Annotated in this window: 111 protein-coding genes and 2 pseudogenes (2 of these 113 only partly in view); 60 read left to right on the forward strand and 53 right to left on the reverse strand. The window is 67.6% G+C overall.

Annotation, left to right across the window (positions count from 1 at the left end; translation table 11 throughout):
* A protein-coding gene (locus F1D05_RS25075) for a choice-of-anchor P family protein (RefSeq protein WP_185442927.1) crosses the window boundary here: on the forward strand, window positions 1–630 show its 3' portion. It extends 597 nt beyond the left edge of the window; 630 of the gene's 1227 nt are visible here — the last part of the coding sequence; its start codon lies off the left edge, out of view; it ends in the stop codon at window positions 628–630.
* 109 nt (window positions 631–739) lie between these two features.
* On the opposite strand, the gene dtd is transcribed toward F1D05_RS25075, so the two are convergent.
* Complete coding sequence (gene dtd, locus F1D05_RS25080) at window positions 740–1165, reverse strand: D-aminoacyl-tRNA deacylase (RefSeq protein ID WP_185442929.1); 426 nt, start codon at window positions 1163–1165, stop codon at window positions 740–742.
* A 95-nt stretch (window positions 1166–1260) separates the two neighbouring features.
* Between dtd and F1D05_RS25085 the strand changes: the two genes are divergently transcribed.
* Window positions 1261–2091 (forward strand): 3-keto-5-aminohexanoate cleavage protein, encoded by an 831-nt coding sequence (locus F1D05_RS25085; protein ID WP_185442931.1) that lies wholly within the window; start codon window positions 1261–1263, stop codon window positions 2089–2091.
* Here the strand turns inward: F1D05_RS25085 and F1D05_RS25090 are convergent.
* Together F1D05_RS25090 and F1D05_RS25095 are read right to left on the reverse strand one after the other, a co-directional pair.
* Window positions 2028–2510 (reverse strand): hypothetical protein, encoded by a 483-nt coding sequence (locus F1D05_RS25090; protein ID WP_185442933.1) that lies wholly within the window; start codon window positions 2508–2510, stop codon window positions 2028–2030. The two genes, F1D05_RS25085 and F1D05_RS25090, sit on opposite strands and share 64 nt — an antisense overlap.
* Entirely contained in the window at window positions 2507–3679 is a 1173-nt protein-coding gene (locus tag F1D05_RS25095; RefSeq protein ID WP_185442935.1) for a molybdopterin-dependent oxidoreductase, read from the reverse strand. The genes F1D05_RS25090 and F1D05_RS25095 overlap by 4 nt, the downstream gene beginning before the upstream one ends.
* A 270-nt stretch (window positions 3680–3949) precedes the next feature.
* On the opposite strand from F1D05_RS25095, the gene F1D05_RS25100 reads away from it, so the two are divergent.
* Window positions 3950–4513 (forward strand): hypothetical protein, encoded by a 564-nt coding sequence (locus F1D05_RS25100; protein ID WP_246485951.1) that lies wholly within the window; start codon window positions 3950–3952, stop codon window positions 4511–4513.
* Entirely contained in the window at window positions 4513–6423 is a 1911-nt protein-coding gene (locus F1D05_RS25105) for a hypothetical protein (RefSeq protein WP_185442937.1), read from the forward strand. The genes F1D05_RS25100 and F1D05_RS25105 overlap by 1 nt, the downstream gene beginning before the upstream one ends.
* A gap of 50 nt (window positions 6424–6473) precedes the next feature.
* Here F1D05_RS25105 and F1D05_RS25110 read toward each other — a convergent pair whose 3' ends face one another.
* Window positions 6474–6836: a DsrE family protein gene (locus tag F1D05_RS25110; protein ID WP_185442939.1), complete on the reverse strand. Its 363-nt coding sequence runs from the start codon at window positions 6834–6836 to the stop codon at window positions 6474–6476.
* 162 nt (window positions 6837–6998) lie between these two features.
* On the opposite strand from F1D05_RS25110, the gene F1D05_RS25115 reads away from it, so the two are divergent.
* Window positions 6999–7493, forward strand: a complete 495-nt coding sequence (locus F1D05_RS25115; RefSeq protein ID WP_185442941.1) for an FABP family protein — start codon at window positions 6999–7001, stop codon at window positions 7491–7493.
* 41 nt (window positions 7494–7534) lie between these two features.
* Here F1D05_RS25115 and F1D05_RS25120 read toward each other — a convergent pair whose 3' ends face one another.
* The 3 genes from F1D05_RS25120 to F1D05_RS40800 are packed head-to-tail and all read right to left on the reverse strand — an operon-like array spanning window position 7535 to window position 9465.
* Window positions 7535–8215: a response regulator gene (locus tag F1D05_RS25120; protein WP_185442943.1), complete on the reverse strand. Its 681-nt coding sequence runs from the start codon at window positions 8213–8215 to the stop codon at window positions 7535–7537.
* Window positions 8208–8888 carry a sensor histidine kinase gene (locus tag F1D05_RS40795; RefSeq protein WP_246485952.1) on the reverse strand — a complete coding sequence of 227 codons (681 nt, stop codon included), beginning with the start codon at window positions 8886–8888 and terminating at the stop codon, window positions 8208–8210. The genes F1D05_RS25120 and F1D05_RS40795 overlap by 8 nt, the downstream gene beginning before the upstream one ends.
* A complete protein-coding gene (locus F1D05_RS40800; RefSeq protein WP_246485953.1) occupies window positions 8824–9465 on the reverse strand; it encodes a hypothetical protein in 642 nt (213 codons plus the stop codon). Before F1D05_RS40800 ends, F1D05_RS40795 begins: the two co-directional genes overlap by 65 nt.
* 342 nt (window positions 9466–9807) lie before the next feature.
* On the opposite strand from F1D05_RS40800, the gene F1D05_RS25130 reads away from it, so the two are divergent.
* The gene (locus F1D05_RS25130) at window positions 9808–11187 is read left to right on the forward strand and encodes a cation:dicarboxylate symporter family transporter (RefSeq protein WP_185442945.1); all 1380 of its coding nucleotides are present in this window, start codon (window positions 9808–9810) and stop codon (window positions 11185–11187) included.
* A gap of 118 nt (window positions 11188–11305) precedes the next feature.
* Here the strand turns inward: F1D05_RS25130 and F1D05_RS25135 are convergent, their stop codons facing one another.
* Window positions 11306–12130, reverse strand: coding sequence for an LLM class flavin-dependent oxidoreductase (locus F1D05_RS25135; RefSeq protein ID WP_185442947.1), 825 nt, complete (start codon window positions 12128–12130; stop codon window positions 11306–11308).
* A gap of 108 nt (window positions 12131–12238) precedes the next feature.
* Here F1D05_RS25135 and F1D05_RS25140 point away from each other — a divergent pair, with 108 nt between their 5' ends.
* The 7 genes from F1D05_RS25140 (at window position 12239) to F1D05_RS25160 (ending at window position 16282) form a co-directional block, all read left to right on the forward strand.
* The gene (locus F1D05_RS25140; RefSeq protein ID WP_185442948.1) at window positions 12239–13243 is read left to right on the forward strand and encodes a YgfZ/GcvT domain-containing protein; all 1005 of its coding nucleotides are present in this window, start codon (window positions 12239–12241) and stop codon (window positions 13241–13243) included.
* A gap of 206 nt (window positions 13244–13449) precedes the next feature.
* Window positions 13450–14181: an asparaginase gene (locus tag F1D05_RS42155; protein WP_281388749.1), complete on the forward strand. Its 732-nt coding sequence runs from the start codon at window positions 13450–13452 to the stop codon at window positions 14179–14181.
* Window positions 14135–14452, forward strand: coding sequence for an asparaginase (locus F1D05_RS42160; protein WP_281388989.1), 318 nt, complete (start codon window positions 14135–14137; stop codon window positions 14450–14452). The genes F1D05_RS42155 and F1D05_RS42160 overlap by 47 nt, the downstream gene beginning before the upstream one ends.
* A 213-nt stretch (window positions 14453–14665) precedes the next feature.
* Window positions 14666–15181, forward strand: a complete 516-nt coding sequence (locus F1D05_RS25150) for a helix-turn-helix domain-containing protein (RefSeq protein WP_185442951.1) — start codon at window positions 14666–14668, stop codon at window positions 15179–15181.
* Window positions 15182–15261: 80 nt separating this feature from the next.
* Entirely contained in the window at window positions 15262–15579 is a 318-nt protein-coding gene (locus tag F1D05_RS40805; protein WP_246485954.1) for a hypothetical protein, read from the forward strand.
* On the forward strand, window positions 15512–15817 hold the full coding sequence (locus F1D05_RS40810) for a hypothetical protein (RefSeq protein ID WP_246485955.1): 306 nt from the start codon (window positions 15512–15514) through the stop codon (window positions 15815–15817). Before F1D05_RS40805 ends, F1D05_RS40810 begins: the two co-directional genes overlap by 68 nt.
* 114 nt (window positions 15818–15931) lie before the next feature.
* Window positions 15932–16282: a DUF2516 family protein gene (locus F1D05_RS25160; RefSeq protein ID WP_185442953.1), complete on the forward strand. Its 351-nt coding sequence runs from the start codon at window positions 15932–15934 to the stop codon at window positions 16280–16282.
* A gap of 83 nt (window positions 16283–16365) precedes the next feature.
* Here F1D05_RS25160 and F1D05_RS25165 read toward each other — a convergent pair whose 3' ends face one another.
* Complete coding sequence (locus tag F1D05_RS25165; protein ID WP_185442955.1) at window positions 16366–16953, reverse strand: helix-turn-helix domain-containing protein; 588 nt, start codon at window positions 16951–16953, stop codon at window positions 16366–16368.
* A gap of 94 nt (window positions 16954–17047) precedes the next feature.
* Here F1D05_RS25165 and F1D05_RS25170 point away from each other — a divergent pair, with 94 nt between their 5' ends.
* The 3 genes and pseudogenes from F1D05_RS25170 (at window position 17048) to F1D05_RS42170 (ending at window position 19076) form a co-directional block, all read left to right on the forward strand.
* Window positions 17048–17848, forward strand: coding sequence for a methyltransferase domain-containing protein (locus tag F1D05_RS25170; RefSeq protein ID WP_185442957.1), 801 nt, complete (start codon window positions 17048–17050; stop codon window positions 17846–17848).
* Window positions 17849–18117: 269 nt separating this feature from the next.
* Window positions 18118–18381 (forward strand): annotated as a pseudogene (locus F1D05_RS42165) (MFS transporter); the annotation flags it as partial.
* Between the two features lie 119 nt (window positions 18382–18500).
* On the forward strand, window positions 18501–19076 hold the full coding sequence (locus F1D05_RS42170; protein WP_281388990.1) for a hypothetical protein: 576 nt from the start codon (window positions 18501–18503) through the stop codon (window positions 19074–19076).
* A 298-nt stretch (window positions 19077–19374) separates the two neighbouring features.
* On the opposite strand, the gene F1D05_RS25180 is transcribed toward F1D05_RS42170, so the two are convergent.
* Complete coding sequence (locus F1D05_RS25180; RefSeq protein ID WP_185442959.1) at window positions 19375–20187, reverse strand: L,D-transpeptidase family protein; 813 nt, start codon at window positions 20185–20187, stop codon at window positions 19375–19377.
* 186 nt (window positions 20188–20373) lie between these two features.
* Between F1D05_RS25180 and F1D05_RS25185 the strand changes: the two genes are divergently transcribed.
* Window positions 20374–20889 carry an O-acetyl-ADP-ribose deacetylase gene (locus F1D05_RS25185; protein ID WP_185442961.1) on the forward strand — a complete coding sequence of 172 codons (516 nt, stop codon included), beginning with the start codon at window positions 20374–20376 and terminating at the stop codon, window positions 20887–20889.
* Window positions 20890–20926: 37 nt separating this feature from the next.
* On the opposite strand, the gene F1D05_RS25190 is transcribed toward F1D05_RS25185, so the two are convergent.
* Together F1D05_RS25190 and typA are read right to left on the reverse strand one after the other, a co-directional pair.
* Complete coding sequence (locus tag F1D05_RS25190; RefSeq protein WP_185442963.1) at window positions 20927–21511, reverse strand: L,D-transpeptidase; 585 nt, start codon at window positions 21509–21511, stop codon at window positions 20927–20929.
* A gap of 165 nt (window positions 21512–21676) precedes the next feature.
* Window positions 21677–23539 carry a translational GTPase TypA gene (gene typA / locus F1D05_RS25195; RefSeq protein WP_185442965.1) on the reverse strand — a complete coding sequence of 621 codons (1863 nt, stop codon included), beginning with the start codon at window positions 23537–23539 and terminating at the stop codon, window positions 21677–21679.
* Between the two features lie 299 nt (window positions 23540–23838).
* Between typA and F1D05_RS25200 the strand changes: the two genes are divergently transcribed.
* On the forward strand, window positions 23839–24492 hold the full coding sequence (locus F1D05_RS25200; RefSeq protein ID WP_246485956.1) for a TetR/AcrR family transcriptional regulator: 654 nt from the start codon (window positions 23839–23841) through the stop codon (window positions 24490–24492).
* Here F1D05_RS25200 and F1D05_RS25205 read toward each other — a convergent pair whose 3' ends face one another.
* Both F1D05_RS25205 and F1D05_RS25210 read right to left on the reverse strand, forming a co-directional pair.
* Entirely contained in the window at window positions 24493–25242 is a 750-nt protein-coding gene (locus F1D05_RS25205; RefSeq protein ID WP_185442967.1) for an SDR family NAD(P)-dependent oxidoreductase, read from the reverse strand.
* 161 nt (window positions 25243–25403) lie between these two features.
* Window positions 25404–26189: an SDR family oxidoreductase gene (locus tag F1D05_RS25210; RefSeq protein ID WP_206685823.1), complete on the reverse strand. Its 786-nt coding sequence runs from the start codon at window positions 26187–26189 to the stop codon at window positions 25404–25406.
* 145 nt (window positions 26190–26334) lie between these two features.
* On the opposite strand from F1D05_RS25210, the gene F1D05_RS25215 reads away from it, so the two are divergent.
* From F1D05_RS25215 to F1D05_RS25230, 4 genes are read left to right on the forward strand one after another with little or no spacing between them, the layout of a single operon-like run.
* On the forward strand, window positions 26335–27225 hold the full coding sequence (locus tag F1D05_RS25215; RefSeq protein ID WP_185442968.1) for a helix-turn-helix domain-containing protein: 891 nt from the start codon (window positions 26335–26337) through the stop codon (window positions 27223–27225).
* A gap of 19 nt (window positions 27226–27244) precedes the next feature.
* Window positions 27245–28537 (forward strand): D-inositol-3-phosphate glycosyltransferase, encoded by a 1293-nt coding sequence (gene mshA, locus F1D05_RS25220; protein ID WP_246485957.1) that lies wholly within the window; start codon window positions 27245–27247, stop codon window positions 28535–28537.
* A complete protein-coding gene (locus F1D05_RS25225) occupies window positions 28534–29022 on the forward strand; it encodes a YbjN domain-containing protein (protein WP_185442970.1) in 489 nt (162 codons plus the stop codon). Before mshA ends, F1D05_RS25225 begins: the two co-directional genes overlap by 4 nt.
* 9 nt (window positions 29023–29031) lie before the next feature.
* Entirely contained in the window at window positions 29032–29778 is a 747-nt protein-coding gene (locus tag F1D05_RS25230) for a phosphoglyceromutase (protein WP_185442972.1), read from the forward strand.
* A gap of 193 nt (window positions 29779–29971) precedes the next feature.
* On the opposite strand, the gene F1D05_RS25235 is transcribed toward F1D05_RS25230, so the two are convergent.
* The gene (locus F1D05_RS25235) at window positions 29972–30685 is read right to left on the reverse strand and encodes a TetR/AcrR family transcriptional regulator (RefSeq protein ID WP_185442974.1); all 714 of its coding nucleotides are present in this window, start codon (window positions 30683–30685) and stop codon (window positions 29972–29974) included.
* 196 nt (window positions 30686–30881) lie between these two features.
* Between F1D05_RS25235 and F1D05_RS25240 the strand changes: the two genes are divergently transcribed.
* The gene (locus F1D05_RS25240) at window positions 30882–32069 is read left to right on the forward strand and encodes an FAD-dependent monooxygenase (RefSeq protein WP_185442976.1); all 1188 of its coding nucleotides are present in this window, start codon (window positions 30882–30884) and stop codon (window positions 32067–32069) included.
* 92 nt (window positions 32070–32161) lie between these two features.
* Here the strand turns inward: F1D05_RS25240 and phoU are convergent, their stop codons facing one another.
* Entirely contained in the window at window positions 32162–32875 is a 714-nt protein-coding gene (gene phoU, locus F1D05_RS25245) for a phosphate signaling complex protein PhoU (RefSeq protein ID WP_185442978.1), read from the reverse strand.
* Window positions 32876–33085: 210 nt separating this feature from the next.
* Between phoU and F1D05_RS25250 the strand changes: the two genes are divergently transcribed.
* Genes F1D05_RS25250 through F1D05_RS25265 form a run of 4 tightly spaced genes read left to right on the forward strand, consistent with a single transcriptional unit; the run spans window position 33086 to window position 37297 of the window.
* Window positions 33086–34306, forward strand: a complete 1221-nt coding sequence (locus tag F1D05_RS25250; RefSeq protein ID WP_185442980.1) for a sensor histidine kinase — start codon at window positions 33086–33088, stop codon at window positions 34304–34306.
* Window positions 34303–34980, forward strand: coding sequence for a response regulator transcription factor (locus F1D05_RS25255; RefSeq protein WP_185442982.1), 678 nt, complete (start codon window positions 34303–34305; stop codon window positions 34978–34980). The genes F1D05_RS25250 and F1D05_RS25255 overlap by 4 nt, the downstream gene beginning before the upstream one ends.
* Window positions 34981–35028: 48 nt before the next feature.
* Window positions 35029–36222, forward strand: a complete 1194-nt coding sequence (locus F1D05_RS25260) for a lanthionine synthetase LanC family protein (protein ID WP_185442984.1) — start codon at window positions 35029–35031, stop codon at window positions 36220–36222.
* 46 nt (window positions 36223–36268) lie between these two features.
* The gene (locus tag F1D05_RS25265) at window positions 36269–37297 is read left to right on the forward strand and encodes an iron-siderophore ABC transporter substrate-binding protein (protein ID WP_185442986.1); all 1029 of its coding nucleotides are present in this window, start codon (window positions 36269–36271) and stop codon (window positions 37295–37297) included.
* 52 nt (window positions 37298–37349) lie between these two features.
* On the opposite strand, the gene F1D05_RS25270 is transcribed toward F1D05_RS25265, so the two are convergent.
* Window positions 37350–37727, reverse strand: a complete 378-nt coding sequence (locus F1D05_RS25270; RefSeq protein ID WP_246485958.1) for a copper chaperone PCu(A)C — start codon at window positions 37725–37727, stop codon at window positions 37350–37352.
* Window positions 37728–38155: 428 nt separating this feature from the next.
* Between F1D05_RS25270 and F1D05_RS25275 the strand changes: the two genes are divergently transcribed.
* From F1D05_RS25275 to ispF, 3 genes and pseudogenes are all read left to right on the forward strand, one after another.
* Window positions 38156–38641, forward strand: a complete 486-nt coding sequence (locus F1D05_RS25275; RefSeq protein ID WP_185442988.1) for a CarD family transcriptional regulator — start codon at window positions 38156–38158, stop codon at window positions 38639–38641.
* A gap of 45 nt (window positions 38642–38686) precedes the next feature.
* Complete coding sequence (gene ispD, locus F1D05_RS25280) at window positions 38687–39382, forward strand: 2-C-methyl-D-erythritol 4-phosphate cytidylyltransferase (RefSeq protein WP_185442990.1); 696 nt, start codon at window positions 38687–38689, stop codon at window positions 39380–39382.
* Window positions 39383–39438: 56 nt separating this feature from the next.
* A pseudogene (gene ispF, locus F1D05_RS25285) lies at window positions 39439–39850 on the forward strand (2-C-methyl-D-erythritol 2,4-cyclodiphosphate synthase).
* Window positions 39851–39870: 20 nt separating this feature from the next.
* Here the strand turns inward: ispF and F1D05_RS25290 are convergent.
* Window positions 39871–40755 carry an ankyrin repeat domain-containing protein gene (locus F1D05_RS25290; RefSeq protein WP_185442992.1) on the reverse strand — a complete coding sequence of 295 codons (885 nt, stop codon included), beginning with the start codon at window positions 40753–40755 and terminating at the stop codon, window positions 39871–39873.
* Window positions 40756–40835: 80 nt separating this feature from the next.
* Window positions 40836–41825, reverse strand: coding sequence for a nitrilase family protein (locus F1D05_RS25295; RefSeq protein WP_185442994.1), 990 nt, complete (start codon window positions 41823–41825; stop codon window positions 40836–40838).
* Window positions 41826–41886: 61 nt separating this feature from the next.
* On the opposite strand from F1D05_RS25295, the gene F1D05_RS25300 reads away from it, so the two are divergent.
* A complete protein-coding gene (locus F1D05_RS25300) occupies window positions 41887–42771 on the forward strand; it encodes a LysR family transcriptional regulator (protein ID WP_185442995.1) in 885 nt (294 codons plus the stop codon).
* 18 nt (window positions 42772–42789) lie between these two features.
* Here F1D05_RS25300 and F1D05_RS25305 read toward each other — a convergent pair whose 3' ends face one another.
* The 3 genes from F1D05_RS25305 to F1D05_RS25315 form a co-directional block, all read right to left on the reverse strand.
* A complete protein-coding gene (locus F1D05_RS25305; protein ID WP_185442997.1) occupies window positions 42790–44160 on the reverse strand; it encodes a M1 family metallopeptidase in 1371 nt (456 codons plus the stop codon).
* Window positions 44160–48077, reverse strand: a complete 3918-nt coding sequence (locus F1D05_RS25310; protein ID WP_185442999.1) for a Pls/PosA family non-ribosomal peptide synthetase — start codon at window positions 48075–48077, stop codon at window positions 44160–44162. Before F1D05_RS25310 ends, F1D05_RS25305 begins: the two co-directional genes overlap by 1 nt.
* A gap of 116 nt (window positions 48078–48193) precedes the next feature.
* Window positions 48194–49393: a neutral zinc metallopeptidase gene (locus tag F1D05_RS25315; protein WP_246485959.1), complete on the reverse strand. Its 1200-nt coding sequence runs from the start codon at window positions 49391–49393 to the stop codon at window positions 48194–48196.
* A 58-nt stretch (window positions 49394–49451) separates the two neighbouring features.
* Here F1D05_RS25315 and F1D05_RS42605 point away from each other — a divergent pair, with 58 nt between their 5' ends.
* Both F1D05_RS42605 and F1D05_RS25320 read left to right on the forward strand, forming a co-directional pair.
* Entirely contained in the window at window positions 49452–50240 is a 789-nt protein-coding gene (locus tag F1D05_RS42605) for a DUF2207 domain-containing protein (RefSeq protein WP_343066518.1), read from the forward strand.
* A gap of 109 nt (window positions 50241–50349) precedes the next feature.
* The gene (locus F1D05_RS25320; protein ID WP_343066645.1) at window positions 50350–51138 is read left to right on the forward strand and encodes a DUF2207 domain-containing protein; all 789 of its coding nucleotides are present in this window, start codon (window positions 50350–50352) and stop codon (window positions 51136–51138) included.
* A gap of 54 nt (window positions 51139–51192) precedes the next feature.
* Here F1D05_RS25320 and F1D05_RS25325 read toward each other — a convergent pair whose 3' ends face one another.
* From F1D05_RS25325 to F1D05_RS25335, 3 genes are all read right to left on the reverse strand, one after another.
* Window positions 51193–53190, reverse strand: a complete 1998-nt coding sequence (locus F1D05_RS25325; RefSeq protein ID WP_185443001.1) for a neutral zinc metallopeptidase — start codon at window positions 53188–53190, stop codon at window positions 51193–51195.
* A 9-nt stretch (window positions 53191–53199) separates the two neighbouring features.
* Window positions 53200–54348 (reverse strand): neutral zinc metallopeptidase, encoded by a 1149-nt coding sequence (locus F1D05_RS25330; protein ID WP_185443002.1) that lies wholly within the window; start codon window positions 54346–54348, stop codon window positions 53200–53202.
* A gap of 110 nt (window positions 54349–54458) precedes the next feature.
* The gene (locus F1D05_RS25335; RefSeq protein WP_246485960.1) at window positions 54459–55196 is read right to left on the reverse strand and encodes a neutral zinc metallopeptidase; all 738 of its coding nucleotides are present in this window, start codon (window positions 55194–55196) and stop codon (window positions 54459–54461) included.
* Window positions 55197–55203: 7 nt separating this feature from the next.
* Here F1D05_RS25335 and F1D05_RS40815 point away from each other — a divergent pair, with 7 nt between their 5' ends.
* Window positions 55204–55344, forward strand: a complete 141-nt coding sequence (locus F1D05_RS40815; RefSeq protein ID WP_246485961.1) for a hypothetical protein — start codon at window positions 55204–55206, stop codon at window positions 55342–55344.
* Between the two features lie 33 nt (window positions 55345–55377).
* On the opposite strand, the gene F1D05_RS25340 is transcribed toward F1D05_RS40815, so the two are convergent.
* The gene (locus F1D05_RS25340) at window positions 55378–55704 is read right to left on the reverse strand and encodes a hypothetical protein (protein WP_185443003.1); all 327 of its coding nucleotides are present in this window, start codon (window positions 55702–55704) and stop codon (window positions 55378–55380) included.
* Between the two features lie 349 nt (window positions 55705–56053).
* On the opposite strand from F1D05_RS25340, the gene F1D05_RS25345 reads away from it, so the two are divergent.
* Window positions 56054–57733, forward strand: a complete 1680-nt coding sequence (locus F1D05_RS25345) for a DUF2207 family protein (RefSeq protein ID WP_185443004.1) — start codon at window positions 56054–56056, stop codon at window positions 57731–57733.
* A 124-nt stretch (window positions 57734–57857) separates the two neighbouring features.
* On the opposite strand, the gene F1D05_RS25350 is transcribed toward F1D05_RS25345, so the two are convergent.
* From F1D05_RS25350 to F1D05_RS25370, 5 genes are all read right to left on the reverse strand, one after another.
* A complete protein-coding gene (locus tag F1D05_RS25350) occupies window positions 57858–59153 on the reverse strand; it encodes a C39 family peptidase (RefSeq protein WP_185443005.1) in 1296 nt (431 codons plus the stop codon).
* Between the two features lie 68 nt (window positions 59154–59221).
* Complete coding sequence (locus F1D05_RS25355; RefSeq protein ID WP_185443006.1) at window positions 59222–59818, reverse strand: GNAT family N-acetyltransferase; 597 nt, start codon at window positions 59816–59818, stop codon at window positions 59222–59224.
* A 118-nt stretch (window positions 59819–59936) separates the two neighbouring features.
* Complete coding sequence (locus F1D05_RS25360; protein ID WP_185449448.1) at window positions 59937–60566, reverse strand: lysozyme; 630 nt, start codon at window positions 60564–60566, stop codon at window positions 59937–59939.
* A gap of 323 nt (window positions 60567–60889) precedes the next feature.
* A complete protein-coding gene (locus F1D05_RS42180) occupies window positions 60890–62107 on the reverse strand; it encodes a neutral zinc metallopeptidase (protein WP_185443007.1) in 1218 nt (405 codons plus the stop codon).
* Between the two features lie 51 nt (window positions 62108–62158).
* A complete protein-coding gene (locus F1D05_RS25370) occupies window positions 62159–63493 on the reverse strand; it encodes a neutral zinc metallopeptidase (RefSeq protein WP_185443008.1) in 1335 nt (444 codons plus the stop codon).
* Between the two features lie 26 nt (window positions 63494–63519).
* On the opposite strand from F1D05_RS25370, the gene cysS reads away from it, so the two are divergent.
* Genes cysS through F1D05_RS25385 form a run of 3 tightly spaced genes read left to right on the forward strand, consistent with a single transcriptional unit; the run spans window position 63520 to window position 66161 of the window.
* Entirely contained in the window at window positions 63520–64953 is a 1434-nt protein-coding gene (gene cysS / locus F1D05_RS25375; protein WP_185443009.1) for a cysteine--tRNA ligase, read from the forward strand.
* Between the two features lies 1 nt (window position 64954).
* Complete coding sequence (gene rlmB, locus F1D05_RS25380) at window positions 64955–65914, forward strand: 23S rRNA (guanosine(2251)-2'-O)-methyltransferase RlmB (protein WP_185443010.1); 960 nt, start codon at window positions 64955–64957, stop codon at window positions 65912–65914.
* Between the two features lie 43 nt (window positions 65915–65957).
* A complete protein-coding gene (locus tag F1D05_RS25385; protein ID WP_185443011.1) occupies window positions 65958–66161 on the forward strand; it encodes a hypothetical protein in 204 nt (67 codons plus the stop codon).
* 36 nt (window positions 66162–66197) lie between these two features.
* On the opposite strand, the gene F1D05_RS25390 is transcribed toward F1D05_RS25385, so the two are convergent.
* The 4 genes from F1D05_RS25390 to F1D05_RS25405 form a co-directional block, all read right to left on the reverse strand.
* Entirely contained in the window at window positions 66198–67130 is a 933-nt protein-coding gene (locus F1D05_RS25390) for a hypothetical protein (RefSeq protein WP_185443012.1), read from the reverse strand.
* 243 nt (window positions 67131–67373) lie between these two features.
* Window positions 67374–68261: a S1 family peptidase gene (locus F1D05_RS25395; protein WP_185443013.1), complete on the reverse strand. Its 888-nt coding sequence runs from the start codon at window positions 68259–68261 to the stop codon at window positions 67374–67376.
* A 115-nt stretch (window positions 68262–68376) separates the two neighbouring features.
* Window positions 68377–70017 carry an alkaline phosphatase D family protein gene (locus tag F1D05_RS25400; RefSeq protein ID WP_185443014.1) on the reverse strand — a complete coding sequence of 547 codons (1641 nt, stop codon included), beginning with the start codon at window positions 70015–70017 and terminating at the stop codon, window positions 68377–68379.
* Window positions 70018–70106: 89 nt separating this feature from the next.
* On the reverse strand, window positions 70107–70691 hold the full coding sequence (locus F1D05_RS25405; RefSeq protein ID WP_185443015.1) for a TetR/AcrR family transcriptional regulator: 585 nt from the start codon (window positions 70689–70691) through the stop codon (window positions 70107–70109).
* 86 nt (window positions 70692–70777) lie between these two features.
* On the opposite strand from F1D05_RS25405, the gene F1D05_RS25410 reads away from it, so the two are divergent.
* The 4 genes from F1D05_RS25410 (at window position 70778) to F1D05_RS25425 (ending at window position 73480) form a co-directional block, all read left to right on the forward strand.
* Entirely contained in the window at window positions 70778–71929 is a 1152-nt protein-coding gene (locus F1D05_RS25410) for an acyl-CoA dehydrogenase family protein (protein ID WP_185443016.1), read from the forward strand.
* Window positions 71926–72693, forward strand: coding sequence for an SDR family NAD(P)-dependent oxidoreductase (locus F1D05_RS25415; protein ID WP_185443017.1), 768 nt, complete (start codon window positions 71926–71928; stop codon window positions 72691–72693). Before F1D05_RS25410 ends, F1D05_RS25415 begins: the two co-directional genes overlap by 4 nt.
* A gap of 116 nt (window positions 72694–72809) precedes the next feature.
* Window positions 72810–73082, forward strand: a complete 273-nt coding sequence (locus F1D05_RS25420; protein WP_185443018.1) for a type II toxin-antitoxin system Phd/YefM family antitoxin — start codon at window positions 72810–72812, stop codon at window positions 73080–73082.
* A complete protein-coding gene (locus F1D05_RS25425; RefSeq protein WP_185443019.1) occupies window positions 73082–73480 on the forward strand; it encodes a type II toxin-antitoxin system VapC family toxin in 399 nt (132 codons plus the stop codon). The genes F1D05_RS25420 and F1D05_RS25425 overlap by 1 nt, the downstream gene beginning before the upstream one ends.
* Before the next feature lie 37 nt (window positions 73481–73517).
* Here the strand turns inward: F1D05_RS25425 and F1D05_RS25430 are convergent, their stop codons facing one another.
* Entirely contained in the window at window positions 73518–74762 is a 1245-nt protein-coding gene (locus F1D05_RS25430) for a DUF4032 domain-containing protein (protein ID WP_185443020.1), read from the reverse strand.
* 216 nt (window positions 74763–74978) lie between these two features.
* Here F1D05_RS25430 and F1D05_RS25435 point away from each other — a divergent pair, with 216 nt between their 5' ends.
* Window positions 74979–75986, forward strand: a complete 1008-nt coding sequence (locus F1D05_RS25435) for a LacI family DNA-binding transcriptional regulator (RefSeq protein WP_185443021.1) — start codon at window positions 74979–74981, stop codon at window positions 75984–75986.
* 186 nt (window positions 75987–76172) lie between these two features.
* Here the strand turns inward: F1D05_RS25435 and F1D05_RS40830 are convergent, their stop codons facing one another.
* On the reverse strand, window positions 76173–76496 hold the full coding sequence (locus tag F1D05_RS40830; RefSeq protein WP_246485962.1) for a hypothetical protein: 324 nt from the start codon (window positions 76494–76496) through the stop codon (window positions 76173–76175).
* 131 nt (window positions 76497–76627) lie between these two features.
* On the opposite strand from F1D05_RS40830, the gene F1D05_RS25440 reads away from it, so the two are divergent.
* The 4 genes from F1D05_RS25440 to F1D05_RS25455 are packed head-to-tail and all read left to right on the forward strand — an operon-like array spanning window position 76628 to window position 81088.
* Window positions 76628–77614 carry an extracellular solute-binding protein gene (locus F1D05_RS25440; RefSeq protein ID WP_246485963.1) on the forward strand — a complete coding sequence of 329 codons (987 nt, stop codon included), beginning with the start codon at window positions 76628–76630 and terminating at the stop codon, window positions 77612–77614.
* Window positions 77614–78537, forward strand: a complete 924-nt coding sequence (locus F1D05_RS25445) for a carbohydrate ABC transporter permease (RefSeq protein ID WP_185443022.1) — start codon at window positions 77614–77616, stop codon at window positions 78535–78537. The genes F1D05_RS25440 and F1D05_RS25445 overlap by 1 nt, the downstream gene beginning before the upstream one ends.
* Before the next feature lie 7 nt (window positions 78538–78544).
* Window positions 78545–79516 (forward strand): carbohydrate ABC transporter permease, encoded by a 972-nt coding sequence (locus tag F1D05_RS25450; protein ID WP_185443023.1) that lies wholly within the window; start codon window positions 78545–78547, stop codon window positions 79514–79516.
* Window positions 79517–79540: 24 nt separating this feature from the next.
* Window positions 79541–81088, forward strand: a complete 1548-nt coding sequence (locus F1D05_RS25455; RefSeq protein WP_185443024.1) for a glycoside hydrolase family 13 protein — start codon at window positions 79541–79543, stop codon at window positions 81086–81088.
* A gap of 61 nt (window positions 81089–81149) precedes the next feature.
* On the opposite strand, the gene F1D05_RS25460 is transcribed toward F1D05_RS25455, so the two are convergent.
* From F1D05_RS25460 to F1D05_RS25485, 6 genes are all read right to left on the reverse strand, one after another.
* Window positions 81150–82445: a type II toxin-antitoxin system HipA family toxin gene (locus F1D05_RS25460; protein WP_185443025.1), complete on the reverse strand. Its 1296-nt coding sequence runs from the start codon at window positions 82443–82445 to the stop codon at window positions 81150–81152.
* Window positions 82435–82791, reverse strand: coding sequence for a helix-turn-helix domain-containing protein (locus F1D05_RS25465; protein WP_185443026.1), 357 nt, complete (start codon window positions 82789–82791; stop codon window positions 82435–82437). Before F1D05_RS25465 ends, F1D05_RS25460 begins: the two co-directional genes overlap by 11 nt.
* A gap of 120 nt (window positions 82792–82911) precedes the next feature.
* On the reverse strand, window positions 82912–85146 hold the full coding sequence (locus tag F1D05_RS25470) for a heavy metal translocating P-type ATPase (RefSeq protein WP_185443027.1): 2235 nt from the start codon (window positions 85144–85146) through the stop codon (window positions 82912–82914).
* 21 nt (window positions 85147–85167) lie between these two features.
* Window positions 85168–86154, reverse strand: a complete 987-nt coding sequence (locus F1D05_RS25475) for a hypothetical protein (protein ID WP_185443028.1) — start codon at window positions 86152–86154, stop codon at window positions 85168–85170.
* Window positions 86151–86369 (reverse strand): heavy-metal-associated domain-containing protein, encoded by a 219-nt coding sequence (locus F1D05_RS25480; RefSeq protein WP_185443029.1) that lies wholly within the window; start codon window positions 86367–86369, stop codon window positions 86151–86153. Before F1D05_RS25480 ends, F1D05_RS25475 begins: the two co-directional genes overlap by 4 nt.
* Before the next feature lie 30 nt (window positions 86370–86399).
* On the reverse strand, window positions 86400–86711 hold the full coding sequence (locus F1D05_RS25485; RefSeq protein ID WP_185443030.1) for a metal-sensitive transcriptional regulator: 312 nt from the start codon (window positions 86709–86711) through the stop codon (window positions 86400–86402).
* A 216-nt stretch (window positions 86712–86927) separates the two neighbouring features.
* On the opposite strand from F1D05_RS25485, the gene F1D05_RS25490 reads away from it, so the two are divergent.
* The 3 genes from F1D05_RS25490 (at window position 86928) to F1D05_RS25500 (ending at window position 89055) form a co-directional block, all read left to right on the forward strand.
* Window positions 86928–87860 carry an ATP-binding cassette domain-containing protein gene (locus F1D05_RS25490; RefSeq protein WP_185443031.1) on the forward strand — a complete coding sequence of 311 codons (933 nt, stop codon included), beginning with the start codon at window positions 86928–86930 and terminating at the stop codon, window positions 87858–87860.
* Complete coding sequence (locus tag F1D05_RS25495; protein ID WP_185443032.1) at window positions 87857–88846, forward strand: ABC transporter permease subunit; 990 nt, start codon at window positions 87857–87859, stop codon at window positions 88844–88846. The genes F1D05_RS25490 and F1D05_RS25495 overlap by 4 nt, the downstream gene beginning before the upstream one ends.
* Window positions 88847–88908: 62 nt before the next feature.
* A complete protein-coding gene (locus F1D05_RS25500; protein WP_206685824.1) occupies window positions 88909–89055 on the forward strand; it encodes a hypothetical protein in 147 nt (48 codons plus the stop codon).
* 85 nt (window positions 89056–89140) lie between these two features.
* Here F1D05_RS25500 and F1D05_RS25505 read toward each other — a convergent pair whose 3' ends face one another.
* A complete protein-coding gene (locus F1D05_RS25505; protein ID WP_185443033.1) occupies window positions 89141–90220 on the reverse strand; it encodes an ABC transporter ATP-binding protein in 1080 nt (359 codons plus the stop codon).
* Between the two features lie 232 nt (window positions 90221–90452).
* On the opposite strand from F1D05_RS25505, the gene F1D05_RS25510 reads away from it, so the two are divergent.
* On the forward strand, window positions 90453–91475 hold the full coding sequence (locus F1D05_RS25510) for a LacI family DNA-binding transcriptional regulator (RefSeq protein ID WP_185443034.1): 1023 nt from the start codon (window positions 90453–90455) through the stop codon (window positions 91473–91475).
* Window positions 91476–91579: 104 nt separating this feature from the next.
* Window positions 91580–92176, forward strand: coding sequence for a hypothetical protein (locus F1D05_RS25515; protein ID WP_185443035.1), 597 nt, complete (start codon window positions 91580–91582; stop codon window positions 92174–92176).
* A gap of 33 nt (window positions 92177–92209) precedes the next feature.
* Here F1D05_RS25515 and snpA read toward each other — a convergent pair whose 3' ends face one another.
* Together snpA and soxR are read right to left on the reverse strand one after the other, a co-directional pair.
* Window positions 92210–92881 carry a snapalysin gene (gene snpA, locus F1D05_RS25520; protein WP_185443036.1) on the reverse strand — a complete coding sequence of 224 codons (672 nt, stop codon included), beginning with the start codon at window positions 92879–92881 and terminating at the stop codon, window positions 92210–92212.
* Between the two features lie 153 nt (window positions 92882–93034).
* Window positions 93035–93511 (reverse strand): redox-sensitive transcriptional activator SoxR, encoded by a 477-nt coding sequence (soxR, locus tag F1D05_RS25525; protein WP_185443037.1) that lies wholly within the window; start codon window positions 93509–93511, stop codon window positions 93035–93037.
* Between the two features lie 578 nt (window positions 93512–94089).
* Here soxR and F1D05_RS25530 point away from each other — a divergent pair.
* Window positions 94090–96318: a DEAD/DEAH box helicase gene (locus F1D05_RS25530; RefSeq protein ID WP_185443038.1), complete on the forward strand. Its 2229-nt coding sequence runs from the start codon at window positions 94090–94092 to the stop codon at window positions 96316–96318.
* Between the two features lie 61 nt (window positions 96319–96379).
* Here F1D05_RS25530 and F1D05_RS25535 read toward each other — a convergent pair whose 3' ends face one another.
* Together F1D05_RS25535 and F1D05_RS25540 are read right to left on the reverse strand one after the other, a co-directional pair.
* Window positions 96380–97483, reverse strand: a complete 1104-nt coding sequence (locus F1D05_RS25535; RefSeq protein ID WP_185443039.1) for an aminotransferase class V-fold PLP-dependent enzyme — start codon at window positions 97481–97483, stop codon at window positions 96380–96382.
* A 94-nt stretch (window positions 97484–97577) separates the two neighbouring features.
* Window positions 97578–98168 carry a TetR/AcrR family transcriptional regulator gene (locus F1D05_RS25540; protein ID WP_185443040.1) on the reverse strand — a complete coding sequence of 197 codons (591 nt, stop codon included), beginning with the start codon at window positions 98166–98168 and terminating at the stop codon, window positions 97578–97580.
* Between the two features lie 139 nt (window positions 98169–98307).
* Here F1D05_RS25540 and F1D05_RS25545 point away from each other — a divergent pair, with 139 nt between their 5' ends.
* The 6 genes from F1D05_RS25545 to F1D05_RS25570 all read left to right on the forward strand — a co-directional run bounded on the left by F1D05_RS25545 (window position 98308) and on the right by F1D05_RS25570 (window position 106813).
* Window positions 98308–101520 (forward strand): penicillin acylase family protein, encoded by a 3213-nt coding sequence (locus F1D05_RS25545; protein ID WP_246485964.1) that lies wholly within the window; start codon window positions 98308–98310, stop codon window positions 101518–101520.
* Window positions 101521–101547: 27 nt separating this feature from the next.
* A complete protein-coding gene (locus F1D05_RS25550) occupies window positions 101548–102168 on the forward strand; it encodes a YbjQ family protein (RefSeq protein WP_185443042.1) in 621 nt (206 codons plus the stop codon).
* Window positions 102158–103525 carry a GH1 family beta-glucosidase gene (locus F1D05_RS25555; RefSeq protein ID WP_185443043.1) on the forward strand — a complete coding sequence of 456 codons (1368 nt, stop codon included), beginning with the start codon at window positions 102158–102160 and terminating at the stop codon, window positions 103523–103525. Before F1D05_RS25550 ends, F1D05_RS25555 begins: the two co-directional genes overlap by 11 nt.
* Window positions 103522–104790: an MFS transporter gene (locus tag F1D05_RS25560; RefSeq protein WP_185443044.1), complete on the forward strand. Its 1269-nt coding sequence runs from the start codon at window positions 103522–103524 to the stop codon at window positions 104788–104790. The genes F1D05_RS25555 and F1D05_RS25560 overlap by 4 nt, the downstream gene beginning before the upstream one ends.
* Before the next feature lie 65 nt (window positions 104791–104855).
* On the forward strand, window positions 104856–105380 hold the full coding sequence (locus F1D05_RS25565) for a gamma carbonic anhydrase family protein (protein WP_185443045.1): 525 nt from the start codon (window positions 104856–104858) through the stop codon (window positions 105378–105380).
* Between the two features lie 74 nt (window positions 105381–105454).
* Window positions 105455–106813 carry a TCP-1/cpn60 chaperonin family protein gene (locus F1D05_RS25570; RefSeq protein WP_185443046.1) on the forward strand — a complete coding sequence of 453 codons (1359 nt, stop codon included), beginning with the start codon at window positions 105455–105457 and terminating at the stop codon, window positions 106811–106813.
* On the opposite strand, the gene F1D05_RS25575 is transcribed toward F1D05_RS25570, so the two are convergent.
* The 3 genes from F1D05_RS25575 to F1D05_RS25585 are packed head-to-tail and all read right to left on the reverse strand — an operon-like array spanning window position 106803 to window position 109689.
* Window positions 106803–107396 carry a DUF3105 domain-containing protein gene (locus F1D05_RS25575; protein WP_185443047.1) on the reverse strand — a complete coding sequence of 198 codons (594 nt, stop codon included), beginning with the start codon at window positions 107394–107396 and terminating at the stop codon, window positions 106803–106805. The two genes, F1D05_RS25570 and F1D05_RS25575, sit on opposite strands and share 11 nt — an antisense overlap.
* The gene (locus F1D05_RS25580) at window positions 107393–108598 is read right to left on the reverse strand and encodes a hypothetical protein (protein WP_185443048.1); all 1206 of its coding nucleotides are present in this window, start codon (window positions 108596–108598) and stop codon (window positions 107393–107395) included. Before F1D05_RS25580 ends, F1D05_RS25575 begins: the two co-directional genes overlap by 4 nt.
* Window positions 108595–109689, reverse strand: coding sequence for a HesA/MoeB/ThiF family protein (locus F1D05_RS25585; protein ID WP_185443049.1), 1095 nt, complete (start codon window positions 109687–109689; stop codon window positions 108595–108597). Before F1D05_RS25585 ends, F1D05_RS25580 begins: the two co-directional genes overlap by 4 nt.
* A 595-nt stretch (window positions 109690–110284) precedes the next feature.
* On the opposite strand from F1D05_RS25585, the gene F1D05_RS25590 reads away from it, so the two are divergent.
* A complete protein-coding gene (locus F1D05_RS25590) occupies window positions 110285–110512 on the forward strand; it encodes a hypothetical protein (protein ID WP_185443050.1) in 228 nt (75 codons plus the stop codon).
* Here F1D05_RS25590 and F1D05_RS25595 read toward each other — a convergent pair.
* Entirely contained in the window at window positions 110509–110685 is a 177-nt protein-coding gene (locus F1D05_RS25595; protein ID WP_185443051.1) for a hypothetical protein, read from the reverse strand. The two genes, F1D05_RS25590 and F1D05_RS25595, sit on opposite strands and share 4 nt — an antisense overlap.
* A 30-nt stretch (window positions 110686–110715) precedes the next feature.
* A protein-coding gene (locus F1D05_RS25600; protein WP_206685825.1) for a cellulase family glycosylhydrolase crosses the window boundary here: on the reverse strand, window positions 110716–111706 show its 3' portion. Its footprint extends 1004 nt past the window's final position; the window shows 991 of its 1995 coding nt (coding positions 1005–1995); its start codon lies off the right edge, out of view; the stop codon is at window positions 110716–110718.

A 111706-nucleotide genomic window follows, 5' to 3' on the forward strand; every position in this document is an offset into this window, starting at 1 on the left:
GTCGTCCACGCGAACGTGCGGAACCAGTTCACCCCCGAGGGCGTTGACGTCGCGGTCCTGAAGACGCGCGCCGAGATCACCACCCCGACCATCGCGATGGTCACGGGTGAGGCTTACGGCACGCAGGCCAACGTCGACAAGCTGGTCACCTCCGGCCCGACGTCGTACCAGGCCGCTTGCCAGGGCACCGAGGGCAAGACCGTCCGGGTCTCCGTCGGAGAGCTGAACATCCCGCGGGTCGCCTTCATCGGTGCTGTCACCACCACCAAGAACGGCTACACCGGCAAGGACAAGGCCGCCATCACCTTCACCTCGAAGACGGCCAGCGTCAAGGTCGCCAACATGGAGATCGGTGCGATCGAGTCCTCCGCGTCCGCGTGGAAGACCAAGGACGGCAAGATCGGCCTGAACTACAGCTCGGACGTGGTCTCCGTCCGCGTCGGCGACAAGGTCTACGCCGTTCCGAACAAGCCGAACGCCACGCTGAACATCCCTGGTATCGCCAAGCTGACCTTCAACCAGGTCGTGCGCAAGGATCGGTTCATCTCTGTCAACGCCCTGGTGATCGACGTCTACAGCCTGAACACCAAGGTGATCGTGGGCCACTCGGCCGCCGGTGTGATCGGCTGATCAAGCCGGCCACCTTCCCCAACTGAGTCGAACCTCACCGATTCAGACGGGCACCACCGGACCCCCCGGTCCCGGATCCCAGTGATCCGGGGCCGGGGGTCCGGTCTTTTCAGGCGTCGAGGATGAGCGTGACCGGGCCGTCGTTGATGAGGGAGACGTCCATCTGGGCGCCGAACCTGCCTCGTTCGACCTTGGCGCCGAGGTTCTCCAGGGCGGCGCAGAACGCGTCGTACAAGGGCTCCGAGACCGGTCCGGGAGCGGCCGCGCTCCACGAGGGGCGCCGGCCTTTGCGCGTATCGGCGTACAGGGTGAATTGGCTGATCGCCAGGATCGGCGCGTTCTCGTCGGAGCAGGACCGCTCGTCGCGGAGGATCCGCAAGGTCCAGATCTTCGCCGCCAATGCTGCCGCCTTCTCGGCGGTGTCGTCGTGCGTGACGCCGAGCAGGACCATCAGCCCGGGCCCGTCGATCGCCCCGACCACTTCGCCCTCGACGAGCACCGACGCTTCCGTCACCCGCTGCACCACAGCTCTCATGCGCTGAAGTGTGCCAGTCGGGAGAATGTCCGGTATTTATGGCTCCCGACCGCTGAATATCTCGTTTCCGGGCTGGATCTGGCACGATTCGCCTCATGACGTCGACATTGCTGACTGTTGCCCCCACCGGCGCCGAGACCGCGAAGGCCGACTGCCCGGAGCTGCCGACCACGCTCGAGGAGCTGGTCGAGACGGCGAAGCGGTGCGAGGCTGCCGGGGCCGCGATGATCCACATCCACATCCGCGACGGTGAGCACAGGCCGACTCTTGATCTCGGCCGGCTGCGCGAGACCGTGACCGCGGTCCGCGAGAACACCGCGCTGATCGTGCAACTGTCGACCGGTGGCGCTGTCACCGACCCGTTCGAGCACCGGCTGCGGGTACTCGACGCGGCACCGGATTCCTGCTCGCTGACGATGGGTACGGTCAACTTCGGCGACGACGTGTTCATGAACCCATGGCCGTTCGTCACGGAGCTCTACCGGCTCACCCAGCAACGCGAGATCGTGCCTGAGTTCGAGCTGTTCGACCTCGGTCACGTCGCCGCGCTGCACCGTCTGCTGGACAAGTTCGGCCTGCCGTACGGCGGCAAGGTGCATTGCGACCTGGTGATGGGTGTTCCCGGTGGCATGCCCGGTACGACGGACGCGTTGGTTGCCGCTGTCAACGGTCTTCCCGCGGCGGTGACGTCTTGGTCGGCCACCGGCGTCGGCCGTACGACGCTGCCGATCGCGCTGGCGGCGCTCTCCAAGGGCGGCCACCTCCGGATCGGCATGGAGGACACCCTGACGATGGCGAAGGGTCAGCCTGTCACCCACAACGCGGATCTCGTCGAACGAGCCGCGACGCTGGCGACTCTTGCTCAGCGACCGCCGATGAGCCCGGACGAGGCCCGCGACCTCCTGAACGTGAAACGCCTGCGCTGAACGATCGCGACCAGTACGCCGACGACCACGATGGTGGCCTCGAGCAACAACCAGTCGAGCAGGTAGTTCCGCGACAGGACGGTCGGGTTGACGCCCTTGCCCTGGCGGATCAGGAGCGGGATCGCTATCAGGGTGGTGATCCCGACGTACAGGATGGTCGTCCGGACCGTGGTCACCAGGCGGTGCCGGTCCGGGCCGATCGACCAGCGCGTGAGCAGGAACCCCGCAATGATGGCGAACGGCATCAGCAAGAAGTCGTCCACCACCACCGCGCCGCCCAGCCAGAGGGGCAATCGCAGCAGCGCGCCTCCGGTCACCGCTTGCAACAGCAACCGCAATCCCCAGAGTCCGACTCCAATGCCCAACGCGCCCATCGCCGTACGAACCATGGTTGATCCGCTAGGGAACTTGGCTGTCATGTGAGTACCTCCAGGCGGTGGACCCACTTCGTCTGCAGGACTCCGGGGCGGTTGGGGGCGATGATGCGGGCCGGGAAGCCGTGATCGAGGTCCAGGTCCCCGCCGTTGAGCTTGAGGGCGAGCAGGGTGAGTGGATCGGCCGCGAACTGGGGCGGCAGTTCGCTCGTCGCGTAGAAGCCGCCCTTCTCCATCGAGACGACCCGCAGGCTCGACCCCTCGGGGGCGCCGCAGAGTTCGAGCAGATCCTTGATCCGGATCCCCTCCCAGCGGGCGCCCTGGCTCCAGCCTTCGACGCAGGCGATCGGCAGGCTAGATCGGCTCTGCGGTAGCGCTCGCAGCTCGTCGAGGGAGTACGACAGTGGCTGCGGCCCGTTCACCGCGAATCGCCAGTCCGCCTCGACCGTGGTCACTCCGGCAGCCTCGGCGGTCCGGTTGACCGGTAGGCCTTGCGGGCCGACGTTGGGTTTGCGCGGCGCCAGCACGGCGATCGGCCCGAACGCCGGCACCGATTGCCCGACCGAGGCGATCCCCACCAAGGTCCCCGCCCCGATGACCGTTCGGAACAGGCCCCGTCGACTCAACCCGGTGATTGCTGGCGGCAACGACTTCGGTTCCGACGGCGCGAGCGGCGTACGGTCTGCTGGGGTGGCTCGCCAGTTTGCCGTGATGAGGGGGAGTTTGATGGCGAGGTGGACCAGTAGCGCGCCGATGATGATCCAGGCGAGCGCGTAGTGCGTTTCCTTGAAGGGGAACGGCCACGGGTACCACTGCAGGGTGTTCAGGTAGCCGATGAAGAGCTCGAGCGCCGTCGCGGCCACCAGTACTGCGATGGACAGGCGTTCGAACACGGCGCTGAGAGCTTTCCGGCTCGGCGGCCAGGGGAGCTTCTCGAACAGCTTGGGATAGACCGTCCACAACTTTGCCAACAGCAACGGAACCGAGACGGTGCCGGTCAGGACGTGCAGACCCTGCGTCACCCGGTAGAGCGAGGCAGGTCGGGTCGGGATGTCCAGCCAGCTGGGGGTCTGCTGCAGGAAATGGCTGAAGAGCCCGGTGAGGAAGCAGATCGTCACGGCGATCCCCAGCCAACGGCCGATCACGGTGGCCACGCGGGGATGATGGAGCGGCGACGGGAACGACTTCTCCGTCGGGGGCTCGGGCAGCTTCATACTCTCCATCACAACGCAGGAAGACGCGCGCCGGAGACCGTTGCCGATTACTGATCGCGAACGCCCGCCGCCCCCGCGCAAACGCTGCTCAGCGGCAACCCCGAATGCCTTACTTTTCGAGAACAGGTCGCCGGCGATCGCGGTAGCGTCGCGAAACCGGTAGCTTCCGGGCGGGACGCGCGGATCCGGGCGGGTGGGCTGGTGCGTCTGAGCCGGGGTGGCACCGGGTGGCTCTAGGCTGGGACGGTTCGATCGAGAGGAGCGGGACAGGTGAGGACACAGCAGCGGTCGTCGGACGACGACGAGCGCGCTATGGCCGACCTCGCGGAGGTGTACGACTGGAACCGGGTCTGGGGGCCGCCCGAGACCGGTCTGGACGCCATCCGCGCCCTGGTGTCGCGGGTGAGCGACGCCACCGGCTGGCGTCCCTGGGCTCCCGGCAACATCGACCCCGATCGGTACACCTGGGGACTCGTCACCCGGCGCGAGACCGTGATGCTGGTGCTGCCCGACGCGGTGCTGCCCGAAAGCCCGCGCAGCGGCTGGTCGGCGTACGACATCGAGGCGGGCGAGGTCGAGCTGGCCGAGGAGGGCCTGGACGATCACTGGCCCGGGCAGCTGGCGCTGGCACGCAAGCACTGGGGCGACCCGATTTTCGTCGGTCCCGGCAATGATCCGCGGATCCCTGATGAGTGGCGTGACCGCCGCCGTCACCTGGCGGTCTGGCTGCGGCCGGGCGCCGAGTTGCATCTGTACGCGACCCAGCCCGAGGCCGGCAAGGCGAACGTTTCGGTCGGCTTCGGGTATTCCGTTTATGCGAGCGAGGTGGCCTGATGGCGTCGATCGAAGAGGACCTGCTGAGGGACCTTTACAAGATCTTCCGGCGGTTGACGGCCAGGCTGCTCCGCAACCGCACGAACCAGCCGAACTCGAACCGTGAGCGCGAACTGCGGGTCATGATCGAGGAGTTCCGCAACGTCCTGCGTGAGCACGAGGAGGCCAACCGCATCTACCAGGCGTTGTCGCCCGAGGAGCGACAGCAGGTCCGGGAGCGGCTGGCGCGGCAGATGCAGGAGGACCTCGACCGGGGTCGTACGGACGACCTCGATCCCGACGTACGGCGTGAGGTCGACGAGCTGAATGCTGATCTCGACGAGGATCGGGGCGATCCCGATGACCCGGCACGGCGCGATGCCGAGGCGGAAGCGGAGCTGAACCGTACGGACCTGAACCGCGACGGTGTCGACGACGCGGAGAACCAGCGCGACGACACCGAGGATCGTGAGGACGAGCTTGATGATCAGGCCGCTGACCTGCAGCGGGAAGAGGCCGACGAGCAGCAGCGTGACGAGAACGAGGACCGCTCGGAGCAGGAGCGCGAGAGCGATCGCGAAGAGGAAGAGCGCGCCCAGCAGGATCCGGAGCGCGACGGGCCGGACGTAGTACCGGCGGCTGCTGCGGGGGCGGCCGCAGGGGTGGCGGCCGAGGAGTTGGCCGAAGAGATTCGTGAGGCCGACGAGAACCAGCCGGACGGGAACGAGCCGGACGGGAACCGGCCGGACGGGAACCGGCCGGACGGGAACGAGCTGGACGGGCCGGACGGGAGCGAACAGACCGGGGCGGACGCGGAGCCCGGGCTCGACGCCGATGGGCAGGATGGGGTGGATGCGCCGGCGGCGGAAGCGGACGGCGTCGACGCCGAGAATCCGGCTGTGACCACGGAGAACACCCAGCCTGGAGTCACCCAGACGGTGCCGGCGGGGATGGAAGCCATCCCGGCCGCCGAGCGGCAGGGTGCTGAGGCCGAGCAGGGCGAGAACAACCCGGCCGTCACCGAGGTGACCGACGACGGGCAGACCACTACCCAACCGGCCATCGACGGCACCCAGGTCGACGAACTCGAAGACAACCAACCCCAGACCGACCTGGACCAGACCGGCCAGGAGCAGGCGGACCCGGAGCAGGACCAGACCGGCCAGGAGCAAGATCCGGCTGGCCAGGAGCAGGACCAGCGCGACCCAGAGCAAGCTCAGCCAGTTCAGGAGCTGGACGAGGCTGGGCAGGAGCAAGACGGGGCTGTGCCGGACGAGCCGGGGCAAGACGGGTCTGGACCGGGCCCGGAGCAGGACGGGGCCGGGCAGGACGGGGCTGGCCAGGAGCTGGACGGGGCTGGGCAGGAGCTGGACGGGGCTGGGCAGGAGCGCGACAGGGCTGAGCAGGATGGGGCTGGGCAGGATGGGGCTGGGCAGGAGCAGGGGGAGGCTGGGCCGCAGCCGGGGTTGCCGACTGCTGGTGATCAGCGGGCTGCTGCTGAGGCTGAGCAGCAGAGCGGCCAGGACAACCGGACGCAGAACGGCGCCCAGCAGAACGGTGCCCAGCAGAACGGGCAGGAGAGCGACGGGCAGCGGCCGCCGGACCCGGTAGAGGCGCGGCTGGCAGCGGACCGGCAGGCGCACCAGAACGGCCAGAGTCAGAACGGCCAAGATCAGAATGGCCAGGGCCAGAACGGCCAAGATCAGAACGGTCAGGGCCAGCGCGGCGGCCAGATGTCGCAGCAGGAGCAGGCCGACGTCGACATGTTGTACCGCGGCGGTCAGGTCTCACCCACGCGGGCGACGGGGCAGCAACGCGAGCCCGCTACCGCCGGCCGCGGGGGCCAGACGGCCGGCCAACAGCACCAGAAGTCGATGGACCGCGGCGGTCACAGCAACGGCACCGCCGGCCAAGCCCCCGGCGGTGACTAACCCGGCAACCGGTCCGCTGGCGGCTGATCCCCGGGCACACGGGCGAGCGGCTAGTAGACGATCGCCTGGGCGTTGTCGGTGAGGATTTCTTCGGTGAAGGCGGGGGCTCCGGCGATCCGGGCACCCGGTACCAGGTCGTCCAGCGTCAGGTCGCGGCGCTTGGCGCACTGGGTGCAGACCGTCAGTTGACCTCCGGCCAGTACGCCGGCCAGCAGTTCGGCCAACGGCGCCGCGTGCGGTAGCTCGAAGGCTTCGGCCCGCCCCGGTACCGCGAACCACACCGCCTCCCCGGTCAGCCACAGTGACACCGTGGCTCCGGCTGCCACCGCCGTCGCGGCGACCGTGAAGGCCTGGTTCGCGCGTTCGGGTTCTTCGGCACCTGCGGTCAGTTTGATCACCAGCGTGCGGGACATCACGCCACCGTAGCCGAGGACACCTCAGCCATCCCCTAGACTGTGGAACGTGCTGCATGTCGTCTTCACCAGCCTCTTGGTGCTGGTCACCCTCTTCATGGGTTGGTTCTCCGTGTTCGTCGTCTACCGGCTGCTCCGCGGCCGCAGCGCGAGCTGACGGCAATGGCTTTCGAGATCCCGCAGGACCTGCACCCTGATCTGATGCCGCTGGCCTGGTTGCTCGGCCGGTGGGAGGGTCGCGGACACGGCGACTACCCGACCATCGAGAAGTTCGAGTTCGGCCAGCAGATCGACTTCAGCCACAACGGCAAGCCGTACCTGCATTACGTCAGCCAGACCTACGTGGTCGGCGAGGACGGCACCAAGGAGCGTCCGCTCGCGGTCGAGACCGGCTTCTGGCGGCCGAAGCCCGACAACAAGCTCGAGGTCGTGCTCGCGCACCCGACCGGCTTCGCCGAGGTCTGGTACGGCGAGATCGACGGCGCCAAGGTCGAGATGCGTACCGATGTCGTCGCCCGCACCGCCACCGCCAAGGAGGTCGCCGCCGGCCACCGCCTGTACGGCCTGGTCAAGGGCGAACTGATGTGGGCCTACGACATGGCCGCCGAGGGTCAGCCCCTCCAACCCCACCTCTGGGCCACCCTCATTCGCGCCTGACCGGCGAGCGCACCACTCGACCGCCGAGCCCTTAGGTTGAGTCAGCTTTCGGAGACCCAGGAGTATTCGACCTTGGGGCGGCCGCTGCGGCCGTCGTAGCGCTGGGTGCGTAAGGCTTGGCCTTGGTCGGCCAGGTGTTCGAGGTAGCGGCGGGCTGTGATCCGGGAGGTCCCGAGCGAGGTGGCGATCTCCTCGGCGGTCCAGCCTTCCCGGTTGCCGAGCAGCGTCACCACGCGATCCAGCACTGATCCCGCGAGCCCTTTCGGAACAGACGAAACGGTTGCTGGGTGCAACAATCGGTCGACCTCGTCCTGGTCGGCCACTACTTGGCCAGCCTCTGCTGCGCGGCGTTGGCGAGCATAGGCACTGAGTCGATCTCTCAAGGTTTCAAAGGCAAACGGCTTCAGTACGTACTGAACAACGCCGATCCGGGCAGCCGCCTGAACAGCTGCCACCTCTCGGGCCGCCGTGACCATCACCACGTCTGTTTGGTTGCCTACGGCACGCATTCGCCGTACTACGTCCAGCCCGTGCCCGTCCGGCAGATTCATGTCCAGCAGCACGAGATCGACCGGTTGCTGGCTGAGCACTTGGAGCGCACGTGCCGCAGTACCGGCTATTCCAAGGCAAGCGAAGCCGGGGAGGCGGTCCACGTAGGTGCGGTGGGCCTCGGCCGCGACCGGATCGTCCTCGACCACCAGCACGCGCAGTACGTCAGGCACTGGCGCTCACCGCTCGCGGCAGCCGCACCCGGACGGTCAGTGCGGGTACTTCGTCGAGCTCGGAATCCGGGTCGACCATCAACGTCCCCTGCCAGCGTTCGACCGTACTGCGAACCAGTACCAGCCCGAGTCCGTGTCCCGGCTCGGCCTTCGTGGTCCAGCCGCGATCGAACATCCGGGCCAGCTCGGTGGCACCCAACTCGGCACCCGTGTTCGTCACGGCCAGGTCGATCGCGTCAGGCGTAGTACCGGCTTTCAGCTCGACGCGACGCGGGGCCTGTCCGCCGCGAGCGGCCTCGATCGCGTTGTCGAGGAGATTGCCGACCACGGTGACCACGTCCTGGGCGGGGAGCCGGGTGTTGAGCGCTTCCGAGCCGAGCTCGAGGGTGAGGAGTACGCCGCGTTCCTGAGCCTGGGCGAGTTTGGCGAGCAGCAGCGACGCGAGTACGGGATCCCCGACGGTACCGACGACGCGATCGGTCATCGCCTGGGCGAGCTGCAGCTCCGACACGGCGAACTCGCGGGCCCGTTCGGGCCGGCCGATCTCGATCAGGCTGACCACGGTGTGCAGGCGGTTCGAGGCTTCATGGTTCTGCGCCTGCAGCGATTCAGCGAGACTCCGTACCGCGTCCAGCTCGCCCAGCAGCGCTTGCAACTGGGTGTGGTCTCGCAATGTGACGATCCTGCCGGAGCGAGCGGGCTGCTGGTTCACCACGAGGACTCCATGAGCGCCGAGGTGCAGTTCGTCGTACGCCGTTCTGCCTGCGGTCAGCAGCTCCGCCAACGTGGCGGGTAGGTGCAGCTCGTCGACCGTACTGTCGGGCCGGACCTCGCGCAGCCCGAGGAGGCGGCGGGCTTCGTCGTTGACCAGCTGGACCCGGTGCTCCGAGTCGACCAGTACCAGGCCTTCGCGGGCCCGCGCGGAGTACGCCTTCGTAGAAGTCGAGCATCCAGGCGAGCGACTGGGTACCCATCCCGCGGGTGGCGTGCCGGACCCGCCAGGTGACGAGCGCGTTGCCGGCGATCGCGACGCCGAGCATCAGGCAGCCGATGCCGAGCATGGAGCGCAGTTCGAGCTGGAGCAGGTCCCACCAGCTGGGCGGGACCGCTCCGGTCGCGGCCGCATCCCGGTCGGCCTGGGAGCGCGCGCGGCTGAGCAGGGTGATCCAGACCATCGCGATCAGGACCGCGACCGTGACGGACTGCAGCCAGAGCACCTGGCGACGCAGCTCGGACGGACGGCGGTTCACCCCGACATTGTGCATTCCAGTGCACCCACTGGTCGCATCACAGTTCGGCCTCGGCCTGGTGGGGAAGGGAAGGAAGGCGAGGGATGGGCGTGACCCACTGGTCGCATCACAGCTCGGCGTCGGCCTGGTGGGGAAGGGAAGGAAGGCGAGGGATGGCGTGACCCACTGGTGGCATCGCAGTTCGGCGACAGGTCGCCGTCAGGCGGAGGAGGCGAACCGCGCGGCGGGGATGCGGGACGGCTGCGAACGATATGAACGAAATGCGCAGTTCCTCTGTGCGTCACGTCACAGTTACTCACAACCCAGCCGCCCGCTGTGTTCCAAGCAAGCTCAGGAGTCGCCATGTCGAGCCCGACCCCAACCCGACCGACACCGGTCCGTAACGACCGGACCCACTTCCTCTACATCGCTGTCATCGTCGCCGTCGCCCTGGGGATCGGTGTCGGCCTGTTGTTCCCCGACTTCGCGGTCGAGCTGAAACCGCTCGGCACCGGATTCGTGAACCTGATCAAGATGATGATCAGCCCGATCATCTTCTGCACGCTGGTGCTCGGCATCGGCTCCGTCCGCAAGGCCGCCAGCGTCGGCAAGGTCGGGGGGCTCGCGCTCGGCTACTTCCTGGTGATGTCGACGGTCGCGCTCGCCATCGGCCTGGTGGTCGGCAACCTGGTCAAGCCCGGTTCCGGCCTGAACCTCACCGACGCCCTGCGCAAGACCGGCCAGCAGCAGGCGCCGAAGGCGCATGAGGGCACCACCGATTTCCTGCTCGGCATCATCCCGAAGACCGTGCTGTCCTCGCTGACCGAGGGCGAGGTGCTGCAGGCCGTGTTCGTCGCCCTGCTGATCGGCTTCGCGCTGCAGGCGATGGGCGACAAGGGGACGCCGATCCTCAATGGCATCGGCCACCTGCAGCGGCTGCTGTTCAAGGTGCTGTCGATGATCATGTGGGCCGCGCCGGTCGGCGCCTTCGGTGCCATCGCGACCGTCGTCGGCGCCGCCGGCGGCCAGGCCCTGCGCAGCCTCGCGATGATCATGATCGCCTTCTACATCACCTGTCTGCTCTTCGTGGTCGTTGTCCTCGGCACCATTCTTCGGGTCTTCACCGGGGTCTCGATCTTCCAGTTGCTGAAGTACCTCGGCCGCGAGTTCCTGCTGATCGTGTCGACCTCCTCGTCGGAGACGGCGTTGCCCCGCCTGATCGGGAAGATGGAGCATGTCGGCGTCAGCAAGGAGGTCGTCGGCATCACCGTTCCGACCGGCTACTCCTTCAACCTGGACGGCACCGCGATCTACCTCACGATGGCGTCGCTGTTCATCGCCGAGGCGCTGGACCAGCCGTTCTCCATCGGGCAGCAGATCTCTTTGCTGGTGTTCATGATCGTCGCCTCGAAGGGCGCGGCCGGTGTCACCGGTGCGGGCCTGGCAACCCTGGCCGGCGGTCTGCAGTCGCACCGGCCGGAACTGCTCGACGGCGTCGGCCTGATCGTCGGCATCGACCGGTTCATGTCCGAGGCCCGGGCACTGACGAACTTCGCCGGCAACGCGGTCGCGACGATCCTGGTCGGCAACTGGGTCGGCGCGTTCGACAAGGAGCAGGCCAGGCAGGTCTTCGCCGGTGAGGACCCGTTCGACGAAGAGGCCTTCGCCGCCGGTGACACGCACGCGGGCGACGTACCGGAAGGCACTCCCGTGGCGGTCGGAGGACGGCCCGAGGACCACTAGTCCAACTGTCCCACCCCTCAGCGCTGCCCGTTGGCTCTCCTCCGCCGAGAGCCAACGGGCAGCGCGCTGTCCGCTTGTACTACGTGCGGCCGGGCGCCCGCAGTACGGACAACGCGTTCTACTTCCCTGCCAGGAGTTCGACGACTGGGGCCAGTTCGTCGAGGTAGGGGGCATTGACGCTGATGTCGGAGGCACCGAACTCGTCGCGGCGGCGCTGCAACTCGTCGGCCATCTCCTGCGGCGTTCCGGGCAGCAGCATCAGCGAATCGCTCGCGGCCAGCGCCGCCGCGTCCACTCCGGCGGCCTGCTTCGTCCAGGGAGGCAGTTCACCGGTCCCGGCTGCGAACAGGTTCATCGCCAGCTCGATGTCGTCGGCTCGCGACCCCGCCAACTCCCGGAGCTCGCGCGCCAGGGTGGCGACCTCTTCGCGTGGTGTCATCGCCGGCTTCGCGAGCGAGACGATGTCGGCACGCTCGGCAGCCATCGCCAGCGACTTCGGTCCGCCCGCGGCCATCATGATCGGGGTACGCCGGTCGCCGTCCAGCTTGATCAGCTGGTCCAGCGTCTCGAGCACCTGCTCGCGACGCTCCTGCGCGGTCCCGAACGGCAATCCGAGCTCGGCCGCGAACTGCGCCGCCGCCGGCCGCCCGGTACCGATGCCGAAGTCGAAGCGGCCGTCGGTCAGTACCGTCAGCGTGTGCGCGTCCCAGGCGGCGGCTCGCGGCGGACGCAGCGGGGCCGCGGCGACGAAGGTGCCGACGCGGATGTCGGCGGTTGCCGCTGCGATGGCCAGCGATGGGAACGGCGACAGCAGCTGCAGCCCGTCGGGCATCAGAATCGTGCTGTACCCGAGCTCGGCGGCCCGGCGTACGGTCGACTGCCAGGCCTGGGCGCCTCGGTCCGGACTCGCCACCACACCGAACCGGAATCGCTTGTCGGTCATCGTTCTCTCCTCTCGCGAGTTTGTGGTTCCAGCCTGGCGTCGGGCGGAGTTGTCCACATCCCACAGCGGGAGGCATTCGGCGTACGCCGGGGGACGTACTCTGGTGATATGTCAACGAAGCGCAGCCCTTTGCTGGATCTGCCCGGAGCGGTCGAGGCCGGCGGGCTCGATGCCGGAGTGGCGGCCCACTACGGGTCGGATCTCCGCGAGCAGCGGGCGCTGGTGAACGGTCAGGGGTATGTCGACCTGTCGCATCGCGACGTGGTCACCATCGCTGGGCCGGACCGGCTGACCTGGTTGCACGCGTTGACGAGCCAGTACTTCGAAGGGCTGCGGCCGGGGAGCTCGACGACTGCGTTGCTGCTGTCGCCAACTGGGCATATCGAGCACGTGATGTATGGGTTCGACGATGGTGAGACATTCTGGCTGCACACCGAGCCGGGTGCCGCGGCGTCGCTGGTCGAGTGGCTGCAGAAGATGGTCTTCATGTCCCGGGTCGAGATCAAGGACGTGACCGAGGAGTACGCCATCGTCTGGCGTCCGGGGGCGCCGGTCGAGTCGGCGCTGATCACCCGGTCGGGCGCGGATTCGCTCGGCGGTTATGAGGTTTTCGTGCCGCGTGGCGAGTTGGCGGCGTATGTCGCGTCGGCCGGGCAGCCTGCGGGGGTCTGGGCGTACGAGGCACTTCGGATCGAGGCCGGCGCTCCCCGGCTCGGGCTGGACACGGACGAGCGGGCGATCCCGAACGAGGTCGGCTGGCTCGGTGTCGGCGTGCACCTCGAGAAGGGGTGCTATCGCGGCCAGGAGACGGTCGCGCGGGTGCACAACCTGGGTCGTCCGCCGCGTCGGCTGGTCCGGTTGCACCTGGACGGGTCGGTTGATCATCTGCCGGGCCACGGGAACGCAGTACGGGCCGGGGAGAAGCAGATCGGGTTCGTCGGGTCTGCTGCCCGGCACCATGAGTACGGGCCGATCGCGCTCGCGCTGGTGAAGCGCTCGGTGGACCCGGAGGCGGTCCTGGAGGTCGTCGCCGAGGACCAGCCGACCGTCACCGCCACCCAGGAGCTGCTGGTCGACCCCGAGGTCGGCCTGCACGTTCGCGCCCGCCTCTAACGCCCGCCTCCTTGCCTCCCCACCCGCTAACGTCCGAAAGCACGTGGGGCAGGACCCTCGGCCTTTCGGACGTTAGCGCGAGACTCGCTAACGTCCGAAAGCACGTGGGGCAGGACCCTCGACCTTTCGGACGTTAGTGGTGTTGTGAGGGGGATCATGGTCAACCTGGGTTTTTGCACCTGACGTCTGAGCCGTACAGTGCAGCCGTGACCGAACCTGTGATCCTCGCCGACGTCGTCCGCAGCGGATTCGTGGAGGGCCATCACCGTGGCTCCGTCGTGGTGACCGCCGCGGACGGCTCCGTGGAGTGGTCCGTCGGCGTGGTGGACCGGCCGATGTTCCCGCGCTCGTCGAACAAGCCGATGCAGGCGCTCGGCATGCTCCGCAGCGGACTCGACCTCGACGGCGAACTCCTCGCGCTCGCCGGTGCGTCCCACTCGGGCGAGGAGATCCACCGCGACGGCGTACGGCGGATCCTGGCGGGCGTCGGCCTGGACGAGACCGCGCTGCGTACTCCGCCGGCGTACCCGATCGACGAGCAGGCGCGCGACGAGTGGGTGCGTGCCGGCCGCGCCGTCGACCCGATCACGATGAACTGCTCCGGCAAGCACGCCGCGATGATCGCCACCTGCGTGACGAACGGCTGGCCGATCCACGACGACGCCCGGGCCAAGAGTCCCGACGGTGTCTGGGGTCGCGACGATTACCGTTCACCGGAACACCCTGTCCAGAAGGCGATCCGGACGGCGATCGAGGATTCGGCCGGCGAGAAGGTCTCGTACGTCGCGGTCGACGGCTGCGGTGCCCCCTTGCTGGCCATCAGCCTGGCCGGGCCTGGCCCGCTCCTTCGGCCTCTTCGCCGCTGCCGCACCAGACACCCACGAAGGCCGCATCGCCAACGCCTTCCGCGAGTACCCGGAGTACGCCAGCGGGAGTAGGCGCGACGAGGCCAGGTTGATGAGGACGGTCGACGGCCTGCTCTGCAAGGCGGGCGCCGAGAGCGTGTACGCCGTCGGCCTCGCGGACGGCCGGGGCATCGCCGTCAAGGTCGAAGACGGCAACCCCCGCGCCCGCGCCGTGGTCATGGCCGCCGTCCTCCAGCACCTCGGCATCGACAACGAAGAGATCCAGTCCCAAACCCACCTTCCCCTCCTGGGCGGCGGCGTAGAGGTGGGTTCGGTCCACCCGTCGCCGAACCTCTTCAGCTAACCCCGCCCGCCCATCGCCCGCACCCGCCCCGCAGCCCGCCCTCGGCACGCGTGCGGCGCGCCTCGTACCCTCCGCCTTCCCTGACCTCGACCCTTGCGGGATGTGCCGCGGGGCCGGCGGTCGGGGCGCCTGGCTTGCGTTCGTAGTACGGGGTGACTGGGCTCACGGCAGGTCTGCTTGCAATTGCAAGCACCCTGCTAGCACAATGGGGGCATGGTCGGATTGGGTGATCGTGTTGCCGACGGGATGGGTTCGGTGGGGGAGTACCTCGCCGAGCAGCGCCGGCACGCGCAGCTTTCGCTGCGGCAGCTCTCCGATCTGGCCGGTGTGTCGAACCCGTATCTCAGCCAGATCGAGCGTGGCCTGCGGAAACCGTCGGCCGATGTGCTGCAGCAACTCGCGAAGGCGTTGCGGATCTCCGCGGAGACCCTCTACGTACGGGCCGGCATCCTCGATCCAAACGACAGCTCCGACGGCGCCCGCCGGGCATCCGGGGTGGTCGACGCGGTACTGCTCGACCCCGCGCTGAACGAGCGGCAGAAACGCGTCCTGCTGGACGTGTACGGCTCCTTCGTCCGTGAGAACACGCCCGATACCGCGGTCGCGACCCCGGCCCAGGCAGCGGCGACCGATGCCGCCGCCGAGCAGGTCGCCGCGCCCAAGAAGGCGACGCCGGCAAAGAAGCCGGCCGCCCAAAAGACCCCTGCAAGAAAACGCACCACCAACTAGCCGGTCCCCTCACGGAACCGGCTGCCCGCAGTACCGCAGTACAGACCCCGCTGAAAATCAATGCTCCGAGGAGATGCCTGATGGCAACCCGTACCTCCGTCAAGCCCCTGTACGTCATCGCCGGCGCCGGCGACCTGGCCGTCGAGAAGTTCCGCGCGGTCAGCGGCGACGTGTCCAGCCGCTTCGCCAAGCTGGATCAGAAGACCGTACAGACCACCCTGCAGACCGAGCTGACCAAGCGTCAGACGGAGCTCGCCAAGGGTCAGGCCGAGCTGGCCAAGCGCTTCGAGGCGCTCGCCGCCGACGCCAAGACCGTGCCGGCCAAGCTTCGTGAGCTGCCCGCCGTCGCGCAGGGCCGGCTTCACCACCGTCCTCGGCCAGGCCGAGGAGGCCTATGACGACCTTGCCGCCCGCGGCCAGGAGATCGTCGGCCGGATCCGTAACCAGAAGGCCTCCGAGGACCTGGTCGCCCAGGCCAAGACCACGGTGAGCAAGGCCAAGGCCACCCGCACCACCGCGCGCAAGACCGCCGAGAGCGCCGAGCGCAACGTGAAGGCGACCGCCACCAGCGCCCGCAAGACCGCGAAGACCGCCACCAAGGCCGCCTCGGCCGCGGCCTCCAAGGTCGGCGACTGAGAGTAGTTCCGCGGCCCTGAGTTGTGACACGGGCTGTGACACCACCTGCGTGGGTGGTCCAGTTCTGCCGCTGAGCAGAGCTGGGCCACCCACGCCTACGTTAGGCTCGTACGCATGCTCGCACTCGCCACGTTCCCTACCCTGTTTCCGGGGTTCGCGAATCCGATCGACGTCATCTGGTGGGTGCTGCTCGGCCTCAAGCTGGTCGCGTTGCTCGATGCCGCCTTCCGGCCGCGCGCGGTGTTCGTCGCGGCGGACAAGCTGACCAAGCCCGGCTGGGTGCTGATCCTGGTGACGTTCACGCTGAGCCAGCTGTTCCAGAGCTGGCTGAGCTTCTTCGGCCTGATCGGGATCGTCGCGGCCGGGGTCTACCTGGTCGACGCCCGCCCCGCCCTCCGGGCCGCTTCCGGCCGAGGCCGAGGCGGCTGGGGCATCCGCCGCCGCCGCGGCCCCCGCCCCCTGTAGCCCAACCACCCCGCGTACGCCGGGCGCCGCGTACGCCGGGCGCTCGGCCCCGATGCGGCGCCAGCGCCCACCGATCGGGTTGGTCAGTCCGCCTTCGAGGTGGCTCGGATGTGGGCGCGTTCGCCCTGTTTGCCGACCAGGCTGAGGTACTCGACCGGACCAGCGCCGGTGGCGCCGAACCAGTGTGGTGTGCGGGTATCGAATTCCACGGCTTCACCGGGCTTGAGCATCATGTCGTGTTCGCCCAGTACGACGCGCAGTGTGCCGTTGAGGACGTAGGCCCAGTCGAAGCCCTCGTGTGTGCGTAGCTCGGGTTCCTGGCTGTCGTCCCCGGCCGGAAGGATGAACTTGTAGGCCTGGATGCCGCCGGCCCGACGAGTCAGCTGGATGACGGTCGCCCCGTCACCGCAGGCGATCGGGCGAAGGTTGATGCGCGGGTCACCGGTCGGTGGCGCATCGACGAGTTCATCCAGGGTCGCTCCGTACGCGCTCGCGAGCGGTAGCAGCTGTTCGAGCGTGGGACGGCGCAGGCCGGCTTCGAGCCTGGACAGGGTGCTGACCGAGATACCGGTCACCTCCGCAAGGTCCGCGAGCGTGATGTCACGCCGCAGCCGGAGCTGCTTCAACCTCGGTCCTACCGCGTTCAGGGTCCGGTCGATTGCTTCGCTCATACTCCGCAGTTTGCCATTCGGCAACAAGGTTTGCCATCACGGTCGGCGGTCGGCACTCTCGGTGAGGTAGGCGAAAACGCGGAGGAGAGTCGCAATGACGCACGATTTCACCAAGAACTACTGGGAAGAGCACTGGCGGCATGGCGAGCCGGTAGCCATGGAGGGTATCCCGCCCAATCCGTATCTGGTCAACGGGACCAGCAGCCTGACGCCGGGAACGGCGCTTGATGCGGGGTGCGGAGCCGGAGCGGAAGCAATCTGGCTCGCAACGCAGGGATGGCAGGTGACCGCAGCCGACATCTCGTCCGACGCGCTTGCTCGTGCAAGCAGGCGCGCGATCGCCGGCGGCCTGTCGCAGCAGGTGGAGTGGGTCGAGGCTGACCTGACAGTTTGGAGCCCAGCCGCGAAGTTCGACCTGGTGACAACGCACTACGCGCACCCTTCGATCCCACAACTGGACTTCTACAAACGCATCTCCAACTGGGTAGCCCCCGGCGGCACGCTCCTGACCGTCGGCCACCTACACCCCGACGGCTCCACACACACCCACGAGTCCGTACACACCCACGAGTCCATACACACCCACGAGTCCATACACACCCACGAGTCCCCACACACCCATAAATCCCAGCACACTCACCGCTCCCCGAACGCCCAAGACTCCACGCTAGCCCAGGGCTCGGCGCATGGTCACGAGCCCTCCGCGGAGCATTCGCGACACGAGCACCAGCCGCCTGCCGAGGCGTCGGCGACAGTAGCGGGCATCTCCGCCGTACTGGACGAAACCCGGTGGGACATCGTCACCACCGACGAACTGCTCCGTACTCTCACCGGCCCAGGAGGCAAAGCCCTCGAGCTGCGCGACGTCGTAGTACAGGCCACCCGGCGCCCGTAGTACAGGCCACCCGGCGCCTCGTAGTACAGGTACCCGCCCGTAGTACAGGCGGCTCCGGGCTCTCAGCAGAGGCGGCTCGACGCGCGTCGTACGGGCCGTTGCGTTTACCCCACCCACCAACCAGCGCCAGAGCAGGTCGGCTTCGGCGCTGCTGCCTCCTGCGCTCTTTAAGGGATCTCATGAACACGAACCAGGCGCTTGCCGCCGACTCGACGATCCAGGATCCGCGGCGGCGTCGCGCGATCTTGCTCGGCGTGTGCATCGCGCTGATGGCCGTTATCGCCTCTGTATCCGGGCTGAACGTCGCCCAGCCACAGCTCTCGCTGGCGTTCGACGCCTCGCAAGCCACCGTGCTGTGGATCATCAACATCTACACCATTACCCTGGCTGCCCTCCTCCTGCCGCTAGGCGCGCTCGGCGACCGCTGGGGCCGCAAACCGATGCTGCTCACGGGCCTCGTCGTCTTCGGCGTCGCGAATATCGCAGCCGGCCTCGCCCCGTCGATCGAGGTCATGATGACGGCCCGATTCCTCGGCGGAGTCGGCGCGGCGATGATCTTGCCCGTCACTCTCGCGGTCATCACGTCGACCTTCCCGAAAGCCGAAAGCCGAAAGCCGAAAGCCGAAAGCCGAAAGCCGAACGCTCCAAGGCGATCGGCGTCTGGACCGGTGTCGCCGGTGGCGGAGGACTCCTGGGCATGTACCTATCGGCCGTCCTGGTCGACGTCGCGACCTGGCGGTGGCTGTTCGTACTACCGGTCGTGCTCGTCGTCGCGGCCCTCGTCATGGCGCTGCGCTCGATCCCCAACTCGATCGAGAAGGCAACGCATCGTTTCGACACCGTCGGCTCGCTGACTTCCGTCGTCGCTGTGGTCGGCCTCATCTTCTTCCTGCACGAGGGACCTTCGCGAGGCTGGACCGAACCCCTCACCCTGCTCAGCCTCGCGGTCGGCATCACCGCCGGATTCGCCTTCGTAGCTTGGGAATTGCGCCAGGTCGCCCCGCTGCTCGACCTCCGCCTGTTCCGCGAGCGTGGCCTGGCCAGCGGTTCCGTCTCGCTGCTGATCGTCTTCGGCGTACAGGCTGGGATCTTCGTAGTCCTCTTCCCGTACTTCCAGGCGGTACTCGGCTGGTCAGGCCTCCGATCCACCTTGGCGCTCATGCCGATGGCGGTCCTGATGAGGCACAAGGGCCTCCGGTTTCGCGGTGTGTCAGGTGCTACTGGTTGAACGCTGCTTAGCCTGCTCGGCGAGGGCGGGTTCGGGAAGTCGAGCTGCCGGGTTTTTCGTCCGCTGCCGGACTTATGGCGCGCTATCGGCCGAACATCGCGTCAGCGGACCCGATCCCGGGCCACCCGGACCCCAGGAACCAGGTGGCGGCGAACCAGGGGGCAGCACCAACCAGCGCCTGACGTTGGAGCCGCGTGGGTGGCCGTTACCAGCCGGCGACGGAGGAGCCCGCGACCAGGGCAGGTGGGAGCCAACGCCAAGTGAGCGACGTAGGAGGGGCGAGGCGGGCGCCTTTTACCTACGAGCGGTAGACGATGACCTTGTCGCCTACGTGGACCTGGGCGAAGAGGGACTTGATCTTGGCCAGGTCTCGGACGTTGACGCAGCCGTGGGAGGCGCCCGCGTAGCCTCGGGCGGCGAAGTCGCTGGAGTAGTGGACGGCCTGGCCGCCGCTGAAGAACATCGCGTACGGCATCTTCGAGTCGTACAGCTTGGAGACGTGGTCGATGCTCTTCCAGCCGACCGAGAAGGCGCCTTCGCGGGTCGCCGTGGCCTTGGCGCCGAAGCGGACGTCCATCGTCATCTTGACGACGCCGTCGACGACGTAGCGCAGTTTGCGGCTGGACTTGTCGATGCAGAGGGCGACGCCGGTCGCGCAACGCTGGTCGAGCTTCTTGCCGTCGACCACGGGAGCCGGCGGGAAGAGTTCCTTCTGGGTGGGCTCGTGGGTCGCCGCGGTCAGCTTGGTCCAGGTGTTCTGGTCGACGTAGCCGATCGGCGGTATTCCGTTCGCGGTCTGGAACTTCTTCACCGCGGAGCGGGTCATCGTCCCGAACGAGTCATCCTGGTACTGCTTGCCCAGCAGCTTCAGCTGGACCAGGCGCGCTTCCACCTTGCGTACGTCGGCTCCGCTGGAACCGTTGCGCCACAGGGCTTTCGGGTAGATCGGCAGCTCGCCGGACACCTCGAACGGCACCGTCTTGAGTTCTGTCGTCGAGGTGGGGGCCGCGGACGCGATCGTTCCGGAACCGGCCAGGCCCGCAATCGCGGCCGTGACGACGGCTGCGGCGAGTACGTGGCGGACGGCCAAGGCCTTACGGAACAAGCGCATCGGAACCCCTCATGGTCGATCTGTCCCTACAAAGACTGGGACGCACTCGGAGCCCGCTTGGTTGGCGCCGGGCGGACGCCAGCAACCGGACTGTGACCCGGTCGCGGAGCCAGCGTAAGTTGCAAAACACGACCTGGTCACCTCTCGTGAGCAGTTCGTGACCTGTCACACAAACTGGAGGAGCCGATGGATATCGTGCTCAGCACCGCGGACATCACCACCGTCGCGACGGACGCGATCGTGAACGCGGCTCACCACGCCCTGCGCGGCGGAGGTGGAGTGGACGGCGCGATCCATCGTGCGGGCGGACCGGCGATCCTGGCCGAGTGCATCGAGCGGTATCCGCACGGGGTCCGTACCGGCGAGGCCGGCTGGACGACGGCGGGCAACCTCCCCGCGCAGTACGTGATTCATGTGGTCGGGCCGAACTACACCGCGGGCCAGCAGGATCCGGCCCTGCTGGAGTCGGGCTACCGCAACGCGCTGCGGATCGCGGACGAGCTCGGCGTACGGCGCATCACGCTGCCGGCGGTATCGGCTGGGATCTACGGCTGGCCGAAGCAGTCGGCGGCCGACATCGCGGTACGGACCTTGCTCGGTACTGCGACAGGCGTAGCGGAGGCGACCTTCTGCCTGGTGGAACCCAGGCTGTACAAGGCGTTCACCGAGGCGCTGGACAACGAAAAACGCGACGACCGGTAGGACCGGCCGCCGCGTTCGACGGAGTGCAGATCGAGGATCAGGCGCTGTAGACCAGAACCTTGTCGCCGACCTTCACGTGGTTGAAGATGTAGTCGATGACCGTCCTGTTGCGCATGTTCACGCAACCGTGCGAGGCGCCGTTGTAACCGCGGGCCTTGAAGTCGCTCGAGTAGTGGATCGCCTGGCCGCCGCTGAAGAACATCGCGTCGGGCATGGGCGACTTGTACAGCGAGGAGACGTGGTTCTTCGACTTGCGGTTGATCTTGAACATGCCGTTACGGGTCGGCGTCCGCGCTGCGCCGAAGCGGGCGTCGCCGCTGGCCTGCAGCTTGCCGTTCAGCATGAACACGACCTTGCGGGTCTTCTTGTTGACGCAGATGATGCGGCCGGTCATGCAGCGCTTGTCCAGCCGCAGCTTGCCCGGTACGAGCACGTTCGTTGCCGCAGACTTCGTCGCGGTGGTGGCGACGACAGCCTTGGGCGCAATCTTCGGCGCTACCGCCTGAACCGATGCGGTCCGAGCGGCGGGTGCGGCGGCGTCCGCCGAGGTGGCCGTGAAGACCCCCACACCCAACATCGCGACTGCCGTCGTGGTGGCGCCGAGCTTACGCAGAATACTCATGTCCCTTTTCCTTCCCCCAACTGAGTTACTTCCAACTGAACAGACGTCGTGGCGGTCCGCTTGGTTGGTAACGATCCGAAACTTTCTCCCCGCCGGATCCGCAACCACGTCAGCAACCACCACGTGGGGCTCAGACTACTGAGCCCCACCGACAACCAGACCGACTCAGATCTTGCTCTTGCGGCCCAGCTTCGCGCGCTCGACCTGAGTCAGCGCGAGCTTACGGATCCGGACGGCGTCCGGGGTGACCTCGACACACTCGTCCTCGCGGCAGAATTCCAGCGACTGCTCGAGCGACAGCTTGCGGGCCGGCACCAGCTTCTCGAACTCGTCCGCGTTCGACCGGACGTTGGTCATCTTCTTCTCACGGGTGATGTTCACGTCCATGTCGTCGGCGCGCGAGTTCTCGCCGATGACCATGCCCTCGTAGACATCGGTGCCCGGCTCGCAGAACATCGTGCCGCGCTCCTGCAGGTTCACCATCGCGTACGTCGTGGTGACACCGGTCCGGTCCGAGACCAGCGAACCCGACGGGCGGGTGCGTAGCTCGCCGAACCAGGGCTCGTAACCCTCGAACACGTGGTGGGCGATACCCGTACCGCGGGTGTCGGTGAGGAACTCGGTGCGGAAGCCGATCAGGCCACGCGCCGGCACCAGGAACTCCATCCGGACCCAGCCGGTGCCGTGGTTGGTCATCTGCTCCATCCGGCCCTTGCGGACCGCGAGCAGCTGGGTGACGGTCCCGAGGTACTCCTCCGGGCAGTCGATCGTCAGCCGCTCGACCGGCTCGTGCCGCTTGCCGTTGATCTCCCGGGCGACCACCTGCGGCTTGCCGACGGTCAGCTCGTAGCCCTCGCGGCGCATCTGCTCGACCAGGATGGCCAGCGCCAGCTCACCACGGCCCTGCACCTCCCAGGTGTCCGGACGCTCGGTCGGCAGCACCTTCAGCGACACGTTGCCGACGAGCTCGCGGTCGAGCCGGTCCTTCACCAGACGCGCGGTGACCTTGGTGCCCTTGACCCGGCCGGCCAGCGGCGAGCTGTTCGTACCGATCGTCATCGAGATGGCCGGCTCGTCCACGGTGATGAACGGCAGCGCCTTCGGGTTGTCCGGGTCGGCCAGGGTGTCGCCGATCATGATCTCCGGGATACCGGCGATCGCGACGATGTCACCCGGTCCGGCCGATTCGCCGGACACTCGCTCAAGCGCCTCGGTGACCAGCAGTTCGGTGATCTTGACCTTCTGGATCGAGCCGTCGTGCTTGCACCACGCGACCTGGGAGCCCTTCTTCAGGGTGCCTTCGTGTACCCGGACCAGCGCGAGCCGGCCGAGGAACGGCGAGGCGTCCAGGTTGGTGACGTGCGCCTGCAGCGGCGCGCCTTCCGTGTACGACGGGGCCGGCACGTTCGCGAGGATGGTCTCGAACAGCGGCTCGAGGTCGTCGGAATCCGGCATCCCGCCGTCGGCCGGCTGGTTCAGCGAGGCGCGACCGGCCCGGGCCGAGGCGTAGACGACCGGGAAGTCGAGGGCGCTCTGGTCGGCGTCGTGGTCCAGCAGGTCAAGGAACAGCTCGTAGGTCTCGTCCACGACCTCGGCGATCCGGGCGTCCGGACGGTCCACCTTGTTCACGACCAGGATGACGGGCATGTTGCGCGCGAGCGCCTTGCGCAGTACGAAGCGCGTCTGCGGCAGCGGGCCCTCGGAAGCGTCCACCAGCAGCACGATCGCGTCGACCATCGACAGGCCGCGCTCGACCTCACCACCGAAGTCGGCGTGGCCGGGGGTGTCGATGATGTTCAGCGTCATCTGCTCGCCGTTGGCCATCTTGTGCCGGACGGCGGTGTTCTTGGCGAGGATCGTGATGCCCTTCTCACGTTCCAGGTCGCCGGAGTCCATCGCTCGCTCGTCGACGTGCTGGTGGGCTCCGAACGCGCCGGACTGCCACAGCATCGCGTCGACGAGGGTGGTCTTCCCGTGGTCGACGTGGGCCACGATGGCCACGTTGCGCAGATCATTACGGAGGGGCATGCGGAAGCGCTCCAAGCATTTTTCGACGGCGTCTGCCAGCGGGGCGTCGGCCAGATGGATTCAGGCGGTGGCTACGAGGGATCTACGTGCCACTCGACAGGCAGGGCGCAGCCGGTCCATGGTACCGGTGACACAGGGTGTCCACGAAACCGGTTGAGCCTTTGACATTCGTTCGCTGTCCGTACAGTCTATAAGTGCGGTCGCGGTGGGCGGCCACATCGGGGACGTCAGGAGCCTGCCCCGGAGTGCCGAGTGTCCGTGGGGGGTTGCTCGGCCCTCCCGGGTTCCTCCTGGCAGAGATGGAAGGCACGATCGCTTTGCCGCGCTCGGCGAACACCAATCTGGAGTTGCGGGAGAAGTCCCGCGAACGCATCCTCGCGGCCGCGCTGGAGGTCTTCGCTACGAAGGGTTACGAGGCCGCTTCCATCTCCGATGTCACGGAGCGAGCAGGCGTGTCTCGCGGGCTGGTCACCTATTACTTCCCCGGCAAGACCAAGCTCGCGGCGGAACTGCTCGACCGCTGGCTGGACGGGATCGCGGGCCTGCTCGAACTCACCGGTACGGCGGACGAACGGCTCGCCGGCATCATCGACGGAAGCCTGCTGGCGGCCGCGTCCACGCTGCCGATCCAGCGGCTGGCGATCTCACTGATGATGCAGCCCGGCACCCACCCGGTCTTCGCCGAGGTCGAGGCTGCGAAGTCCGCCCGTTTGTCCCAGGTCGAAGACGTCATCCGCGCCATCTTCACGGCCCGCGGCGCCCCCGACCCGGCCGTCGAGGAAATGTTGCTCAGAGCAACATTGGAGGGCGTGACGGTGAAGATGGCGATCTACCCGGAGACCTTCCCGGTGGAGTCCGTACGCCGGCGGTTGTACGCGGGCTACGACCTTCCAGAACCCCTCGCATCACTGCCGATCACCTCACCACCGGTAACCCGGCTGCGAGCCAAGTAACTACTGGACGCGGTGGACCTTGTGCTGGGCGGCCTGTGCCCGGGGGCGGACCGTCAGCCGGTCGATGTTGACGTGGGCGGGGCGAGTGGCGACCCAGGCGACGATGTCGGCGATGTCGTCAGCGGTGAGGGGTTCGGCGACCCCGGCGTACACGGCGTCGGCCTTGGTCTGGTCGCCTTCGAAGCGGGTCAGGGCGAAGCCTTCGCTCTTCACCATCCCGGGGGCGATCTCGCAGACGCGGACCGGCTGGTCGTACAGCTCCAGCCGGAGGGTGTCGACGACGGCCTTGGCGGCGTGCTTGGCCGCGGCGTACCCACCGCCGCCTTCGTAGGCGACCTGGCCGGCCGTCGATCCCATCACCATGATCTGGCCCTCGGCCGCGATCAGGGCCGGGAGCAACGACTTGGTGACGGCGGCGACGCCGATCACGTTCACCTCGAACATCCGGCGCCAAGCGTCCAGGTCGGCCTCGGAGACCGGCTCGAAGCCGAAGGCGCCGCCCGCGTTGTTCAGCAGCAGGTCGACCCGGTCGCCGACGGCTGCGGCCAGGGCGGCGACGTCCTCGGCGGAGGTGACGTCGCACTGGACCGCGCGACCGTTGATCTCCTTGGCCAGTGCCTCGATCCGGTCCAGCCGGCGGGCCGCGCACACCACCTCGAACCCTTCCCGGGCGAGCCGGCGGGCCGAAGCGGCGCCGATCCCGCTACTGGCTCCGGTGACAACGGCGACTGGACGTGCAGAGGAGGTCATGTCCTGAGTCTTACAAATCCCCGCGCGACCCCGAGCACCCGTCTCACGCCCGTACTACGGAACGCGGGCTGAGGTGGGTGCGCGGGCTGAGGTTCAGGCGTGGTGGCGGGGGAGCTTCCGTCTCACGCCCGTACTGCGGGACGGGGGCTGAGGTGGGTGCCTCAGGCCTGGCGGGTGGGGAGGGTGATGATGTTGCGGAGGTTGAGTTCGCGGCGGCGGGAGACGGCGAAGGCGAGCACGTCGGCGATGTCGGCGGACGTCAGCGGGCTGATCGTTTCGAACATGCCGGCCAGCAGCTCCTGCTGCTCCGGCAGCAGGTGCGAGCCGAGTTCGGACTCGGTCAGGCCGGGCTCGATGTTGGTGACCCGGACGTCCAGCGGGGAGAGGTCCGCGCGGAGAGCGTTCGAGAGTTGCGTCAGCGCGGCCTTCGTCGCGCCGTACACGGCGTAGCCGGGGAAGACCAGGTGTGAGCCGATCGACGAGATGTTCACCAGGTCCGCCGTACGGCCCTCGGCCGCCGCCGCGATCAGATCCGGGGTGAAGGCGCCGATCAACCGCAGTGCGCCGGTCAGGTTGGTGTCGATCATCCGGGACCAGTCGTTGGCGCGGATCTCCTGGATCGGAGCAGCGAGCATCACCCCGGCCGCGTTCACGACCAGGTCGACCCGACCGAGCCGCTCGGCGATCATCTCGACGCCGCGATCCACGGAATCCTGCGAAGTGACGTCCACACCGACACCAAACGCAGTACCGCCGGCCGCGGTGATCCGGGTGGCGAGATCGTCGAGCCGGTCGGTCCGGCGGGACAGCAGGGCGACCGAGGCGCCATCGGCCGCGAGGCGCTCGGCGATGGCCTCGCCGATGCCGCTGGCGGCGCCGGTGACGACCGCGTTCCGGCCGGTCAGGGGAAGGGTGCGGTTCTGCTGCTGAAGCATCGTGCTGGTCATCGTTTGCTCCTGGTGGATTCGGTTGATGACCTCAGCCTGGTTCAGCCGCGACGGGTTACCCAGACGTCTCTCCACCCTGGGGTCTGCGGAGCCTGGTTCTGACAGAACCACCCTTGGTAACCCTGCCGCTGGGATACTGGGGGACATGGATCGCCGTGCGGAGCTGACCGAATTCCTGAAGTCCAGAAGGGCCCGGATCCGTCCGGAGGACCTCGGGCTGAAGGTGTTCGGCAACGGCCGGCGGCGAGTCCCCGGTCTGCGCCGCGAGGAGCTCGCCCAAGCGGCAGGCGTCAGCGCGGACTACTACGTGCGCCTGGAACAAGGCCGTACGGACAATGTCTCGCAGGAGATCCTCGACGCGGTCGCCGGAGTGCTCAGCCTGACCGAGGATGAACAGGACCACCTACGAAGGCTGGCGAAACCGGTACGCCGGCCGAAGCAACGCCGTACGGTGCAGCGGGTCCGTCCCGCCATGCAGCAGTTGCTGAAGGCACTCGACGGCGTACCGGCCTTCATCCTCGGCCGCCGGATGGACGTGCTGGCCTGGAACCCGTTGGCGGCGGCGCTGATCGTCGACTTCGGGGCGTTGTCCGCCAAGGAGCGGAACATGCCGAGACTGGTCTTCCTCGACGAGTCCTGCCGCGATTTCTACCCGCAGTGGGAGGCGATCGCGGCCGAGACGGTCGACTACCTGCGGTTGTACGCCGGCCGCAATCCCGATGATCCCGAGCTGGCCGAGCTGATCGGGGAGCTGTCGATCCGCAGCGAGGAGTTCCGCACGCAGTGGGCCCGGCACGACGTACGGGACAAGAGCTTCGGGGTGAAGCGGATGGTCCATCCGATGGTCGGCGAGCTGACGTTGCAGTACGAGTCGCTGGTGATGCCCGGCGATCTCGACCAGACGCTCATCACCTACTCGGCCGAAGCCGGAACCCAGTCCGAGTCCGCGCTCCGGCTGCTCGCCAGCTGGACCGCTCCGACCGTCGAGCCGCAGCTGTCTGCCGACCGCGTCGGCGGCCAGCGGGTCGAGGAGTGAGCGGAGTTACCCTGACCAGGTGACTTACCCCTCCGCCGACCGCCCGCTGAGGCGGGTCGCGATGATCAGCCTGCACACCTCCCCGTTGGATCAGCCCGGGATCGGCGATGCCGGCGGGATGAACGTCTACGTGGTGGAGTTGTCGAAACGGCTGGCGGGGCTGGGGATCGAGATAGACGTGTTCACCCGGGCGACCGCGTCGGCGCTGCCTGCCAAAGTCGAGCTGATGCCTGGTGTGACAGTCCGCAACGTGGCTGCCGGTCCGTACGAAGGCCTGTCCAAGAACGAACTCCCGGCCCAGTTGTGCACTTTCGCCCGCGCCGTACTGCGTGCCGAAGCGATCCGCGAGCCCGGGTACTACGACGTGATCCACTCGCACTACTGGTTGTCCGGCCAGGTCGGCCTGCTCGCCCGCGACCGCTGGGCCGTGCCGCTCGTGCACACCATGCACACGATGGCGAAGGTGAAGAACGCGAGTCTCGCCGAGGACGACGTACCGGAGCCGCCCGCGCGGTTGATCGGTGAGGAGCAGGTGGTCGAGGCGGCGGACCGGCTGCTCGCGAACACCGAGGACGAGGCGCGCGAACTGATCAGCCTGTACGCCGCGCAGCCGGCCAAGGTCGGAGTGGTCAACCCTGGCGTCGATCTGGAGGTCTTCAAGCCAGGCGACCAGGCCGCGGCGCGCCGGGCGGTGGGCGTACCGGAGGACGCGATCGTGCTCGCCTTCGTCGGCCGGATCCAACCACTCAAGGCGCCGGACATCCTGATCAAGGCGGCGGCCCGGATGCTCGAGCAGGACCCGTCGCTGCGGGACCGGCTGGTGGTGGCGATCATCGGCGGCCCGTCCGGCAACGGGATGGAGCATCCCGAGTCGCACGCGGAGCTGGCTCGCGCACTGAAGGTCGACGACGTCACCCGGTTCGTGAAGCCGATCGCGGGCGCCGGGCTCGCTGAGTGGTACCGGGCGGCCTCGGTCGTCTGCGTCCCGTCGTACTCCGAATCCTTCGGGCTGGTCGCCCTGGAGGCCCAGGCGTGTGGGACTCCGGTCGTCGCGGCGGCCGTCGGTGGGTTGACGACGGCGGTCAGTGACGGGGTGACCGGCCTGCTGGTGCCTGGGCACGACATCACCGACTTCGCCGACGCGCTGCGGCGGATCGCGACGGATCCGGTCACCCGCGAGAACATGAGCCAGGCGGCGGTCAAGCATGCCCGCGGCTTCGGCTGGGAACTGACCGCGGAGAAGACCCTGGCGGCGTACCGGACGGCCCAGGAGACGATGGCGGCGGAACTGGCCGCGGAGGTGACTGGATGAGGGTGTCGGCCGCGGACGTGATCCGGCAGGTGCTGACCGAGAACGACCTGGAGTTCACCGAGGCGACGCCGGGGGCGTTCGTCGCGGAGCTGCCGGGTGAGCGGAAGCTGAAGACCACCACGATGCTCACCGTGGGTAATCAGGCGGTGCAGGTGCACGCTTTCGTGGCCCGGCGGCCCGATGAGAACCACGAGGCCGTCTACCGCTGGCTGCTGGAGCGGAACCTGAAGATGTACGGCGTCGCGTTCGCGGTGGACCACCTCGGCGACATCCACCTGGACGGCCGGGTGCCGCTGCACGCGATCACTCCGGTCGAGGTGGACCGGCTGCTCGGTGCCGTGCTCGAGTACGCCGACTCGTCGTTCAACACGATCCTCGAGCTGGGCTTCGCGTCCTCGATCCGCAAGGAGTACGACTGGCGGATCTCCCGCGGCGAATCGACCCGGAATCTGGACGCGTTCAAGGGCTGGCTGGAGCCTCGGTAGGCTGCGGCTATGACCTATCGCCTGATCCTGCTCCGCCACGGCCACAGCGACTGGAACGCCAAGAACCTGTTCACCGGCTGGGTGGATGTCGACCTGAACGCCCAGGGTGTCGAGGAAGCGCACCGCGGCGGCCAGTTGCTGCTGGAGCGCGACCTGCTCCCGGACGTCCTGCACACCTCGGTACTGCGCCGCGCCATCCGCACCGCGAACATCGCCCTCGAAGAGGCCGGCCGGCAGTGGATCGACGTACGCCGGTCCTGGCGGCTGAACGAGCGCCACTACGGCGGTCTGCAGGGCAAGGACAAGAAGCAGACCCTGGACGAGCTCGGCGAGGAGCGGTTCATGCTGTTCCGCCGCTCCTACGACACGCCGCCGCCGGCGATCGAGCGCGGCTCGGAGTTCGACCAGGCCGGCGACCCCCGGTACGCCGGGCTGCCGCCCGAGTTGCTGCCGGCAACGGAATGCCTCGCCGACGTCGTCGAGCGGATGCTCCCGTACTGGTACGACGCGATCGTCCCGGACCTGCGCGCGAACAAGACCGTCCTCGTCACCGCCCACGGCAACTCCCTGCGCGCCTTGGTCAAGCACCTCGACGACCTCGACGAGCAGACCGTCGTCGGCCTCAACATCCCGACGGGCGTCCCCTTGTACTACGAGCTCGACGACAACTTCAAGCCCGTGACCAAGGGCGGCGAATACCTCGACCCAGCTGCAGCCGCAGCCGCCATCGAAGCAGTGAAGAACCAGGGCCGCTAACACCCCCCGCACCCCCCCGCACCCCTCCGCTTCCGCGGCGACTTCTGGGACCTAGGACAAGTAGTGGGGACCTGGGACAAGATATTTCCTGTCCGAGGTCCCAGCGGGGTGTCCGAGGTCCCGACTTCTGGTCGCGAAAAAGGCGCCCTCGGCAACCAAGTGGTTGCCGAGGGCTTCGTTCGTTCCTGATCGGTCAATCTGCGGGGATGCCGGCTTCGGCGCGGTCTGCGGCGATCAGGTCGGTGAGTAGCTCGGTGAGCCCGGCCGCGAGCTCCTCGCGCTTGATCACGCCGAGCTTCCGATCGGACTCGAAGGCGCGTCGTACTGTCTGGGCGAGCAGCTCGGCATGGTCTGCCGCACCGCCTTCGGGCGTCGAGGTCTCCGCCCGCAGGAACCCTTCGAACGTTGCCTGGTAGGCGTAGCCGAGCTGCTCGAGGTTTAGGTCGTCGCGGAGCAACTCGTGGTGGCCGAGCAGCTCGAAGTACTCGCGCGACATCTTGCTGTGCCGGTCGTCGTGACCGCTGTCGCGGGTCGCGGCCAGCTTGCCGAGCAGCTCGGGGTCGGTGAGCAGGAACCCGCGCAAGAGTGGCCGGCGCGTGATCGCCAGGAAATAGATCTGAGCGAACCGGTGCAGCAGCGCCGCGTCCGGATCCTTCTCCAGCGCCTGCCGTAGCTCGTCCAGCGCGGTCAGGACCTCGCGGTCGAAGACGGCGCCGAAGAGTTGCTCGCGGGTCTTCCAGTGCAGGTAGACGGTGCCTTTGCCGATGCCCGCCCCGGCGGCCACATCGTCGATGGTCACGCGCCGGTACCCGTGCCGCAGCAGCAGGTCCGCAGCCGTGTCGAGGATCCGGGTGGCCCGCTCGGCCCGCTGGTTCGGATCCCGGAGTCGTTCGGCGTTCGCGCTCATGTGATCACCGTATGACCGGCCGTGAGTTCTGGTCAATGGCTAATTAACAGTTGACTAGATTTCAAATCTGGTCATAAACTGTGAATCAATCTCAATCTCAAGCAGTCTCAATCTCAAGCAATCTCAATCCCAGGCAGTCCCAATCTCAAGCAATCCCAATCTCAGCAATCTCGAACCGCGATGCAAGGAGTCCCCGATGACGACCAAGACTGTTCTGATCTCCGGTGCCGGGGTCGGCGGACCCACGCTGGCGTACTGGCTGGCCCGGCACGGATTCCGCCCGACCGTCGTCGAGCGCTCGGCCGGACTGCGCTCCAGTGGCAACCCGGTGGACGTCCGCGGGCCGGCGGTGCGAGTGGTCCAGCAGATGGGCGTGATGGAGCAGCTCCGGCAGGCCGCCACCTCGGTGACCGCGTTGAGCTTCGTCAACGACGGGGGTCGCGAAGTGGGCCGGGTCAATCTGCGGGCCATGCAACGAGCCGGCCGTAGCCAGGAGGTGGAGGTGACGCGCACCGACCTGGCCCGCGTCCTGTACGACGCGAGCCGGGACTCCGCGGAGTACCTGTTCGACGACACCATCACCGCGCTCAGCCAGGACGCCGAGGGGGTCGACGTGACCTTCGAGAACGCAGCCCCGCGCCGGTTCGATCTGGTGATCGGCGCCGACGGACTGCACTCGATGGTTCGCCGGCTGGCGTTCGGTGCGGAGCGGGACTTCGTGCGGCACATGGGTCTGTACGTCGCGACGATGCAGCTCGGCGGCCCTGCGGAGAGTGAGCGGGACGTTCTCCTGTTCAACACGCCTGGCCGGATGGTCTCCGTCCACCCGGTCCGGGGCCAGGCGCTGGCGGCATTCATCTTCCGTAGTCCGGCGGTGAAGGGTTTCGATCACCGCGACCTCGCGCAGCACCGCCAGATCCTGACCGACGCCTACGAGGGCGATGGCTGGCGTGTGCCCGAGTTGCTGGAGCGGGCTCAGGTTGCCGAAGACATCTGGCTCGACGCTGTCAGCCAAGTGCGGCTGGACAGCTGGGCGAACGCCCGGATCGCACTCCTGGGCGATGCCGCTTCGTCCGTCTCCCTGTTCGGCGACGGCTCTACGCTGGCGCTAGCGGGCGCCCACACGCTCGCGGAGGAGTTGGCGGCGACGCCTGGCGATCCCGCGTCGGCGTTCGCCCGCTACGAGACCAGGCACCGCAAGCTGGTCGATCCCAGGCAGGGCAATGTCGCCGTGGCTGCCGGTTTGATGGTTCCGGCCAGTCGGACGGGAATCGTGGCCCGCAATCTGGCCACCCGCCTCTGGCCGGCCGCAGCCGGTGTCAGCTGGCTTCGCAACCGTCTCGTGCCCGCGCGCCCCAACGACGCGGTTCCAGCCGCGGTCTGAGGAGTCGGCGCCATCGCTCGTACACAAGGGCCCTCAGCAACCTGGTGGTTGCCGAGGGCCCCTGCTCCAACTGCAAAGTTTCTGTTCTGTAGTTAGTTGTTGTTGCCGTTCGGGGAAGGGGTGGAGGCGCCTGCACCGGAGCCGGCTGCTGTGCCGCCGACGGCTACGGGGAGTTCGCCGGTGACCAGGTAGACGACTCGGCGGGCCATCGAGACGGCGTGGTCGGCGATGCGCTCGTAGTACCGGCCGAGGAGGGCGATGTCTACGGCTACCTCGACGCCGTGCGGCCAACTGGAGTCCATCATCAGGCGGAACTGGTTGCTGCGCAGCTTGTCCATCTCGTCGTCGACGGCCTCCAGCGCGTTGGCCGCCTTGACGTCGCGCGACTTGATCACGTCACCGGCGGAGTCGACCATCTGGCCCGCGACGCCGCCCATCTCCTCGATCACCGCGTGCAGCTCGGCCGGGATGGCCGAGGCCGGGTAGCGCAGCCGGGCGATCTTCGACACGTGCGCGGCCAGGTCGCCCATCCGCTCGAGGTCGGCGACCATCCGGAGCGCGGCGACCAGCATCCGCAGCTCGTTGGCGACCGGCGCCTGCCGGGCCATCAGTTCGAAGACCTTCTCCTCGACACCTTCGCCGGCCGCGTCCAGTTGGATGTCGGCGGCAATGACCTCTTCGGCCTGCCGGATGTCGGCCGCCAGCAGGGCGGTGGTGGAGCGGCGTACGGCGGTCGACACCGTCCGGGTCATCCGTTCGAGCTCGGCGAGGATGTCGTCGAGCTGCTCGTGATAGGTGTCGCGCATCGTTGTCTGCTTCCGATCTGTGGTGTCCGGTCTCGCCGAGGGCGGGACCGGCCGGGGCACCAGTCAGTACCCACCCACCGTGGACCGTATGCCGTCGAGGTTGCCGGTCGGCGACGAGTGGTGAACGGCCGATGAACAGTTAGGACGCGTTCCGGTCATCCGGTGCTCATTCGGTCTTTCCCTCCTGGTTGCCCGCGTAGCATCGCAGCTGTGGACCCCACGCTGGCTGCGGTGCTGGGCGGCGTCATCGGCGCGGCCCTGGCTCTGCTTTCATTCGGTGCTTTGATGCTCAGTGAGCGTTCTCAGCACAAGATCCCCGTCTCGCCGGAGCCGATCGTGCCGACCGGAGTCGCCACCGTTCTGTCCGTACTGCGCTCGTCGGCGGTCGTGATGGGCCCGGAGGACCAGGTGCTCCAGGCCAGCGCCCCGGCGCACGTGCTCGGCATCGTCCGGGGCGAGCGGCTGGTCGCCGACGAGTTGCTGGAGATGGTCCGCGCGGTCCGCCGGGACGGCGAGATCCGTCAGCGGGACCTGGAAATCGTCCGCGGCCGGCTCGGCGCCACGCAGTACGTGAGTGCCCGGGTCGCCCCGCTCGGCAGCCAGCTGGTGCTGGTGCTGGTGGAGGACCGGACCAGGGAACGCCGGATCGACGCCATCCGGCGCGACTTCACCGTGAACGTGAGCCACGAGCTGAAGACCCCGATCGGCGCGCTGATCCTGCTCGCCGAGGCGGTCTCCGAGGCCTCCGACGATCCCGTCGCGGTGCAGCGGTTCTCCGGCCGGATGCGGATCGAGGCGTCGAGGCTGTCCCGGCTGGTCAAGGAGATCATCGAGCTGTCCCGGCTGCAGGGCGACGACCCGCTGGAGAATCCCGGCCCGGTCGACATCAGCGCCGTGGTCGAGCAGGCCGTCGACCGCTGCCGGGTGGACGCCGAGGACCGCGAGATCAACCTGGTGGTGAAGACCGATCCCGCCCTCGAGGTGATGGGCAGTGAGGACCAGCTCGCGATCGCGATCGGCAACCTGGTCGAGAACGCGGTCAACTACAGCCCGGACGGCACCCGCGTCGCGGTCGCCGCCCACCCGATCGGGGACCTGGTCGAGATCACCGTCAGCGACCAGGGCGTGGGCATCCCGAGCAGCGACCTGGAACGCATCTTCGAACGCTTCTACCGGGTTGACCGGGCCCGCAGCCGGGAGACCGGCGGGACCGGGCTCGGCCTCTCGATCGTCAAGCACATCGCCTCGATCCACGGCGGCGACGTGCGGGTCTGGAGCGTCCAGGGCCAGGGCTCGACCTTCACCGTGAGACTCCCGCTGCGGCTCGATCCCGCGACCGGGCAACCGACCGACTCCACCATCCAGGAGGAGCCGGCCCTCGATCTGACGCCTACCCCGTCAGAGCACACCGCAAAGGAGGCAGCTTCGTGACCCGAGTGCTGGTCGTCGAAGACGAAGAGAGCTACAGCGACGCCTTGTCGTACGTGCTGCGCAAGGAAGGGTTCGAGGTCGCCGTCGCGGAGACCGGACCGGACGCGCTGGACGAGTACGACCGGGCCGGCGCGGACATCGTCCTGCTGGACCTGATGTTGCCGGGCCTGTCCGGGACCGAGGTGTGCCGGGCGCTGCGCAGCCGGGGCAACGTCCCGGTCATCATCGTCAGCGCCAAGGACACCGAGGTCGACAAGGTGGTCGGACTCGAACTGGGCGCCGACGACTACGTCACCAAGCCGTACAGCCCGCGCGAGCTGCTGGCCCGGATCCGTGCCGTCCTGCGCCGCGGCCAGGACGTCGAGCTGCTGCCGGACACGCTGGAAGCCGGCCCGGTCCGGATGGACGTCGAACGCCATGTGGTGACGGTCGGCGGGACCGAGATCCGGCTGCCGCTGAAGGAGTTCGAGCTGCTCGAGATGCTGCTCCGCAACACCGGCCGGGTGCTCACCCGGGGTCAGCTGATCGACCGCATCTGGGGCGCCGACTACGTGGGCGACACCAAGACGCTCGACGTCCACGTCAAGCGGCTCCGCTCCAAACTGGAGAAGGATCCGTCGAACCCGTCCCACCTGGTCACGGTGCGCGGGCTGGGCTACAAATTCGAGTCGTGACCGGTACTACGTACGCCTCCTCCGTCGTACGGTAACTAGCCTGGCGCCATGGAGACGCCAGACGGCTCGGCACCAACACAGAAGGCGGCGGAACTCGCACGGGGCGCGGCTGATTGGCTCCTTGACAGCATTGAGGGCTGCGAGGACCTGTCGCTGTACCACGGGCTGCCCGGCATCGTGCTCGCGCTGCAGGAATGCGCGGAGCACTTCGGCGATGCTCGCTATCAACGAGCTGTCGAAGCCGGCGCGGACGCACTGACCGCGGGCATCGACAGTCTCGAGGACTCGTCGCTGTACTTCGGCTTGGCCGGCGTCGCTGTTGGGCTGCGGGCCGTCGGCAGGGACGATCCGGCACAGCGGGCGCTGGGCCGGATTCGGGATCGTTTCGACGGTCAGCGGTGGAGCCCGATGTTCGAGCTCCTCGTCGGCAACGCCGGCATCGGGCTCGGGGCGCTGGGTGCAGGCGATCTGGAGCTGGCTGTTGCCGCGGTGACGCCCTACCTCACGACCGCGGACCGGACTGCGGGTGGTGTGAATTGGCCGGTCCGGCCGTCGCCGCCACGCTCCCATCACATCGCACACGGCACGCTGGGCATCGTCTACGCGCTGGCCGCTGTCGGCCGGGCTGCTGACCGGCAGGACTTGATCGACCTTGCTCTCGCCGGAGCGGCAGACGTCGTGGACCGTAATGAGGCTGGTCCCGACGGCTTTCTCGTAGCGCACTCCGATCCGCCGCACCGGCCTGAACTGATCGAGCGGTACAGCCTCGGCTGGTGCAACGGTCCGGCCGGCGATGCGCAGGTCTTTCGCCTGCTTGCGCAGATCACCGGAGACCCTTCCTGGATCGACCTCGGTGACCAGTGCTGGCACACAGTCACCCAGTCCGGGTTGCCGCGCCGGATCCGTCCGGGCTTCTGGGACAACCACGGGCGGTGCTGCGGTACTGCGGGTGTGCTTGCCCTGGCCTGCGACCGAATCGTGGAACGAGGTGACGACTTCGCCTTCGCCGACCTACTCGTCGACGACCTCGCGACTCACGCGGTCATCAACGAAGCGGGTGTGCGCTGGTCGAACCATGAGCACCGGGCGGTCCCGCCAGACCTCGAACCACACCCTGGATGGGCGATGGGTAACGCAGGCATCGTTCGCGAGTTGCTGCGCTATACCCGCCTGAAGGAGGGCAGATCGAGTGGCTACGCGATCCCTTGGCCGGACCATCCCGTCACTTCAGTAATGAGTTAGCTTAGGCTGTCCTTAGTTGAGCTAACGATAACTGAGGAGAGCAATCATGGTCTGGACCCGGCGAACCTGTCGGCCTGCTCGTTTCGCGGCGATCGCGATGGGCGCCGTACTGATGGCGAGCTCGTTGGCTGCCTGTGGGAATGAGGCGGACCAGCAGGCGGTGCCGGCGCCGGATGCGGTGGCGGGGTTCCCGGTCACGTTGAAGAACACCTTCGGCGAGACCACGATCCCGAAGAAGCCGGCGCGGATCGTCACGCTCGGGTGGAATGCGCAGGACGTGGTGTACGCGCTCGGTGAGACGCCGGTCGGGATGCCGCGCGTGACCTACGGCCCGACGGTGGCTGGCGTGAGTGCGTGGGATGCGGACCGGTTCGATGGCGCGAAGACGACGCTGCTGGACACGGCCGACGGGTACCCCTTCGAGAAGATCGCGGCCCTGAAGCCCGACGTGATCCTGGCGCCGTACGAGGGCTTCGACGCGACCGTCTACGAGACTCTCTCGGCGATCGCGCCGACCGTGGCGTACCCGGGTGCGCCGTGGCAGACCAGCTGGCAGGAGCAGACCACGCTGGTCGGCAAGGCGCTGGGTAAGTCGCCCGAAGCAACGAAACTGATTGCCGGCATCAACGACCTGACGAAGAAGGTCGCCGCGGAACACCCCGAATTCAAGGGCAAAACGCTGACCATCGGCTCGTTCGGGCAGACCAACTACGCCTATATGCCAACCGATCCACGGGTCCAGATCCTCACCGAGATGGGTTTCGTGAACTCACCCGGCGTCGAGGCGCTGCAGGCGGCGAACACCAAGAAAGAGTTCGCCGTCTCCATCAGCAAGGAAAAGGTCGCCGACATCGACGCCGACGTGGTCGTCGGCTTCATCGACGGACTGACCACGAAGAAGTTCGAGGCCGACCCGGTCTACGCGTCCCTGAGCTCAGTCAGACGCGGCAGCGCCTACCTACTGGAAAACCAGCAGATCATCTCCGCCATGAGCTCAGTCAGCGTCCTCAGCGTCCCGTGGGTCCTGGAAAAGATCCTCCCAGGCCTCTCGAAGGCAGCTCATGTCGCGAGCTAGGAGCCACGGAGGAGCCTGCTCTGGGGGCTTTCCCTCGTAGTACGGGAAGAGGTCAGCCCTCTTGTTCGGTGTCTGGGTGGGGGGTGGGGCTGTAGTGGTCGAGGGTGAGGACCGGGATCGAGGTGGTGATGGGGGCTGCCTTGCCGAAGGTGATGGTCACCTTGATCATGCCGCCGGGCTTGCCGCCCGTGACGGTGACGGGGGCGCCGCCTGCGGGGGGCAGGGTGAGCGAGGAGCCGACCTTCAGGGTCATCGTGCGGACGTTGCCGAAGGTCACCTTGTCGGCGGCGTCCTGCGGTACGGCGCCGTCCTGGACCGGGGCGTCGGCGGGGGCGCTCTCGATCGAGACCAGGGTGTCGTCGCTGTCGCCGTTGTTGATGATCGCGGAGTGCAGTTCGCCCTTGCCGTCCTCGGACGCCAGAACCAGCATGTTCCGGACGCCGATCCCGCCCGAGGTCGCGTTGCTGCCCTCGGCCCGGCTGGTAGGGCTGGTACGTCTGAGCGGAGAAGCCCGCGCTACAGGCCGTCACCGTGAAGCTCAGCGTGACGGCGGCCGCTGTCAGAGCGGTACGCCGGAAGGCCTGCGAGGACAACGTGATGGGCACTGGTGTTCCCTCTCCTACAACCCGGTCGATGCCGTCAGGCTTTGGCCTCCGGCGGAGCAAAGCGTAGCGAGCGCGCTGCCCGGACCTGACAGCGACTCCACCTTTTGGTGATGTCCCGGGCAACCTTCTCGCGCGTAGGAGGCATGCGGGAGAACGTTTGTCAAGGCGGGATGTGGCCTCTGACCAGCGCAAACGCCCGGACCGGACCAGCGTGCGCGTGGTAGGATAGGACTCGGAAAGGGGCACGTGACATATGACTTTTTCAGTCGGCGAGACGGTTGTCTACCCGAATCATGGGGCAGCTGTTATCGAGGACATCGAGACCCGTCAGATCAAAGGTGAGGACAAGACCTATCTGGTCTTGAGGATCGTCGCTCAGAACGACCTGGTCGTCCGGATCCCCGCGTGCAACCTTGATCTTGTCGGCGTGCGTGACGTCGTGGATCAGGCCGGTCTGGAGCGCGTCTTCGACGTGCTGCGGGCTCCGCACACGGAGGAGCCGACCAACTGGTCGCGACGGTACAAGGCGAACCTGGAGAAGCTGCACTCCGGTGACGTGATGAAGGTGGCAGAGGTCGTCCGCGACCTGTGGCGCCGTGAGCGTGACCGCGGTCTCTCCGCCGGTGAGAAGCGGATGCTGGCGAAGGCTCGCCAGATTCTGGTCTCCGAGCTGGCCCTGGCCGAACACACCAACGAGGACAAGGCGGAAGCCATCCTCGACGAGGTCCTCGCTTCATAATCCAATCGGGCTGATCGGGATCGATCCGTCCGGCATGATGGCGTCGTGAGTACTGCGGCGATCATTCCGGCGGCCGGTCTCGGGCTGCGGCTCGGTGGCGAGGCACCAAAAGCATTTCGGGAGGTCGGTGGCGAATCGCTGCTGGTCCACGCTGTTCGTGGACTGAAGGCAGCGACCGCCGCCGACCTCGCCTGTTTTGTGATCGCGGTACCGGCGGGCTCCGAGGACATCGTCCTCAAACTACTCGAGCCGTACTGCGAGGGCGCGAGTCTGCAGATCGTTGCCGGCGGCTCCGAGCGAACCGACTCCGTCCGCGCGGCCCTGGACCTGGTCCCGGTCGACGGGATCGACTGCGTTCTCGTGCATGACGCCGCGAGGTCGTTCGTGCCCCCCGAGGTGATCGACCGGGTCGTCGCTGCCGTGCGTTCCGGCGCGCCTGCGGTAGTGCCGGTCATTCCGGTCACCGACACGATCAAGCGGGTGGACCAGGACGGCCGGGTCGTTGACACGCCGGATCGCCGAGCGCTGGTCGCGGTACAGACTCCGCAGGGGTTCGAGCCGTCGCTGCTGCGCCGGGCACATGCCGGGGACGTGGCCGGAGCGACCGATGACGCGATGCTGTGTGAGCGGCTCGGCGTGACCGTGCAGACGGTCGAGGGATCCGAGGACGCCTTCAAGGTGACCCGGCCGAGAGATCTGTTGCTGGCCGAGTGGTTGCTGGCGGAAAGGCATAGAGCGTGAAGATTCCGCGAGTAGGCACGGGCATCGACGTACACCCGGTCGAGGAAGGCCGTCCGATGTGGCTGGCCGGGCTGCTGTGGCCTGAGGAGACCGCTGGGCCCTCCGGGCACTCTGATGGTGATGTGGCGGCCCACGCTGCCTGTGACGCCCTGCTGAGCGCGGCCCGGCTCGGCGACCTCGGATCGAACTTCGGTACTTCGGAACCCGAGTGGGCTGGTGCGGCAGGTGCGACCTTGCTGGCCGAAGCGGCCCGTCGGGTCCGGGCAGCCGGCTTCGAGATCGGCAACGTCTCCGTTCAGGTGATCTGCAACCGGCCCCGCTTCGCCGCTCGCCGGGAAGAGGCCGAGAAAGCACTCAGCGCGGCCTGCGACGCCGAGGTCTCGGTCTCCGCCACCACCACGGACGGCCTAGGTCTCACCGGCCCGCGGCGAAGGCATCGCCGCAGTGGCAACCGCTCTCGTCTACTGAGGTTGCCGACGGCCCCTGATTTACCGGGCGGCGAGGAAGTCTGCTGTTTCGGGCTGTTTGAACCATTGGGCCCAGCCCAGCGGGGTGGCTTGGAATTGTGGGTCTGTTGCGGACAGGTCTGCGCCGTGCTCGGCCAGCAGGCGAAGTACGGACAGGTGGCCGGCGCCGGCGGCGATGTGGGCTGGGGATGCGCCGGAAGTGGTTCGGGCATTGACGTCGAAGCCCAGCTCGATGAGCAGCGGCACGGCAGCCCATCGTTGCGCGCCCACAGCCTCCGCGATCAACGCCGGCCGCTGCTGGCGAACACGGTCGAGCACGTCCGCCGAAACCGATTCGGCGCGATCGCCCTGGAGTAGAGCCGCGACGACGGGATCGGCCTCGGTCTGCTCGCCGGCGTAGACGTCGCGGACCACTCCGACTTCGGCACCATGATGGATGAGCTCGTCGAGGATGTGCAGGGCGAACGAGGTGCCGTCATCGGCTGCGTACGGGCCTGCGACGGTGCCCATCGGGCGGTCGAGGTCTTCCTGGCTGAGCGAGTCGAGCCGGTCGTGCCAGACGGCGTACGCGTGCTCCATCGCCTTGATCGCCTCAGCACTGCTGCCGGGCACCGGCGGGATGCCGTCCGTCGGAGCAGGCTCGTGGCCGAACCAGGTCGCGGTTCGCTCGGCCTGGAGGATGTCGATGATGTGCGTCATCCGCCAGGCGATGGTCGTGAACGGAGGCGGATCGGGCGGGAGCGGGCTGAAGTCGGCCTTGAACCCGTCCGCTGTCTCGCGGACCGACCAGCTACCGGCGAAAGGCTCCCAGAAGTACTCGTCGTCGGTCAGCCCCTCGACGCGCGCCCGCAGCCGCTGCCAGGCGAAGTGGGAGAGGGCCAGGAGGTTCTGCTTCAGCGTCGTCATGACCTCCACGCTAGGTGCTCGTGCGGACAGGTTCGGTCCGCAGGAGTTCCGGCGGCGAGAGGTTTGCCCGGTGCGACAAGTCACCGAAGTTCGGGCGGCGTGGTAGGTGCGGTTGAGAAGCGGGCGGCCCGGGGATCGAGTTCGTCGCCGGTGCGTCGGGTCAGGATGCCGTAGAGCTCCGGGCGCCGACCGCGAATCCAGGGGCGGCCCGTTGCCAGCGGCACCAGTTCCAGGTCGAGATCGGCCAGTACTACGGCCTCCGCGGGAACCGGTGTCTCGGCGATGATCCCGCCGTACGGGTCGATCACCATCGCGTTGCCGGTACGGAGCTCGTCGTCGTCTCGGCCGACCCCGTTGCTGAACAGCACGAACAAACCGTTGTCGTGGGCGCGGGCCGGTAGCCAGCGGAGCAGCCACTCGCGGCCGTTCGGGCCGTTGAACGCGGCCTCCACCGCGGCCGGATCCTGCTCCCGGTTCGCCCAGATCTCCATCGGGATGGGCTTCATGCCGTGCGGGCTGCGCGAATTCGTCCCGCCGGTCTGATGCGGGGCCAGCAGAACCGTGGCGCCGAGCAACGCGGTCGCGCGGACATTCTCGACCAGGTTGTTGTCCCAGCAGATCAGGATCCCCAGCCGCACCTGCCAGGGCGTGTCGAACACCGTGTACGACGAACCGCTGGCGATCGCCTCGTGCTCGAACGCGTGCAGCTTGCGATGGACGTGGACCGCGCCGTCTGGCAGGCAGACGCCATACGAGTTGAACAGCTCGCCGTCATCGGCCTGCTCGAGGAAGCCGACACCGAGCCCGGCGTCGAGTTCGCGGGCCAGGCTGCTGATCCTGGTGAGGCTCGGGCCGTCGGTGGACTCAGCGAGTTCGCGCAGGCGGTCGGCCGGGTGGTTGCGGAGATGCCAATAGCCGAGCAGGCACATCTCGGGGAACACGACCAGCTGGGCTCCGTCGGTAACCGCCTGGCGGGCCAGCCTCTCGACGGTGGCGAGGTTGGTGGCGGGCTGGTCGGGGACGGCCTCGAACTGGACGACGGCACTGCGCAAGTTGGTCACAGCTTCCATCGAAGCGGAGAGGATCAATGCCGTCCAATAGCATGTTAGGCCCGTTCAATACCCTGTGATTATGGAACTGCGATTGCTTCGGGCGTTCGTGACGGTGGCGCGGTGTGGGAACTTCGGGGTCGCCGCGGTCGAGCTGGGGATGAGTCAGCCGGCGTTGACGAAGCAGGTCCAGCAACTCGAGCGGCAGGTTCGCTCCACGCTGTTCAGCCGGGGACGGCAGGGCGCGCAGCTGACCACGGTCGGCGAATTGCTGCTGTCCGACGCGGTGGAAATCCTTGGTCGCACAGAGGCCTTCGAGCGCCGCGCCGCGCGGGTGGCGCTGGGGGTCGAGGGGGCGCTGGCGATCGGGTTCGGCTTGTCGGGGATCGAACTGGCGCCGCGCGCGGTCGCGTTGTTCAGGAGCCGTTATCCGGAGGTCGAGGTCTCGCTGGAGGACATGTCGTCCGCCGTCCAGTACGACCGGCTGCTGACCGGAGCCCTGCAGCTGGGCTTCGTCCGGTTGCCTGTGCCGCCCGGCCTTGACCAGCTCCGCCTGAGGAAAGACCGCCTTGCCCTTGCGGTCCCAGCCGGCCGGGCGATTGGCGAGCGGTTGCCCCGGGAGCTGGGCGGGTGGCTGGACGGGCGGCCGATGGTGCGGTTGATTCCAGGGCGGGGACCTGGGCTGACCGCGCAGATCGCCAGCCTGTACGACGAGCTCGGGTGCCGGCCGGCGGTTCTGCAAGAGGCCGGCGACCTCCAGACCGTGCTGGCCTTGGTGGCTGCTGGGGTCGGGCCGGCCGTCGTACCGGCCAGTGCTGTGGCGATCGCTCCCGCTGCCGTTCGGCTGTTACCGCTACGAGGGGAGACTTCCGTCTGGTGGGTAGGCGCCGCGTGGAATCCGGCGAATCCGTCGCCACTGATCCCTCATTTCCTCACGGCTGCGGGCCAGGCTGCCGAAGCCACCTGACGACCTGCTCCGGCGGGCTCAGCGTCGCCGGCGGGTGGTTCTCGGCAAGTCCGGCAGCTCAGCGGCGTCCAGCCAGACGGCGAACAAGGCCAGGGTGGCGTCGGGGTCGGGCGAGAACATCTGGGCCAAGGCGATGAAGTCTTCTGTCGTCACCGAGCCGTGCCGGTTGCTCTTCGTCCAGGTGCGGAGGAGGTCGAAGAACGCGTCGTCGCCGAACTGCTGGCGTAGTACGTGCAGGGTGATCGCGCCGCGCTTGTAGAGCCGGTCGTCGAACATCAGTTCCGGCCCGGGATCCGAGAGCACCAGATCCTGGTCCAGACCGCGCAGCCGGCTGTAGGCCTTCGAGACCTGCTGGGATGCCGTGAGGCCACCCGAGTCCTCCGACCACAACCACTCGGCGTAGCAGGCGAATCCCTCGTTCAGCCAGATGTCCTGCCAGGTCGCCGGCGTCAGGCTGTTGCCGAACCATTGGTGAGCCAGCTCGTGCGCGACCAGCCGCTCGGCGCCACGCTTGCCGTCCACGTGGTTGCTGCCGAACACGGAGATCCCCTGTGCCTCAAGGGGAATCTCCAGTGGGTCGTCCGTCACGACGACCGTGTAACCGCCGAAGGGATACGGCCCGAACAGTCGGCTGAACAGCTTCATCATGTCCTGCTGGCGCCCGAAATCGGACCGGAAGTCCCGTACTTGCGAGGCAGGCAGCACGGCGCGGGTCGTCACTGGCGACGAGGCCAGCTCGAGTACGTCGTACCGGCCGATCTGCACGGTCGCCAAGTACGTCGCCATCGGAGCGGCCTGGTCGAACACCCAACTGGTCCGGCTGGCCTTCGTCCGGCGGGAGACGAGTCGTCCGTTGGCGACCACGTGGTACGGCGAATCGGTGGTGATCGTGATCCTGTAGTGCGCCTTGTCGCCCGGATGGTCGTTGCAGGGGAACCAGGTCGCGGCGCCACAAGGCTGGCTCGCGACGATCACGCCTTCGGTGAGTTCCTCCCAGCCGAGTTCGCCCCATCGGGTGTCGATCGGCGCGGGGTTGCCTGCGTACTGGACGTCGACGACGAATTCGGCGCCGTCGGCGATACCGGTGGCGGGCCAGATGTGCAGCTTGCCGGCGCGATGCGCGTACCGGCCCGGGCGGCGGCCGTTGACGGCGACCTTCGAGACGCGCAGGCCGGTCAGGTCGAGGCTGATTCGCGACAGCGCGTGCGTGGCGACGGCCGTGATGGTCGCCTTGCCGGTCAGGCGGTTGCTGTTGACCCGGTAGTCGAGGTCCAACTCGTACGACTCGACCTTGTAGCCGCCGTTGCCGTGATCGGGGACATACGGATCACCGGCGTCGTCAGCACCTGGCTGGGCTTTGACCTGCGCTTTGGGGTCACGGGAAACCATCAACCCTGCCAGGGCGCGATCGGGTTGCCGGCCCATCGGGATCCGGCCGGCACGGTCTCGCCGCGCATCACCAAGGACACCGGGCCGACGGTCGCGCCGGCTCCGATCGAGGCCGCCGGCAAGATGATGCCGTGCGGCCCGAGAGTGGATCCGGGGCCGAAGGTGACGGTGCTCATGGACATCACCCTGTCATGGAACAGGTGCGTCTGGAGAACGCAGCCGCGATTCACCGCGACACCGTCGCCAAGGGTGATCAGATCGGCCTCGGGGAACCAATAGGTCTCGCACCAGACACCCTTGCCGATCTTCGCACCGAGGGTGCGGAGCCAGAGCGTCAGCACCGGCGTACCGGCGGCCGCGTTGGCGAACCAAGGTGCGGCGACCATCTCGACGAAGGTGTCGACGACCTCGTTCCGCCAGACGAAAGAACTCCACAGCGGGTACTCGATCGCCTTGGTCCGGCCGACGATGACCCACTTCGAGATCGTCGCCATCGCACCCGCGACCGCTCCGGCGGCGAGTAGCACGGCACCGGACAGCAGGAAGGTCCACCAGGGGCCGAGCCAGAGGTCGAGGCCCTGCAGGGCGAACAGCACGCCCAGTGCGATCAACACCGTGCACATCATCGGCACGAACCGGCACAGCTCTACCGCGGCCCGGGCGAACTTCAGCCGGAGCGGCGGGTTGAAGGTGCGGCTCTGATCGCCGTCGACGGCCTGGCGGCGCAGTTTCACCGGCGGACTACCGAGCCAGGACGTGCCCGCCTTCGACTTCTTCGGCGCGGCCGACAGCACGGCGACCAGGCCGTTCTTCGGCACCGAGCGGCCCGGCGCGGTCATCCCCGAGTTGCCGAGGAACGCCCGCTTGCCGACCTTGGCGCCGGCCACGTGCAGCCAGCCACCGCCCAGCTCGTACGACGCGATCATCGTGTCGTCGGCCAGGAACGCGCCATCACCGACGGTGGTCATCTTCGGCAGCAACAGCACGGTCGATGCCTCGACATCGCGGCCGATCTTCGCCCCGAGCGCGCGCAGCCACCACGGCGTCAGCAGGCTCGCGTACAACGGGAACAGCAGTGTCCGGGCCGAGTCCAGCAGTCGCTCGGTAGCCCAGACCTGCCAGCCGATCCGGCTTCGCACCGGGTAGTGGCCGGCCTTGATTCCGATGCCGAGCAGCCGTACGCCGATCAGCGTCAGCAGGGCCAATGTCGCGAAGCCGACCAAGGTCATCAGCGGGATCGCCCACAAGGCTTGTACTGCGGCGTCGCCGAGCGAGGTCGTTCCGCGGACCGCGTGGCCGAGGATCACGACAGCAAGACAGGCGGCCGCCAATGGCAGCAGAGACATCAGGGCCGAAGCAGCGCCGTACGCGAGGACCCACCAAGGTGCCCTGGCCGGGCGTTCCTCGGGCCACGGGTGGCGAGCCCGGCCGAGCCGGCTGGCAGGTGATCCGGACCAGCGCTCGGCCGGAGGGACCTTGCCGGAAACAGCCGAGCCTGCAGCGATCTCTGCGTTGCGGCCGATCTCGGCGCCCGGCAGGAGGGTGCTGCGTGACCCGACAACGGCCTCGGCGCCGACGGTCACGCTTCCTACGTGCAGGCGGTCGCCGTCGATCCAGTAGCCGGACAGATCGACCTCTGGCTCGATCGAAGCGCCGCGGCCCATCGTGAAGAACCCTGTCACCGGCGGCAGTGTGTGCAGGTCGACCCCGCGGCCGACCTTCGCGCCCAGAGCCCTTGCGTAGTAGGTGATCCAGGGTGCCCCGGCGAGGTTGGCGGCACCCGCGGCGTCAGCGAGGTTCTCTGCTGCCCACAGTCGCACGTGGACGTTACCGCCGCGCGGATAGACGCCAGGGCGCAAGCCACGCAGCAGGAGCCTGGCACCGACTACTGCGATCCCCATCCGGCCCGCTGGAGTGATCAGGATCAGCCAGCCGGCCAGGATCCACCACCAGGACACAGTGCGCATCCACGGGTGCGGACCGTCCGACCAGGCGAGCAGGTTGTTCAGCGTGAACAGCCAGACGAGCCAGCGAACACCGACAACGGTCTGTAGCAGCAGGGTCAGCGCCGTCTGCAGCAACTGGGTCCCGGGTGGCGTCGGGCGGACCTCACGGATCTCGACCGGCTCCAGGGACGTGACGAACGAGTCGAGCCGGTCCGCGAGCGCTCCGAGCCGTGGGTACTCGTAGATGTCACCAACGGTCGCCTCGGGGTATCGCTCCCGCAGTACGGACACCAACTGGGCAGCGGCCAGGCTGCCACCGCCGTGCAGGAAGAAGTCGTTGTCCGCACCGGTGACATTGGCGCCGAGCACCTTCGTCCAGCGCTCGGCCAACCACCCTGCCGTGCCGTCCAGCTCGGCGGGCGGGCCGTCCGTGTCCATCCCGGGCAGTGGCCAGGGGAGCGCGTTGCGATCGACCTTGCCCGACGTCCTGGTCGGCAAGGTGTCGGTGATGGCCAGCAGCGGAACCAGTGCGGCCGGCAATGCCTCTCGGAGCCGCTCGGTCGCAGCCTTCTGGTCGAACGCTTCCGGATCCTCCGGTACTACGTAGCCGACAAGCAGCTGATTCCCCGCGGCACTCGCCCGTACTGCGGCGGCCGCTCCGGTCACGCCGGGCAATCCTTGCAGCGCGGCGTCAACCTCACCGAGCTCGATCCGGCGACCGCCGAGCTTGATCTGTTCGTCGGCGCGGCCCATGAAGACCAGGCCTTCGGACTCGTTGCGGACCAGATCACCGCTGCGGTAGGCGCGGTCCCAGCCCAGCGTCGGCATCGGCGCGAACTTCTCCGCGTCCTTGGCCGGATCGAGATAGCGGGCCAGGCCGACGCCACCGATGATCAGCTCACCGGTCCCACCCTCCGGCACTTCGTTGCCTTCGGCATCCACAACGGCCAGGTCCCAGCCGTCCAAGGGTAAACCGATCCGGACCTGTCCCTCGCCGGTCAGCTGCGCGCCGCAGGCGACGACAGTCGCCTCGGTCGGGCCGTAGGTGTTCCAGACCTCGCGTCCGTCCACCGCGAGCCGCTCGGCCAGTTCGGGCGGGCAGGCCTCGCCGCCGAAGATCAGCAGCCGGACCTGGTCGAGTGCGTCCGCCGGCCACAACGCGGCCAGGGTCGGCACGGTCGACACGATGGTGATGCCCTGCGCGACCAGCCACGGCCCGAGGTCCATCCCGCTGCGGACCAGCGATCGCGGCGCCGGGACCAGACAGGCGCCGTACCGCCAGGCGAGCCACATCTCTTCGCAGGAGGCGTCGAACGCGACCGACAGTCCGGCCAGTACCCGGTCCTCGGGGCCGATCGGCTCGGCCTGGAGAAACATCCGGGCCTCCGCGTCCACGAACGCGGCGGCCGAACGATGCGTGACGGCGACACCCTTGGGGAGACCGGTCGAGCCCGAGGTGAAGATGATCCAGGAGTCGTCGTCCGGCGTCGGCCCGTCGGTGCCAGGACGGTCGGGGGCATCGGGGCCGTCCATCCGGGCGGAGTACGGGAAGTCGTAGTACCCGTCGTCGTCCGGCTCCGGCACCGGTACCGCGCGGGTGCTGGTGAGCTCCAGGTCGTCGGTCACGATCGCGGCGACACCGGCTTCGCCGAAGACCAGTTCGGCGCGCTCTTCGGGGTCGTCGGCGTCGACCGGGACGTACGCCGCGCCGGCTTGCAGAGTGCCGAGGATCGCGACGTACAGGTCGTTGTGACCGGACGAGATCCGGACGCCGATCCGGTCGCCGGGGCCGACGCCGAGATCGGTCAGCCGGCGGGCGAACTTCGCTGTCCGGGCGAGTAGTTCGCTGTAGCTGAGGCTGACGCCGCCGTCGTCGAGGGCCGGCTCATCCGGGAAGCTCACCGCGGTCGCCTGCAGGATCTCCACCAAGGTCCGCTCGGGCGGAGCGCTGTCCCCCCGTCGCAACGTCACGGCCGGATGATACGCCGCTCAGCTGTCTTCCTCTGAAACTCTGAGCAGCGTGGACACCAACCATTTACGTCCGAACAACCGAGGGTCGTACCCCACGGCTGTTCGGACGCAAGCAATCAGTTCACCAGGTTGCCGGGGGCCGCGAAGGTGTTGCAGGCCTTGGTCTCGCCGACGTTGAAGCCGTTCTCGATCCAGAAGCCCTGGCTGGTGGCCAGGCCGTGCGTGCGCTCGTCCTCCGGAGTGTCCGAGGTTTCGCCGAAGCTGTTGCTGGCCTGGTACTCGAATTCCTTCAGCCGGTTCGTCAGCGGATACGACCTCGCCACTGCCTTGCTGAAGACACCGCCCAGACAGGAGGCCTGAAGTTCGTTGCGGCGAGAGCTCTCCAGCTTCTGGTCCGGGTGGTCCTGCAGATAGACGGCCCGCGCATAGAACAGCCCACTGACGCCCTGGACGTGGTGGCCGTACTCGTGCGCGATCGTCATCAGGTACGCCAGGTCCTCCTTGGCGCCGAACGCCTTGTTCATCTGCAGCACGTCCGTGTACATCACGTGGTTGCCGTAGCAGTAGAACGCCAGCACCCGGCCGGACAGCGGCTTGAAGCTTCCGCACGGAGTGGTGACGGGCTTGTCGAACACGACGAGGCCCGGGTCCGGCTGCTTCTCGCCGATCTTGGCGAAGACCGGTCGCCAGGCGTCGTTGAGGCAGCTGAACAGCTTGGTGTAGTAGCGCTTCTGCGCGGCCAGGCTGCCGTCACCGAGCTTCTCGGCCGGACAGTTCATCTGCTCCAGCGCGCCGGCCTGGTAGAGCGAGCTGTTCAGCAGGTAGTCCTCGGCCGAACCCTCCTGCGGCTTCGTGGTGGCCGTCGGCACGATGGACGGACCGCTCACGCTCGGATCCGCGGTGGTGGCGGTGCCACCGCCCAGCATCACGCCGAGCACGGCCAGCGTGATGCCGAGGAACGCGACGACGACGAAGCCGATCAGGACGAACTTGCCCGCGCCCGACTTGCGGCGCTGGGGCTGGAAGCCGTTGAAGTTGCCGGGACCGCCGTAGTACGGCTGGGCCCACTGGCCCGGGTACTGCTGACCCTGCTGCGGGTACTGACCGCCCGGCTGCTGGTACTGCGGGTACTGGCCGCCCTGCTGAGGACCGCCTTGCTGCTGGTACGGCGCTGGTTGCTGGTACTGCTGCGGTGGGCCCTGCTGCCACGGGACAGCCTGCGGTGGGGGCAGTACGCCGGGCGGGGGAGCCGGCCGGTCCTGGGGACGGCCGTCGTACCCGTACGGGTTGCTCACGTCTCGTTGGCCCTTCTTCACGCGCGGTACTGGTCAGCAGGGTTCGCAGGTCGAACCGGCACGAGACTACTCTCGTGCCATGTCACTGAAGCGCCGCCTCTTGCCGGCAGCCCTGTTCGTGTCGTTCGCGACCGCTTTCGTTGCCCTCGGCACGGTCCCCGCCCAGGCGGCGGACGACCAGATCACCGGGTATGCCGCCGAGGCCACCCTGACGAAAGACGGGGTCCTGCAGGTCAAGGAGACCGTCGACCTGACCGCGGGAAGCGACACGTTCCGCCGGACCCTGACCAACCGGGTCCGCTCGGACGCCGAGCGGGACCGCAGCTACGACATCAGCGATGTGTCGGCCACGGTGAACGGCAAACCCGCCGACGGCCTGGAGAACTCCGAGGTCGACAACGGCCGGCAAATCAGCGTCAAGGTGTCCGGCCAGTCCAAGGTCGTCTACAGCTACACGGTGCACAACGTGGTCGCCGACTCGACCGAGGGCCGCGAGGTGAGCTGGCCGATCGTGCAGGGCTTCGGTACGCCGATCCCGAAGGCGACCGTGGTGGTCAACGTCCCCTTCGCCACCTGGGTGACCTGCTTCGCAGGCCCGCGCCGGCTCGAGCATGCCGTGTACGTCGTCGCAGCTTGCCGAGAACGCGGCTCTGCAGATCGAGCAGGACGGCGTACCGGCTGGTGGCCGGCTGACCTTCCTGACCGGGTTGAGCGACCAGGCGACGGTCAAGCCCAATGCGCAGTTCAAGACCCGCTGGACCCTCGGCCACGCCTTCACTGTCGACTCCTCGACGCTTGGACTGAGCGCCTTGCTGGTGGGCCTCGGACTGCTGGGTGCTGCCGCGCTGTGGTTCTTCCGCGGTCGTGACGCAGGCAAGAGCGTCGCCGGTCCGCCGGAGCGCCCGGTTCTGGACGGTGCCGACGGGCCGCAGTTCGCGGCACCCGACGGCATCCGGCCGGGCCAGGTCGGCACTGTCGTGGACGAGACCGCCGACGTCGTGGACATCACCGCCACGCTGCTGGACCTCGCGGTCCGCAAATACCTGACGATCGAAGAGCTGGCGCGCGAGACCCACTTCGGCAAGCTGGACTGGCGGCTCCGGCGGCTGAACGCCGGTGGCGCGGAGCTGCTGCCGTACGAGAAGGCCTTGCTGGACGCGGTTTTCGCCGACGGGGAGACGGTCGTGGTGTCCACGCTCGGCCAGTCACTGCGGCCGCGACTCGGTCTGGTCCGCGAGCAGTTGTACGCCGACGTCGTCACGCAAGGCTGGTTCGCGAGCCGCCCGGACGCAGTACGGAACCGCTGGTCGACAGCGGGCCTGGTCCTGCTCGGTACGGGCGTGGTGCTGACGATCGTGCTGGCCATCGTCACCAAGTTCGGCTTGGTCGGGTTCGCGGTGATGCTTGCCGGGGCGGCGTTGACGCTGGCCGGGCAGGTTGCACCTGCGCGGACGGCTCGCGGCGCCGCAGTACTGGGTCGTGTGGGCGGGCTGCAGGCGTACCTGAGCAACGAGACGTCGGCGGACCTGCCGCAGAGTCACCGGCTGGAGTTCGCGTCCCGCTGCCTGCCGTACGCCGCAGTACTGGGTCTGACGGAGAAGTGGGCGCAGGAGATCGCAGCGACCGACGAAGACGATGACCCGGATGCGGGGATCGGCTGGTACTCCGGCCCGGAGAACTGGCACCTGTCCGACATCGGTGAGTCGCTGTCGAACTTCGTCACCGCTTTCGGCGGCACCTTGTCACACGCGCGCCGACTGTTCTGATTCCCCTTGTAGAGAAGGCCCCCTGGGATATCCCAGGGGGCCTTCTCTGTTCGCTCAGTAGGTGAACTGCGGTGGCGACAGGAAGGTGTTGCAGAAGCGCGGGTCGCGGTAGGTGATACCGCGGGTGGACCAGAAGTTGTGGTTCACCTTCGCGCCGTGATCGCGCACCTTCGGGTTGGAGAACTCGTCACCCGCGTTGGCGACGGCGAACTTCCAGCTGGTCAGCAACTCGCCCTTGAGTGGGACGAACTGCGCATCCGCGCCGAGGTAGGCCGAGCCCAGGCAGGACGCCTGCAGTTCGCGCTTACGGCTCTCCAGCAGTCGCAGGTTCGGGTCGGCCATCGTCGCCTGGCGGGCGAAGGAGGCGCCGAAGATCCCGGTCAGCTGCTGCACGTGGTGCCCGTACTCGTGCGCGAACGTGTTGAGCATCCACGCGCGGGTGTAGATCGGGTTGACCTTGTAGTTGTTGAAGTCGACGTTGAACGGCATGTAGATCGCTTCGTTGGCGCCGCAGTAGAAACCGCGGGTGCCCCGCTCGGTGCCGCACGGCGTCTTGACCGTGTTGGCGTACACGATCACATGCGGCGCGCGGAACGGCATCCCGGCCTTCTGCATCGCCAGCCACCAGGTCCTGTTCAGACAGGGCAGCATCCGGTTGTAGTACGCCTTTACTGCCGCGAAGGTGGTCGGCCGGTACGGCGGCTCGGTGCACTTGGAGGCCTGCAGGGCGCCGACGGTGTAGATCTTGTTCTTCGCGACCAGTTCGTACGGCGTGGGCTGGCGGGGCTTCGGCTTGGGAGTCGGTGTCGGCGTCGGCGTCGGCGTCGGAGTAGGCGTCGGGCTCTCCGACGGCGTCTGCGAGGGGGTCTCGGACGGCGTGGCCGACGGCGTCTCCGTGGTGGTCGTCTTGGTGTCGTCGCCGTTGTTGCGCAGTGCGTAAGTGACGCCGGAGCCGACGACCAGGACGGCGAGGACCAGGCCGATCAGCAGGCCCTTGGGACTACGGCGCGGCTTCCGCCGGCGGCCGGCGCCGGGGGGCTTCGGGATCGGGATCGGCGGGTACGGCCAGCTCGGCTGGCCACCCTGGGGAGGGTTGTTGGGCGGGAAGCCCTGGAAGCCTGCCTGACCACCCTGCGGCGGGTACGACGAATTGGCGGCGGCCGACCATGGGTTGGGCTGCCCGCTGCCTCCTTGCGGAGTCGTCGACCAGGGACTCTGCGACGTCGGACCGCCCTGCGCCCCGGAGTTGCCAGGTGTAGGGCCAGGCCAGGTGGAGCTACTGGGCGCTGGAGATCCGGCATTAGCCGGCCCAGGCCAGGTTGAGCCAGTGCCAGGGGTGCCGGAGCCGGTGCCAGCCGGGCGGGTGCCCGTCGAGCCGGTGCCGGTGGAGCCGGCTGCGCCCGGGTTGGGGCTGGCAGGGTTGGCGCCGGTCGGAGCCTGGTGCCGGGGAGTTGCCGGCCGGCCTGTGCTTCCAGGTCCACCGCCTGCCTGTCCACCGCCTGCCTGTCCACCACCGGCTTGTCCGCCAGTGGCTTGTCCACGACCGGGCTCGCCACCGCCGGCTTGTCCGCCGCTGGTGGTGCCGCCCGTGGCGGGGCCGTCGGCTCCGGGGCGAGCGGTGGGTCCGTCGACCGCCGGGTTGGGCGGGCCGGCGTGCTGTCCCCGAGGCGCCTGCTGGCCGCCGTACGGGGGCTGGTTCGGTGTGTTCCAGCCGCCCTGTGAGCTCGGGCGATTCGGAGCACCCGGAGCGGGCCGGTCAGGCGCGCTGGGGCCGCCCTGCGGTGTGGAGCGGTCCGGCTTACCCGGGCCACCTTGCGGGGTGGATCGGTTGGGCGGGCCGGTTTGGGGGGTGGTCGGAGAGGCCGGGGGCTGCGGGGCGCTCGCAGGGGGGCCGGGTTGTAGATACTCCGTTGGTTTCTCGGCGGACTCGGTCCACCACAGGGGCGACTGGCCATCCCGGCGGGACGGTGGTTGGGCCGGCGGCTCGGTGGGCTGTTCGCCCTCCTGCTCCGGCTCGTCCCGCCCCGGGGGTGGATTCCAGTTGTCCGACATCGATACTCCTCACGAGACCTTGCTGGCCGAAGCCGTGAACGTGTTGCAATAGGCGCTGTTGAACCTGGTGAAGCCGCGCGCGGCCCAGTACTGGTGACTGGCTCGCGCGCCGTGGTCCCGCGGTCCGCCGCGGTTGTTCTCGTCGCCGGTCTGCGCCTCGACATACTTGCGATAGATCGTCAGGTCGAGACCGTTGATGCCGTACGAGGTCTTGTTGGCACCCATGAAGGCGGTGCCGAGGCAGGACGCCTGCAGCTCGACCCGGCGGCTCAGCTCGAGCTGCGTGTCGTGGTCAGGCGCGTCGTACTTCAGTTGTTGGGCGGCAGGCAGGATGCCGGTGAGCTGCTGCACGTGGTGGGCGAACTCACGGCCTGCCGTGTACGTCACCCACATCCGCGCGAACGCCCGGTTGCCGGGGTCGGAGGCGCGGGTCCACAGCTTGACGTCGTCCTCGAACTTCAGGTAGATCGTCTGGCTCGCGGCACAGTAGAACGAGACCGACGAGCCACCCGTGCAAGGCGACTGGACCTGGCCGGACCAGAACAGCACCCGGGGTGCAGTGTAGGTGTGAGAGGCGGACCCGACCTTGCTGGACCAGACTCGGTTCAGGCAGCCGATCAGGTTCGCGTAGTACGCCTTGACCGCCCCCGCGGTGCTCAGGGCGATCTGCGGTTCACGACAGCCGACCGAACCCTGGGCTCCGGTGCTGTAGATCGCATCAGCGGTGACGACTTTCATACTGGCCTCGGACGCCCCGTCGTCGCCCGGGGTTCCGGGAGAGTCGTCCGGGTTGTCCGGCGTGGTCTGGGACGCCGTCGGAGTAGCCGCCGGGCCAATCAGCCCAGCGCCTGGCACCGGTGCCACAGCCGTGAACCCGTCGTTACGCAGAGCGAAGGCGGCGATCACGACAGCCACCGCGACGCCGCCGAGCAGCAGCAGACTGATCCCGAGGCCGGTCTTGCGGCGCCTGGTCCGCGGTCCGCCGTGCTTGATCCTGCCGCCGCCGAACTCGGGACCCCAGCCCACCTCCGGCAATGCGGGATCGCCGCCCGGCATCCCCGGCAGCGGGTAGCTGCCGTAAAGCGGAATCGAGCCGTCGGGCAGCGGCCCCGGCGGCGGGTGCGGCCCTGGCGGCTCGCTCCAGTCATGGTTGGACACGGTTGTTCCTCATCCCCCCGAGACACACAAGGCGTGATCCGGGGGACCAGGCTAACCACCAGGACCACTATTCGTCTGCACCCGCGGTGCAGCGCACCCCCGCCGCAGGGCTACTTCACCTTGCCTGAGGTGGCGGTGAACGTGTTGCACGCCGCCGGGTTGCGGGTCTGGTAGCCCCGCAGTGCCCAGTACTTGTGGTTGCCGGCGTCACCGTGGTCGTCGCCGTAATCGGTGGTGTTGCCGATCAGGAATGCCCACTGGGTGTAGGACTGCCCGGTGATCGGGTAGGTGCGCCTGTTCGCGCCGATGAAGACGTCGCTGAAGCAGGACGCCTGGAGCTCCAGCCGCCTGGTCATCTCCAGCTCGGCGGCCCGGCTGGGAGCGTCGTACCGCATGTCGTGGTTGGCCTTGAGGATGCCGGTCAGGTTCTGCACGTGGTGACCGAACTCGTGGGCGAACTGGTGCAGCATCCACATCCGGGCCCAGACCTTGTTGTAGCTCTCGGGGAACTTGTTGTAGTAGCCCACGTCCTGGCTGAGGTTCATGTAGATGGTGTCGTTGTCGCCACAGTAGAACGGTGGGCCGGTGTCGCTCATGGAGCCGCACGGCGACTGAACAGTGCCGCTGAAGGGCTGCAGGTTCGGCACCCTGAAGGTGCCGCCCGCCCGCTCGACGTACGGCGCCCAGGCGCGGCTGAGGCAGGCGCGGAGCTGGACGTAGTTGGCCGTGGCGCCCGCGGCGGTCGACTGACGAGCGCGGGACTCCTTGCAACCGACCGAGGCCATCGCTCCGCTGGAGTAGAGCTTGTTCCGGCTGACGACCTCGTAGTCGGTCGGCCCACGCTTCACCGGTGGTGTGGTCGACGTCCGTGGCGCGGTCGGCCTGGTCACGGTGGGCTCGGTGGTGGTCGGCTCAGTCGTCGTCGGTGCCGTGGTCGGCTGCGACGGTCCGTCCGTGGGCGACTCGTACGACGTCGGGTCGTACGTCGGGGTGTAGCTCGGGTCGGAGGTGGGCGTGTAGGCCGGGATGTCACCGGCCCGAGCTGCTGTTGTGCTTCAGGAAGCCGGAGACGACCGACAGCAGGATCACCGCTCCGACCAGGCCGCCGACCACGAACAGGATCGCCTTGGCAGGGCTCTTCTTCGGGGGCCGCGGGCCTCCGGGCTGTGCACCCCAGCCGAGTCCGTGCGGCAGGTTCTGGCCCGGGCCGGGCGGCACGCTCCCGCCGTACTGCGGTTGCCAGGGCTGCGGCGCGAACGGTCCGGGCGGTGGCACCTGACCGGGCGGCGGTGGGTAGCCGCCCTGAGGTGGCTGCTGCGGGTACTGCCCGGGTGGGCCCCACTGGTTGTCGGACACTCGCGCTCCACTGCCCCGCGAATGGACGCCAGGCACGGCCCGGGGCGCGGCCGCACGGAGGCCGACGCTATCTGAGTCCCGGCTCAGCTCCGCCCCTCACCCCGTCAGGGCCGCCGGCTCAACTCCGCCTGTCACCTTCCCCCGGTCTCATCGCTCACCCCGTCCGGGCTGCCGGGGCGGAGACCGTTGCGTTGGGCATGAGTCGCGGTATGGTGCCCCGTGTCGAAGCGCCACGGTCAGCCGCGGCGCGACGCAGTACGACCTGCCGCGGCCACCCGGTCGCCGGGCAGGGGCCCGGTGGCAACGGGCCGATTTCACCCTGACCCTCTCGATACGGTGTGATTGGGCGATGCGTCTACGTCTGCTCGGGGTATCCCTGTGTGCCCTCGGTTTCCTGGCCATGACCGGTGTCCAGGCCGGTGCGACCGGTGCTGGCAGCTCCGCCGACCCGGTGGTGACCAACTTCGACAGTGAGATCCGGGTCGAACGCGACGGCCTGCTCAAGGTCTCCGAGTCGTGGAAGCTGAGCAACGTGACCGGGACCTTCACCCGGTTCGTCGTCACCCGCGATCACCTCGCCGACGCCGTCGACCACGTGCAGAAGGTCGAGGACCTCGAGGTCAAGTCCGGCGGCCAGGTGCGCAAGAGCGAGCTGTCCGTCAAGGGCGACGTCACCTCCATCGCGGTGGCCGACGTCTCCGGGGACACCCAGCTGGACTTCACCTACACCGTCCGCGGCGCGGTCGCGAAGGTGCTGAACGGCACCGAGGTGCGGTTCGCCCCGCTCACCGGCGTGAACCTGACGATCCAGGACGCGAACATTGTCTTCAGCACGCCCGAGGTCTCGCACGTCTCGTGCACCGCCGGCGCGCTGGACAGCAACACCCCGTGCACGCTCGCCCAGATCGGCGAGACGGCTGGTCCTACCTTCCGCCAGCAGGGCCTGCCGCCCGGCAACGTGGTCCGGATGACGGTCGGCTTCCCCGACGGCGAGATCGCTTCGAACACGATCGTGGAGTACCGCAAGACGTTCAAGCGGGCGTTCTCCACCGACACCGCGCAGCTGATCACCGCGCTGCTGGTGCTGCTCCTCGGCGCGGGTGCGCTGCTCGCGCTCTACCGCCTGCGCGGTCGCGACCAGGTCGACCCGCGCCGCGTAGTACCGGCATCGTTGTTCAGCCTCGGCCAGGACACCAGGATCGACTTCACCCCGCCCGCCAACCTGCGGCCGGGTGAGGTGGGCACCCTGATCGACGAGCGGATCGACCCGGTCGACGTGACCGCGACGATCATCGACTTGGCCGTCCGCGGCCACCTCACGATCACCGAGCTGGAGCACGAGTCGGAGTACTCGCGCCCCGACTGGGAGCTCAAGCGCGTCGCCGGAGCGCCGTCGGAGGAACTCCAGCGTTACGAGAACGTCCTGATCCGCGCCATCTTCGGCGACTCCGATTCGGTGCTGGTCTCCGAGCTCGGCAAGCAGGTCCGGGCCGGTCTCAGCCAGGTGCAGGACGCCCTGTACGACGGCGTCGTCAAGCGCGGCTGGTTCACCGAGCGTCCCGACCGCACCCGGTCGCTGTGGGCCACGATCGGGATCGCGGTCACTGTTGTCGGTGTCGTCGCCACGTTCGTGCTGGCGCTCTTCAGCAGCTGGGGTCTGCTCGGCCTCGCCATCACCGCGGTCGGCGTCGGCCTGCTGGTCATTGGCCGCCACATGCCGGCCAAGGCGCCTGCCGCCGGTCGGGTTCTCGGTCAGGTCGCCGCGATCCGCGGTGAGCTGCTTGAGATGGACGTCAGTGAACTCCCCACCGACCAGCACGCCGAACTCTGCTCCAGGGCACTCCCGTACGCCGTCGTACTCGGTGGCTCGGAGCGCTGGATCGACGCCCTGGTCGCCACGGACGTGGACGACGACGAGGACGAGGGCTTCCACTGGTACCGCGGGCCGCGGGGCTGGCACCTCCAGTACCTTCCCGACTCCCTCCGCAACCTCACCACGAACCTCACGGGCGCGCTCTTCACGCGCTGAGCCGGTCTGTACGGCCGACAACCACCTCGCTGGGCGCCGCCCAAGCAGAATCTGGTTTCTGGGCTTGAGAGGGGGAACCGCCCGTACGCCGCCCCCGGCATGCGGGCGGTTCCCGTTTGGGGGGCTACCAGTTCGCCTGGGCGGGGTGCGGGGGCAGTGGCTTGGTGGTGGGGTGGATGACGTACACGATGCCGCCCGAGTGAGGGATCCAGGCGTTCTCGAAGGCTTGGCGGTTGTAGACCGTGCGGACCTCGTCGTTGCTCTTGATCAGGTGTGAGGCCGGGTCGTTGACGATGACGTCGCCGTCGATGGTGAAGCCGACGATGACCATCAGGTGGCCGTTCGTGCCGTAGCCGGCGCCGGGGAGCTCGTCCTTCTCGAACGACAGGGACGCCACCAACGGGATGCCGGCCTTGATGAACTGCTCCGCCTCGGTGAGGGAGCGCAGCCGGGTGACGAAGGCGTCCAGGCCGCGCGTACCGGCGTACGCGGCGTTGAACGGCCAGTTGCCGGCGCCGTCGTAGTCGTAGTCGAAGACCGAGCGGGCGGAGTGGTCGACCTGTGGATCCGCGTACGCCGGGTCCACCCAGGCTGTCTCCGCCGGAGTCGGCCCAGCGCCGTAGTAGTCCAGCACCATCGCCGTGGACGTCGCGGAGCACCAGGCCTCGCCACCGCCGTCCCACTGCGGGTACTGCCCGATGTGTGTCTCCTGCGAGTACGTCGGTACTGCGAGCACGCGTCCCCAGGCGCCTCCGCGAGGACTGACCGGCACCGTCGCGTCCGACGGCAGACGGGACGCCATAGCGCCGACGGATCGCAGTACAGGGGCGCTTGTCGTGCCTGCGAGGCGGTAGAGGGTCACCTTGAGGCGCCAGCGGTCCAGTGAGCGGCCGGGGCGGGCTACGAAGGTGTCGACGGACACGTCGCCAGTGGTGTCGCGCTGGCCGCCTAGTGACGTGCGGTGGATGTCACCGGCGGCTGTGTCGTCGCCGTTGTTCCAGCGGCCGAGCACGTACCACTTGGTGGTGGCGCCCTGGTCGGAGTGACCCGACACGGCGACTTCGATCCAGGTCCCGGCCGGCGTGGTGGCGTTCCAGGAGGCGACCAGTTCGGTGAGGCCGAAACCGGGGCGCACTTCGGGCGAGACCCAACTGGCCTGCTCGTAGGTCTTGGCCGTGCCGTCGCCGAACGGGTCGACGTACGCCGTACTGCCGGTGGCGGATCCGAAGGTCAGGGCGCCGTCGGCGACGGTGGTGCCGGTCCGGGTGCCGGCCAGGAAGTCGGCGGACGACGTCCAGGCGCGGTAGCCGATCTCGCGTTCCGGCGACTTGGCGGCGGTGCTCGTGCCTGTCGTGAGAGCGCTGAGAGCCAGGACGACGAGACCGGTGATCAGGGTGGTGATTGGGCGGGCGGCGATCATCTTTCGACGGTAGACCCGCCGCCGCACCCTGTCGCGGTGAACGCGTGCCGCGATGAAGAAATTCTTCGTCAATTACTTTCGAGAGGCGTCGGATCAAGCCCGCCTCCGGAAGAGCGGTGCTGCCATTCCTCCGCGAGCATGGCAAAGATCTGCCCGTCGGCCCATTCGCCCTGGAAGAGCTCGGCCTTGACGAAACGCCCTTCCTCGCGGAGACCGAGGCGCTTCAGCAGGTTCGCCGAGCCGGTGTTGTGGGCCCACAGCCGGCCGATGATCCGGTGCATCCCGAGCTCGTCGAAGCCGAGCCGGAGCAGTTCGACGGATGCCTCGGCCGCGTATCCCTTGCCGTGGGAGTCCGGGTGGAACACGAACCCGATCTCGCCGGTGTTGTTCTCGATGCTGTGGACGAACAGGGTCACCTCGCCGAGGTGCTGGCCGGTCTCCCGCAGGATCACGGCAAGCGTCAGCGCCTGGCCGTCGGTATCCATCGGTACGTCGATCAGCCGGGTAGCCAGGGATTCGCGGACCTGCTCGGGCGTCTTCGGGTCGTACAACAGGAACCTGGTGACGTCCTCGTTCGACTGCAACTTCAGCAGGTCGTCGTAGTCGGATCCAAGGTAGCGGCGAAGGGTCAGACGGTCAGTCTCGATCGGCAGCTGGTAGGTCACCCTTCCGAGCCTATGGGACGCCAGCAACCCAATAAAACAAGCGAGGCGCCACCCTCTTCGCTGCTTACGTCCGAAGAACCGGAGGTACGTGTGCTCCAGTTCTTCGGACGTAACGGTGTTATCCGTTGGCGAGGGCAACCAAGCGGGTCTGGTCGCCGTTGAAGCGGTCCTGGTCGATCGGGGTGGAGCTGTACTGCCAGATGGTGTTGTAGCCCCAGCCGCCGGGCAGCGTGCCCGGTGCCGACGCGTACCGCGCCACCCAGAGCGGGTTGGTGCTGCTGAACGCGCTGCTGTTGCCGGTGCAGCGGGTCCACCAGTCCAGGTTCGTGTAGATCGGGGCATCGCGGCCGGTACGGGACTTGTAGGTGTTGAGCCAATCCCGGATCCAGTTGACCATCGATGCCTGGCCCAGCCCGTAACACGTTGCGCCGTAAGGGTTGTACTCGATGTCGAGGGCTCCGGGCAGTGTCCGGCCGTCCCGGGACCAGGCGCCGCCACGGTCGACGAAGTAGTTCGCCTGGTTGGCGCCGCTGGAGTCGTTGGGGGTGGCGAAGTGGTAGGCGCCGCGGATCATCCCGACGTTGTAGGACCCGTTGTACTGCTGGGCGAAGTACGGGTTGGAGTAGTAGTTGCCTTCGGTTGCCTTCGAGTAGGCGAACCGCTTGCCGGCGTTCCACTGCGCTGCCCAGTCGACGTTGCCCTGGTGGCTGGAGACGTCGATGCCTTCGACCGAGGCGGCGGGAGCCATCACGGCCCGGGCCGGCGGCGGTGGTGGGCTGGCGCCAGCCCATGAAGGCTTCGCCTGCCTTGGTGATGCCGTGCTGCCGGGCCTCAGCTGTCGGCTGGTGCTGGGCAGGGCTGGCGGTTGGATCCTGCGGGACGGGTGAGGCGCTGGCGAGGGTGGTGCCGGCAAGCGGGGCCAGGAGCAGGCCGAGCGTGACGGCAGCACCCGTGACGAGGGATTTCACGAGGAACCTCCACAGAGCGATGAGGGGCGGACAGAGCGCTCAGCGGAGGTTTTACCCGGGTTCAGTAAGAAATAACCATCAATCCAAAAAAGATTGTGAGTATCTACCGGACCTTGTCGGAGGTCGCGATGAAGGTGTTGCACTGGGCGACGTTGCGGCTGTTGAAGCCCCGGTTCATCCAGTAGGGCTGAACCACCTTGCTGCCGTGCGTCCGCTGGGTGTCCCACTCGTCGCCGGAGTTGTGCGAGATGAAGTTGTACTCGTTCTTGTAGGCCCTCGAGACGGGCAGCGTCGCCTTGTTCGCGCCCTGGAAGACCGAGGACAGACAGGTCGCCTGGATCTCCATCCGGCGATTGATCTCGAGTTGCGCGGCCTTGGTCGGCGCGGCGTACCAGAGCTCGGCGAACGCGTCGCTGATACCGGTCAGGTTCTGCAGGTGATGGCCGTACTCGTGCGCCATGGTGTCGGCCATGTGCACCCGCACCCACATCTTCGAGACTCTGCTGTTGTTGTAGTTCTGCACGTCGGAGCGACCGTCGATGTAGATGGTCCCGTTGGAGTCGCAGTAGTGCGAGCGGCCCGAGCTTCCCCCGCAGGGCGTCTGGCCGCCGCCGTTCATGGTGATCACGTTCGCCGGCCGGAAGACGTCCCGGCCGAGCCGGACCTGCCGGGCCCAGGCGCGATCCAGGCAGGCCTTCATGGCACGGTTGAAGGCGGTCTCGCCGGCGATACTCGAGGCGTTGGCGGCGGGCAGCCGGCAACCGGTCCCCGGCTGGGTGCCGGTCCGGTAGAACAGGTCCCGGGAGACGACCTCGTAGCTCGTGGGCTGCCGCGGCGGTGGTGGGGTCGTCTTGGTCGGCTGGGGAGCGGTGGTCGTCGGCTGGGCCTCGGTGGGCTCGGTCGTGGTCGGAGCCTCGGTGGGCTCGTCCGACGGGTCAGTGCTGGGGCTGTACGAGTACGTCGGCTCCGGTGAGGTGTGGTCGTGGTCGTTCAGCCGGTTGTGCTTGTTGACGACACCGAAGATCCACAGGCCGACCACTGCCACCAGCATGAGGGGGATGAGGACGAGCCAGCCCTTGCTCTTCTTCTTGGGCTGCTGCGGCCCACCCGGTCCCCAGCCGAACCCGGGTCCACCGGGTCCGCCGTACTGCGGGCCTGGGTACTGCTGTGGCCCGGCGTACGGCGTACCGGCGTACTGCGGTCCGCCAGGTCCGCCTTGTGCACCGAACTGCTGCTGCGGGCCCTGGTACTGCGGCGCGCCCCACTGCTGGGGCGGCCCCTGGTACGGCGGCTGGCCGCCGTACGGGTGCTGGTTCGACAAGGTTCCTCCTCGGGTCAGCACCCTAGCTTTCGGGGGGTTCCCTGGCCGGGATCAGGACACTTGCGAGCTGGGGGCGAGGAAGGTGTTGCAGGCGGCGATGTTGCGGCTGTTGTAGCCGCGGTGGAACCAGTAACCGTGGTTCTTCATCGTGCCGTGGATCCGCTCGCCGTTCGGGTCGGCCTCGTCACCGGAGTTGTTGGTCCAGTAGTCCAGCCCCGACTTCATCAGGCCGGTGAACGGATAGCTGGCCTTGTTCGCGGCCAGGAACACCCCGCCCAGGCAGCTCGCCTGCAGTTCCAGTCGCCGGCTCGCCTCCCATCTCCCGGCGGTCGTCCCGGTCGCGTAGCCCAGGGTGTCGGACGCGTCGAGGATCCCGGTCAGCTCCTGGATGTGGTGCGCGTACTCGTGCGCGACGGTGAACGACATCCCGGCCCGGAGCAAGGCCTGGTTCTGAGCGCCGCGGTACTGCTTGTTCCGCTGCACGTCCAGCGCGCCGGCCATGTAGATCGTCTGGTTCGCACCGCAGTAGTAGGAGCTGGGTGCGTTACCGCCGCACGGCGACTGCACCTGACCGGAGATCACGATCGTCTTCGGCGGCGTGAACGTCGAGCCGCCGGAGCGGACCTGCCGCGGCCAGCCCTTGTCGGCGCAGGCCTTCACCACCGCGTAGTACTTGATCGCGTTGGCGAAGGTGGTCGCCCGGGCGCCGGACTCCCGGCAGCCGATCCCCGGCTGCACGCCAGTCCGGTAGAACTTGCTCCTGCTGACGACCTCGTACGGCGTGGGCTTGCGCGGCGGAGGCGGCGAGGTCTTGGTCGGCACGGGCTCCGTGGACCCGGTGCCTGTCGGCTGCACGGTCGGCTCGTCGGTCGGGCCGTTGGTGGGGCCGTTGGTGGGGTCGGTGGTGCTGGTGTACGTCGGCTGCGGGTCGGCGTAGTTGTCGGCCTGGTGGTTCTTGCTGATCACCCCGGCCACCCAGAGGCCGACGACTCCGATCACCAGCACCACGGGGATCACGAGCCAGCCCTTGCTCTTCTTCTTGGGCTGCTGCGGACCGCCAGGCCCCCAGCCGAACCCAGGCCCGCCAGGAGGCGGCCCGGCGAATTGCTGACCGCCGTACTGGGGCTGACCGCCGTACTGCTGTCCGCCGTATTGCGGACTGCCGTACTGCGGAGCGGGTGGCGGGTACTGCGGGCCACCACCGCCGTACTGCGGGGGTGTGGGCGGGTACTGCGGTGCGCCCCATTGCTGGGGTGGCCCCTGGTAAGGCGGCTGCTGGCCGCCGTACGGCTGCTCGTTCGACAAGGCGTCCTCCTGGGGCAGCACCGTACCGGCAGCCGGGCAGCCCGGCCCAGTGACCGACCTGGGGATAATTGTCAAGAGCACTCTCTGATCACCGTTACCCTTGATCGGTGACACTTCGCTTGTACGACACCGCGACAGCAGCAGTGAGGGATTTCGAACCGGTCCAGCCGGGCAAGGTCGGGATCTACCACTGTGGGCTGACGGTGCAGGGTGCCCCGCACGTGGGACACATCTACAAGGAGATCGTGTTCGACGTGCTCCGGCGCTGGTTCGAGCGCTCCGGGTACGAGGTCACCGTGATCGCGAACGTCACCGACATCGACGACAAGATCCTCGCCAAGTCCGCCGAGCGGGACGTCCCGTGGTGGGCCCACGCCTACGAGTTCGAGCGCGAACTGCACTGGGCGTACGACGTGCTGGGCTGCCGCCCGCCGACGTACGAGCCGCGCGCCACCGGTCACATCCCCGAGATGGTGGAGATGATCGGCGACCTGATCGAGAAGGGGCACGCCTACGCGGCTCCGGACGGTTCGGGCGACGTGTACTTCGACGTGAAGTCGTGGCCGGCGTACGGCGAGCTCTCGCACCAGCGGATCGCGGACATGGAAGCGGCCGAGGACGCGGACCCGCGCGGCAAGCGCGACCCGCGCGACTTCGCGCTGTGGAAGGGCTACACCGAGGGCACCCCGCGGACGGCCTCCTGGCCGACGCCGTGGGGCCGCGGCCGGCCCGGCTGGCACCTGGAGTGCTCCGCGATGGCCGGCAAGTACCTGGGTGACGAGTTCGACATCCACGGCGGCGGCCTCGACCTGCGCTTCCCGCACCACGAGAACGAACTGGCCCAGTCGACGGCGGTCGGACAGAAGTTCGCCCGGTTCTGGATGCACAGCGCGCTCGTCACCGCGGCCGGCGAGAAGATGTCGAAGTCGCTCGGCAACGGCGCCGTCGTGCGGAACGTGGTCGAGCAGGTCCGGCCGATCGAGCTGCGCTACTACCTGGTCAGCTCGCACTACCGCTCGGTGGTCGAGTTCTCGATGGGCGCACTCGAGGAAGCCGCGACCGGCTTCCAGCGGATCGAGGGGTACCTCGGACGCGCGACCGAGGTGACCGGCGGTGTGCAGCCGGCCGCTGACGTGCCGCAGGCGTTCGCCGCCGCGATGGACGACGACCTCGGGACACCGGCCGCGGTCGCCGTGCTGCACAACACTGTGCGGGACGGCAACAAGCTGGTCGCCGATGGCGATTCTCCTGCCCTGCAAGAGAATCTGGCCGCCGTGCGGGCCATGCTCGGCGTGCTGGGTCTCGACCCGCTGGCCGAGCCGTGGGCCTCCCGCGCCGGTGGCAGCGAGGAGCTCACCGAGGTGGTCGACGGCTTGGTGAAGGCGCTGCTGGACCAGCGGCAGGCAGCCCGCGAACGCAAGGACTATGCCGCGTCGGATGACATCCGCGACCGGCTCAAGGCGCTCGGCGTCGTGATCGAGGACACCCCACAGGGCGCTCGCTGGACGATCGCCAAGCCCGAATCAACCGAAGGAAACTGAAGTGCCAGGCAGTAGTCAACGCAAGGGCGCGATCCGCAAGAAGCGCGGCAACCCGACCGCCGGGTCCGGTGGCCGGGTCCGGCAGGGGCTCGAAGGCAGAGGCCCGACGCCGAAGGCGGTCGACCGCACCAAGCACCCAGCGCACAAGCGGGCGAAGGCCAAGGAGCGCGCCGAGAAGCGCACCACCGGCCGTCGCCCCGACCGCAAGGACACCGACGCCACGGTCGAGTGGGTGTACGGCCGCAACCCGGTCGTCGAGGCGCTCCGCGCCGGCGTGCCGGTCAGCGCGCTCTATGTAGCCGAGGGCACCGAGCGGGACGCCCGGCTGCGAGAGGCGCTGCTGATCGCCGTCGAGCACGGCATCTCGCTGCTGGAGGTGCCGCGGATCGAGCTGGACCGGCTCACCAGCCACGGCGCCCACCAGGGCCTCGCCGTCCAGATCCCGCCGTACGAGTACGCGCACCCGGACGATCTGCTCCGGATCGCGTACGACGCGAACCAGGTGCCGCTCATCGTGGCGCTCGACGGTGTGACGGACCCGCGCAACCTGGGTGCGATCACCCGGTCCGCGGCAGCGTTCGGGGCCCAAGGCGTGGTGGTGCCGGAGCGGCGTACGGCGTCGATGACGGCGTCGGCCTGGAAGACCTCCGCGGGTGCCGCGGCCCGGATCCCGGTCGCCCGCTGCACGAACCTGAACCGCGCGCTGAAGTCCTACAAGGACGCCGGCCTGCTGATCGTCGGCCTCGACATGGGCGGCGAGATCGAACTCCCCGACCTGCAGGCAGCCACCGACCCGATCGTCCTGGTCGTCGGCAGCGAAGGCAAAGGCCTGGCCCGCCTGGTCCGGGAGAACTGCGACATCATCGTCTCCATCCCGATGACCAGCAGCACCGAGTCCCTCAACGCCGGCATCGCCACCGGCGTAGCCCTCTACGAAATCTCCCGCCGCCGCGGCCAGTGATTTGCTGACCGCGCACATCCGGCAGGTCGCGGAAGAGGAACTGGTGTTCGACCCGGCCGACCCGATCATCGAGGCTCGGACGAACACTTGGAGTCTCGCAACCGACGACGGGGAGCGCACCGCGCTCTCCGTCGCCGAGGTTATCGGTGCCTTCGAGGACTGCGCGTCGGCACTTCGCAGTCGATGGAGAATGAAGGCCGCCGAGATCAGGCTTGAACACCGAACCGGGACCTCGGACAGGAAATAACGTGTTCTAGGTGCCGGTCTGTTGTTCAAGGCTGGGTCAGGCAGCGGATCTCGCTAGCGCCTGGTGAAGTCTTCGGCCGGTGATGTCGGGCAGGTCCAGGTCCGGCCAGCCGACTCTGATGACGCCGTACCCTCTCTCTCGTAGGCGATCCTCACGCCACTTTTCGGCGACCAGATCCTTCGCAGACCCGTACTTGCGGGCTCCGTCGAACTCGACGATCAGAGATTTTTGCACCAGAAAGTCGACCCGTCCGAGAAGGCGTCCGCCGATGTCGCGGATCTCCACCTGGAGCTCCGGCTCGGGTAATCCGCGATTGGCCATCAGCACTCGAAGGCGGGACTCACCGACGGATTCGCTCTTGCCATCGGCGAACTCGGCCGCGGCTCGCGCTGCCGGTGCTCCTGGCCAGTGCTGGATTCGCTTTGCCATCTCGATCAGCTGGTCCTTCGTCACCAGCCCTTTTTGCAGAGCGGCATCGGCCAGCGCGACTCCGACCTCGTAGGAGGTCGTACACGTGGTCTCGGCCACCGCCCGAGCGGCGGTGGTCCGGCGGAGGCCCGACAGCTCGCAGATGTCGTCCGGCCCGAGTGCCGATCGGTGGACCTGCACGGATCGATCGGATCGGGCCCGGCCGGTTGCTCGAGTCACCTGCACCCGTCCGAAGCCCATGCCCCAGGTCGGCAGGCCGTGCACGAGCGTCGCCGACTGGTGACTGAGCAGAACGTCACCAGTCATTCGCTGCATCACCGCGTGGGCCATCAGGAGATGGAATCGGCTGGTGCGCTCCCATGGGAGTTCGCCGTCCGGGGGTGCCTTGGTCTCGACGTACACATCTCTGCAGAGCCGCCTCCACTGTTTCGTCCTCGGCCGGAGCCGGATCTGGCTGTCGCTGTAATTCGCCGCCAGCGCGTCGGCCCGGCTGAACCACCCGCCTCGCTCGGCGGCGATCGTCGTCAATCTCTTGTTCACACCAGAGAAGATGCAGCCGGACCCGTCTCGCCGGCCGCCTGATCTGCCCGGGGTGGATAACCACATCGCGGGGGTCAGCACAACTAGGCGGGACCTCGGACATGTTATTTCCTGTCCGAGGTCCCGGCGTACTGTCCTAACCCCCTAGATGCGGGCGGGGACGACAGAGGGGTTGGTGCTCAGTAGACCTTGACGTTGTAGGTGCAGAAACCCCCTGCCAGAGCAGGGGGTTCCGACGATCGATCAGTAGACGCTGACGCCGTAGACCGAGAGGGCCTCGGTGACCGGCTGGAAGAACGTGGTGCCACCGGACGAGCAGTTGCCGCTGCCGCCGGAGGTCAGGCCAAGTGCCTTCGTCCCGTCGAACAGCGAGCCGCCGGAGTCGCCGCCTTCGGCGCAGACGTTTGTCTTGATCAGACCGGAGACCGAGCCCTCGGCGTAGTTCACCGTGGCGTTGGTGCCGGTGACCGAGCCGCTGTGTACGCCGGTCGTGCTGCCGCTGCGCTTGACGGCTTCACCGACGAAGGCGTTCGCGGCCGAGGTGATGTCCTGGGACGACCCGTTGTAGAGGTCGACCGTGCCGGGGTGGTTGGTGAACGAGCTCGCGTACTTCACGATCGCGTAGTCGTTCCCGGGGAAGCTGGAACCGGAGGTGGTGCCCAGCGTCGTGGTGTGGCCGGAGTTCGAGTACCAGGTGGAGGCGATGTTGCCGCAGTGGCCGGCGGTCAGGAAGTAGTACGTGCTGCCGCTGCGGACGTTGAAGCCGAGCGAGCAGCGGTACTGGCCGCCGTAGATGGCGTCGCCACCGGCGATCCGCTTGCTCAGCTTGCCGGAGATCTTCTCCAGCGTGATCCGGCTGCCGAACTGCTTGGTGACGCCGGTCAGCGAGTTCAGCTTCGAACCCGTCACGGTGTCGTCGTACGACACGATGATGCGGCCGTCGGGGAGCGTCACCCAGGCGGTACCCGGGATCGACGCGTCCTTGCTCAGGGTGGAGGTGATGCTGCCCGCCGATACCTTGGACAGGTCGACGGGGGCGGCCGTCGCCTGAGTGGCCATCAGGGCGGTGGTTGCTGCCAGGCCTGCTGCGGCCAGCACTGCTGCGGTACGTCGGATCTGGATGAACTTCACGGTTCAGCCTCCTCACGATGAGGACGCGCTCGGGGCGGGTGCGTCCTTGACTTAACCGTGATGAAACCTACCGGAAGTTGTCACAAAGTAAACGTCTCAATCCAGAGCGTAAGGGTTATCCTCCGTGCTCCACGGTCCGCCGCAGGATCTGCCGATCCCCGGAGAGTGCGGCATGGTCGACTTCGATCAGCCATCGGTCGTCGGCGGCTGTGACCGTCATCACACCGTTCCCGAACCACGGCCCGTACGCCGTCCGCCAGCGGGCCGCGACGTCACGCACCCCCGCCGACCGGGCCAGCTTGTGCAGCAACGCGGTCATCCACCAGGTGTCGAGCAGCTTGTTCGCCAACTGGATATGCCGGCCGATCGGGTTCCGGAACGGCGACATCGTCAGCTGGCGAATCGCAGTACCGGGGTGATCGACCGCGGCGAGCTCGGCCTCGGCCAGGTAGCTGCAGTGCACGTCGCCCGACAGCATCAGGATCGACGCCGGCGGATTCTCGCCGCGGACCAGGTCGGTGAGCAGGTCGGTCACGTCGTCGAACGAGTTCCGGAACGACGCCCAGTGCTCCAGATCCATCTCCTGCCGGATCTTCTCGCCGACGTCGGCGGCCCGATGTCCCCAGGCGCCGGAGGCGACCGCCTCGTTCCAGCCCTCCAGGTGATGCAGACCGGGCGCGAGCAGGAACGGCAGCGTCGAGGCGAGCAGCAGGTGGTTGATCGGCTGGGTGGCGCCGACCGTGTGCCGGCGGACCCACTCCCACTCGTGCTGGTCGACCATCGCCCGCTTCTCCGGCTGGAGCTCCCGGGAGCAGCGCGAGTCGATCGCGACCAGCCGGACGCCCTTCGAGCGGGCGCCGAAGTCGCGGTAGAAGCTCCAGCGGGTCGAAGCCGGGTCGTCGTCGGCCTCCCACGCGAACGCGTCCAGGTAGGAACTGCGTTCGTCCTCGTCGTCGAGCGCCCGCATCGCGGCGTACGTGGGGTCCTTCTCGAGTTGCTCCGGTGAGAGGTTGCCGAGGTGCTGATAGACCCAGTACGACGCGTAGGCGCCGACGACGCGGTCGTGCCACCACGGTTGCGCGGTGACCCAGCGGCGCCAGCTCAGTGAGGTGTTCCAGTCGTCCCGCAGGTCGTGGTCGTCGAGCAGCATGCACAACGGCACCGTCGAGAAGAGCCAGCGGACCGCAGGGGTCAGCCACGCATCGTCGTACAGCCAGGTGTACTCCTCGAAGTTGCCGATCTCGTCGGCCACCTCGGATCCCTGCCGCCCACCGTGTGCCGCCCTGAGCTTGGCCAGTACTGCGTCCGACGGGTCGTCGGCGTACACCTGATCGCCCAGCAGCAGGACCGCGTCAGGGCGCTCCGCCTCGCCGCCGGCCATCCGCTCGGCCAGTGCGACGAGTGCATCCGGGCCGAAATCCTTGAAGCCCTGCTCGTCGAACGGCGCCGATCTGCGGCAGGATCCGAAGGTCAGCCGGAAGCTCCCGTCGGCCCGCGGCGTCCGGATCACGCTCGGTCCGTACGGGCTGTCCGCGAGCGGCCAGACCTGCGAGTCGTCCAGCCGCACCTCGTACGGCGTCTCGCTCGCCGGCGTCAATCCTTCGATCAGCACCAGGGCGTAGTGATGCCCGTGCACCGTCCAGGTCGGCGCCCGGTGCCCGAGGATTTCCACCGTGCACGGTTCGTCGGTCTCGACCCACACGGTCGCCCGCGTCTCGTCGACGTACCGGAGCAACGGCCCCAACTTCAGCTGCATCCGCCCCACGCTATCGACTACAGCAAGTTCTGGGTGTCAGGGGAAGGCGTAGTGAGTGGAGGCTGCATCCGTCCACGCGATCGACTGGGTCAGTCGTGGCGGAGGGAGTGGAGCACGAAGGACGCCAGTTCGCGGTAGGCCTCGGCGTCGGACAGGCCGGTCCGGCGGGCGATGTCGCCGCGCTGGATCGCCTGCATGGTGTGCGCGACCATCTCCGCCGCGAAGCCGATGTCGACCTGCCGGAACGCCTTGTCGGCGATCCCGTCCTCGATCAGCGTCCGGACCCGGTCGGCCGCGATCCGGGTGTTCCGCTCGTACACGGACCTGGCCGGCGCGAAGGTCGCCACGTCGTCCAGGAAGGTCCGGCTGGCCGGCCGGAGCGCGTCCGCGACAGCGTTCAGGTACGCCGCGATCCGGCGGTCGGGCCGGGTCTGCTTGGCGACCGCGGATTCGACTTCGGCGGTGGCGTTCTTGAAGTAGTGCTTCACCACCTCGACGGCGAGCTGTTCCTTGCTCGGCGCCAGCGCGTACAGGGTTGTCTTGCTGCACCGCAGCTCGGCCGCCAGGTCATCCAGGGTGAACCGGCTGAAGCCCTGGGTGAGGAACAGGGACAGGAGCCGGTCGAGCAGCTCGGACTGCCTGCGCGTGCGGCGCCCGGGGACGACTGTTGTCATATCGAGACAGCATAGAACGATACGGAACTTTGGTCTTCAGTATCAAGCGGAGTATCATTTCGGCAAGCCACTGAGAGGGGTGCGTGATGGCTGTCGATCGCTTGTTGCCGACCGAGGAATCCACCGATCTGCTGGCTCTCGTGCGGGACCTGTGCGAGCACGAGCTCGCGCCGTACGCCGCCAAGGCCGAGGAGACCGAGTCGTTCCCTCGGGAAGCGTTCCGGACCATCGGCAAGGCCGGCCTGCTCGGCCTGCCCTATCCCGAGCAGTACGGCGGCGCCGAGCAGCCGTACGAGGTCTACCTGCAAATGCTCGAGGAGATCGCCTCGGCCTGGATGTCGGTCGGTGTCGGCCTGTCGGTCCACACCATGACGAGCTACGCCGTCGCGACCTTCGGTACGCCGCAGCAGCGCGAACTGCTGCTGCCCGACATGGTCGGTGGCGAGCTGCTCGGCGCCTACGCGCTGTCGGAGCCGCAGGCCGGTTCGGACATCAGCGGGATGACAACGAAGGCCGTCCGGGACGGCAACGACTACGTGCTGAACGGCACCAAGTCCTGGATCACCCATGGCTCGTACGCCGACTTCTACACGACCTTCGCCCGTACGTCGGCCGACCCGAAGCACGGCATCTCCGCGTTCCACGTGCCGGCCTCGAGTGCGGGGCTCAGCTTCGGCGCCCCGGAGCGCAAGATGGGCCTGACCGGATCCACCACGACGCTGGTCAACTTCGACAACGTCCGGGTGCCGGTGGCGAACCTGATCGGCGAAGAAGGCGCGGGGATGCGGATCGCCTTGTCCGCGCTCGACTCGGGCCGGCTGGGGATCGCGGCCTGTGCGGTCGGCCTTGCCCAGGCAGCGCTCGACCTCGCCGCGTCGTACGCGCAGGAGCGCAAGCAGTTCGGCCAGGCGATCTCGGACTTCCAGGGCATCCAGTTCCTGCTCGCGGACATGGCCGCGGCGACCGAATCGGCCCGCTGCACCTATCTGAACGCGGCCCGGCGGCGTGACCTCGGCCGGCCGTTCACCCAGCAGGCGGCGATCGCGAAGCTGGTCTGCACGGACAACGCGATGAAGGTGACCACGGACGCCGTCCAGGTGCTCGGTGGCTACGGTTACACCCGGGAGTTCCCGGCCGAGCGCTACATGCGCGAGGCCAAGGTGACCCAGATCTTCGAAGGAACCAACCAGATCCAGCGCCTCGTCATCAGCCGCGACCTGCTCAGGAGTGTTCGATGAAACTTGCCTCTACCGATGTCGCTCTCGTCACCGGTGGCGGTTCGGGCCTGGGGGAGGCGACCGTACGCCGGATCGCCGCGTCCGGGACCGGCGTGGTGATCTGCGACCTGCCGTCGTCGGCGGGCAAGGCGATCGCCGACGAGCTCGGTGACCGGGTCCTCTTCGTCCCGACCGATGTCACCGACGAGGCCGCGGTGACGGCCGCCCTCGATGCGGCTGCCGAGCTCGGTTCGCTCCGGCTGGTCGTCACCTGCGCAGGAATCGCGACTCCGGGCCGGGTCGTCGGCCGCAAGGGCCCGTTGCCGTTAGCAACCTTCCGTCAGGTGATCGAGGTCAACCTGATCGGCACCTTCAACGTGCTCCGCCTCGCCGCCGAGCGGATGATCGACCTACCGGCCGGCGAAGACGGCGACCGCGGCCTCGTCGTGATGACCGCCTCCATCGCGGCGTACGACGGGCAGATCGGCCAAGCGGCGTACGCGTCGAGCAAGGGCGGCATCGTCGCCCTCACCCTGACGGCCGCCCGCGACCTGGCCGACAAGGGCATCCGGGTAGTCACGATCGCCCCCGGCACCATGGAAACCCCCATGCTTGCCGGCCTCCCCGAAGACGCCCGCAAGGTCCTCGAACAGCAGGTCCCTCACCCCGCCCGCCTCGGCCGCCCCTCGGAGTACGCCGCCCTGGTCGACCACATCGTCTCCAACCAACTCCTCAACGGCGAAGTAATCCGCCTGGACGGCGCCCTCCGCATGCCCCCCCGCTGAAAACTGCCCTGTGGACAGCCACTGACCCGGCTCGCATCGCGGATAACTTCTCTGTCGAATCGAAGAGACGATTCACCACAGAGAGGTATCTGACAAATATGTACTACGATGGTGCCATGGCTGAGGTCCCGGTACGGATGCTGAACCAGGAGACCGCGAAGGTGTTGTCGCGGGTGAAGCAGGGCGAGGAGATCGAGATCACCGAGCGAGGCGCGGTGATCGCACGACTTGTGCCCGCCAAGCCGTCTCCGGTCACGCGCTTGCTGGAGACCGGCAAACTGCGCCTACCGCGAACGTCCGGCCCGATGCCACACCCTCGGGGCGAAGTGCGGACAGGCCGGCAATCTGATGAGGTGCTGGCAGAGATGCGCGCCGACGAGCGGTACTGATGATCTACCTCGACACGGCGGCCCTGGTGAAACTGGTCTGCCACGAGGCGGAGTCGGATGCCCTCGTCGACTGGATCGCGGATCACACGGACGAGCTCTTGGTCTCCTCGGCGATCGCGGAGGTCGAGGTTCCACGCGCCGTACGACGAATTGAACCGGCGCTGCTCGCCAATGTGCCGGGAATGCTCGGCCGGATCGCCATCTATGAGATCGATGAGGTGGTGAGAGCCACTGCGGCGGCCTACGAGGAACCCCTCCTCCGTTCACTCGACGCAATCCACCTAGCCACGGCGGACGCTGTGCTAGGTGAGGACCTGACGGCATTGGTCAGCTACGACCGACGGCTGCTTGCCGTCGCGGAGAAGCTGGGACTACCGACCGCCGCGCCTGGCGTCTGATGGCGCGGCCGGGGCTCTCAACCCTCGACTGAACTGATCAGTCGAGGTCGGGGTCGAGGGTGGTGCCGGGGGGTGGTGGGGGTGGGAGGGTGAGCTTCTCGTCGGGTTTGGCGGCCAGGACGTCGTCGACGTAGGAGCGGGCGGCTTCCATTGTGTCGATCTCGTGGCCGGCCTGTTCCGAGAGGAACCAGCGGTGTTCGAGGACCTCGTGGAAGACCTCGGCAGGCTCCAGTTTGCGGTTCAGGTTGCGCGGGACCGAGCGGACCACCGGCTCGAAGACCTCGGTCAGCCACTGGTGCGCGACGATCTCCTCGTCCTCGTTCTGCTGGTCGGTGGACGCGGCGTACGAGTCCAGGTCGTTCAGCAGCCGGCGCGCCTGGTTCTCCTCGACGTCGAGCCCGGTCAGCCGGAGCAAGCGGCGGCTGTGGTGGCCGGCGTCCACGACCTTCGGCTGGATCCGGACCTGGCTGCCGTCCCAGTCGGTGATGATGTCGATCTCCGCGACGTCGAAGCCGAGTTCGTTCAGCCGCCGGATCCGCGAGTCCAGCCGATGCATCTCGTCGGTGTGGAACTCCTCCGGCGCGGTCAGTTCCTTCCAGAGCGCCTCGTACCGCGCGGTGATCGAGTGGATCGTCTCCAGCGGGTCGATGTCGGCGTCGAGCAGACCGCCTTCCTCCAGGTCGGACAGCTCACCGAACAGGTTGATCTCGGCTGTGTAGAGGTCGTGCGCGCGCTGGCCGTCGGAGATCTCCTGGTGCAGTTCGCCGGTCTCGGCGTCCACCAGGTACGCCGCGAACGCACCCGCGTCGCGCCGGAACAATGTGTTCGACAGCGAGCAGTCACCCCAGAAGAATCCGAGCAGGTGCAGGCGAACGATCAGTGCGACCAGGGCGTCGATCAGCCGGTTGACCGTGTCCGGCCGCAGTGTGCTGGAGAACAGCGCGCGGTACGGCAGGGAGAACTGCAGGTGCTTGGTGACCAGGATGGAGTCGAGCGGCTCGCCGTTGCGGTCGAGGCGGTCGGTGATCACCCCGACGGGCTCGACCGAAGGTGAGTCGAGGCGTTCGAGGTCCCGCAACAGCCGGTACTCGTGCATCGCGAGGTGTTCCATCACCTCTTTGATCGCGTAGACCGTGCCGTTCACGCGGACGAAGCGGACGACGTGCCGCGAGATACCGCGCGGCAGGGCGACGAGTTGGTCCTCCGGCCAGTCCTCCAGCGGGATGTCCCAGGGAAGCGAGAGCAGACCGGTGTCGGGGCGAGTGGCGACGAAACGAGGCACCCACCCAGTGTGTCAGTTCCGGCCGCCGGAATGTTGAGCCTGCAGCGAACCGAGATCGGGAGTTGAAGCAAAGGGAAGGAAGGCGAGGGAAGGGAAGGCAGGGAAGGAAGGCGAGGAAGGAAGGCGAGGAAGGAAGGCGAGGAAGGAAGGCAGGAGGGAAGGCGGTGGACGCAAGCGAACGCAAGAATTTGCGACAAGTGGCGTAGTGTTTGCGTTATGACGCGACGACTTGCTGAGGTGGCGAAGAAGGTCGGGGTCAGCGAAGCGACCGTGAGCCGGGTGCTGAACGGGAAGCCCGGGGTCTCCGAGGCCACCCGGGAGGCGGTGCTGACCGCGCTCGACGTGCTGGGTTACGAACGCCCGACCCAGCTTCGCGGCGACCGCGCCCGCCTGGTCGGCCTGGTGCTGCCGGAGCTGCAGAACCCGATCTTCCCGGCGTTCGCCGAGGTGGTCGGTGGAGCGCTCGCACAGCAAGGTTTCACCTCCTTGCTCTGTACCCGGACCGTCGGCGGGGTGTCCGAAGCCGACTACGTGGATCTGCTCCTCCAGCAGCAGGTCTCGGGGGTCGTGTTCGCCGGTGGGTTCTACGCCCAGGCGGACGCACCGCACGCGCACTACAGGCTGATCCAGGAGCGCCGGCTGCCGACCGTCCTGGTCAACGCGGCCGTCGACCATCTCGGCTTCCCGCAGGTGTCGTCGGACGACGTGGTCGCGGCCGAGATGGCGATCGGCCACCTGCGCGCGCTCGGCCACCAGAAGATCGGCATGGTCCTCGGCCCGCGCGACCACATCCCCTCGCGGCGCAAGCTGGATGCCTTCATGGCCTCGCCGGAGGCGGACGCCGAGCTGGTCGAGCACACCATGTTCTCGCTCGAGGGCGGGCATGCGGCGGCGACCCGGCTGGTCAAGCAGGGCGTCACCGGCATCGTCTGCGCGAGCGACATCCTCGCGCTCGGTGCGATCCGCGCCGTCCGGCGGGCGGGACTGTCGGTTCCGGACGACGTCTCGGTGATCGGCTACGACGACTCCGCGATGATGAACTGCACCGATCCGCCCCTCACCACGGTCCGGCAGCCGATCGACGCGATGGGCCGGGCGGCAGTGGACATGCTGGTCGCCCTGATCGAACGCGCGGCGGTGCCGGCCGACGAGCTGCTCTTCGAGCCGGAGCTGGTGGTCCGGGCGTCGACGGCCCGGCTGAAGACCTCCGTCCATTCGGGCTGACGAACGGCAGGCTGACAACGACAGACAGCCGCGATCGACCGGAAATGCAATCTGTAGCTAGCTGATCACTGAGGGACAGGGTGGCGATCTCGCCGTCCTGTCCCTTTGCTATACCCGCAAGTTCCGCTGAGGAGTCACGTTTTTGCAACTTGAGGTTGAAGTATTGCGCTGATCCGGTCGAATTGCCTACGGTGTGGCCCACATCAGAGGGGCGGGACGGACGTCGCCCTCGCAGCAGAAGGGCAGATCGATGAGGACTACGAGCCAACGCAGGGCGCTGAGCTTGCTGCTCGTGGCAGGACTGGGCCTGGCGGCCGCGTCCTGTGGATCGGACGACAAGCCGGCGGCGCAGAGCTCAGGGGGAGCCGACGCCAAGGTGACCATCACCGTCGGCTGCGAGCCGCCGAAGAGCAACCCGAAGGAGCGCACCGGCTGGGAAGAGGACGTCGCCGCGTTCCAGCAGCTGCACCCGAACATCACCATCGACAGCAAGGACGCGTTCCCCTGCATCAACCCGGACACGTTCCAGGCGAAGCTGGCGGGCGGGACGCAGGAGGACGTCTTCTACGTCTACTACACCGACGTCCAGAAGATCATCAAGGCCAAGCAGGGCCGCCGACATCAGCCAGTACGTCGGCAGCGTGAAGGCGCTTGCCGATGTCCGGCCGGACGTCAAGGGCGTCTTCAACGACGGCGACAAGAGCTACGGCGTTCCGCGCAACAACTACAACATGGGCCTGGTCTACAACCGCAAGCTCTTCACCCAGGCCGGTCTCAACCCGGATTCCCCGCCCAAGACGTGGACCGAGGTGCAGGAGGCCGCGAAGAAGATCGCGGGACTCGGCGCGGGCCACACCGGTTTCGGTGAGTACAGCGCGGGCAACACGGGTGGCTGGCACTTCGCCGCGTCCCTGTACGCACGGGGCGGGTCGATGGTGAGCGAGGACGGCAAGAGCGCCGCGTTCAACAGCGCCGAGGGCAAGGCCGTGCTGGAGAATCTCAAGCAGATGCGCTGGAACGACAACAGCATGGGCACCAAGCAGCTGCTGCAGTGGGAAGACCTGATGCGGATGATGGGGTCGGGCAAGCTCGGCATGATGATCGGCGCACCCGACGTCGTGCAGTCGGTGAACAACGACTTCCAGGGCAAGTTCGACGACTACGGCGTCACCGCCGTACCGGAGTCCGAGGGCAAGTCGTCGCTGAGCGGTGGTGACGGCTACATGTTCAACCCGAAGGCCAGCCCGGAGAAGATCAAGGCCGGCCTGGCATGGCTGGAGTTCCACGAGCTGACGCCGGGCAAGGGCCAGTTCAACTACGAGCGGGCCAAGACGCAGGGCCGCCCGGTCGGCCTGCCGATCCCGGACCTGTACGGCGACACCGCGCCCGGTAAGGAGATCACCGCGCTGCGGAAGCAGTTCGCCACCGTGCCGGTCGAGCACTTCACGCCGTACGTGACCGCACAGGCGAGCATCACCAACAAGCTCGAGCCGCCGAAGGCGCAGGAGCTGTACGCCGTACTCGACGTGGCGATGTCCGCGGTGCTGACCCGCAAGGACGCCGATATCGACAAGCTCTTGTCGGACGCCTCGTCGAAGGCCGACAAGATCCTCGCCAAGAACAGCTGATGGCGGTACTGACCGCGAAGCCGCCGGTGCGCCGTTCCCTTCCTGAGGGAGCGGCGCGCCGCGCGGTCGGCAGGAACCTCACGGCGTACGGGTTCCTCTGCGGCGCCTTGATCTGCTTCGCCTTCTTCTCCTGGTATCCGATGATCCGCGAGATCATCCTGAGCTTCCAGAGCACCAACTTCGTCGACCCGGCCAAATGGGTCGGCTTCGACAACTTCCGGACCGTGTTCGCGGACTCCGCCTTCAGATCGGCCTGGCTGAACACGGCCGCGTTCAGCGGCCTCGCCCTGGTCGTCGGGTACGTCGTACCGTTCGTGCTGGCCGTGGTCCTGAACGAGCTCCGGCACGCGAAGGCGTACCTGCGCTTCGTGGTGTACCTGCCGGTGATGCTTCCGCCGGCGGTCGGCGTACTGCTGTTCAAGTGGTTCTACGATCCGGGCGCCGGCCTGTTCAACCAGATCCTGGACGGCTTCGGCCTCCCTCCGCTGAGCTGGCTGGACTCCACCAGTACGGCGCTGATCTCGCTCGTCATCGTGTCGACCTGGATGAACCTCGGCACCGGAACGCTGATCTACCTGGCCGCCCTGCAGAGCATCCCGGGTGAGCTGTACGAGTCGGCCGAGCTGGATGGCGCCGGGCTGTTCCGCCGCGTCTGGCACGTGACGGTCCCGCAGACCAAGCTGATCCTGCTGGTGATGATGCTGCTGCAGATCGTCGCCACCATGCAGGTGTTCATCGAGCCGTACCTGCTGACCGGCGGTGGACCGGAGAACGCGACCGTGACGGTGGCGTACCTGATGTACCAGTACGCCTTCAACTTCGGCGACTTCGGCGGCGGTGGCGCGCTCGGCCTGATGCTGATGGTGGTGCTGATGGTGTTCTCGGCGATCTACCTGCGGGTCTCGCGGGACAACCAGAGCTAGGAGCACGATGACCACCACTCTCAACCCGCCACCGTTGCTTGAGGCAACCACACCGGTGCCGACGCATCGCGGTACGAAAAAGAAGAAGGACAAGGGCCGTGGTTACGAGACCAGGAGTCTCGTCTCGCCGATGTCCTTGCAGACCTGGCACGGCAAGCTGGTCTACTGGACCGTTCTGGTCGTCGTCGTGATCGGCTTCACCATCGCGTTCGTGTTCCCGCTGTTCTGGATGGTGACCGGTGCGCTGAAGTCGCCGGAGGAGCTGGCGCAGATCCCGCCGAGCTTCTTCCCCAAGCACTTCGACTTCGGCGTCTATGCGGACGCCTGGGACCAGTTGCAGCTCGGCGTCTTCCTGAAGAACACCGCCCTGTACGCCGGGGGCGCGTGGCTGTTCACGCTCGCCGTCGACGTGACCGCGGCGTACGCGTTGTCCAAGCTGCGGCCGTTCTTCGGCAAGCTGATCCTCGGCCTGATGCTGGCCACGCTGATGATCCCGCCGATGGTGCTGCTCCTGCCGACCTACCTGGTGGCCAAGGACGTTCCGCTGTTCCACTTCAACCTGCTCAATACTCCCTGGGCGATCTGGTTGCCGGCGGCAGCGAACGGGTTCTTCATCTTCCTGCTGAAGCGGTTCTTCGACTCGATCCCGCGTGAACTGCTGGAGGCGGCCGAGATCGACGGCGCGTCGCCGATGCGGATCCTTTGGTCGATCGTCCTGCCGGTCTCCCGGCCGATCCTGGGAGTCGTCTCCATCTTGTCGGTGGTGACGGTCTGGAAGGACTTCGTCTGGCCGCTGCTGGTGCTGCCGGAGACCGACAAGATGTCGATCAGCGTCGGCATCGCGTCGCTGTCCGCGCAGATGCCGCAGAACGTGCTGATCGCGTCGCTGGTGATCGCCAGCATCCCGACGATCCTCGTCTTCTTCATCTTCCAGCGCAGCATCATGGCGGGCCTGACCGCCGGAAGCCTCAAAGGCTGATCCCCAAACCCTAAGGAGCAGCAAATGTCGGATACATGGTGGCGCGGAGCGGCGATCTACCAGGTCTATCTGCGCAGCTTTGCCGACGGCAACGGTGACGGGATCGGCGATCTCGCCGGCCTGCGGGCCAAGCTGCCGTACCTCGCGGAGCTGGGCGTCGACGCGATCTGGCTGAACCCGTGGTACCCGTCGCCGATGGCCGACGGCGGGTACGACGTGGCCGACTACCGGGCGATCGAGCCGAGCTTCGGCACCCTCGCCGAGGCGGAGGCCTACATCGCCGAGGCGCACGCGCTGGGGATCCGGACCATCATCGACATCGTCCCGAACCACGGATCGGACCAGCAGGACTGGTTCGTCGCCGCGCTGGCGGCGGGTCCGGGATCGGTCGAGCGGGAGCGGTTCATCTTCCGGCCGGGCCGCGACGGAGGTCTGCCACCGAACGACTGGCAGTCCATTTTCAACGGGCCGGCTTGGACGCAGGTGGCCGATGGGGAGTGGTACCTGCACCTGTTCGCCCCCGAGCAGCCGGACTTCAACTGGCGCAACCCGGAGGTGGTCGAGGAGTTCCACGACATCCTGCGGTTCTGGCTGGACCGCGGCGTCGACGGGATCCGGATCGACAGCGCGGCGGTGCTGTTCAAGGACCTGGACAGCGTCGAGGAGTCGTACACCGACCATGACGAAGTACACGAGGTGTACCGCGGCTGGCGGCAGATCACCGACAGCTATGAAGGCCGGTTCCTCGTCGGCGAGATGTGGATGCCGGACCAGGAGCGGTTCGCGCTCTACCTCCGCCAGGACGAGATGCAGACCGCCTTCAACTTCGACTTCCTGTCCCGGCCGTGGGACGCCGACGAGCTGCGTGCCTCGATCGACCTCACGCTGACCACCCACGTGCCGATCGGCGCCCCACCCACCTGGGTGCTGTCGAACCACGACGTGACGCGACCGGTCACGAAGTACGGGCGTCCGGACACGTCGTTCTCACACCAGAACCGCAAGCACGGGATGGAGACCGACCCGGTGCTCGGCGAGCGCCGGGCCCGCGCTGCCGCGCTGCTCGCGATGGCGTTGCCCGGTGGGCTGTATGTCTACCAGGGTGAGGAGCTAGGCCTGCCCGAGGTCGAGAACCTGCCGGACGAGCTGCTCCAGGATCCGCTCTGGGCCCGCTCCGGCGGATCCGACCGGGGTCGCGACGGCTGCCGCGTCCCGGTCCCGTGGTCCGGCAAGGAGCCCCCGTTCGGCTTCGGGGCCGGTACGCCGTGGTTGCCGCAACCCGCCGACTGGAAGAACCTCACCGTCGAGTCCCAGCACGACGACCAGAACTCGATGCTGGCCCTCTACCGCAACGGCCTGCGCATCCGGCGTACGGATCTCGGCGACGGAACGCTGACCTGGCTCGACTCAGCGCCGGACATCCTGCTCTTCGCCCGCGACTCCGGCCTGAAGTGCATCGTCAACCTCAGCCCCGCCTCGGTCGACCTGCCGCCCCACATCGACCTACTCCTCACCAGCAACCCCCTGGAGGACGGCAAACTCCCCACCGACACAACCGCCTGGCTCCGCTGAGCAGTCCTTACGTCCGAGGAAGCGGAGGGGCGCCGCCCTTCACCTCCTCGGATGTAGGAGATTACGGACTGGCCACGCGACCCCAGGCGTCGCGTCTACCCTCCGCGTGGGCGGTGATCAATTCGGCTATACGCCGTGCGCCCGCTATGAGTGCATCTGGTACGGCTGGCTCAGTTGCTGCCTGATGAATTGCTGCCGGTACGGCGAGTTGGATTGTCCTGGCGCGGTGGATCGATTCGTCACGAGTCATGCCCAGACGCCTTCCCACGGCTGTCCAGTCGCTCTCTGAGACTTTCGCCATCTCCCAGTTGTCGCCGATTTTCATCGCAGATCTGAGGCCTGGCTCGAGGTTGTAGGGAAGAATCGACGCAACATCGTAGAGCGGCGCGAGTCGGATGTCGTTGAAACTTAAGAGTACTGAGTAGTTCTTCGCGTGGGCGTCGGTGGCGCCGATTGTGACGTTGTACACCAGGTAATCGAACAACCTGTGCTGGTTGTTTCGCCGCCCGACGCTGAGGCCGTTGCTGGCGAGGAGATCAGCTAGTTGCGGGACGCCCGGTCCGCCTTCCGACTGATACTTCAGCGCCGGATGGACCGATAGAGCTTGGCACATGTCCTCTTGATGTAAGCGCTGCCAGCGGCCTGCCGTTCGCAGACGGTCGTAGCGGTGGGATATGAGGACTTCGAAGCGGTCGCTGGCCAGTAGTTCGCCTTTGGCTGCCTCCAGTCCAGCCAGTTGGGCAGCACGAAGGCACAGATATTCGTTCAGGTGGTGTCCGCCGTAGTTCGGCATCGACGGCTTGAGTATGTGGGTGGTAGGCGTTGAATCGCGCGGGATTCCCCATCGTCCGTCTTCCGAGCGGAATAGGGCGATCTTGCTTTGCGCGCCTGCAAGGCTCCAACGGCCGACATCTCGACCTGGGTCCCAGGTGTCAGGGGATTGGGCCAGATCGGCCAGCGTCGAGTCCAGGTCGTCTGTCGACAGCCACTCGATGTTGTTCTGGTGGGTAGCGGCATCTGTTGATGCCACGTCCGCCTGAAGAATCTGGACCGCGCCGGCCGCGTCCCTGCCGATGTTCCGTAGCAATGCGTAAGGATTGTTCGGGGAAACGCCATACTTACTTGCCAAGCGTTCCAGGGCTGGCTCACTGTCAGGTAGCAGACCTGCGATGAAAGCTCTGACCGCCTTAGGCGGAAAGGTCGTCCTAGCCTTGGGCATCGACAAGGAGAGCGGCACAGTCTCGCGTCGTGTTCGATACTCCTCGTCGTAGGTGAACGAGATACGGCCCTGCGAGTTCTGTGCCAGTTCGCCGGCTCGGGCGCCATTGAGATAGACGATCAGTCGGTCATCGTCCATCTGATGGCTGCTCGTCTCCCGCTGCAGGATGAACGGTCGAGGCGTCCCTTGGTCTGACGGCCAGGTCAGCGAAGACTTCGTTCCAGGCTGAGTCGGTCGGCTCGTCGAGCGAGTCTTCCACGGTTGTCAGTGCTACGCCTGCGGCTGCCATGGCGTCGAGTACCAGTTGGGTCTCAAGTCGGGGATGCCCCTTCTCAAGTCGCATGATCCAGTTTCTGGAGACGCCGACCTTGGCGGCCAGATCGGCTTGGGTCATGTTTTGCTCGGTGCGTGCCTGCCGCACGGCAGCACCGAGGTCTCGCACGGTATGTACCGGCACACCTCTGCCCTTGATTGCTGACGCCATACAGTCAGTGTCATCGAACGATGGCATTTAGACAAGCCACCGAACGGTGACATTTCCATATGTCATCGAACTGGTGCATATCGATATGCCATCGAACGATGACAAGAACTTCAGTAGCAATCAGTTGTTGAGAGGTTGGAAGCGACGCAGGCGCAGGCTGTTGGTTACCACGAAGACCGAACTGAAGGCCATTGCTGCGCCGGCGAGCATCGGGTTCAGGAGGCCGGCTGCCGCTAGCGGGATGGCGGCGACGTTGTAGGCGAAGGCCCAGAACAGGTTGCCCTTGATAGTCCGCAACGTACTGCGGGACAGGCGGATCGCGTCGGCAGCCGAGCGCAGGTCGCCCCGCACGAGGGTCAGGTCGCTGGCCTCGATCGCCACGTCGGTCCCGGTCCCCATGCTCAGACCGAGATCCGCCTGAGCCAGCGCCGCCGCGTCGTTCACTCCGTCGCCGACCATCGCGACCACTCGGCCTTCGCTCTGCAGCTTCTTGACCACGTCGACCTTGTCGGCCGGCAGCACCTCGGCGATGACCTCATCGATCCCCACCTCGGCCGCGACCTTCTGCGCCACCGCCTCGTTGTCCCCGGTCAGCAGAACCGGCCGAAGTCCCAACGCCCGTAGCTGTCTGATCGCCTCGGCCGAGCTGGGCTTCACGGTGTCGGCGACCACCAGTACAGCGCGTGCCTTTCCGTCCCACCCGACTGCCACCGCAGTACTGCCTTCAGCCTCGGCATGCTCCTTCGCATGGGCGAGCTCCTCCGGCAGGTGCTGGCTCCACTCCTCCAGCAGCCGCGTCCGCCCGACGAGTACTGCGTGTCCGTCGACGATCCCTTGCACACCAAGGCCTTCGACGTTCCCGAAGTCTTCGACGTCGGGCAGCTTGCCGAGCTCATCGGACGCTCCCCGAGCTACCGCCTGCGCGATCGGGTGCTCACTGGAGTTCTCCAGCGCGCCGGCCAATCGCAGTACGGCGGCTCGTTCTTCGCCGGGAGCCAGCAGCACGTCGACTAACGCCATCCGCCCGGTCGTGACTGTGCCGGTCTTGTCCAGTACGACGGTGTCGACACGGCGCGTGGACTCCAGCACCTCCGGGCCCTTGATCAGGATGCCCAGTTGCGCGCCTCGCCCTGTGCCGACCATCAACGCCGTCGGCGTGGCCAGGCCAAGGGCACAAGGGCAGGCGATGATCAGTACTGCGACGGCAGCGGTGAACGCCACCTCCGTCGGCGAGCCGTTGCCGAGCCAAAATGCCAAGGTGGCAAGGGCAAGGCCGATCACGATCGGCACGAACACCCCGGAGATCCGGTCGGCCAACCGCTGAACGGCGGCCTTGCCGTTCTGCGCATCCTCCACCAGTCGCGCCATCTGCGCGAGCTGGGTGTCGGACCCGACGCGGGTCGCCCGGACGATCAGCCGGCCGCCCGCGTTCACGGTGGCGCCGACGACGGAATCGCCTTCGCCGACCTCTACCGGGACAGACTCGCCGGTGAGCATCGATGCGTCCACCGCGCTGCTGCCGGTGACGATCACGCCGTCGGTGGCGATCTTCTCACCCGGCCGGACGACGAACTCGTTGCCGACGGCAAGCTGGTCAGCGGGGATCCGCACCTCGTCGCCGTTCCGCAGTACGGCGACGTCCTTCGCGCCCAGCTCCAGCAGGGCCTTCAGGGCGGCTCCCGACCGGCGCTTGGCACGCGCCTCGAAGTACCGGCCGGCCAGGATGAACGTCGTCACGCCGGCCGCGACCTCGAGGTAGATCTCCTCGGTGCCACCGCCACGGGACGGGATCAGCGTGAACGGCATCGTCATCCCGCGCTCGCCGGCCTCGCCGAGGAACAGCGCGTAGAGCGACCAGAGGTAGGCGCTGAAGACGCCGAGCGAGATGAGCGTGTCCATCGTCGCGGCGCCGTGCTTCAGGTTCGTCCAGGTCGCCTTGTGGAACGGCCAGGCGGCCCATGCGACCACCGGAGTTGCCAGGGTCAGCGAAGCCCATTGCCAGTAGTCGAACTGCAGCGCCGGAATCATGCCCAGGGCAATCACCGGTACTGCGAGGGCGATGCTCGCGTAGAGCCGCTCCCGCAAGGGCCTGAGCTCATCGGGGGCTTCGGCGGGCTCGGCCGATGGTGGGGCCGGCAGGGCCGCGGTGTAGCCGGTCGCCTTGACGGTCGCCACCAGGTCATCGGTGCTGACGCCCTCGGCGAAGGTGACCTTCGCCTTCTCGGTCGCGTAGTTGACGGTCGCGGTGACGCCGTCCATCCGGTTCAGCTTCTTCTCGACCCGGGCGGCGCAGGAGGCGCATGTCATGCCACCGATGACGAGTTCGACGGAGTTCTCTGTTGCTGGGTTGGACATTCTGGTCCTCCTCTCCTTGGCTCAGTGACCGTGCGGGGTTTCTTCGTGGCCGGGCGTCTCGCTGCTGCTGGGGACCGCGCTGGGCACGATCGCCTGCCCGGTCACGTCCACCCGGAACTCCGCGGTATGCACCTTGCCCGCGTGCTGGAAGTCCAGGAACAGGCTGTAGGTGCTCGCGGTCGGGAACGTCGTGCCGAACTTGATCTGCGGACCGCCCTCGCTCCCCGGCTCCGCCAGCTGTGCTGGGTGGTTGTGGAGATAGGCGAGGTCGCCGCTGCGCAGCGACACCAGGTGCCCGAAGGCGCCGAGGTACGGCTGGAGGTCGGTGACCGGCTTGCCGCCCCTGGTGATGCTGAAGGTCAGCTCGGACTCCTTACCGGCCGAGGGCGTACCGGCCAGCGTCACGTCGTACCCGTCGACGCTGGTCACGCTCGATGCCTCAGGCAACGGAACCGGGATGTAGAGCCCGGAGACGTTGACGTCGGTGCCGAGCGTCAGCGTCTTGTCGTGACCGGCCGGCTGGAAGTCGGTGAAGACCCGCCAGGTGCCGCCCGCGGTGAAGTCGAACGGGATGCTCCACGCGCCGCTCGCGTCCCGGGTCGGGTGCACGTGCCGGAACCCGGACAGATCCCGCCGGACGACGATCAGGTGCAGGTCCTTCTCATGCGTCTTCGTGTACTGCGTGACGGGCTTGCCGTCCGGACCGAGGATGCTGAACTTCAGCGTGCTCTGCTTGCCGGGCTGGAAGAAGGCCGTCGCCGGAGCCAGCGTGTAGCCGTCCTGGGAGACCGCGAGCCCGGGCGGCTGTGCACCCGGGCCGTCCACCTGGTGCCCCGGCATCTCGGTCTCGCCGGAGTCGCCCGTGCCGCCCATCGGCTGGTCGGCTGTCTTCGCCGGGTCGGCTGCCGCGATCGGGTCGACCGCGGAGCCGAGTGCGAATGCGCCGGCGAAGGCCAGCGCCAGCGCACCGGCGTACGCGCCGAGCCGGAGCGCGACAGCCCGGGTCATGACGCGACCAATTCGTACCCCGCCTCGTCGACGGCTTCGCGCACGGCCGCGTCGTCGAGGGTGCCTTCGCTGGTGACGTGCACGGCGGAGGTGCCGCCGGCGTTGAGGTCGATGCTGACCTGCTGGACGCCGGCGAGCTTGCTGAGCTCCTCCGTCACGGCCGAGGTGCAGTGCCCGCAGGTCATGCCGCTGACGGAATAGGTCGTGGTGGTCATAGCAGTGCTCCTAGCTCGATGAGTTCTGATTCAGCTACGGACGAGGCGGGCGATGGCGTCGGAGGCTTCGCGGACCTTCTCCTCGGCCTCGGCGCCGCCCTTCTGGGCCGCCTGGACCACGCAGTGCGAGAGGTGCTCGTCCAGCAGTTCCAGCGAGAACGACTGGAGTGCCTTCGTCGCCGCCGAGACCTGGGTGAGGATGTCGATGCAGTACTTGTCCTCCTCGACCATCCGCTGCAGCCCTCGAACCTGGCCCTCGATCCGCCGCAGCCGCTTCAGATGGCTCGACTTCTCCGAGGTGTATCCGTGCACGTGCTCGGCGGGCTGTTCTTCGGTGGTCATGGCGGTTCCTCTTCTCCCAGCTACCCCATGGGGGTATGTCGACACCTAAAAACTACCCCCTCGGGGTATCTAACGCAAGTCCCTGCGGATACCGGGAGGGGGTAAGGGTCGATTCTTGTACTTCGGGTGCTGGGCTGTTCGGTTACCCCTGGTGAACCAACCATTCTGAGAGGGTGAGCGTCTCCTTACCCAGGGAGTACCGATGAGAGGGGCGGCATGCCGGAGCTGGCGGTCAGTACAAGGGGGTTGCGGAAGACGTACCGCACCCGGCGGGGCCGGAAGGTGGTCGCCGTCCAGGGGCTCGACCTCGACGTACCGATCGGGGGCGTGCACGGCTTCCTCGGTCCGAACGGTTCCGGCAAGACGACCTCGATCCGGATGCTGCTCGGCCTGATCCGGGCGGACGCGGGCACCATGACGGTCTTCGACCAGGTGGTGCCGCAGCACCTGCCGGACGTGGTCGGCCGGGTCGGCGCGATCGTCGAGTCGCCGAAGTTCTTCCCGGCCTTCACCGGCCGCAAGAACCTGGAGATGCTCGCCGACGCGATCGGCGCGCCTCGCCGGCGGGTCGGCGAAGTACTCGACGAGACCTCGCTGGGGGAGCGCGGCAAGGACCGGTTCAAGAGCTACTCGCTCGGCATGAAGCAGCGGCTCGCGATCGCGGCGACGCTGCTCAAGGAGCCGGACCTGCTGATCTTCGACGAGCCCACCAACGGCCTCGACCCGGCCGGGATCCGGGAGATCCGCGAGACGATGCGCGGTCTCGGTGACCAAGGCCGGACCGTCCTGGTCAGCAGCCACATCCTCGCCGAGGTCGAGCAGGTCGCGGACACCGTCTCGATCATCGGCCATGGCCGGTTGCTCGCCTCCGGGACCGTCGCCGAAGTGATCGGCAGCAGTGCGGCCAGCACGGTGAAGGTTGCCGTTGACAGCCACGAGTCGGCTACCCGGATCCTGACCGCGGCCGGCCTGACAGTGCGGGTCGACGGCAATTATCTGCTGGTCGACGGCGCGGAGAATTCGGCGGATGTGACCAGAAGGCTTGCCCAGCAGGAGCTTTACGTGTCCGAACTGATCCCGGTCCGGGCCGACCTGGAATCGGTGTTCCTCGAGCTCACCGCCGACGAAGGCCTGGGAGGCACCCGATGATCCGGCTCACCCGAGTCGAACTCCGCCGGCTGGTCTCCCGCCGGCTGACCGTGATCGGTGTCGCCGCGCTGCTGCTGATCACCGGCGTACTGCTGTTCGCCACCTGGAACAACTCGAAACCCTTGTCGGCGGCGGAACAACGCAACGCGCAGGTCAACTTCGAGCAGGCGCAGAAGGACTGGCAGCTGAACGGCGAGCAGTACAAGAAGGACTGCGAGCAGGGCTGGCAGTCGCAGCCCGATCCGAAGCCGAAGCTCGAGGAGTACTGCCGGCTCACCCCTCCGTCGCTCGACCAGTTCGGCAAGCCGCAGGTGAAGTTCACCGAGGTGATGCCGGACCTGTTGCTCGGCTCGTCGTACCTACTGGCGTTCGCGGCCTTCGTGATCGGGGCGAGCTTCGTCGGTGCCGAGTTCAGCAGCGGCTCGATCAGCAACTGGCTCACCTTCGAACCCCGCCGGCTCCGGGTGTACGGCAGCAAGTTGGTCGCCGCCGCGACCGGCATGCTCCCGGTCGCGGCGGTGGCGCTCGCGATCCTGCTGGCCGGTACCTATCTGATCGTCAACGCGATGGGCTCCACCGCCGGTACGACGGGCAAGGTCTGGGGTGACCTCGCAGGTACGGCCGGACGCGCCGTCGTGATGGCCGCTGCCGCAGGCGCGCTCGGCGGCATCTTCGCGTTGCTGCTTCGGCACACCGCGGCCGCCGTCGGAGTCGCGATGGGCTATCTCGTGCTGGTCGAAGGGGTGTTCGGCAGCTTCCTCGCCAAGGCCCAGCCGTGGCTGGTGAAGCTGAACTTCGACGCCTGGATCAGGCACGACACCACGTACTACGTCGACAACTGCAGGTCCGTCCCCGACGGTGGCTACAGCTGCGAGAGCATCGAGAAGACCCTCACCTTCGAGCACGGTGCCTGGTACCTCGGAATCGCGGTCGTGGTGCTGATCGCCCTCGGCGCCGGCGTCTTCCACCGACGGGACATCACCTGACCCGGCTTGTATCCGAAGTCGCGGCCGGGATCGGCGAAAGTACTGGCGTTCTGGTCGACGGAGTGACCGGACGGTACTTCGAGGACTGCAACGAAGCCGGACCGCATCGGGCTGGTGTTCGCCGGGGAGTGGCCGATTATGCCGTCGATCCGGCGAGCGCGGAGCGCCATTGGCGGGTCTCGCTGGAGCTGCTGGCGACGGCTTCGTAGTACGGGGCGTACGTAGTACGAGGTGAACGAACGCCGGCCCCGGGTGGAAGAACCACCCGGGGCCGGCGTCGCGTAGTACGGGAAATCAGGCGACGAGCCGCTCTTCGGTCGAGGTCGAGAACAGGTGCAGCTTGTCCGTCTGCGCCTCGAGGTGGATCAGCGAGCCCTTCTCGACGTTCATCCGGGCGCCGATCTTGGCAACGATCTGCTGGTGGTTGCCGTCGTGCTCGGCGGTGCCGTAGAGGAACGCGTCAGCGCCGAGCTCCTCGATCACGGCGACCTTCACCGGCAGGCCGACGTCGGAGACCTTGAAGGCCTCCGGACGGACGCCGATCGACACGGTCTTGTCGCTGCCGGCCTTGGCCAGGATGTCGCGCGACACCGGGATCGTGTAGTCGCCGACCTTGACGCCGCCTTCGACCAGGTCGCCGGTCAGCAGGTTCATCGCGGGCGAGCCGATGAAGCCGGCCACGAACAGGTTCTTCGGGTTGTCGTACAGGTTCAGCGGGGTGTCGACCTGCTGGAGCAGGCCGTCCTTCAGCACCGCGACCCGGTCGCCCATCGTCATGGCCTCGACCTGGTCGTGGGTGACGTAGACGGTGGTGACGCCGAGGCGCTGCTGCAGCTCGGCGATCTGGGTGCGGGTCTGGACCCGGAGCTTGGCGTCGAGGTTCGACAGCGGCTCGTCCATCAGGAAGACCTGCGGGTTACGCACGATGGCGCGACCCATCGCGACCCGCTGACGCTGTCCACCGGACAGGGCCTTCGGCTTGCGGTCCAGGTACTCCTCGAGGCCGAGCAGCTTGGCCGCCTCCTGGACCCGCTTGGCGCGGTCCTCCTTGGAGACACCCTGCATCTTCAGCGCGAAGCCCATGTTGTCGGCGACCGACATGTGCGGGTAGAGCGCGTAGTTCTGGAACACCATGGCGATGTCCCGGTCTTTCGGCGGCTTGTGCGTGACGTCACGCTCACCGATGTAGATCGAACCCTCGTTGACCTCTTCGAGGCCCGCGAGCATCCGCAGCGAGGTGGACTTGCCGCACCCGGACGGGCCGACGAGAACCATGAACTCGCCGTCCTCGATCTCGAGGTTGATCTTGTCTACGGCGGGCTTGTCGGAACCGGGGTAGACCCGGGTAGCCGCCTTGAAAGAGACAGTAGCCATGACGCTTCCTTCCTTCACCGGCAGGAACGTGCCGGACGATCCGAGTAAAGGCCCCCAGTCGGGGGTTCGCCCATCCTCGCCCGGCCGGCAGCTCATGACAAGGTTTGCGGCGTGTGAGATGTCCGTACTGTTCACGGACTGGACAACTTCGAGCAGGTTGACGGCCGAACGAGCCTGCAAGTTCTTGCATGATCTTGCTGCAAATTCAGGACTCGCTGGGTAAGGTGCCGCCGTGAGTAGTAGAGCGCGGCTGGCGGACATCGCGGCCAAGGCGGGGGTCAGCGAGGCGACGGTCTCCAGGGTGCTGAACGGCAAACCCGGGGTCGCCGAGGACACCAAGCAGTCGGTTCTGACGGCGTTGGACGTGCTCGGCTTCGAGCGCCCGACCAGGCTCCGGCGCCGATCGGCCGGCCTGATCGGCCTGGTGATGCCCGAGCTGATCAACCCGATCTTTCCTGCCTTCGCGCAGGTGATCGAGTCCGCCTTGTCGCAGCGTGGTTTCACGCCGGTGCTCTGTACTCAGTCGCCGTCCGGTGCGACCGAGGAGGAGTACGTCGAGATGCTGCTCGAGCGCGGCGTCTCCGGGATCATCTTCGTCTCCGGTCTGCACGCCGATACCGGAGCTGACCATGCGCGGTACCAGTCGCTGGTGGATCGGCGGCTGCCGGTGGTCTTCGTGAACGGCTGGCTGCCTGGTGTCGAGGCGCCCTTCATCTCATCGGACGAGTACGCCGCGATGGAGCTGGCCGTCACGCACCTGATCTCGCTCGGCCATCGGCGGATCGGTTTCGCGTCCGGACCGGAGCGCTTCATCGTCGTCCAGCGGAAACTGGCCGGCTACCGAACCGCGATGAAGGCCCAGCTCGGCCTCTCGGACGACGAGGTCTCGGAGCTGGTGGAGCTGAGCATGTTCGGCGTCGAGGGCGGCGCGGCCGCGGCCCAACGATTGCTGGACGTCGGCGTCAGCGCGGTCGTCTGCGGCTCCGACATGATGGCCCTCGGCGTCATCCGCGCCGCCCGCAAACGCGGCCTCTCGGTCCCCGGCGACATCTCGATCGTCGGCTACGACGACGCCCCGATGATGGAATTCACGGACCCCCCGATGACCACGGTCCGCCAGCCCGTCCAGGCCATGGGCCTGGCGGCCGTCCAGTCCCTCCTGGAAGAAGTCCGCGGCCACGCAACCCCCCACACAGAATTCCTCTTCCGCCCCGAACTGGTAGTCCGCAACACCACCGGCCCCCACGCCAGATAATCCCCACGCAGATCCTCCGTCGTCGCTCATCAAAAGCGTTGGTGCGGCGCTCGGCTTCGAGGGTTCGGTCGGGGCCGAAGCGTTCGCGAACTAGCGTTCGGGACATGTTGAGCGATCCGGGGTATCTCGTACCGTCCGCGGCACCGGCTGCTGGAGGGGTGGCCTGGTTGCGGGGGGCGGTGGCTCGGTTCAGCAATGGGGCTGACCATGAGCGGCGGCGCGCACTGGTGGTGAGTGAGCTGGCAGCGGTCGAGCCGGAGAGCCTTCGGGAGTTGGCTGTTCGGCGCGGTACCGGAGTTGTCGAGGTGCTGGCGGAGGCGCTTGGGCTGCCGCCGTCGGTTGCCGGCGATGTCGCGGTGATCGCGAAGTCCTACCAGCCACACACCGTGATCACTCCGGCTGCGGATCAAGCCGTTGAGCGTCTTGTTCAGCTGATCGGGCCTGCTGATGAGCTGACGGCGAACCGGATCTCGTTGCTCGTCCAGGCGTGCGACGCGACTGAGGCCCTGGTGGCGAACACCCTGGCCGGCTATACCGGTCCTCCGGTGCCGAAGACTCGACGGGTTGCGCCAGATGGAGCGATCGTCGAGATCGATCTGACCGGACAACCGTTCGGTGCCGGGCCGCATGCCTGCCCGGGGAGGCTGCACGCGCTCGCCCTGGCCGACGGTCTGGTCCAAGCAAAGCGCGCTACTGACTAGCGATAGTTGCCGGACGCTCTCTGGGGCGGGGGGCTACTTCGAGGTGTGGAAGGCAGCCTTGGCACCGAAGCCCGCGAAGCCGTTGGCCCACAGTGAGTTCACCTGGGCGCGCTCGGTGGCGTCGGGGTTCGGGTTGGTGCAGGACGGGCCGGGGCCGCCGCCGGACATCAGTTCGCTGCACGGACCGGAGTAGTGGTCCGGCAGGCCGAGGACGTGGCCGGTCTCGTGGGCGGTGATGCGGACCGGGTCGTACTGCTCGGCCTGTGCGTAGTCGAGGAAGATGTATCCGCTGCCGTGGCCGTCAGTGGACGCGTACGAACCACGCGAGTCGTTGCCCTCGGTGTAGTAGAAGTCGTAGTTGCTGCCCTCGACGAGGTGCACGTTGCTGACCGAGGAGTTCCAGATCGACGTACTGGAAGAGATCTGGGACGCGAAGCTCGGTGCGTCGACCGCGTAGGTGACGGTGACGGCGGCGAGCTTGTTGCCGGCCTTGGCCTGCTTGGCACGCGCGGACTTCATCACCGCGTCGTAGAAGGCCTTGGTGGCGGCTTCGTCCTGCGGCGATCCCGTGTACGACGACACGGTGGTCGGGGCGGAACTGGCGGCGGGCGTGCTGGCCGTGGGGGCGGCCGCTGCGAAGCTGGGAACTGCCAGGGCGGCGGCTGCCAGCCCGGCAAGCGACGTCAGGATACGGCGATGCGACATGGGAGGGCCTCACTCCGTGATCTGTGGCGGAAAGCGACCGGCGGATTACTGATCGCTACAGATCGGGATGGTGCCAAGGCTTGAGGAATTTCACACCAGGTCGGGAAAAAGGCAGGGGTTAACCCTCGCTTGCCGATCCGGGGCCTATGGGATTCATAACTCGCCAGGTATGCCGACGTTCAGGATGCGGGCACCCGGTCCGCGCTCGGAGAGCCGATCCGCCTTGTTGTAAAGGTTGCAGCGCTGCAGGCTGAGGCAGCCGCAGCCGATGCAGCCGTCGAGGTCGTCGCGCAGTCGTTCGAGTTCGGAGATGCGTTCGTCGAGGCGGGAGCGCCAGGTCTTGGAGAGTTTGCTCCAGTCGGCGCGGGTCGGGGTGCGGTCGTCGGGGAGCGAATCCAGGGCCGATTTGATCTCGGCCAGGGCGAGTCCGACGCGCTGGGCTGCCTGGACGAAGGCGATCCGCCGGAGCGTGCTGCGTTGGTACTGACGCTGGTTGCCGGACGTCCGCCGGGAGGCGATCAGGCCCTGGTCCTCATAGAAACGCAAGGCCGACGCGGCGACGCCGGAGCGGTTGGCGATCTCGCCGATCGACAGCCAGTGGTCCTTGCTGAGAATGGTGTCGTCGGACATATTCCCACCCTAGAACCGCACACAAGAGCTGAACCTCACTTGAAGCTCATCATCCTTTTCGTATTACGGAGCGCGGGCTGAGGCCCTGCAGATGCGGCCGGGAGGTTGCCGACGGCGAGGTCGCGTCGGCCGGAAGTTGTCCGGGGAGCTGTTCGAGGGGAGCGGGCGGGTGGTGGGCGGACGGGGTGGTGACCGGTCGTGGTGGTGGTGGTCGGGCGGACGGGGCGGTGACCGGTGGTGGTGGTCGGGCGGACGGGGCGGTGAGGGGCGGTGGTTCGTGGTGGGTGCGAGGGTTGGGGAGGGTGGTGACGTGGTGTGGTTAGGGGTGGGGCTGGGGTCGGGTATACTTTTTGGCGTCGGTGCGCGAGTCGCGTCACCAGAGTCATTCCCAGGCGCTCCGACCCGTCGGTTTCGGCAACCCGCTGATGATTCCCCGGCGACATGGGTGCAACGCGATAGCACCCGCAGGTCGATGCCTAATCTCCTGCCTTGCACGTCAGATCCGGCCATTTTTGATGGTCGGCATTCCCGTGCGGCTGCGATCCGGCATTGAGCCGTGACGTTGAGAGAGAGATTGCGTGTCCCAGCACCACCAGGACCAGTTTGTGCCCGCCGACGGCAACGAGGCCGCTGACCGGGAGAAGAAGCCGCGCCACAAGAAGTTCCAGAGCCAGTCGTACGGCGAGCGGATGGCCGCCGAGCTGGACGCCCCCACCACCCCCGGTACGGACCGTAGTTCCGCCCGGGCGGAGAGGCCTGCCCAGGTCGAGAGGCCTGCCCAGGTCGAGCGCCGCGGCGGACCGAGCCAGTACTCCGACCGTGGCAGCCGCGGCCCCGATCGCCGTGACAACGACCGCCGGGACGACCGTCGGGGTGGCAACGACCGCCCCGTCCGTGGTTACCGCGCCGAGCCGGCGCGTACCGAGACGTCGTCGTACCCGAAGAGTTCCTACGACAAGCCTTCGTACGCGAAGAGCCCTGTCGACAAGGGTGCCTACCGCAACGACCGCCCCGAGCGCACGGACCGCGACAGCCGCGGCTTCGACCGCCCGGAGCGCACCAGCTACCCGCGCAGCACCGACCGCCCGGAGCGGACGAGCTACCCGAGTAGCACCGACCGCCCGGAGCGGACGAGCTACCCGCGGAGCAACGACCGCCCCGAGCGCAGCAGCTACCAGGGCAACAACGAGCGGACGAGCTACCCCCGGAGCAGCGACCGCCCCGAGCGCACGGACCGCGACAGCCGCGGCTTCGACCGCCCGGAGCGCACCAGCTACCCGCGGAGCAGCGACCGCCCGGAGCGCAACAGCTACCAGGGCAACAGCAGCAGCTACCAGGGCAACCGCGGCAACGACCGTGGTTACCAGCGCAACGACAGCGACCCCGACCGCAACTACGAGCGGGTCCGCCCGGCTCAGGTCGAGATGCCGGCCGACCTCGGTGAAGTAGCCGAGGGCAACGGTTTCGCCGCGATCGGCATCGCGCCCCGGCTGGTCCAGCGAATGGCTCGTGACGGCATCACCGCGCCGTTCCCGATCCAGGAAGCGACCGTCCCGGACGCGCTGGCCGGCAAGGACGTGCTCGGCCGCGGCCAGACTGGTTCCGGCAAGACGCTGGCGTTCGGCCTGCCGGTCCTGATGCGACTGGCCGGTGGCCACACCGAGTCGCGCCGTCCGCGCGCGATGGTGCTGGTGCCGACCCGCGAGCTGGCGATGCAGGTGCACGACGCGCTCGAGCCGCTGGCTCACGTGATGGGCGTCTCGATCAAGCTGATCGCGGGCGGCCTGCCCTACCCGAAGCAGATCGAGTCGCTCCGTCGTGGCGTCGACCTCCTGATCGCGACCCCCGGCCGGTTGATCGACCTGTGTGAGCAGGGCGCTGCCGATCTGGGTGCCGTCGAGGTGGCCGTGCTGGACGAGGCCGACCACATGTGCGACATGGGCTTCATGCCGGCCGTCACCACGCTGCTCGACATGACCCCGACGTCCGGCCAGCGGTTGCTGTTCTCGGCAACGCTGGACAACGACGTCGACAAAATCGTGAAGACCTACCTGAAGGACCCGGTCACGCACTCGACCGAGTCCGGCCAGGCGTCGGTCAGCACGATGGAGCACCACCTGCTCGTCATCGAGCCGGCCCACAAGCAGTCGCTGACGGCCGAGCTGGCCAGCCGCGACGGCCGGACCATCGTCTTCGTCCGCACCAAGCTCGGCGCTGACCGGGTCGCGACTCAGCTGCGCGACCGGGGCGTCATGGCGGCGGCGCTGCACGGCGGTCTGACCCAGGGCGCCCGGAACCGGACGCTGGACCAGTTCAAGGACGGTTCGGTCCCGGTGCTGGTCGCCACGGACGTGGCGGCTCGCGGCATCCACGTCGACGACGTCGGCCTCGTAGTACAGGCTGACCCGGCGGCGGACCACAAGGACTACCTGCACCGCGCCGGCCGTACTGCGCGCGCCGGTGGCAAGGGTGCCGTCGTCACGCTCGTCCTGCCGCACCAGCGGCGCGGCATGATGCGTCTGGCCGAGTCGGCCGGCGTCGTCACCGAGCCGGTCCGGGTCCGCCCGGGCGACGAGAACGTGGCCGAGCTCACCGGCGGCACCCAGCCGTCGGGCTACCCGGTCAAGCTGCCGGCCCCCAAGCCGCAGCGTGGCAGCGGTGGCTTCAACAAGGGTGGCAAGCGGTTCGGTGGCGGCGGAAGCCGTCCGAGCGGCCGTGGTTACGAAGGCCGTGGCAACAGCGGCGGCAGCAGCTACCGCGGCCGTACCGAGCGCACCGGCAACGGCAGGACTTTCGAGCCCCGCTGACGCACTGATTGAAGGAAAGGCCCCCGGCGATCGCCGGGGGCCTTTCTTTTTCTGTACCTGCCTAGCCCAGTAGGCGTGCCAGGATTTCGGTCAGCCGCTCGAGGACGACCTGCAACTCGTCGTCCTCGAGCGGTACCAGTTCGAGCAGCAGGCCGGCCTCGTCGGTGAGGACGTGGATGGATGGTGAGCCGGTCCGCAGCTCGTTGGCCAGCTTTGCGGAATCGATGCCATCAGCAACCAAAAGAAGAACCCGGGACAACGGCAGGTCAGTGGGATCGGCCAGTACTTCGGCGGACAGGCCGGCGATCAGGTCGGCCCGGCGAGCGAAGGAGGTGACCTTGGCCGCCTGGTCGGCCTCCCACTTGGCGCGGTCCATTGCCTGCCATTCCTCGAGGGCGGCCAGGACGCCGACGATGGCCTCTTTGGTGGTCTTCATCCCGCGACCGATGCCGTTCTCCTGGGCCCGGACCGCCTGGACGAGGCGGCGGCTGCCGACCACCAGTCCGGCAGTCGGCGACGCCAGATACTTCTGGCCGCTGATCAGGACGAGGTCGGCGCCGGTGGCAAGGAGGTCCGCGGTTCGCGGGAACTGTGCTGCGGCGTCGATGATCGCGGGGACACCGCGGCGGTGCGCGGCCTTGACGGCCGCGGTCAGATCCACCGGCTCGCCGTGGACCAATCGGGACGACACGAGCAGCAGGCAACTCACGTCGTCCACCGAGAGCGCATCGTCCAGATCCTCTGTAGTGCAACGGGTTTCGGCGGATCCCGCGAGGATGACCGAAGCACCGGAAAGTCTGACGGCCTGCAAGATTGATTGCCCGTAGCCCACAACGTGACCGGCCGGCAGCACCACCCGATTGTGCATATTCGTTGCATCAGGCAACGATTCGATCCGGCGTGGATCGGCGCCTGTCATCGCGGCCGCGACGGCCAGGGTGATCGAGGCGGCCGTGCAGTGGGTCACTGCGCCAGCCGGTGCGCCGGTCGCGGCGGTGAGCGCGAGACTGGCCCGGTCGGCCAGCTCGTCCATCACGAAGAACTCCGGTAGTGCCTCCGCCACCGCGGCGGCCACTCCGGCCGAACTCCGCGACACTCCCAGCGGCGTGTACGTTCCTCTGGCGTTGACGACCTCAGTCAGCCCATATTTCTCGCGAGCGCCCATGGTGGAAATCACCCTAGACCCGGATAGCGGACGCTGGCGAGAGATCTGATCAAACTTGTGCCGGGTCGGCCGACTTTGTCAGTTCAAGCGACCTTCAAAGTGCTGAAGCAAGCAATTGATCCGCGAACGCCTCCAGCGCCAGTACTGCGGACGCCGTGTCGCGGTCGACCAGCCAGCCGAGCGTGACCCCGTCGGTGATGGCCAGCGTCATCCGGGCGAGCTGACCCGTCGGCAGGGACCAGGTGACGCCGGTCGCGGCCGATACCTCGGCGAGGATCTCCTCGATGCCGGCCAGTTGGCTGGCCCGTTGCTCCCGGGCCAGCGGCTCCGTCTCGGCATTCCGTAAAGCCCAGCTGGTCAGCTCGTACGTGAGCAGTTGCGCGTCCGGCGTCGCTTCGACCAGCTGCCAGAACCCGAGGAACGCGTTCCGCACACTCGACGCGAGATCAGCGCCGGGCACGATCGCCTCCCGGGCGGCGACCACCTGCGCCTCGGTGATCACCCGGATCACCTCGTGCAGCAGCTCTTCCTTGGAGCGGAAGCAGTAGTGCACGATGCCGACCGAGATGCCCAGCTCCTGCGCGATCCGCCGGGTCGTGGTCGCGGCCAGTCCTTCCCGCGTCGCCACCTGGATCGCGGCCTGGATCAACTCACCCCGCCGGACCTCCGCGGCTACCCGTCCCATCCGACTCCTCTCGACCGCTTTCACACTACGTCTACTAGGTCAAGCGTCCAAGACTCTTGACCTGATGCTACTGGTGAGTCATCGTCGGTCCAGACGTTCCCTGCCGTCTCCTTTCGACGATCCCCCAGGGAGGACCCCCGTGACGCGACCGCGCCGCCCAGCATTCCGTGGTCACACAGCCAGACTCCGTACGACGACTGCCGTGCTGGCCGTCGGCGCGGTACTGGCTCTCGGACTCTCGACGCCGAGTCAGGCGAGACCCGCGGCGCAGGCCGCCGCGGCGCCCACCGACTACTGCGCCGGGCAGTGTGCCGACATCGTTCCACCCGGCCAGAACGGCAACGCCACCTTCACCGATCTCCTTCTTTTCAAGGGATTCGGCACCCGGCCGGCGCACTTCAGTGACACGCTCAAACCGTACGAGCGGCTGGTCTGGAACTCCCAGGGCATCACCGACGACGGCCTCGACCCGTACTACGACGACTCGTCGTTCGGCGTGAAGCCGGGAGACGTCGCGAGCACCTACAGCCCGCGCGCCGACGTGACGATCGTGCGGGACAAGTCACGCGGCATCCCGCACATCACCGGCACCACCCGCGAGGGCACCATGTTCGGGGCCGGTTATGCGGGGGCGCAGGACCGGCTGTTCGTGATGGATGTGTTCCGGCATCTCGGCCGCGGCCAGTTGACCCCGTTCGCGGGTGGCGCGGCGGGGAACCGGGCCTTCGAGCAGGAGTTCTGGCGGACCGCGCCGTACAACGAAGCTGATCTGCAGCGGCAGTTCGACGACGCCGACGAGCTGTACGGCGCCGACGGCCTGAAGATGCAGAAGGACATCCGGGCCTGGGTCGACGGCGTCAACTACTACATCAACACGGTCGGCATCGCCTATCCAGGTGAGTACGTCGCACTCGGTCTGCCGACACCGCAACCGTGGAAGGTGACCGACGTGGTCGCCACGGCCGCGGTGGTGGCCGGCATCTTCGGCAACGGGGGCGGCGGCGAGATGGCCTCGGCACTCGCGCTGCTCGAGGCACAGGCGAAGTACGGCGTGGCGCAAGGGACCAAGGTCTGGGAGTCGTTCCGCTCCCAGAACGATCCCGAGGCACCGACCACTGTGCACAACGGGACGACCTTCCCGTACGGCACGACCGACGCCAACCCGGCCGGTCGCGCGATGCCGGATCGCGGTTCGGTGACGCCCGAGCCGGAGGTCGTCGACCAGACCGGATCGGCCGCGAACGCAAAGGTCGCGCCGAAGAGCAGCGCCGGGATCAAGCCGCCGAACAAGGCGCAGGGCAAGGACTCGCTGAAGGGCATCTTCAACGGCGGCCTGTTCCCGGAGGGCTTCGGTCCGAAGGGAATGTCGAACGCCCTGATGGTCTCCGGCCAGTACACCGAGAGCGGCAACCCGGTCGCCGTCTATGGACCGCAGACCTCGTACTTCGCTCCGCAACTTCTGCTCCGCCAGGAACTCCAGGGACCGGGCGTCAGTTCGCGCGGCATCGCCTTCGCCGGACTGAACTTCTACACCCTGATCGGCCACGGCGCCGACTACTCCTGGAGCGCCACCTCGGCCGGCCAGGACATCACCGACACGTACGCCGTGCCGCTGTGTGAGCCGGATGGCAGCACGCCGTCCAAGGCCTCGACGCACTACGTGTTCCGCGGCCAGTGCACCCCGATCGAGAAGTTGGAACGCCACAACGCCTGGTACTCCAGCCTGGGCTCGTCCGAGCCGGCCGGTTCTTACACATTGGTTGCCCAGCGCACCAAACTCGGCATCGTCACGCATCGCGGCACGGTCGGCGGCAAACCGGTGCTGTTCACCATCAACCGGTCGACGTACGGGAACGAGGCGGGCTCGGCGCTCGGGTTCATGCAGCTGAACGACCCGGACCGGATCCACTCCGCGGCCGACTTCAAGAGCGCGGCGACCAACATCGGCTACACGTTCAACTGGTTCTACACGGACAAGTCCGACATCGCGTATTTCAACTCCGGCGACAACCCGGTGCGCCCGACCGGCGCCGACCCGAACCTGCCGACGTGGGGCTACTCGCAGTACGAGTGGCAGGGCTGGAACCCGGACACGAACCGGGCGACGTACACGCCGCCGGCGCAGCATTCGCAGGTGGTCAACCAGGACTATCTGACCAGCTGGAACAACAAGCAGGCGCCTGGATTCTCCGCGGCCGACGGCAATTTCGGCTACAACTCGGTCTACCGCAGTCAGCCGCTGGACGACCGGATCAAATCGGTCATCTCGTCGGGCCAGAAGTTCACCCGCGGCAAGCTGGTCGAGGCGATGGAGGATGCGGCGACCGTCGATCTGCGCGGCGACGAGGTACTGCCATATCTGCTGCGGGTGTTGAAGAGCGCACCGATCACGGACCCGGCCGTCGCGGACGCGGTCGCCAAGCTGCAGGCCTGGCAGGCGGCCGGCAGCCATCGGAAGACGCCGAACGAGGCGTCCAAGGCGTACGACCATGCCGACGCGATCCGGATCCTCGACGCCTGGTGGCCGCTGCTCGTACCGGCCGAGTTCCGGGGACTCGGACCTGATCTCTACAACGCGCTGGTCCACACCCAGAAGATCGACGAGCGGCCCAGCGCGCAAGGATCCGCCTTCCAGAACGGCTGGTGGGGCTTCGTCCAGCGCGACCTCCGCAAGGTCCTCGGCGACCCGGTGAAGACCGCTCAGCCGGTGACGTACTGCGGTGCCGGATCGCTGGCGACCTGCCGGTCGGTGCTGGCCGACTCCTTGCTCGCAGCAACGAAAGTGCCGGCCGCGACGACGTACCCGGCGACTGCCGACTGCGCCGCCGGAGACCAGTTCTGTGCCGACCAGATCGTGCACCAGCCGATGGGCGGCATCACCCAGGACCGGATGGCGTGGGTCAACCGGCCGACGTACCAGCAGGTGGTCGAGTTCCCGGCCCGTCGGGGTGACGACGTCAGCAATCAGGCGCTGGGGAAGACCGCGACCGCGAGTAGCTCCGAGACGGGCATCTTCAACTCGCCACCGAAGAACGCGGTCGACGGCAACCTGGGAACTCGGTGGGCCAGCAACTGGTCCGATCCGCAGTGGCTGAAGGTGGACCTCGGCAGCGAGCAGACGGTACGCCGGGTGGTGCTCCAATGGGAGGCCGCCTATGCCACGGCGTACAAGATCGAGGTGTCCCGCGACAACGTGAACTGGCAGCAGGTCTTTGCCACCAGCAACGGGAACGGTGGCGAGGATGTGGCGCGGTTCGGGGCCACCCAGGCGCGCTATGTCCGGGTCACCGGATCGCACCGGGCGACGTCGTACGGGTACTCGCTCTACGAGTTGCAGGTCTTCCGCCAATGATGACCAGCGGGCTGGAAAGATGACGGTATGAACCAGAACTTTCCCCCGAACCCGAACCAGCCTCCGTACCCGCCGCAACCGGGCTACCAGCAGGGGCCCCCGCCCGGATACGCGCCGCCACAGCCCGGTTACCAGCAAGGCCCGCCGCCGCAGGGCTACGGGCAACCGGGCTACGGCCAGGCGCCGGGTGGGTATCAGCCGCCAGCGCAGCAGCAGTCCAACGCACCTCGTGTGGCGCCGCAGGGCTCGCCGTACCCGGTGCTCGTCTCGACGATGAACGACCTGCCCGGCTACACGGCCGAGAAGGTGTTCGGCGAGGTCTTCGGACTGACCGTGCGCAGCCGCGACTTCGGCTCGAACTTCACCGCGAGCTTCCGTTCGCTCGGCGGCGGCGAGGTGCCGGAGTACACCCAGATGCTGGCCGAGTCGCGGCACGTCGCCGTGATGCGGATGTGCCAGATGGCCCAGCAGATGGGCGCGAACGCGATCCTCGCGATGCGCTTCGACTGCAACGAGATCGCCCAGACGATGAGCGAGGTCGCCGCCTACGGCACCGCCGTGATCGTCCGCAAGGTAGAGCCGCCCCGGCCGCAGGACGCCACGCCCAAGGCCGCTGAAACCGATGAGGATGATGCGAATGACAGCTGATCCACTCAGCTTCGGCCCGGACTTCAAGTGGGGCGTCTCGACGTCGGCGTACCAGATCGAGGGGGCCGCGACCGAAGGCGGTCGCGGCTCCTCGACCTGGGACACGTTCTGCGCCGAGCCGGGCCGGATCCTGACCGGCGACACCGGTGCGGTGGCCTGCGATCACTACCACCGGTACGCCGAGGATGTGGCGCTCATGCGGGACCTCGGTGTCGATGTCTACCGGTTCTCGTTCGCCTGGCCGCGGATCCAGCCGACCGGCCAGGGGCCCGCGAATCCCGCCGGGCTCGACTTCTACGACCGACTGATCGACGAACTGCTCGGGGCCGGGATCACGCCGGCGCCGACGCTGTTCCACTGGGACACCCCGCAGGCGCTGGAAGACGCCGGCGGCTGGCTGTCCCGCGACATCACCTCGCGGTTCGCGGACTACGCCTCGATCCTGGCGGAGCGATTCGCCGACCGGGTGCCGCTCTGGATGACCATCAACGAGCCGATGGTGCTCACGCTGATCGGGTACGCCGTAGGTGGGCACGCGCCCGGCAAGCAGCTCGGCTTCGAGGCGTTGCCGGTGGCCCATCACCAGTTGCTCGCCCACGGCCGCGCAGTACAGGCGTTGCGGGCCGGTGGCGCGGCCGAGATCGGGATCGCGACCAACCACGCGCCGACCTGGCCGGCCAGCGACAGTCGGGAAGACGTCGAGGCCGCCGGGTACTACGACAACCTGATCAACTGGCTCTTCGCCGACCCGATCCTGCTCGGCCGCTACCCGGAGGGCCTGGGTGAGGCGATGCCCGGACCTGTCGCCGAGGACCTCGAGATCATCTCGACGCCGATCGACTTCTTCGGACTCAACCACTACTCCCCGACCCGGGTGGGCGCGGCGACGGGCAACCCGGACAGTGCCGCCACCGACGGGATCCCGCTGCCGGAAGGACTGCCGTTCGAGCCCCGCCCGATCGACGAGTACCCCAAGACGGACTTCGGCTGGCCGATCGTGCCCGCGGCGTTCGGTGAGATCCTGCGGACCTTGAAGGACCGGTACGGCGACAGGCTGCCGCCGATCTACATCACCGAGAACGGCTGTGCGATCAACGACGGTCCGGTCGACGGTGAGGTCGCTGACCAGCGCCGGATCGACTACCTGGACGCGTATCTGCGCGAGCTCCGGACGGCGATGGACGACGGCATCGACGTCCGTGGGTACTTCCAGTGGTCACTGCTGGACAACTTCGAGTGGGCCGTCGGGTACTCGCAGCGCTTCGGCCTGGTCCACGTCGACTTCGACAGCCAGGTCCGGACGCCGAAGGCCTCGTATCACTGGTACCGCGACGTCATCGCCAAGAGCCGGGGATGACGTCCTTGCCGCCTGGTCCGATCCCGGGCGGCCCACCAGTCATCAGCCTGGCTCTGGCCGAGCCGATCACCGCCGTACGGCGGCGGTGGACCGCAGCAGTGGTGCTGGCCAACGTCGGTGTCTTCGCGGCCTTCCTCGGACCGATCCAGGTGCTGCTCGCGAAGCAGTCCGAATCGGTTGCGCCAGGCAACAAGGAGTTCGCCTTCGGTCTGGTGACGGGCGTCGGTGCGGCCGTCTCGGTGGTCGCCAATCCGTTGGCCGGAGCGTTTTCCGACCGTACGACGTCCCGCTGGGGCCGCCGGGTCCCGTGGGTGCTGGCAGGTGCCGTCGGAGGGGTCGTCGGCCTGCTGGTGTTGGCCGGTCCCGGCGCGATCGGCCTGATGCTGCTCGGTTGGTGCCTGGTGCAACTGTTTTGCAACGCGTTGCTCGCAGCGGTCACCGCAGCCGTGCCCGACCAGGTTCCGAAGGTACAGCGCGGTGCTGTCGGCGGCTGGGTCGCCCTGGCGCAGACTCTCGGCGCCCTGGTGGGAGTGGGGTTGGCGACGGCCGCCGGCGGGATCAGTGCCGGCTACCTCGCGTGTGCCGCGTTCCTGCTGATCTCGGTGCTGCCCTACTTGCTGGGAAGTGGCGACCAGCAACTGACGGAACGGCCGGCGCTGGCATGGCGCGAGTTCTTCACCGGCTTCTGGGTGAGTCCTTCGCGCTATCCCGACTTCGGCTGGGCCTGGCTGACCCGTTTCCTGCTGAATCTGGGCAACGCCCTCGGCACGCTCTACCTGTTCTACTTCCTGCAGGACGCGGTCTCGTACGACGATCCCGATACCGGCGTACTCATCCTGACGGCGATCTACAGCGCCTGCGTGTTGCTGACCGCGGTCGCCTCGGGGACCTGGTCCGACCGGCTCGGCCGCCGGAAGGTCTTCGTGACCTGGGCAGGTGTGGTCATGGCCGTCGGAGCAGTGGTGCTCGCCGTCTGGCCGGTCTGGGCCGCGGCCATCGTCGGTGCGGTGATCCTCGGCATCGGCTTCGGCGTCTATCTCTCGGTCGACTTCGCCCTGCTGACAGAGGTCCTGCCCAGCGCCCGGGACCGGGCCAAGGACCTCGGCGTGATCAACATCGCCAACTCGCTCCCACAGGTGATCGCCCCCGCCATCGCGGCCCCCGTAGTACGGGCGCTAGGCGGCTACCCGATGCTCTATACCCTCGCGGCCGCGGTCACCTTGCTGGGCGCAGTACTGGTCCGGAAGGTCAAGCTAGTCGCCTGAGTACCCTTGCGTCCGAAGGGGTGAGGGGCCTGCCCCACAGCTATTCGGACGCAAGGGGATTTTCGATGCCGTTGTACTCCTTTGAGGGCGTCAGGCCGACCGTGCACCCGGAAGCCTGGATCGCGCCGACCGCCACCCTCGTCGGCGACGTGGTCGTCGAGAAGGGCGCCTCGATCTGGTACGGCGTGGTGATCCGCGCCGACCTCGGCCGGATCATCATCCGGGAAGGGGCGAACATCCAGGACAACTCGGTGATCCACGTCGGCAACGGCCTCTGTGAGGTCGGCAAGAACGCCACCGTCGGGCACCAGTGCTTGGTCCACGACTGCACGGTCGGTGAGCAGGCGCTGATCGGCAACGGCGCGATCGTCCTTGACGGCGCGGTGATCGGCGACCGGACCCTGGTCGCGGCCGGTGCCACCGTCACCCCGGGCTCGGTGATTCCGCCGGAATCGGTCGCACTCGGCAGCCCTGCCAAGAAGATCATCCCGCTCGAGGGCACCGCGAAACTCTTTGTCGACCACAACGCCGCCGTCTACCACGAACTCGCCCGCCGGCACGCCGCGACCGTGGAACTCGTCGAGCCCTAGTCGGCCCCGCGTTCTTCTGCGACTCTGAGCCTGTCCGCGACGACCTGGCCGGTCGCGTGGGCAGGGGGTGGGGGATGGCCGGGATCGGGCGCCCGGACGGCGAGAACGTCAGGGCCCAGTTGATCGACGAAGCCGTTGCCCGCGCCGTCGAGGACGGCGGCGGGGTGAGCGCGACGGTCCGCCTTGCCCAGGCCATGGTCGACGAGGTCCGGCGCCGGGTCGCCGACGGAGCGAATCCCGAGGCGCTGAAGACAGGCCTCGACCGAGCCGTCGAGGCGATCACGGGAGAACTCGGCGCCGTCGCCGAAAGCGTCACCACGAAAGAGCAGTTGGCGGCGGTGGCGACCACGACCTTGTTGCGCCGCCCACCCGGACGTCCGACCGATCCGCCGCCGGACCCGGATGCCGCCGTGCGGCTGGGCGACCTCATCGCCGAGGCGATCGACAAGGTCGGCGTCGACGGTGCCATCACCGTCACCGAGAACAACGACGCCGGCCACGAACTCGAACTGGCCGAAGGTCTCCGGTTCGGCAACGGCCTCCTGTCGCCGTACTTCGCGACCGATCCGGAGCGGATGGAGGCGGTGCTGGATCACCCCTATGTGCTGCTGGCGGATACGGCGCTCGCCTCGGTCGACGACCTGGTGCCCCTGCTGGAGCAGGTGATCCGCTCCAGCCGGCCGTTGCTGGTGGTTGCCGAGGACGTCGTCGGCGAGGCATTGGCGCTGCTGATCGTGAACAAGATCCGCGGTGTACTGGCGGCTGTCGCGGTCAAGGTCCCCGGGCAAGGACTTCGCCGGGCGGCCATCCTCCAGGACCTGGCGATCCTGACCGACGGTCTGCAGATCGGCGCCGTTCGGCATGCCGAACTCGACCAGCTCGGCCAGGCCCGCCAGGCGATCGTGGGGAGGGAACACACGACCATCGTCGACGGTTCGGGGGATCCGGGCATGATCTCCGCCCGGGTGCGCGAGATCCGCTCGGAGCTGGAGCGGCCGTTGCTGGACCGGGAGCGGGTGAACCTGGAGAAGCGGCTGGCCGGGCTGATCGATGGGGTAGCCGTGATCAAGGTCGGCGCGCTGACCGACTACGAGGTGAACGAGCAACGGTCGGGTATCGAGGAGGCGGTCCGCGCAGTACGGGCTGCCGTCAGGGAGGGCGTGGTTCAGGGCGATGCCGCGGCGCTGCTTCAGGTCGGTGACGCGGCCATCGGGCGGCTCTCCCTGACCGGCGACGAGGTTGCCGGAGCAGACGCCGTACGGGTTGCGATCTCCGCGCTGGACCCCACGAGCGGTTGCTCCGGGGTGATCGCGCCCGGGATCGTCCCGGTCGGCGCGATCAGCTCCGAATTGCGCAACGCGGCCTCGGTCGCCGGCACCATCCTCGAGGCCGGGGGTCTCCTGCTTACAGACTGGTCGCCACCTAAGGAGTGACGCAGTCGGTCGCCTTGTCGCGCCACAGGTGGTTGTAGCGGTTGGCAACCTTCGTGACGAAGTCGAGGATGGCGGTCTCGTCGTACGTGTCGAAGCGTTGCAGTCGTTGCCAACCGGTGACGGCGATGCCATGGCCGAGCGGCGGGTACGGCGCGACGACGGCATCGCGGGGATGCTGACGGCCGATCCGCTCGATCCTCTCGATATCCGCCTTCGAGACGTCCGGTCCGTACTGGATCAGCACATGACCGTGTTCGAGGATGTGCACCTGGAGTTCCTCGGGGATCGGGTCGCGATAGATCCCGGGGGTGACGACCCGCGGCGAGTGAGGTCCCGAGGTGGGCGGCATCGTCTTGTACGGCGCGTGCGACGCACCCTGGTAGGCGATGTGCTCTTTGCCCTCGAAGGCCTGCGGTGTACCGGGAACCTGATCGCAGGGGAGCGCTGTCTTGTTGTCAAACTGGTTCAGCAGTACGCCGAACGCCAGGCTCGACATCGTCAGCACACTCAGCGTCGTAACGAGAATGCCGATCGCCAGGCCCATCCGGCGCGGCCGCAGCCGGCTCGCCAGGGGTTGATTCATGCGGCTGCCCTCCGGGCCCTGATCCGGTTACGAACCACCACGATCAGCGGCAGCGTGACGTCCAGCAGGGTGAAGCTGATCAGCAGAACGCCTTCCCACCAGTAGAAGCCGGCCACCGGAGCGCCGAACAGGATGCCGAGCGACCAGCCGAGTGTGACCTTCGCGCCGGGTAACACGAACTCCAGCGCGAAGAACACCATCCAGGTCAGACCGGCCACGTAGAGCATGCGATACCAGCGGGCCACGCGCAGATCGCGGGGATTCGCGTCGCGCAGGATCGTCGCTTCTTCGGGCTTCAGCTTGCGGATCAGCTTCTTGAGCGAGAGCCGGGTGACTTGGTGCAGATTGTTACAGCCGGTCGCGGTGGCCATCACCAGGTACATGTCGGTTCGCAGGTAGGCCAGCGTCTGGAACGCCAGCTTCGCGACCTGGCTGAGGACCACCATCGCCAGGATCCTGATCAGGCCTGGAGGAAGGTCGATCCAGCCGTGCGACCAGGCGTACCGGGGTGCGACCGCGGCGAACAGGATCACGCTGTCGATCCCCATGCCGGCAAGGAAAGGCCCATACCGCTTCGACGGCGGTAACGCCCACAGCCCGGACAGGTCGGTCTCCAGGACCGGGAAGACACCGCGTCGCTCGAGCCGAAGCTGCGACGGTACGCCGACCGCCGCGCCCGCGAAGGCGTGCCAGATCTCATGCAGGATCGTCAGCAACACGACCACGATGTTGGTCAGCAAGAGGCTGGCCGCGATGTCGGGGAAGACGAACGTGTCCTCGTACGTCGGGCGCAGGGACGGCTCGGCGAGGAACATCAGCAGTGTGGTGATCAGGCAACCGACGTAGAACGTCCAGGCCACCTTGCCGAACAGTGGTTTCACCACCCAGGCAGGGATCCGCGACACCGGCCAGACCTTCGCGCGGCGTACTTCCGCATCGCCGTCGGTGATGATCCCGGCTTCGACGAGGACCTCGGCGAAGTCGAGCGCGTCGATCGGCTCACCCAGCTCCTGCTCGAGCTCCGCAGCGGCTTCGGCGACGGTCCGGCCGGCTGCGAACAGCTCCACCAGCCGGGCACCGAGCTGGGGAACGACGACGAAGGTGCCGGTCGCGGGATCGCCGACGACGTACTCGTCCTCGGCCTCCTGCCGGACGATCAAGTGGCCGACGGCAAGCCGGCTGCCGGCGTCGAGAGTGATCATCCGACCCAGCCGCAGGTGTCGCATTTCTGCCCGGCAGTCGGCCGGACGATGTAGTGGTAGGTGAGATCGGTCAGGCTCAGGTGGAACATCCCGCCGCGCGTGCTGGTGGGTATCCCACCCAGGTGGTAGACGGCGTCGAGCGACGCGAGGTGCCCCGTGAGGTTGGCCGTCGGCGCGATCACCGCGTGCCCCTCGAACGGGAACAGGTCCTCGGGGTTCGTGCCGTGCTTGTCCCGGAGCCGGTCTTCCACGGTCGGCAGGCAAGCAGGGCAACAGGTCTCGCCCGGAACGAAGAGGCCGACGACCGCCATCGGACCGGCGTACTGGGCGATCATCCACGGCGTACCGGTGCGCAGGGCGGCCTCGTTGGTCCACTTCCGGATGACGAACATCGGCTGGTCGGCGCAGAGCATCAACAGGTCCGCGTCCTGCATCAACGCGGCGACCGAGTCGGTGGAGTCGACTTGGAGCTCAGCTCCGGTGACCTCGGTGTGGGAGTTCATCCGGCTGAGCCGCTCGACCGCGACCTGGACCTTCGAGTTGCCGATGTCGTCCTCGGTGTAGAGCAGTTGGCGGGTCAGGTTGCCGGCTTCGACAGTGTCGAAGTCGACGCAGTGCACCCGGCCGACGCCCGCGGCGACCAGCGACGAGGCGACGGCCGAGCCGGTGCCTCCGAGACCCAGTACGACGACTCGCGAGGACTTGAGCCGTGCTTGGACTTCATAGGGAGAGCTGCGCGGGGTCAGATCCACCCACGCGTGGTACCGGATCGCCCTGTCGTAGCGCTCGACCTCGGCCGGGCTCAGGTTGGCCGGCGGTTCGGCGGCCGCGTCCTCGACGTACCCGGCATCGATGATCGTCTGCAGGGCGTCGGAAGCTTCCTCGCCGGTGAGATCGGGGAAGTCGGCGCTGAGTGCCGCGGCGATCTCGGGGCGCCCGCGGGTGCCGTCCATCAGCGCGAGCAGCCGCCAGATCAGGCCGTCCTCGTCATCGATCTCCGCACCGATCCCGACCTGCGCGCCGCCGATCCTGATCAACGTCGGCGTCAGCCGCACCGGCTTGTGAATGCCCTTGATCCGTGGCCGTCGCATCGGCTGCCCCTCCCCAGGAATTCGGACGGCCTGCCCTGGCGGGGCCGGCCGGACGATCGGGGCGCGGGTGCTCGCCGCGCCCCGATCGCAACGATCAGCCGCAGGTCGCGTCGCGGCAGCCGGGGTCCGTGATGATGAGAACGGTGGTCTCCAGCTTCTCCAGCTTGCGCACGAGGACCTTGCGGGGCTCCTTGACGTCCTTCTTCTCCATGACTTCCTCCGTCGAATCGATGGGGACTGAGCGCGGCGGGCCCGTCGCGCCCCGTCATTAGAGCACCGGCGCGGGCGAATTCCAAGACATAAAGGAATTGTTCTTCGGCGGCCTTTCAACGGGCTTTCTGAAACAAACGAGTAACTGCGCACACGGGTGCCACCGGCACCGATCCGCCGCCTTGATCGCCTACCCTGTAAGCCAACCTAGGCTCCTCGGCATGGGTGATCACTACCCAGATTCCGCTTCCTTGGAAGGCGGTCAAATGTAAGTATCAAGCGCCATGATCATAGGTGCCAAGTAATTATCGTTCGAAAGATATATCCGCATTTACGCCCATCCGAACGTTTGTTTCAAGCACCGGCTCCATGGCAGGCTCGGGCGATGACGAACCGCTACAAGCCCGCCGAGACGGCCGCGGTCAGCGGGGCGGTGAAGCCGATCACGGCCGATAAGGTTGCCAAGGGCATCGTTCGTGCGATCGAGCGGGAGCGTTATGCCGACTACGCCGATCCAGGCATCGCAGTACTGGCTGCGCTGGCTCCACCCTTCGCCCCACTGGTCCGCCGCTACACAGACCGCCAGGTCCGCTCGGCTCGACGTCCCGGCTAGCCGTCGGTGAGGTCGTCGGACACCACGAACCTGATCCCCGAATCGGCCACCGGCCTGGCAGGCGAGATCCGTGCCCAGAGTCTCGCGGTGTTCCCACCCTCGCCGTACAAGCCATCAAACACGTCGCCACCCAGTAGCCCGGCGAAACCGCAGGTGCGGGGGGAGAAGGACATGACAACCCCCGCCGCACCTGCGCTCGAGGGCTAGGTGGTGGTGCAGAGGTTGTTGTTCAGGGTGAAGGTGGCCGGAGCGGTGTTAGTGCCCGCGGAGGTGGCGTTGAAGCCGATCTCGATCGTGGCTGCTGGCGCCAGATCGCTGTTCCAGGACAAGGAGGTCGCGCTGACGGTTGAGCCGGACTGGGTCCAGGTGGCGCTCCAGTTGTCCAAGAGGTGCTGACCGGCGGGGAAGGTGAATCGGAGCGTCCAGCCGGCGAGCACGGTCGTGCCGGTGTTAGTGATTCGGACGGTGCCGGTGAAGCCGCCGTTCCAGTCGTTCGTCCGGTACTGGATCGCGCAGGCGCCGGTCGCCTGGCCGGCTGCCGTAGTGGCGGTCACCGCAGCGGAACTCGCTGAGACGTTGCCCGCCACGTCACGCGCACGCACGGTGAACGAGTACGTGGCGGAAGGGGTCAGGCCCGTCGCGGTGTAGCTCGTAATGGCAGAGGTGCCGACGAGCGTCGTACCGCGGTAGACCTCGTAGCCGGCGATGCCGCTACCGCCGGTGTTGTCGGTCGACGCCGTCCAGCTGAGCGGGATCGATGTCGACGACGCGGTCCCGGCCCGCAGCGCCGTCGGCGTACTCGGTGCCGTCGTGTCGACCGGGCCCGAACCACCTGTTGCCTCCGACAACGAGATACCGGTGGTGCTGTCGGCGCCGCCGAGCCGGACCTGGTGGTCGAGGCTGACGAACTTGGAGCCCTGCGCCCACAACGCCGGCTTGAGCAGCGCGTACTTCGCCTCGTCCCAGGTCGCCCAGTCGTTGTTCAGCAGGCCGCCGGTGTCGCCGGAGTTCGGGTTCAGCACCCAGTAGGTGTGGTGCAGGTGCTGCTCTTTGATCAGGTCACGCAGCGCCGTCATCCACTTCTGGTTCCGGCCGCCGTCCAGGAAACCGCCCCATTCGCCGATCAGCAGCGGCGCGATGTTCTGCTTGTGGATGTAGAGCCAGTTCGGGTCCCACACGTCCCGCTCGAGCGTC

The sequence above is a fragment of the Kribbella qitaiheensis genome, from assembly GCF_014217565.1.
Lineage (GTDB): Bacteria > Actinomycetota > Actinomycetes > Propionibacteriales > Kribbellaceae > Kribbella > Kribbella qitaiheensis_A.

Excerpts from the sequence above, each read along its gene's own strand:
- dtd (WP_185442929.1), bottom strand. The coding sequence starts at position 1,165 with ATGAGAGCTGTGGTGCAGCGGGTGACGGAAGCGTCGGTGCTCGTCGAG.
- F1D05_RS25085 (WP_185442931.1), top strand. The coding sequence starts at position 1,261 with ATGACGTCGACATTGCTGACTGTTGCCCCCACCGGCGCCGAGACCGCG.
- F1D05_RS25090 (WP_185442933.1), bottom strand. The coding sequence starts at position 2,510 with ATGACAGCCAAGTTCCCTAGCGGATCAACCATGGTTCGTACGGCGATG.
- F1D05_RS25095 (WP_185442935.1), bottom strand. The coding sequence starts at position 3,679 with ATGAAGCTGCCCGAGCCCCCGACGGAGAAGTCGTTCCCGTCGCCGCTC.
- F1D05_RS25105 (WP_185442937.1), top strand. The coding sequence starts at position 4,513 with ATGGCGTCGATCGAAGAGGACCTGCTGAGGGACCTTTACAAGATCTTC.
- F1D05_RS25110 (WP_185442939.1), bottom strand. The coding sequence starts at position 6,836 with ATGTCCCGCACGCTGGTGATCAAACTGACCGCAGGTGCCGAAGAACCC.
- F1D05_RS25115 (WP_185442941.1), top strand. The coding sequence starts at position 6,999 with ATGGCTTTCGAGATCCCGCAGGACCTGCACCCTGATCTGATGCCGCTG.
- F1D05_RS25130 (WP_185442945.1), top strand. The coding sequence starts at position 9,808 with ATGTCGAGCCCGACCCCAACCCGACCGACACCGGTCCGTAACGACCGG.
- F1D05_RS25135 (WP_185442947.1), bottom strand. The coding sequence starts at position 12,130 with ATGACCGACAAGCGATTCCGGTTCGGTGTGGTGGCGAGTCCGGACCGA.
- F1D05_RS25140 (WP_185442948.1), top strand. The coding sequence starts at position 12,239 with ATGTCAACGAAGCGCAGCCCTTTGCTGGATCTGCCCGGAGCGGTCGAG.
- F1D05_RS25150 (WP_185442951.1), top strand. The coding sequence starts at position 14,666 with ATGGTCGGATTGGGTGATCGTGTTGCCGACGGGATGGGTTCGGTGGGG.
- F1D05_RS40805 (WP_246485954.1), top strand. The coding sequence starts at position 15,262 with ATGGCAACCCGTACCTCCGTCAAGCCCCTGTACGTCATCGCCGGCGCC.
- F1D05_RS25160 (WP_185442953.1), top strand. The coding sequence starts at position 15,932 with ATGCTCGCACTCGCCACGTTCCCTACCCTGTTTCCGGGGTTCGCGAAT.
- F1D05_RS25165 (WP_185442955.1), bottom strand. The coding sequence starts at position 16,953 with ATGAGCGAAGCAATCGACCGGACCCTGAACGCGGTAGGACCGAGGTTG.
- F1D05_RS25170 (WP_185442957.1), top strand. The coding sequence starts at position 17,048 with ATGACGCACGATTTCACCAAGAACTACTGGGAAGAGCACTGGCGGCAT.
- F1D05_RS25180 (WP_185442959.1), bottom strand. The coding sequence starts at position 20,187 with ATGCGCTTGTTCCGTAAGGCCTTGGCCGTCCGCCACGTACTCGCCGCA.
- F1D05_RS25185 (WP_185442961.1), top strand. The coding sequence starts at position 20,374 with ATGGATATCGTGCTCAGCACCGCGGACATCACCACCGTCGCGACGGAC.
- F1D05_RS25190 (WP_185442963.1), bottom strand. The coding sequence starts at position 21,511 with ATGAGTATTCTGCGTAAGCTCGGCGCCACCACGACGGCAGTCGCGATG.
- typA (WP_185442965.1), bottom strand. The coding sequence starts at position 23,539 with ATGCCCCTCCGTAATGATCTGCGCAACGTGGCCATCGTGGCCCACGTC.
- F1D05_RS25200 (WP_246485956.1), top strand. The coding sequence starts at position 23,839 with ATGGAAGGCACGATCGCTTTGCCGCGCTCGGCGAACACCAATCTGGAG.
- F1D05_RS25205 (WP_185442967.1), bottom strand. The coding sequence starts at position 25,242 with ATGACCTCCTCTGCACGTCCAGTCGCCGTTGTCACCGGAGCCAGTAGC.
- F1D05_RS25210 (WP_206685823.1), bottom strand. The coding sequence starts at position 26,189 with ATGACCAGCACGATGCTTCAGCAGCAGAACCGCACCCTTCCCCTGACC.
- F1D05_RS25215 (WP_185442968.1), top strand. The coding sequence starts at position 26,335 with ATGGATCGCCGTGCGGAGCTGACCGAATTCCTGAAGTCCAGAAGGGCC.
- F1D05_RS25225 (WP_185442970.1), top strand. The coding sequence starts at position 28,534 with ATGAGGGTGTCGGCCGCGGACGTGATCCGGCAGGTGCTGACCGAGAAC.
- F1D05_RS25230 (WP_185442972.1), top strand. The coding sequence starts at position 29,032 with ATGACCTATCGCCTGATCCTGCTCCGCCACGGCCACAGCGACTGGAAC.
- F1D05_RS25235 (WP_185442974.1), bottom strand. The coding sequence starts at position 30,685 with ATGAGCGCGAACGCCGAACGACTCCGGGATCCGAACCAGCGGGCCGAG.
- F1D05_RS25240 (WP_185442976.1), top strand. The coding sequence starts at position 30,882 with ATGACGACCAAGACTGTTCTGATCTCCGGTGCCGGGGTCGGCGGACCC.
- phoU (WP_185442978.1), bottom strand. The coding sequence starts at position 32,875 with ATGCGCGACACCTATCACGAGCAGCTCGACGACATCCTCGCCGAGCTC.
- F1D05_RS25260 (WP_185442984.1), top strand. The coding sequence starts at position 35,029 with ATGGAGACGCCAGACGGCTCGGCACCAACACAGAAGGCGGCGGAACTC.
- F1D05_RS25265 (WP_185442986.1), top strand. The coding sequence starts at position 36,269 with ATGGTCTGGACCCGGCGAACCTGTCGGCCTGCTCGTTTCGCGGCGATC.
- F1D05_RS25270 (WP_246485958.1), bottom strand. The coding sequence starts at position 37,727 with ATGCTGGTTCTGGCGTCCGAGGACGGCAAGGGCGAACTGCACTCCGCG.
- F1D05_RS25275 (WP_185442988.1), top strand. The coding sequence starts at position 38,156 with ATGACTTTTTCAGTCGGCGAGACGGTTGTCTACCCGAATCATGGGGCA.
- F1D05_RS25290 (WP_185442992.1), bottom strand. The coding sequence starts at position 40,755 with ATGACGACGCTGAAGCAGAACCTCCTGGCCCTCTCCCACTTCGCCTGG.
- F1D05_RS25295 (WP_185442994.1), bottom strand. The coding sequence starts at position 41,825 with ATGGAAGCTGTGACCAACTTGCGCAGTGCCGTCGTCCAGTTCGAGGCC.
- F1D05_RS25300 (WP_185442995.1), top strand. The coding sequence starts at position 41,887 with ATGGAACTGCGATTGCTTCGGGCGTTCGTGACGGTGGCGCGGTGTGGG.
- F1D05_RS25305 (WP_185442997.1), bottom strand. The coding sequence starts at position 44,160 with ATGGTTTCCCGTGACCCCAAAGCGCAGGTCAAAGCCCAGCCAGGTGCT.
- F1D05_RS42605 (WP_343066518.1), top strand. The coding sequence starts at position 49,452 with ATGTCACTGAAGCGCCGCCTCTTGCCGGCAGCCCTGTTCGTGTCGTTC.
- F1D05_RS25325 (WP_185443001.1), bottom strand. The coding sequence starts at position 53,190 with ATGTCGGACAACTGGAATCCACCCCCGGGGCGGGACGAGCCGGAGCAG.
- F1D05_RS25345 (WP_185443004.1), top strand. The coding sequence starts at position 56,054 with ATGCGTCTACGTCTGCTCGGGGTATCCCTGTGTGCCCTCGGTTTCCTG.
- F1D05_RS25350 (WP_185443005.1), bottom strand. The coding sequence starts at position 59,153 with ATGATCGCCGCCCGCCCAATCACCACCCTGATCACCGGTCTCGTCGTC.
- F1D05_RS25360 (WP_185449448.1), bottom strand. The coding sequence starts at position 60,566 with ATGGCTCCCGCCGCCTCGGTCGAAGGCATCGACGTCTCCAGCCACCAG.
- F1D05_RS25400 (WP_185443014.1), bottom strand. The coding sequence starts at position 70,017 with ATGCAGCTGAAGTTGGGGCCGTTGCTCCGGTACGTCGACGAGACGCGG.
- F1D05_RS25405 (WP_185443015.1), bottom strand. The coding sequence starts at position 70,691 with ATGACAACAGTCGTCCCCGGGCGCCGCACGCGCAGGCAGTCCGAGCTG.
- F1D05_RS25410 (WP_185443016.1), top strand. The coding sequence starts at position 70,778 with ATGGCTGTCGATCGCTTGTTGCCGACCGAGGAATCCACCGATCTGCTG.
- F1D05_RS25415 (WP_185443017.1), top strand. The coding sequence starts at position 71,926 with ATGAAACTTGCCTCTACCGATGTCGCTCTCGTCACCGGTGGCGGTTCG.
- F1D05_RS25420 (WP_185443018.1), top strand. The coding sequence starts at position 72,810 with ATGGCTGAGGTCCCGGTACGGATGCTGAACCAGGAGACCGCGAAGGTG.
- F1D05_RS25425 (WP_185443019.1), top strand. The coding sequence starts at position 73,082 with ATGATCTACCTCGACACGGCGGCCCTGGTGAAACTGGTCTGCCACGAG.
- F1D05_RS25435 (WP_185443021.1), top strand. The coding sequence starts at position 74,979 with ATGACGCGACGACTTGCTGAGGTGGCGAAGAAGGTCGGGGTCAGCGAA.
- F1D05_RS40830 (WP_246485962.1), bottom strand. The coding sequence starts at position 76,496 with ATGCAGGGGAACGCGTCCTTGCTGTCGATGGTGATGTTCGGGTGCAGC.
- F1D05_RS25445 (WP_185443022.1), top strand. The coding sequence starts at position 77,614 with ATGGCGGTACTGACCGCGAAGCCGCCGGTGCGCCGTTCCCTTCCTGAG.
- F1D05_RS25450 (WP_185443023.1), top strand. The coding sequence starts at position 78,545 with ATGACCACCACTCTCAACCCGCCACCGTTGCTTGAGGCAACCACACCG.
- F1D05_RS25455 (WP_185443024.1), top strand. The coding sequence starts at position 79,541 with ATGTCGGATACATGGTGGCGCGGAGCGGCGATCTACCAGGTCTATCTG.
- F1D05_RS25460 (WP_185443025.1), bottom strand. The coding sequence starts at position 82,445 with ATGGACGATGACCGACTGATCGTCTATCTCAATGGCGCCCGAGCCGGC.
- F1D05_RS25465 (WP_185443026.1), bottom strand. The coding sequence starts at position 82,791 with ATGGCGTCAGCAATCAAGGGCAGAGGTGTGCCGGTACATACCGTGCGA.
- F1D05_RS25470 (WP_185443027.1), bottom strand. The coding sequence starts at position 85,146 with ATGTCCAACCCAGCAACAGAGAACTCCGTCGAACTCGTCATCGGTGGC.
- F1D05_RS25475 (WP_185443028.1), bottom strand. The coding sequence starts at position 86,154 with ATGACCCGGGCTGTCGCGCTCCGGCTCGGCGCGTACGCCGGTGCGCTG.
- F1D05_RS25480 (WP_185443029.1), bottom strand. The coding sequence starts at position 86,369 with ATGACCACCACGACCTATTCCGTCAGCGGCATGACCTGCGGGCACTGC.
- F1D05_RS25485 (WP_185443030.1), bottom strand. The coding sequence starts at position 86,711 with ATGACCACCGAAGAACAGCCCGCCGAGCACGTGCACGGATACACCTCG.
- F1D05_RS25490 (WP_185443031.1), top strand. The coding sequence starts at position 86,928 with ATGCCGGAGCTGGCGGTCAGTACAAGGGGGTTGCGGAAGACGTACCGC.
- F1D05_RS25495 (WP_185443032.1), top strand. The coding sequence starts at position 87,857 with ATGATCCGGCTCACCCGAGTCGAACTCCGCCGGCTGGTCTCCCGCCGG.
- F1D05_RS25505 (WP_185443033.1), bottom strand. The coding sequence starts at position 90,220 with ATGGCTACTGTCTCTTTCAAGGCGGCTACCCGGGTCTACCCCGGTTCC.
- F1D05_RS25515 (WP_185443035.1), top strand. The coding sequence starts at position 91,580 with ATGTTGAGCGATCCGGGGTATCTCGTACCGTCCGCGGCACCGGCTGCT.
- snpA (WP_185443036.1), bottom strand. The coding sequence starts at position 92,881 with ATGTCGCATCGCCGTATCCTGACGTCGCTTGCCGGGCTGGCAGCCGCC.
- soxR (WP_185443037.1), bottom strand. The coding sequence starts at position 93,511 with ATGTCCGACGACACCATTCTCAGCAAGGACCACTGGCTGTCGATCGGC.
- F1D05_RS25535 (WP_185443039.1), bottom strand. The coding sequence starts at position 97,483 with ATGGGCGCTCGCGAGAAATATGGGCTGACTGAGGTCGTCAACGCCAGA.
- F1D05_RS25540 (WP_185443040.1), bottom strand. The coding sequence starts at position 98,168 with ATGGGACGGGTAGCCGCGGAGGTCCGGCGGGGTGAGTTGATCCAGGCC.
- F1D05_RS25550 (WP_185443042.1), top strand. The coding sequence starts at position 101,548 with ATGAACCAGAACTTTCCCCCGAACCCGAACCAGCCTCCGTACCCGCCG.
- F1D05_RS25555 (WP_185443043.1), top strand. The coding sequence starts at position 102,158 with ATGACAGCTGATCCACTCAGCTTCGGCCCGGACTTCAAGTGGGGCGTC.
- F1D05_RS25560 (WP_185443044.1), top strand. The coding sequence starts at position 103,522 with ATGACGTCCTTGCCGCCTGGTCCGATCCCGGGCGGCCCACCAGTCATC.
- F1D05_RS25565 (WP_185443045.1), top strand. The coding sequence starts at position 104,856 with ATGCCGTTGTACTCCTTTGAGGGCGTCAGGCCGACCGTGCACCCGGAA.
- F1D05_RS25570 (WP_185443046.1), top strand. The coding sequence starts at position 105,455 with ATGGCCGGGATCGGGCGCCCGGACGGCGAGAACGTCAGGGCCCAGTTG.
- F1D05_RS25575 (WP_185443047.1), bottom strand. The coding sequence starts at position 107,396 with ATGAATCAACCCCTGGCGAGCCGGCTGCGGCCGCGCCGGATGGGCCTG.
- F1D05_RS25580 (WP_185443048.1), bottom strand. The coding sequence starts at position 108,598 with ATGATCACTCTCGACGCCGGCAGCCGGCTTGCCGTCGGCCACTTGATC.
- F1D05_RS25585 (WP_185443049.1), bottom strand. The coding sequence starts at position 109,689 with ATGCGACGGCCACGGATCAAGGGCATTCACAAGCCGGTGCGGCTGACG.
- F1D05_RS25590 (WP_185443050.1), top strand. The coding sequence starts at position 110,285 with ATGACGAACCGCTACAAGCCCGCCGAGACGGCCGCGGTCAGCGGGGCG.
- F1D05_RS25595 (WP_185443051.1), bottom strand. The coding sequence starts at position 110,685 with ATGTCCTTCTCCCCCCGCACCTGCGGTTTCGCCGGGCTACTGGGTGGC.